The organism is Rhodoferax sp. U11-2br (assembly GCF_018619435.1).
Taxonomy (GTDB): domain Bacteria; phylum Pseudomonadota; class Gammaproteobacteria; order Burkholderiales; family Burkholderiaceae_C; genus Rhodoferax.
Window position 1 is genome coordinate 54,297 of the sequence record NZ_JAHFZF010000004.1, and the last position, 111,484, is coordinate 165,780.

General features: G+C 60.5%; 107 protein-coding genes, 1 tRNA gene, 1 pseudogene and 1 riboswitch (2 of these 110 only partly in view). Of the genes and pseudogenes, 70 read left to right on the top strand and 39 right to left on the bottom strand.

Going from position 1 to position 111,484, the window contains the following annotated elements; genetic code table 11:
* Nucleotides 1–464 carry the 3' end of a CHASE domain-containing protein gene (locus tag KKO72_RS03855; protein ID WP_214935641.1) on the top strand. Its footprint begins 3,973 nt before the window's first position, so 464 of the gene's 4,437 nt are visible here — the last part of the coding sequence; the start codon falls outside the window, past its left edge; the stop codon is at nt 462–464.
* 166 nt (nt 465–630) lie between these two features.
* Here KKO72_RS03855 and KKO72_RS03860 read toward each other — a convergent pair.
* Together KKO72_RS03860 and KKO72_RS03865 are read right to left on the bottom strand one after the other, a co-directional pair.
* Nucleotides 631–707 (bottom strand) — tRNA-Pro (locus tag KKO72_RS03860).
* 22 nt (nt 708–729) lie between these two features.
* Entirely contained in the window at nt 730–1,659 is a 930-nt protein-coding gene (locus KKO72_RS03865) for a polyprenyl synthetase family protein (RefSeq protein ID WP_214935880.1), read from the bottom strand.
* A gap of 242 nt (nt 1,660–1,901) precedes the next feature.
* Here KKO72_RS03865 and rplU point away from each other — a divergent pair, with 242 nt between their 5' ends.
* The 4 genes from rplU (at nt 1,902) to proB (ending at nt 4,820) form a co-directional block, all read left to right on the top strand.
* Nucleotides 1,902–2,213, top strand: a complete 312-nt coding sequence (gene rplU, locus KKO72_RS03870) for a 50S ribosomal protein L21 (RefSeq protein ID WP_078364123.1) — start codon at nt 1,902–1,904, stop codon at nt 2,211–2,213.
* Nucleotides 2,214–2,225: 12 nt separating this feature from the next.
* Nucleotides 2,226–2,486: a 50S ribosomal protein L27 gene (rpmA, locus tag KKO72_RS03875; protein ID WP_078364122.1), complete on the top strand. Its 261-nt coding sequence runs from the start codon at nt 2,226–2,228 to the stop codon at nt 2,484–2,486.
* A 65-nt stretch (nt 2,487–2,551) separates the two neighbouring features.
* On the top strand, nt 2,552–3,625 hold the full coding sequence (gene cgtA / locus KKO72_RS03880) for an Obg family GTPase CgtA (RefSeq protein ID WP_214935643.1): 1,074 nt from the start codon (nt 2,552–2,554) through the stop codon (nt 3,623–3,625).
* A gap of 55 nt (nt 3,626–3,680) precedes the next feature.
* Nucleotides 3,681–4,820: a glutamate 5-kinase gene (gene proB, locus KKO72_RS03885; protein ID WP_214935645.1), complete on the top strand. Its 1,140-nt coding sequence runs from the start codon at nt 3,681–3,683 to the stop codon at nt 4,818–4,820.
* A gap of 91 nt (nt 4,821–4,911) precedes the next feature.
* On the opposite strand, the gene KKO72_RS03890 is transcribed toward proB, so the two are convergent.
* Both KKO72_RS03890 and KKO72_RS03895 read right to left on the bottom strand, forming a co-directional pair.
* Complete coding sequence (locus KKO72_RS03890) at nt 4,912–5,421, bottom strand: CNP1-like family protein (protein ID WP_214935647.1); 510 nt, start codon at nt 5,419–5,421, stop codon at nt 4,912–4,914.
* 87 nt (nt 5,422–5,508) lie between these two features.
* A pseudogene (locus tag KKO72_RS03895) lies at nt 5,509–6,031 on the bottom strand (RNA pyrophosphohydrolase); the annotation flags it as partial.
* Between the two features lie 92 nt (nt 6,032–6,123).
* Between KKO72_RS03895 and KKO72_RS03900 the strand changes: the two are divergent.
* Complete coding sequence (locus KKO72_RS03900; RefSeq protein WP_214935651.1) at nt 6,124–7,866, top strand: proline--tRNA ligase; 1,743 nt, start codon at nt 6,124–6,126, stop codon at nt 7,864–7,866.
* Between the two features lie 54 nt (nt 7,867–7,920).
* The gene (locus KKO72_RS03905; protein WP_214935653.1) at nt 7,921–8,571 is read left to right on the top strand and encodes a lytic transglycosylase domain-containing protein; all 651 of its coding nucleotides are present in this window, start codon (nt 7,921–7,923) and stop codon (nt 8,569–8,571) included.
* A 13-nt stretch (nt 8,572–8,584) separates the two neighbouring features.
* Here KKO72_RS03905 and grxD read toward each other — a convergent pair whose 3' ends face one another.
* The 3 genes from grxD to KKO72_RS03920 all read right to left on the bottom strand — a co-directional run bounded on the left by grxD (nt 8,585) and on the right by KKO72_RS03920 (nt 10,251).
* Nucleotides 8,585–8,908 carry a Grx4 family monothiol glutaredoxin gene (gene grxD / locus KKO72_RS03910; RefSeq protein WP_078364117.1) on the bottom strand — a complete coding sequence of 108 codons (324 nt, stop codon included), beginning with the start codon at nt 8,906–8,908 and terminating at the stop codon, nt 8,585–8,587.
* A 93-nt stretch (nt 8,909–9,001) separates the two neighbouring features.
* Nucleotides 9,002–9,235, bottom strand: coding sequence for a SlyX family protein (locus KKO72_RS03915; protein WP_078364116.1), 234 nt, complete (start codon nt 9,233–9,235; stop codon nt 9,002–9,004).
* A gap of 119 nt (nt 9,236–9,354) precedes the next feature.
* Complete coding sequence (locus KKO72_RS03920) at nt 9,355–10,251, bottom strand: LysR family transcriptional regulator (protein ID WP_214935655.1); 897 nt, start codon at nt 10,249–10,251, stop codon at nt 9,355–9,357.
* Between the two features lie 101 nt (nt 10,252–10,352).
* On the opposite strand from KKO72_RS03920, the gene KKO72_RS03925 reads away from it, so the two are divergent.
* The 11 genes from KKO72_RS03925 to KKO72_RS03975 all read left to right on the top strand — a co-directional run bounded on the left by KKO72_RS03925 (nt 10,353) and on the right by KKO72_RS03975 (nt 20,924).
* Nucleotides 10,353–11,360, top strand: a complete 1,008-nt coding sequence (locus KKO72_RS03925) for a zinc-binding alcohol dehydrogenase family protein (protein WP_214935657.1) — start codon at nt 10,353–10,355, stop codon at nt 11,358–11,360.
* Nucleotides 11,361–11,540: 180 nt separating this feature from the next.
* Nucleotides 11,541–13,184: a sigma 54-interacting transcriptional regulator gene (locus KKO72_RS03930; protein ID WP_214935659.1), complete on the top strand. Its 1,644-nt coding sequence runs from the start codon at nt 11,541–11,543 to the stop codon at nt 13,182–13,184.
* Between the two features lie 518 nt (nt 13,185–13,702).
* The gene (gene nifH, locus KKO72_RS03935) at nt 13,703–14,530 is read left to right on the top strand and encodes a nitrogenase iron protein (RefSeq protein ID WP_251140434.1); all 828 of its coding nucleotides are present in this window, start codon (nt 13,703–13,705) and stop codon (nt 14,528–14,530) included.
* Nucleotides 14,531–14,625: 95 nt separating this feature from the next.
* The gene (gene anfD, locus KKO72_RS03940; RefSeq protein WP_214935661.1) at nt 14,626–16,224 is read left to right on the top strand and encodes a nitrogenase iron-iron protein, alpha chain; all 1,599 of its coding nucleotides are present in this window, start codon (nt 14,626–14,628) and stop codon (nt 16,222–16,224) included.
* An 11-nt stretch (nt 16,225–16,235) separates the two neighbouring features.
* Nucleotides 16,236–16,667, top strand: coding sequence for a Fe-only nitrogenase subunit delta (gene anfG / locus KKO72_RS03945; protein WP_214935663.1), 432 nt, complete (start codon nt 16,236–16,238; stop codon nt 16,665–16,667).
* 10 nt (nt 16,668–16,677) lie between these two features.
* Nucleotides 16,678–18,066 (top strand): Fe-only nitrogenase subunit beta, encoded by a 1,389-nt coding sequence (anfK, locus tag KKO72_RS03950; protein WP_214935665.1) that lies wholly within the window; start codon nt 16,678–16,680, stop codon nt 18,064–18,066.
* Between the two features lie 69 nt (nt 18,067–18,135).
* Nucleotides 18,136–18,948, top strand: coding sequence for a Fe-only nitrogenase accessory protein AnfO (gene anfO / locus KKO72_RS03955; protein WP_214935667.1), 813 nt, complete (start codon nt 18,136–18,138; stop codon nt 18,946–18,948).
* Entirely contained in the window at nt 18,948–19,448 is a 501-nt protein-coding gene (locus tag KKO72_RS03960; RefSeq protein ID WP_214935669.1) for a hypothetical protein, read from the top strand. Before anfO ends, KKO72_RS03960 begins: the two co-directional genes overlap by 1 nt.
* A 13-nt stretch (nt 19,449–19,461) precedes the next feature.
* Nucleotides 19,462–19,977, top strand: coding sequence for a pyridoxamine 5'-phosphate oxidase family protein (locus KKO72_RS03965; RefSeq protein ID WP_214935671.1), 516 nt, complete (start codon nt 19,462–19,464; stop codon nt 19,975–19,977).
* 9 nt (nt 19,978–19,986) lie between these two features.
* A complete protein-coding gene (locus KKO72_RS03970; protein ID WP_214935673.1) occupies nt 19,987–20,175 on the top strand; it encodes a DUF362 domain-containing protein in 189 nt (62 codons plus the stop codon).
* A 14-nt stretch (nt 20,176–20,189) separates the two neighbouring features.
* Nucleotides 20,190–20,924, top strand: coding sequence for a glutamine amidotransferase (locus tag KKO72_RS03975; RefSeq protein ID WP_214935675.1), 735 nt, complete (start codon nt 20,190–20,192; stop codon nt 20,922–20,924).
* A 12-nt stretch (nt 20,925–20,936) separates the two neighbouring features.
* Here KKO72_RS03975 and KKO72_RS03980 read toward each other — a convergent pair whose 3' ends face one another.
* The 4 genes from KKO72_RS03980 to hemA form a co-directional block, all read right to left on the bottom strand.
* Entirely contained in the window at nt 20,937–21,923 is a 987-nt protein-coding gene (locus tag KKO72_RS03980; protein ID WP_251140435.1) for an NAD(+)--dinitrogen-reductase ADP-D-ribosyltransferase, read from the bottom strand.
* Nucleotides 21,853–22,695: a peptide chain release factor N(5)-glutamine methyltransferase gene (gene prmC / locus KKO72_RS03985; protein WP_214935677.1), complete on the bottom strand. Its 843-nt coding sequence runs from the start codon at nt 22,693–22,695 to the stop codon at nt 21,853–21,855. The genes KKO72_RS03980 and prmC overlap by 71 nt, the downstream gene beginning before the upstream one ends.
* A 71-nt stretch (nt 22,696–22,766) precedes the next feature.
* A complete protein-coding gene (gene prfA, locus KKO72_RS03990; RefSeq protein WP_214935679.1) occupies nt 22,767–23,861 on the bottom strand; it encodes a peptide chain release factor 1 in 1,095 nt (364 codons plus the stop codon).
* 172 nt (nt 23,862–24,033) lie between these two features.
* Nucleotides 24,034–25,293, bottom strand: a complete 1,260-nt coding sequence (gene hemA, locus KKO72_RS03995; protein ID WP_214935681.1) for a glutamyl-tRNA reductase — start codon at nt 25,291–25,293, stop codon at nt 24,034–24,036.
* A gap of 70 nt (nt 25,294–25,363) precedes the next feature.
* Between hemA and KKO72_RS04000 the strand changes: the two genes are divergently transcribed.
* Nucleotides 25,364–25,633 carry a hypothetical protein gene (locus KKO72_RS04000; RefSeq protein WP_214935886.1) on the top strand — a complete coding sequence of 90 codons (270 nt, stop codon included), beginning with the start codon at nt 25,364–25,366 and terminating at the stop codon, nt 25,631–25,633.
* On the opposite strand, the gene ugpQ is transcribed toward KKO72_RS04000, so the two are convergent.
* The 5 genes from ugpQ to ugpB form a co-directional block, all read right to left on the bottom strand.
* Nucleotides 25,619–26,398, bottom strand: a complete 780-nt coding sequence (gene ugpQ / locus KKO72_RS04005) for a glycerophosphodiester phosphodiesterase (protein ID WP_078364110.1) — start codon at nt 26,396–26,398, stop codon at nt 25,619–25,621. The two genes, KKO72_RS04000 and ugpQ, sit on opposite strands and share 15 nt — an antisense overlap.
* Complete coding sequence (locus tag KKO72_RS04010; protein ID WP_214935683.1) at nt 26,395–27,423, bottom strand: sn-glycerol-3-phosphate import ATP-binding protein UgpC; 1,029 nt, start codon at nt 27,421–27,423, stop codon at nt 26,395–26,397. Before KKO72_RS04010 ends, ugpQ begins: the two co-directional genes overlap by 4 nt.
* A 63-nt stretch (nt 27,424–27,486) precedes the next feature.
* A complete protein-coding gene (gene ugpE / locus KKO72_RS04015) occupies nt 27,487–28,338 on the bottom strand; it encodes a sn-glycerol-3-phosphate ABC transporter permease UgpE (protein ID WP_214935685.1) in 852 nt (283 codons plus the stop codon).
* Nucleotides 28,338–29,219, bottom strand: coding sequence for a sn-glycerol-3-phosphate ABC transporter permease UgpA (gene ugpA / locus KKO72_RS04020; protein WP_214935687.1), 882 nt, complete (start codon nt 29,217–29,219; stop codon nt 28,338–28,340). The genes ugpE and ugpA overlap by 1 nt, the downstream gene beginning before the upstream one ends.
* Nucleotides 29,220–29,271: 52 nt before the next feature.
* A complete protein-coding gene (gene ugpB, locus KKO72_RS04025) occupies nt 29,272–30,576 on the bottom strand; it encodes a sn-glycerol-3-phosphate ABC transporter substrate-binding protein UgpB (RefSeq protein WP_214935689.1) in 1,305 nt (434 codons plus the stop codon).
* Nucleotides 30,577–30,794: 218 nt separating this feature from the next.
* On the opposite strand from ugpB, the gene KKO72_RS04030 reads away from it, so the two are divergent.
* The 6 genes from KKO72_RS04030 (at nt 30,795) to KKO72_RS04055 (ending at nt 38,279) form a co-directional block, all read left to right on the top strand.
* Nucleotides 30,795–31,163: a hypothetical protein gene (locus KKO72_RS04030; protein ID WP_214935691.1), complete on the top strand. Its 369-nt coding sequence runs from the start codon at nt 30,795–30,797 to the stop codon at nt 31,161–31,163.
* Nucleotides 31,164–31,211: 48 nt separating this feature from the next.
* The gene (locus tag KKO72_RS04035) at nt 31,212–32,018 is read left to right on the top strand and encodes a DUF2145 domain-containing protein (RefSeq protein WP_214935693.1); all 807 of its coding nucleotides are present in this window, start codon (nt 31,212–31,214) and stop codon (nt 32,016–32,018) included.
* A gap of 131 nt (nt 32,019–32,149) precedes the next feature.
* Complete coding sequence (locus tag KKO72_RS04040) at nt 32,150–36,082, top strand: DUF3683 domain-containing protein (RefSeq protein WP_214935695.1); 3,933 nt, start codon at nt 32,150–32,152, stop codon at nt 36,080–36,082.
* 38 nt (nt 36,083–36,120) lie between these two features.
* A complete protein-coding gene (locus KKO72_RS04045; RefSeq protein WP_214935697.1) occupies nt 36,121–36,534 on the top strand; it encodes a gamma-butyrobetaine hydroxylase-like domain-containing protein in 414 nt (137 codons plus the stop codon).
* Nucleotides 36,535–36,607: 73 nt separating this feature from the next.
* On the top strand, nt 36,608–37,516 hold the full coding sequence (locus KKO72_RS04050; RefSeq protein ID WP_214935699.1) for a hypothetical protein: 909 nt from the start codon (nt 36,608–36,610) through the stop codon (nt 37,514–37,516).
* An 82-nt stretch (nt 37,517–37,598) separates the two neighbouring features.
* Nucleotides 37,599–38,279: a uridine kinase gene (locus KKO72_RS04055; protein WP_214935701.1), complete on the top strand. Its 681-nt coding sequence runs from the start codon at nt 37,599–37,601 to the stop codon at nt 38,277–38,279.
* Nucleotides 38,280–38,558: 279 nt separating this feature from the next.
* On the opposite strand, the gene KKO72_RS04060 is transcribed toward KKO72_RS04055, so the two are convergent.
* The 3 genes from KKO72_RS04060 to KKO72_RS04070 form a co-directional block, all read right to left on the bottom strand.
* Nucleotides 38,559–39,893, bottom strand: coding sequence for a TRAP transporter large permease (locus KKO72_RS04060; RefSeq protein ID WP_214935703.1), 1,335 nt, complete (start codon nt 39,891–39,893; stop codon nt 38,559–38,561).
* A 9-nt stretch (nt 39,894–39,902) separates the two neighbouring features.
* Nucleotides 39,903–40,430 (bottom strand): TRAP transporter small permease, encoded by a 528-nt coding sequence (locus tag KKO72_RS04065; protein ID WP_214935705.1) that lies wholly within the window; start codon nt 40,428–40,430, stop codon nt 39,903–39,905.
* Between the two features lie 77 nt (nt 40,431–40,507).
* Complete coding sequence (locus tag KKO72_RS04070; protein WP_371736818.1) at nt 40,508–41,413, bottom strand: TRAP transporter substrate-binding protein; 906 nt, start codon at nt 41,411–41,413, stop codon at nt 40,508–40,510.
* Nucleotides 41,414–41,745: 332 nt separating this feature from the next.
* Here KKO72_RS04070 and KKO72_RS04075 point away from each other — a divergent pair, with 332 nt between their 5' ends.
* The 3 genes from KKO72_RS04075 (at nt 41,746) to KKO72_RS04080 (ending at nt 43,839) form a co-directional block, all read left to right on the top strand.
* Nucleotides 41,746–42,501 carry a GntR family transcriptional regulator gene (locus tag KKO72_RS04075; RefSeq protein ID WP_214935709.1) on the top strand — a complete coding sequence of 252 codons (756 nt, stop codon included), beginning with the start codon at nt 41,746–41,748 and terminating at the stop codon, nt 42,499–42,501.
* A gap of 122 nt (nt 42,502–42,623) precedes the next feature.
* Nucleotides 42,624–42,755 (top strand): hypothetical protein, encoded by a 132-nt coding sequence (locus KKO72_RS21165; RefSeq protein ID WP_256445063.1) that lies wholly within the window; start codon nt 42,624–42,626, stop codon nt 42,753–42,755.
* A gap of 37 nt (nt 42,756–42,792) precedes the next feature.
* Nucleotides 42,793–43,839, top strand: a complete 1,047-nt coding sequence (locus tag KKO72_RS04080) for an L-idonate 5-dehydrogenase (protein WP_214935711.1) — start codon at nt 42,793–42,795, stop codon at nt 43,837–43,839.
* A 235-nt stretch (nt 43,840–44,074) separates the two neighbouring features.
* On the opposite strand, the gene mdoH is transcribed toward KKO72_RS04080, so the two are convergent.
* The 5 genes from mdoH to KKO72_RS04105 form a co-directional block, all read right to left on the bottom strand.
* Nucleotides 44,075–46,078, bottom strand: coding sequence for a glucans biosynthesis glucosyltransferase MdoH (gene mdoH, locus KKO72_RS04085; RefSeq protein ID WP_214935713.1), 2,004 nt, complete (start codon nt 46,076–46,078; stop codon nt 44,075–44,077).
* A complete protein-coding gene (locus KKO72_RS04090) occupies nt 46,054–47,619 on the bottom strand; it encodes a glucan biosynthesis protein G (protein WP_214935715.1) in 1,566 nt (521 codons plus the stop codon). Before KKO72_RS04090 ends, mdoH begins: the two co-directional genes overlap by 25 nt.
* Before the next feature lie 228 nt (nt 47,620–47,847).
* Entirely contained in the window at nt 47,848–49,233 is a 1,386-nt protein-coding gene (locus KKO72_RS04095; protein WP_078364101.1) for a sigma 54-interacting transcriptional regulator, read from the bottom strand.
* Complete coding sequence (locus KKO72_RS04100) at nt 49,230–49,829, bottom strand: hypothetical protein (protein ID WP_251140436.1); 600 nt, start codon at nt 49,827–49,829, stop codon at nt 49,230–49,232. Before KKO72_RS04100 ends, KKO72_RS04095 begins: the two co-directional genes overlap by 4 nt.
* Nucleotides 49,830–49,869: 40 nt before the next feature.
* Entirely contained in the window at nt 49,870–51,291 is a 1,422-nt protein-coding gene (locus KKO72_RS04105) for a sensor histidine kinase KdpD (RefSeq protein WP_214935719.1), read from the bottom strand.
* Between the two features lie 559 nt (nt 51,292–51,850).
* Between KKO72_RS04105 and KKO72_RS04110 the strand changes: the two genes are divergently transcribed.
* Nucleotides 51,851–52,459: a PEP-CTERM sorting domain-containing protein gene (locus KKO72_RS04110; protein WP_214935888.1), complete on the top strand. Its 609-nt coding sequence runs from the start codon at nt 51,851–51,853 to the stop codon at nt 52,457–52,459.
* A 208-nt stretch (nt 52,460–52,667) separates the two neighbouring features.
* Here KKO72_RS04110 and KKO72_RS04115 read toward each other — a convergent pair whose 3' ends face one another.
* Entirely contained in the window at nt 52,668–53,606 is a 939-nt protein-coding gene (locus KKO72_RS04115) for a LysR family transcriptional regulator (protein WP_214935721.1), read from the bottom strand.
* A gap of 101 nt (nt 53,607–53,707) precedes the next feature.
* Here KKO72_RS04115 and KKO72_RS04120 point away from each other — a divergent pair, with 101 nt between their 5' ends.
* Both KKO72_RS04120 and KKO72_RS04125 read left to right on the top strand, forming a co-directional pair.
* Complete coding sequence (locus KKO72_RS04120) at nt 53,708–54,037, top strand: nuclear transport factor 2 family protein (RefSeq protein ID WP_214935723.1); 330 nt, start codon at nt 53,708–53,710, stop codon at nt 54,035–54,037.
* A complete protein-coding gene (locus KKO72_RS04125; RefSeq protein ID WP_214935725.1) occupies nt 54,034–54,816 on the top strand; it encodes an SDR family oxidoreductase in 783 nt (260 codons plus the stop codon). Before KKO72_RS04120 ends, KKO72_RS04125 begins: the two co-directional genes overlap by 4 nt.
* Before the next feature lie 113 nt (nt 54,817–54,929).
* On the opposite strand, the gene map is transcribed toward KKO72_RS04125, so the two are convergent.
* Nucleotides 54,930–55,727, bottom strand: a complete 798-nt coding sequence (map, locus tag KKO72_RS04130) for a type I methionyl aminopeptidase (RefSeq protein WP_251140437.1) — start codon at nt 55,725–55,727, stop codon at nt 54,930–54,932.
* A 185-nt stretch (nt 55,728–55,912) separates the two neighbouring features.
* Here map and KKO72_RS04135 point away from each other — a divergent pair, with 185 nt between their 5' ends.
* Nucleotides 55,913–56,686, top strand: coding sequence for a hypothetical protein (locus tag KKO72_RS04135; RefSeq protein ID WP_251140438.1), 774 nt, complete (start codon nt 55,913–55,915; stop codon nt 56,684–56,686).
* 176 nt (nt 56,687–56,862) lie between these two features.
* On the top strand, nt 56,863–58,905 hold the full coding sequence (locus KKO72_RS04140) for a bifunctional diguanylate cyclase/phosphodiesterase (RefSeq protein ID WP_214935727.1): 2,043 nt from the start codon (nt 56,863–56,865) through the stop codon (nt 58,903–58,905).
* 135 nt (nt 58,906–59,040) lie between these two features.
* Here the strand turns inward: KKO72_RS04140 and ppc are convergent, their stop codons facing one another.
* Nucleotides 59,041–61,911, bottom strand: coding sequence for a phosphoenolpyruvate carboxylase (gene ppc / locus KKO72_RS04145; protein WP_214935729.1), 2,871 nt, complete (start codon nt 61,909–61,911; stop codon nt 59,041–59,043).
* 102 nt (nt 61,912–62,013) lie between these two features.
* On the opposite strand from ppc, the gene hemC reads away from it, so the two are divergent.
* From hemC to KKO72_RS04170, 5 genes are all read left to right on the top strand, one after another.
* The gene (gene hemC, locus KKO72_RS04150; protein WP_214935731.1) at nt 62,014–62,961 is read left to right on the top strand and encodes a hydroxymethylbilane synthase; all 948 of its coding nucleotides are present in this window, start codon (nt 62,014–62,016) and stop codon (nt 62,959–62,961) included.
* A 3-nt stretch (nt 62,962–62,964) separates the two neighbouring features.
* On the top strand, nt 62,965–63,786 hold the full coding sequence (locus KKO72_RS04155; protein WP_214935733.1) for a uroporphyrinogen-III synthase: 822 nt from the start codon (nt 62,965–62,967) through the stop codon (nt 63,784–63,786).
* Nucleotides 63,783–64,865, top strand: coding sequence for a uroporphyrinogen-III C-methyltransferase (locus KKO72_RS04160; protein ID WP_214935735.1), 1,083 nt, complete (start codon nt 63,783–63,785; stop codon nt 64,863–64,865). The genes KKO72_RS04155 and KKO72_RS04160 overlap by 4 nt, the downstream gene beginning before the upstream one ends.
* 3 nt (nt 64,866–64,868) lie before the next feature.
* Nucleotides 64,869–66,164, top strand: a complete 1,296-nt coding sequence (locus KKO72_RS04165; protein ID WP_214935737.1) for a heme biosynthesis protein HemY — start codon at nt 64,869–64,871, stop codon at nt 66,162–66,164.
* A gap of 86 nt (nt 66,165–66,250) precedes the next feature.
* Entirely contained in the window at nt 66,251–67,312 is a 1,062-nt protein-coding gene (locus KKO72_RS04170; protein WP_214935739.1) for a GGDEF domain-containing protein, read from the top strand.
* A 77-nt stretch (nt 67,313–67,389) separates the two neighbouring features.
* Here the strand turns inward: KKO72_RS04170 and KKO72_RS04175 are convergent, their stop codons facing one another.
* Nucleotides 67,390–70,389 (bottom strand): Rne/Rng family ribonuclease, encoded by a 3,000-nt coding sequence (locus KKO72_RS04175; RefSeq protein WP_214935741.1) that lies wholly within the window; start codon nt 70,387–70,389, stop codon nt 67,390–67,392.
* Between the two features lie 523 nt (nt 70,390–70,912).
* On the opposite strand from KKO72_RS04175, the gene KKO72_RS04180 reads away from it, so the two are divergent.
* Genes KKO72_RS04180 through KKO72_RS04195 form a run of 4 tightly spaced genes read left to right on the top strand, consistent with a single transcriptional unit; the run spans nt 70,913 to nt 74,064 of the window.
* Entirely contained in the window at nt 70,913–71,947 is a 1,035-nt protein-coding gene (locus KKO72_RS04180) for an RluA family pseudouridine synthase (RefSeq protein WP_214935743.1), read from the top strand.
* A gap of 6 nt (nt 71,948–71,953) precedes the next feature.
* The gene (locus KKO72_RS04185; protein WP_214935745.1) at nt 71,954–72,613 is read left to right on the top strand and encodes an HAD family hydrolase; all 660 of its coding nucleotides are present in this window, start codon (nt 71,954–71,956) and stop codon (nt 72,611–72,613) included.
* 30 nt (nt 72,614–72,643) lie between these two features.
* Complete coding sequence (locus KKO72_RS04190; RefSeq protein ID WP_214935892.1) at nt 72,644–73,012, top strand: Rieske 2Fe-2S domain-containing protein; 369 nt, start codon at nt 72,644–72,646, stop codon at nt 73,010–73,012.
* Complete coding sequence (locus tag KKO72_RS04195; protein WP_371736814.1) at nt 73,009–74,064, top strand: S49 family peptidase; 1,056 nt, start codon at nt 73,009–73,011, stop codon at nt 74,062–74,064. The genes KKO72_RS04190 and KKO72_RS04195 overlap by 4 nt, the downstream gene beginning before the upstream one ends.
* A 60-nt stretch (nt 74,065–74,124) precedes the next feature.
* Here the strand turns inward: KKO72_RS04195 and KKO72_RS04200 are convergent, their stop codons facing one another.
* Together KKO72_RS04200 and KKO72_RS04205 are read right to left on the bottom strand one after the other, a co-directional pair.
* The gene (locus tag KKO72_RS04200) at nt 74,125–74,895 is read right to left on the bottom strand and encodes an SAM-dependent methyltransferase (RefSeq protein WP_214935747.1); all 771 of its coding nucleotides are present in this window, start codon (nt 74,893–74,895) and stop codon (nt 74,125–74,127) included.
* A 2-nt stretch (nt 74,896–74,897) separates the two neighbouring features.
* Nucleotides 74,898–75,491 carry a Maf family nucleotide pyrophosphatase gene (locus KKO72_RS04205; protein ID WP_214935749.1) on the bottom strand — a complete coding sequence of 198 codons (594 nt, stop codon included), beginning with the start codon at nt 75,489–75,491 and terminating at the stop codon, nt 74,898–74,900.
* 29 nt (nt 75,492–75,520) lie between these two features.
* On the opposite strand from KKO72_RS04205, the gene KKO72_RS04210 reads away from it, so the two are divergent.
* The 22 genes from KKO72_RS04210 to nagZ all read left to right on the top strand — a co-directional run bounded on the left by KKO72_RS04210 (nt 75,521) and on the right by nagZ (nt 94,847).
* On the top strand, nt 75,521–76,057 hold the full coding sequence (locus KKO72_RS04210) for a DUF177 domain-containing protein (protein ID WP_251140439.1): 537 nt from the start codon (nt 75,521–75,523) through the stop codon (nt 76,055–76,057).
* 126 nt (nt 76,058–76,183) lie between these two features.
* Complete coding sequence (gene rpmF, locus KKO72_RS04215; RefSeq protein WP_078364078.1) at nt 76,184–76,366, top strand: 50S ribosomal protein L32; 183 nt, start codon at nt 76,184–76,186, stop codon at nt 76,364–76,366.
* Nucleotides 76,367–76,491: 125 nt separating this feature from the next.
* Complete coding sequence (gene plsX, locus KKO72_RS04220; protein WP_214935753.1) at nt 76,492–77,541, top strand: phosphate acyltransferase PlsX; 1,050 nt, start codon at nt 76,492–76,494, stop codon at nt 77,539–77,541.
* 3 nt (nt 77,542–77,544) lie between these two features.
* Entirely contained in the window at nt 77,545–78,522 is a 978-nt protein-coding gene (locus KKO72_RS04225; protein WP_214935755.1) for a beta-ketoacyl-ACP synthase III, read from the top strand.
* A 71-nt stretch (nt 78,523–78,593) separates the two neighbouring features.
* A complete protein-coding gene (gene fabD, locus KKO72_RS04230) occupies nt 78,594–79,550 on the top strand; it encodes an ACP S-malonyltransferase (protein WP_214935757.1) in 957 nt (318 codons plus the stop codon).
* Nucleotides 79,551–79,554: 4 nt separating this feature from the next.
* Nucleotides 79,555–80,304 (top strand): 3-oxoacyl-ACP reductase FabG, encoded by a 750-nt coding sequence (gene fabG, locus KKO72_RS04235; protein ID WP_214935759.1) that lies wholly within the window; start codon nt 79,555–79,557, stop codon nt 80,302–80,304.
* A gap of 83 nt (nt 80,305–80,387) precedes the next feature.
* Nucleotides 80,388–80,627 carry an acyl carrier protein gene (acpP, locus tag KKO72_RS04240; RefSeq protein ID WP_078364073.1) on the top strand — a complete coding sequence of 80 codons (240 nt, stop codon included), beginning with the start codon at nt 80,388–80,390 and terminating at the stop codon, nt 80,625–80,627.
* 139 nt (nt 80,628–80,766) lie between these two features.
* On the top strand, nt 80,767–82,014 hold the full coding sequence (gene fabF / locus KKO72_RS04245; protein WP_214935761.1) for a beta-ketoacyl-ACP synthase II: 1,248 nt from the start codon (nt 80,767–80,769) through the stop codon (nt 82,012–82,014).
* 43 nt (nt 82,015–82,057) lie between these two features.
* A complete protein-coding gene (locus KKO72_RS04250; RefSeq protein WP_214935763.1) occupies nt 82,058–82,513 on the top strand; it encodes a hypothetical protein in 456 nt (151 codons plus the stop codon).
* The gene (gene rpoE / locus KKO72_RS04255; RefSeq protein ID WP_214935765.1) at nt 82,510–83,154 is read left to right on the top strand and encodes an RNA polymerase sigma factor RpoE; all 645 of its coding nucleotides are present in this window, start codon (nt 82,510–82,512) and stop codon (nt 83,152–83,154) included. The genes KKO72_RS04250 and rpoE overlap by 4 nt, the downstream gene beginning before the upstream one ends.
* Before the next feature lie 57 nt (nt 83,155–83,211).
* A complete protein-coding gene (locus KKO72_RS04260; protein WP_214935767.1) occupies nt 83,212–83,826 on the top strand; it encodes a sigma-E factor negative regulatory protein in 615 nt (204 codons plus the stop codon).
* On the top strand, nt 83,823–84,836 hold the full coding sequence (locus KKO72_RS04265) for a MucB/RseB C-terminal domain-containing protein (protein ID WP_214935770.1): 1,014 nt from the start codon (nt 83,823–83,825) through the stop codon (nt 84,834–84,836). The genes KKO72_RS04260 and KKO72_RS04265 overlap by 4 nt, the downstream gene beginning before the upstream one ends.
* A gap of 42 nt (nt 84,837–84,878) precedes the next feature.
* Nucleotides 84,879–86,345 carry a DegQ family serine endoprotease gene (locus tag KKO72_RS04270; RefSeq protein ID WP_214935771.1) on the top strand — a complete coding sequence of 489 codons (1,467 nt, stop codon included), beginning with the start codon at nt 84,879–84,881 and terminating at the stop codon, nt 86,343–86,345.
* A 225-nt stretch (nt 86,346–86,570) separates the two neighbouring features.
* Nucleotides 86,571–88,382: a translation elongation factor 4 gene (gene lepA, locus KKO72_RS04275; protein ID WP_180132466.1), complete on the top strand. Its 1,812-nt coding sequence runs from the start codon at nt 86,571–86,573 to the stop codon at nt 88,380–88,382.
* The gene (gene lepB / locus KKO72_RS04280) at nt 88,382–89,347 is read left to right on the top strand and encodes a signal peptidase I (RefSeq protein ID WP_214935773.1); all 966 of its coding nucleotides are present in this window, start codon (nt 88,382–88,384) and stop codon (nt 89,345–89,347) included. Before lepA ends, lepB begins: the two co-directional genes overlap by 1 nt.
* A gap of 13 nt (nt 89,348–89,360) precedes the next feature.
* On the top strand, nt 89,361–89,714 hold the full coding sequence (locus KKO72_RS04285) for a DUF4845 domain-containing protein (protein WP_214935775.1): 354 nt from the start codon (nt 89,361–89,363) through the stop codon (nt 89,712–89,714).
* A 21-nt stretch (nt 89,715–89,735) separates the two neighbouring features.
* On the top strand, nt 89,736–90,425 hold the full coding sequence (gene rnc, locus KKO72_RS04290) for a ribonuclease III (protein WP_214935777.1): 690 nt from the start codon (nt 89,736–89,738) through the stop codon (nt 90,423–90,425).
* A gap of 92 nt (nt 90,426–90,517) precedes the next feature.
* Nucleotides 90,518–91,453, top strand: coding sequence for a GTPase Era (gene era / locus KKO72_RS04295; protein ID WP_251140450.1), 936 nt, complete (start codon nt 90,518–90,520; stop codon nt 91,451–91,453).
* Between the two features lie 303 nt (nt 91,454–91,756).
* The gene (gene recO / locus KKO72_RS04300; protein ID WP_214935780.1) at nt 91,757–92,506 is read left to right on the top strand and encodes a DNA repair protein RecO; all 750 of its coding nucleotides are present in this window, start codon (nt 91,757–91,759) and stop codon (nt 92,504–92,506) included.
* Nucleotides 92,503–93,279 (top strand): pyridoxine 5'-phosphate synthase, encoded by a 777-nt coding sequence (locus KKO72_RS04305; RefSeq protein WP_214935782.1) that lies wholly within the window; start codon nt 92,503–92,505, stop codon nt 93,277–93,279. The genes recO and KKO72_RS04305 overlap by 4 nt, the downstream gene beginning before the upstream one ends.
* Nucleotides 93,280–93,309: 30 nt before the next feature.
* Nucleotides 93,310–93,705 carry a holo-ACP synthase gene (acpS, locus tag KKO72_RS04310; RefSeq protein WP_214935784.1) on the top strand — a complete coding sequence of 132 codons (396 nt, stop codon included), beginning with the start codon at nt 93,310–93,312 and terminating at the stop codon, nt 93,703–93,705.
* 59 nt (nt 93,706–93,764) lie between these two features.
* A complete protein-coding gene (gene nagZ, locus KKO72_RS04315) occupies nt 93,765–94,847 on the top strand; it encodes a beta-N-acetylhexosaminidase (protein WP_214935786.1) in 1,083 nt (360 codons plus the stop codon).
* 3 nt (nt 94,848–94,850) lie between these two features.
* Here nagZ and KKO72_RS04320 read toward each other — a convergent pair whose 3' ends face one another.
* Nucleotides 94,851–95,078, bottom strand: coding sequence for a hypothetical protein (locus KKO72_RS04320; protein ID WP_078364059.1), 228 nt, complete (start codon nt 95,076–95,078; stop codon nt 94,851–94,853).
* A 168-nt stretch (nt 95,079–95,246) separates the two neighbouring features.
* Between KKO72_RS04320 and KKO72_RS04325 the strand changes: the two genes are divergently transcribed.
* The 3 genes from KKO72_RS04325 (at nt 95,247) to KKO72_RS04335 (ending at nt 99,936) form a co-directional block, all read left to right on the top strand.
* Nucleotides 95,247–95,609, top strand: coding sequence for a translation initiation factor Sui1 (locus tag KKO72_RS04325; RefSeq protein WP_214935788.1), 363 nt, complete (start codon nt 95,247–95,249; stop codon nt 95,607–95,609).
* A 19-nt stretch (nt 95,610–95,628) separates the two neighbouring features.
* Entirely contained in the window at nt 95,629–95,835 is a 207-nt protein-coding gene (locus tag KKO72_RS04330; RefSeq protein ID WP_078364057.1) for a DUF3820 family protein, read from the top strand.
* Nucleotides 95,836–96,051: 216 nt separating this feature from the next.
* Nucleotides 96,052–99,936 carry a CHASE domain-containing protein gene (locus tag KKO72_RS04335; protein ID WP_214935790.1) on the top strand — a complete coding sequence of 1,295 codons (3,885 nt, stop codon included), beginning with the start codon at nt 96,052–96,054 and terminating at the stop codon, nt 99,934–99,936.
* A gap of 52 nt (nt 99,937–99,988) precedes the next feature.
* Here the strand turns inward: KKO72_RS04335 and KKO72_RS04340 are convergent, their stop codons facing one another.
* A complete protein-coding gene (locus KKO72_RS04340) occupies nt 99,989–100,915 on the bottom strand; it encodes a DMT family transporter (protein WP_214935792.1) in 927 nt (308 codons plus the stop codon).
* A 174-nt stretch (nt 100,916–101,089) separates the two neighbouring features.
* On the opposite strand from KKO72_RS04340, the gene KKO72_RS04345 reads away from it, so the two are divergent.
* On the top strand, nt 101,090–101,548 hold the full coding sequence (locus KKO72_RS04345; protein WP_214935794.1) for a DUF2267 domain-containing protein: 459 nt from the start codon (nt 101,090–101,092) through the stop codon (nt 101,546–101,548).
* 157 nt (nt 101,549–101,705) lie between these two features.
* Here the strand turns inward: KKO72_RS04345 and KKO72_RS21240 are convergent, their stop codons facing one another.
* From KKO72_RS21240 to KKO72_RS04360, 3 genes are all read right to left on the bottom strand, one after another.
* The gene (locus KKO72_RS21240; protein WP_214935796.1) at nt 101,706–103,448 is read right to left on the bottom strand and encodes a methyl-accepting chemotaxis protein; all 1,743 of its coding nucleotides are present in this window, start codon (nt 103,446–103,448) and stop codon (nt 101,706–101,708) included.
* Nucleotides 103,449–103,472: 24 nt separating this feature from the next.
* Nucleotides 103,473–103,994 (bottom strand): chemotaxis protein CheW, encoded by a 522-nt coding sequence (locus KKO72_RS04355; RefSeq protein WP_214935798.1) that lies wholly within the window; start codon nt 103,992–103,994, stop codon nt 103,473–103,475.
* A gap of 172 nt (nt 103,995–104,166) precedes the next feature.
* Nucleotides 104,167–104,258, bottom strand: a riboswitch (cyclic di-GMP riboswitch).
* 88 nt (nt 104,259–104,346) lie between these two features.
* Nucleotides 104,347–104,802: a hypothetical protein gene (locus KKO72_RS04360; RefSeq protein WP_214935799.1), complete on the bottom strand. Its 456-nt coding sequence runs from the start codon at nt 104,800–104,802 to the stop codon at nt 104,347–104,349.
* A 237-nt stretch (nt 104,803–105,039) separates the two neighbouring features.
* Between KKO72_RS04360 and KKO72_RS04365 the strand changes: the two genes are divergently transcribed.
* Entirely contained in the window at nt 105,040–105,948 is a 909-nt protein-coding gene (locus KKO72_RS04365; protein ID WP_214935801.1) for a DMT family transporter, read from the top strand.
* Here the strand turns inward: KKO72_RS04365 and KKO72_RS04370 are convergent.
* Nucleotides 105,945–106,826: a LysR substrate-binding domain-containing protein gene (locus tag KKO72_RS04370; protein WP_214935803.1), complete on the bottom strand. Its 882-nt coding sequence runs from the start codon at nt 106,824–106,826 to the stop codon at nt 105,945–105,947. The two genes, KKO72_RS04365 and KKO72_RS04370, sit on opposite strands and share 4 nt — an antisense overlap.
* Before the next feature lie 44 nt (nt 106,827–106,870).
* Nucleotides 106,871–107,293: a MarR family winged helix-turn-helix transcriptional regulator gene (locus KKO72_RS04375; RefSeq protein ID WP_214935805.1), complete on the bottom strand. Its 423-nt coding sequence runs from the start codon at nt 107,291–107,293 to the stop codon at nt 106,871–106,873.
* A gap of 143 nt (nt 107,294–107,436) precedes the next feature.
* Here KKO72_RS04375 and KKO72_RS04380 point away from each other — a divergent pair, with 143 nt between their 5' ends.
* Nucleotides 107,437–109,344, top strand: coding sequence for an FAD-dependent monooxygenase (locus KKO72_RS04380; protein WP_214935807.1), 1,908 nt, complete (start codon nt 107,437–107,439; stop codon nt 109,342–109,344).
* A gap of 334 nt (nt 109,345–109,678) precedes the next feature.
* Here KKO72_RS04380 and KKO72_RS04385 read toward each other — a convergent pair whose 3' ends face one another.
* Nucleotides 109,679–110,158, bottom strand: coding sequence for a DUF4279 domain-containing protein (locus KKO72_RS04385; protein ID WP_078366390.1), 480 nt, complete (start codon nt 110,156–110,158; stop codon nt 109,679–109,681).
* Nucleotides 110,159–111,373: 1,215 nt separating this feature from the next.
* A protein-coding gene (locus tag KKO72_RS04390; RefSeq protein WP_214935809.1) for a hypothetical protein crosses the window boundary here: on the bottom strand, nt 111,374–111,484 show its final stretch. 312 nt of this gene lie beyond the right edge of the window; the window shows 111 of its 423 coding nt (coding positions 313–423); the start codon falls outside the window, past its right edge; it ends in the stop codon at nt 111,374–111,376.

Here is a 111,484-nt window from a genome sequence, read left to right on the forward strand (position 1 = left end):
CGCTTGAGTTGAAGGCCTTTGCGCACAAGTTGTGTGGCTCGGCTGGAAACCTGGGGCTGATGGATATCAGTCGTTTGGCCGGAGAATTGGAGCGCAAGATGGATGAAGGAGATCAACGTGAAGCTGGGGTTGCTCAGCTGAACCAGGCCTTTGTGGTCGGAATGGCCTCGTTGACCACTTATCTGGGCATGCAAACGACGGAGCCTGCTTCAGCCAGCACCTCTCTGGATCTTGAGCAGGTGTCAAAGGTGGTGCGCCATGTTCACAAGGCGCTGACAACGCTTTCACCAGACAGCGTGGAGCCTCTGCTGAACCAGCTCAAATTGCTGCTTGGCTCGGAACAGCAAGCACAGGTGCGCAAGGTCAGTGAGGCCGTCGAATACTTTGATTTCCGTGCCGCTACCCTTGCGCTGCGAATGTTAGCCAAGACACTGCATGTCGAGTTGGATCTGAGGGATGCCTGAAGCTCTGATCCTGTGCAATGTCCATCACCCTGATACAACGGGTTCCGCGATCTGGGAGGTATGACACCACGAGCCACGTCTCAGCGCGGTTGCCGCAAAGGAGCTCAAAAACAACAAAGCCCCAACGAGTGGGGCTTTGTGAGTCCTTGATTTACAAGGGTTTGATTGGTCGGAATGAGAGGATTCGAACCTCCGACCCCTTCGTCCCGAACGAAGTGCGCTACCAGGCTGCGCTACATTCCGAAATGTCTGGTGGATGGACTGGCTAAGACTGCCTGTCCAACAGCTGAGCCGCTAATTGTAGCAAACACGTTTTGTGTGGGCCATCGGGCAACTGTTCGGCGGCGGCAACGGCGCGGGCGGCCTCGTCGCTGGCGGCTTTGCGGGCCACGTCGAGTGCACCGGTGGCTTTGACGATGCTCACCACTTGGTCGATGGCGGAGACGTCACCATTCTCGATGGCCAGTTTGACCACCGTGCGCTGCTCGGCGCTGCCGCGCTGCATGGCTGCAATCAGTGGCAGGGTGGCTTTGCCCTCGCGCAGGTCGTCGCCCAGGTTCTTGCCCATCACGGCGGCATCGCCGGTGTAGTCCAGCACGTCGTCGATCACCTGGAATGCGGTGCCCAGCGCTTGCCCGTACAACGCGCTGGCGGCTTCCATCTCAGGCGTGGCGCCAGACAGGATGGCGCCGACACGGGCGCTGGCCTCAAACAGTTTGGCCGTCTTGGAGCGGATCACCTGCAGGTAACCCTCTTCATCGAGTTCGGCGTTATGCATGTTCATCAATTGCAGCACTTCGCCTTCGGAGATCACGACAGTGGCCTCTGACAACACACTCATGACAGGCATGCTGCCCACGTCTACCATCATCTGAAAGGCACGTGAGTACAAGAAGTCGCCGACCAGCACACTGGCGGGGTTGCCAAAAGTGACGTTGGCGGTGGCATTGCCACGGCGCAGTGCCGACTCGTCCACCACGTCATCGTGTAACAAGGTGGCGGTGTGAATGAATTCCACGACCGCCGACAGGCTGAAGCGCTGCGCGCCCTTGAAACCCAAGGCGCCACACATCAGCAGCAGCAAGGCCGGGCGAAGCCGCTTGCCGCCTGCGGAGATGATGTAGCGTGAGACTTGCCCGACCAGCGGAACATCCGAGTCCAGGTGTTGCTTGATGACCAGATCGACCTCACGCATGTCAGGCGCGATGACCGATAACAAAGAGGAGGAGGGGGTGTTGGTTGCTTGCAAGACGGTTGGCTCGGTAATGTGCGCAGATTATAGAAAGCTCTCTGAGCCAAACCAGTGCGTTATGTCAAGCCGCCGTGACAGCGCAAGCCACTTGGTGCAAAAGCCCCACAAGCCAAAATCGCGGGGCTATGGCATAATGCCGGGCTTCGCGAAAATCCGTTCGTGAAGATCTATACAAAGAGGTTCATATGTACGCGGTCATAAAAACCGGTGGCAAACAATACAGAGTTGCTGCTGGCGAAAAAATTAAAGTAGAACAGATTGCTGCGGACGTTGGCCAAGAGATTGTGTTTGACCAGGTTCTGGCAGTCGGTAGCGGCGCAGAGTTGAAGGTTGGCACGCCCTTGGTGTCCGGCGCCACAGTCAGTGTCACAGTGTTGGCACATGGTAAACACGACAAGGTCACCATCTTCAAGATGCGCCGTCGTAAGCACTATCAAAAGCGTCAAGGGCATCGCCAACAGTTCACCGAACTGTTGATCGGCGCGATTTCTGCATAAGGAGCAAGAGTCATGGCACACAAAAAAGGCGGCGGCTCAACGCGAAACGGGCGCGATTCCAAGCCCAAGATGCTCGGTGTGAAGTCCTACGGTGGTGAGTTGATCAGCGCTGGCGCGATCATCGTGCGCCAACGTGGTACCCAGTTCCACCCCGGCGTGAATGTTGGCATTGGCAAAGACCACACGCTGTTTGCGTTGGTTGAAGGCAATGTCTTGTTCGAGACCAAAGGTGCGCTGAATCGGCGTACCGTGAGCGTGACAGCGGCGGCTTAAGCAGCTGGCAGTCCCCACAAAACCCTGCGCGCGGCGCGGGGTTTTTCGTTTATAAAGCCCCCATCATGAAATTTGTTGACGAAGCCTACATTGATGTCTCTGCTGGAGACGGTGGCGCAGGCTGCGTCTCTTTTCGGCATGAAAAGTACAAGGAATTTGGCGGCCCCAATGGCGGCGATGGCGGGCGCGGCGGCCATGTGTTTGCCGTGGCCGACGAAAACCTCAACACCTTGGTGGACTTCCGTTTTTCGCGGCGTTATGATGCGCAACGTGGCCAACACGGCATGGGCTCCGACATGTTCGGCGCCGCCGGGGACGACATCACGCTGAAGATGCCGGTGGGCACCATCATCACCGACGCTGAAACCGGTGAGGTGCTGTTTGAGTTGCTCAAACCGGGTGAGGTGATCACCATCGCCAAAGGTGGTGACGGCGGTTTTGGCAACCTGCGTTACAAAAGTGCCATCAACCGCGCACCGCGCCAGAAAACACCGGGCTGGCCCGGTGAGAAGCGCAATCTCAAGCTCGAACTCAAGGTCTTGGCCGATGTGGGTCTGCTGGGCATGCCCAATGCCGGCAAGTCGACGCTGATCACTGCGGTGTCCAACGCGCGTCCGCGTATTGCCGATTACCCGTTCACCACCTTGCACCCGAACCTGGGTGTGGTGCGGGTCGGGCCGGAACAGAGTTTTGTGGTGGCGGATTTGCCGGGTTTGATCGAAGGCGCCTCGGAAGGTGCCGGGCTTGGTCATCTGTTCTTGCGCCATCTGCAGCGCACCCGTTTGTTGTTGCATGTGGTTGACATGGCGCCGTTTGACGATGCCATTGACACCGTGGCGCGGGCCAAGGCGATTGTCAATGAGCTGAAAAAATACGACAAAAAGCTGTTCGACAAACCACGCTGGCTGGTGCTTAACAAACTCGACATGGTGCCGCTCGAAGAGCGCGCCGCGTTGGTCAAAGACTTTGTCAAACGTTTCAAATACAAAGGGCCGGTGTTCGAGATCTCGGCGCTGACCCGCGAAGGCTGTGAGCCGCTGATCAAGGCGGTGTATCAGCACATTAGCGCCCAGCAAAAGATCGAGTCGGCCCCTGAGGTGATTGACCCGCGTTTTGCCGCTGATGTTGATCCGATTTAACTGCTATTTCTAATATAGCTACTTGCCCTGATTGAATAAGGGCTGGAGCCAGAAAATGCTTGAAGATTTTGATGCGACCATCTTGCGTGATGCGCGCCGTGTGGTGGTCAAGGTGGGCTCCAGTCTGGTCACCAACGAGGGCCGGGGCTTGGACGAAACCGCGATTGGTGAGTGGTGCCGCCAGATGTCCTTGCTGGTGCGTCAGGGCCGCGAAGTGATCATGGTCTCCAGCGGTGCCATTGCCGAAGGCATGAAACGCCTGGGCTGGACGACCCGCCCGCATGAAATTCACGAGTTGCAGGCCGCTGCCGCCGTCGGCCAGATGGGGCTGGCGCAGATGTACGAAACCAAGTTGCGCGAAAACGGCCTGGGCAGCGCCCAGGTGCTGCTGACCCACGCCGATCTGGCTGACCGCGAACGTTATCTGAACGCGCGCTCCACTTTGCTGACCTTGCTCAAGCTCGGTGTGTTGCCGGTCATCAACGAAAACGACACGGTGGTCAACGACGAAATCAAGTTTGGTGACAACGACACCCTGGGTGCGCTGGTGGCCAACCTGGTGGAAGCTGATGCCTTGGTGATCCTGACTGACCAGAAAGGCCTCTACACCGCTGACCCCCGCAAAGACCCGGCCGCGAAGTTCGTGCATGTGGCGCAGGCCGGTGACCCGGCGCTGGAAGCCATGGCCGGTGGCGCGGGCTCCAGCCTGGGGCGTGGCGGCATGATCACCAAAATCCTGGCAGCCAAGCGCGCAGCGGGCTCCGGTGCCTCGACCGTGATCGCCTGGGGCCGAGAGTCGGATGCCCTGTTGCGCCTGTGCCAAGGTGAGTCGATTGGCACCCTGCTGATTGCGCCGACCCAAAAAACCCAGGCACGCAAACAGTGGATTGCCGACCATCTGCAGCTCAAGGGTTCGGTCACCGTGGATGCAGGTGCGGTGCATAAATTGCGCAGCGACGGCTCCAGTCTGTTGCCGATTGGCATGACCGCGGTCGACGGTGATTTTTCGCGCGGTGACGTGATTGCTATCCGCGCCGATGATGGTCTGGAGGTGGCGCGTGGCCTGGCCAATTACGCCAGCGCCGAAGCCCGGCTGATCTGCCGCAAGCCATCCAGCCAATTTGAGAAGTTACTGGGTTATTCGGCCGAGCCCGAGATGGTGCACCGCGACAACATGGTGCTGAGCCGTCCCTGAACCCCGTCTGGGCGACATCTGACGCGTTGCTGTTGTTGCGGGGTGGATAAAGGCGTGGTGCCGTCCGCGGGACGGCAAGCCGACGCCCAGGCTATTTTTTCAACGCTTTGATGATGTCCGACGTACTGCTGGCGGCTGTGGCCCGGCCATCACAGGCGGCCTGACGGGCGAACACCCAGGCGTGTTTGGACGGCAGGTTGTCGGTAAACACTCGCCACTTCGGCTCGGTCACTGTCGACCACATACCCTTGTCATTGGCGCGTGCGTAGGTTTTGACTTCGCCGGTGCCGCAGCGGATGCCCTCGAACATGGCATTGACGGTGCCGCTGGTATTGCGTGTCACCACCACATATCGCACGATGCCGTCCACCCCGATGCTCAGTGTGCTCGGGTCGATGCCAAATTTCACAGACACATAGGGCGGCATATCCAGCGGCAGCAGTTTGCCCGTGCTGAATGCCGGTGGTGTCGGAGCATCCAACTCCTTCCAGTCGGGGTCGTCGGGGGTGACCTGGGCCTGGAGAAGGGTGGTCAGTGCCAGGGCAAAGAGCCCCAGCAGGGCGGGCGCGCACCAGCGCGCTACGCGATTTTTGTCAAACATGTTCATTTCCAGTTTGTGAATCGGGTTCCCAGCTTGCGTTTGGCGGCAAGTCCAAGGGTCCGTTGCACGAATCTTCGCCGACGGAATCCGCCGTGGACGGCCGGATGCCCTGACGTAAAAAACGGTTGCGGTGCTCGTTGCGAGGAAGATAACGCGCCAGCTCGGTCAGGGCGGTGACATACACCTCGCGTTTGAATTCGACCACGGCATCCAGTGGGACCCAGTAGTCGTTCCAGCGCCAGGCATCAAACTCCGGATGGTCAGTGGCACGCAGGTTCAAATCCCAGTCGTGGCCCACCAGCTGCAGCAGAAACCAGATCTGTTTTTGGCCCTTGTAGAAGCCGCGTGAATCGCGGCGGATAAAACGGTCTGGCACCTCATAGCGCAACCAGTCACGGGTGCGGGCCACAATGCGAACATGTTCGCGCTGTAATCCGATTTCTTCGTGCAGCTCCCGAATCATGGCTTGCTCCGGAGTTTCCCCCCGATCAATGCCCCCCTGCGGAAACTGCCAGGAGTGCGTACGGATACGCTTCCCCCAAAACACCTGATTTTTCTGATTGAGCAGGACGATGCCGACGTTCGGCCTAAAGCCGTCTCGGTCAAGCATAATCAAACCCCAAATTTTAAAATTGTGGCCATTATGCACAGCGTTTGCCTAGCATCAAGAGTGGCTACCCTGACATATCGCGAATCGTCCCCATGAAAGCCTCCCAATTCTTTATTTCCACCCTCAAAGAAGCGCCGGCTGATGCCGAAGTGGTCAGCCACAAGTTGATGATGCGCGCAGGCATGATCAAAAAGCTCGGTGCCGGTATCTACACCCTAATGCCGATGGGCCTGCGGGTGGTGCACAAGGTTGAAGCGATCGTGCGCGAGGAAATGAACCGCGCTGGGGCGGTCGAGCTATCCATGCCGGTGGTGCAACCGGCCGAGCTCTGGCAGGAAACCGGTCGTTTCGAGAAGATGGGCCCCGAGCTGCTGCGTATTGCCGACCGCCATGGCAACGACTTTGTGGTGCAGCCGACCAGTGAGGAAGTCATCACCGACATCGCCCGTCAGGAAATCCGCAGCTACAAACAGCTGCCGAAGAATTTTTACCAGATCCAGACCAAGTTCCGCGACGAGCGCCGTCCGCGATTTGGCCTGATGCGTGGGCGCGAGTTCATCATGAAAGACGCCTACAGCTTCGACCGCGACCAAGTGTCCGCCAAGGCCAGCTACCAGGTCATGGCCCAAGCCTACCGGCGCATTTTTGACCGCTTTGGCCTGACCTACCGCGCGGTGGCCGCTGACAGCGGCGCCATCGGGGGCGACTTGAGCGAAGAATTTCAGGTGATTGCCGCCACCGGTGAAGACGCCATCGTGTATTGCCCCAACAGCGACTACGCCGCCAACATGGAAAAGGCCGAGGCGCAGGCACCAACTGGCCCGCGTGCTGCCGCCACACAGGCGTTGACCAAGACGCCCACGCCGGGCAAAAGCACCTGCGCCGATGTGGCCGAATTGCTCGGTGTGCCGCTGCAGACCACGGTCAAATCGCTGGTGCTGGCCACCGACACTTTGAGCGACAAAGGCGAAGTGCTCAAGACCCAGGTCTGGTTGCTGCTGCTGCGGGGTGACCACGACATGAACGAGGTCAAGGTCGGCAAGCTGCCGGGCCTGTCGGCCTTCCGTTTTGCCACGGTGCCCGAGATTGAAGCCCACTTTGGCTGCAAACCCGGTTACCTGGGGCCTTTGAGCCTGCTGCAACCGGTGAAACTGGTGGTGGACCGTGAGGTGGCGGTGATGGCTGACTGGATTTGTGGCGCCAACGAGCCCGACTTCCACATCACCGGCGTGAACTGGGGCCGCGACCTGCCCGAACCCGACATGGTGGCTGATCTGCGCAATGTGGTGGCAGGAGATGCTTCACCGGATGGCCAAGGTCCGCTGGCAATTGAGCGTGGCATCGAGGTCGGCCATGTGTTCTACCTGGGCACCAAATACAGCCAGGCGATGAAAGCCACTTTCCTGGACCAGAACGGCAAGCCGCAGTTGATGGAGATGGGCTGTTACGGCATCGGCATCACGCGTCTGCCCGCAGCCGCCATCGAGCAAAACCATGACGAACGCGGCATCATCTGGCCCGACGCCCTGGCGCCGTTCACGGTGGTGATCTGCCCGATCAACGCTGACCGTTCACCTGAAGTCAAAGCCGCGTCCGAGTCGCTCTACGCCGAGTTGTTGGCTGCGGGTGTGGATGTGCTGCTGGACGATCGGGGTGAACGCCCGGGCGCGATGTTTGCCGACTGGGAACTCATTGGTGTGCCGCACCGCGTCAACATCGGTGACCGTGCCCTCAAGGAAGGCAATGTGGAGTACCAGCACCGCCGTGATGCCGCTGCCACTGCGGTGCCACTGGCCGAGGTTGCTGCGTTGCTGATCGCCAAGCTCAAGGTGTGATGGGGCCTGCATGGCGCTTGGACAAGCGGGTGGGTGCCTGGCGGTCTGATGTACATGGGCGTTGATCACCCGGTGCTGCCCGGTCGACGGCAGCTTATTAAGACTGTTTTTGGCGCCTGGCCCTTGTCCATTGGGTTTGGATTGCTCTGTTTTCAAGAGCGATCCTGGGCCGGCAACCAGGCCGAAGAGCCGCTGATGGACTCGGTGCGCACCGCGCTGAGTTCGGCCGTGACCAACCACGCACCGCCGGTGCCCGAGTTCATGGACACCGAATCGCGTCTGGACTACTTGCGTTGGCTCGGCACCATGAGTGATCGGCTCAAGAAGAAAAAGACGGATTTTGAGAGCCGCAAGGAATTTCTACAAACCGTCTGGTACGAAAGCAAACGCGCCGGCCTGGATGTGGCGCTGGTGCTGGGCCTGATCCAGGTGGAGAGCAACTTTCGCAAATTTGCGGTGAGCAGCGCGGGCGCGCGTGGCTACATGCAGGTGATGCCGTTCTGGACCCGTTTGCTGGCCGATGGCGACCCTGGCAAACTGTTTCACATGCAGACCAACCTGCGTTTTGGCTGCGTGATTCTGCGCCACTACCTGGAGCGCGAAAACGGTAACCTGTTTATGGCGCTGGGGCGTTACAACGGCTCGCGTGGCAGGGCGCCTTACCCGGACGCAGTGCTCGGTGCGCGGCGTCTGTGGGAATACTGATAGCTTGCTTGGCTCAGGCGGGCTTGCCCAGCAAGGTCTGCAATTCGCCGCTCTCGAACATCTCCATCATGATGTCGGAGCCGCCGATGAACTCACCCTTGATGTAGAGCTGCGGAATGGTCGGCCAGTTGCTGTAACCCTTGATGCCTTCGCGGATCTCGGCGTCCTCAAGCACGTTGACCGTGGTGATGGCCTTGGGTTCCACACCACAGGCTTTGAGGACCTGTATCGCCCGACCTGAAAAACCACACTGGGGAAAACTGGCGGTGCCCTTCATGAACAGCAGGATGTCGTTGTGCTTGACCAGTTCGTCAATGCGTTGTTGGGTGTCGCTCATGGGGTGGTGTCCTCGGAAAAGAATGGGCGCAATTATTTCACTTTCAACCAGGCGCCCAGGCCGGATAACCCTGATGCGCGCGGGGTCTGTGGCTCAGTAGTGCGGTGGCAGCTCATCACGCAGGCTGCGTGGCGTGGCCGCACCTTCCGCTGGCGCCTGCTGGCGCAGCCATTGCAGCTCTTGTGTCAGGCGATCAATCTGATCTTGCTGGCGGATGATGATCTGGTCGAGTTTGTCGAGCAGGTCCTCAGAAAAGCTGGCCTTGATCTCCAGATTGGTCAGGCGGTCGCTCACATCGGCGGGCAGGGCGGGGGTGGTGGTTGGCATGGTGGTGGTTCAAAGAGGGTTGGTACAGCCAAACGGCACAAGTCACCCATTGTCCAACAGTGCACCTGCTCAATGGGTCAACCCAGGGCAACAGGGATGTCACCCGTGTGGAGGTGGCTTCAATCCAGGGCGTTGATTTTCTCGATCAAAAAGCTGCGCAGCGCCAACACCGGTGGCCGCAGCTGACTGCGGTCGGGGCAGGCCATGTAAAGCGGTGCAGGTTCACCCTGCCAGTCCTCGCACAAAGCGATCAGGGTTCCCTGTTTCAGGTCCTCGTGCACATCCAGGCGCGATTTGTAGGCGATGCCCGCGCCCATACGCGCCAGATGCCGGACCGCGTCACCGTCGTCACATTGGATGGCCCCAGTGACCCGCACGGTGAGCTTGGTCTGGTCGCGCACAAACTGCCAGTTGTCGTGGTTGCGGTCACTCAGCATAAAACTCAGGCAGTTGTGCTGTTTGAGGTCCTTGGGCTCATGCGGGCGCCCGTTTTGCGCCAGATAGGCGGGTGAGGCGCACAACACGCGCTGGTTGTGCGGTGCAATGGGCAGCGCCACCAGGCTCGAATCCTTGGGTTCACCGTAACGCAGCGCCACATCGACCTGTTCGCGGTAGACCTCGGCGATCCGGTCCGAGATCTGCAGCCCCAGACTCACCTCCGGATGACGTCCTCGAAACGCATGTAACCAGGCCAACACCTGGTTGCGCCCCAGATCCGAAGGCAGCGAGAGCTGGATGCGCCCGCGCATCACCTGGCGCCCGGCCAGCAGTTTCTCGCGCGCCAAATCAATGCGCGCCAGGCTGTCTTCACACTCGGCCAGAAAGGCCAGCGCCTGCGCACTGGGGCGCAGGCTTCGAGTAGAGCGCACAAACAGCTTGATGCCCAGCTCGGCTTCCAGTCGCTTGACCAGCGCGCTGCCTGCGGCCGGCGAGATACCGGTGGCCCGCGCTGCTTCTGACAGGCTGGTCGCGCGCCCGGCACGCACCAGGAATTGGAGGTCTTGCAGGGTGATCATTTTCAAATGCTTTTTGAAACAGTTCCAATGGCTAAGCGCTTTATTGTCAGGTGTTTCGCTGTCACAGTCGACAGCTTGTTCCCAAACCCATGGAGTCCCCTTTGAAAGCGATTGTTTATCACCAGCATGGTCTGCCCATCAGCGACCCGCAGTCCCTGTTCGAAACAAACTTACCCGTCCCCCAGCCCGGTCCGCGTGACCTGCTGGTCAAGATCCATGCTCTGGCCGTCAATCCGGTGGACACCAAGCTGCGCCGCAACGTGCCCACGCCAGAGCCGCGTGTTTTGGGCTGGGATGCGGTGGGCACGGTGGAGGCGGTGGGTACTGAGGTCAGCTTGTTCCAGCCAGGGGACGAAGTCTTCTACGCCGGTGTGATTGACCGCCCGGGCTCGTATGCCGAGTACAACCTGGTGGACGAACGCATCGTGGGCCATAAACCGCGCTCCATCAGCCAGGCCGAGGCCGCTGCTTTGCCCCTGACCGCGATCACCGCCTGGGAAATGTTGTTTGACCGACTGGGTGTGCCCGAGGGCGGTGGCGCAGGTCAAACCCTGCTGGTGGTGGGCGCCGCCGGCGGTGTGGGCTCGATCCTGGTGCAACTGGCCCGGCAACTCACCCAATTGCGGGTCATCGGCACCGCATCACGGCCAGAAACCCGCGACTGGTTGCTGGGCCTGGGCGCACATGGGGTGATCGACCACAGCTTGCCGCTGTTCAACGAGCTCCAACGCCTGGGCATCGAGGAAGTTGATCTGGTTGCCAGCCTGACACATACCGATCAGCACGCCGATCAGATCATCTTGGCCTTGAAACCGCAGGGCAAACTGGCCCTGATCGATGATCCGGCCAAACTGGACGTGATGCCCCTCAAACGCAAATCCATTTCGCTGCACTGGGAGCTGATGTTCACCCGGCCGCTGTTCAAGACACCCGACATGGTGCGCCAGCACGAACTTCTGGAGCGGGTCAGCCAGTTGGTGGACGCCGGCACCCTCAAAACCACGCTGGCGGACCACTTTGGTCAGGTGACAGCGGAGAACCTGCGCCGCGCCCACGCGCTGATCGAGAGCGGCAAGGCGCGCGGCAAGATTGTGCTGGAAGGGTTTTGATGTTGCGGCCCAGCATCAGACAGCGCTGGGCCGAGGGTCGGGACAAACGATACAAAGACCATGGTGGAGGGCGTTTGGTCTGAAAGTTGCTTAGGCGCAATATAGTATTTGATATAGCGCTTGGCCGACGGTTTGTCGCTTCACCGAAGCATTGCTGTGGCCGTGATCGAAAGGTGGTCCATGGATGCTCCCGACAAAGGTGAAGTGCTGGTTGTGACGGCGGCGAGGCCGGTTCCGCCCGCCCCAGACCTTGCCCCGCAAGCTGGCGCCTTTCCGCACTACTGTGAGTTCGACTTTGGTGAATGTCGCACCAACCTGTTGCCGCTGCTCTATGAAATGAGCCGCATCGTGACCGAGAGTGGCAGCTTGTCCCACACGCTGCAAATCCTCCTGCAACTGATGCGTCGGCACATGAAGGTGGTACGCGGCATGGTCAGCTTGTATGACGCTGACCACGGCACCATCTCGATTCACGAGAGCTTTGGCCTGACGGATGAAGAAGTGGCGCGCGGTGTGTACCACCTGGGTGAAGGCATCACCGGGCGGGTGGTCGAGTCTGGTGAGACCTTTGTTGCCCCGCATATTTCAGAGGAGCCAGCCTTTCTCAACCGCACCGGCAGTTTCAAGCACCCAGGAGACGGCCGCTTGTCGTTCATTTGTGTGCCGATCAAGCGCGGCCAAAAGGTCATGGGCACGATCAGTGCCGAGCGGAAATACGACAACCGTGGCCTGTTGCAACTGGATGTTGAGGTGCTGTCGATCCTCGCGGCAACCACGGCGCAGGCCGTGGAGCTTTATCTCTTTGAGAACGTCGAAAAGGTTTTGCTGGAAAACGAGAACCGGCGTCTTCGTTCTGAATTAAAAGCCAAATTCAAGCCCAAAAACATCATTGGCCAATCCAAGCCGATGCTGGAGGTGTACCAACTGATTGAAAAAATCTCCAAGGCGCGGGCGACGGTGCTGATCCTGGGGGAAAGCGGTGTGGGCAAGGAGCTGGTGGCCAGCGCCATTCACCACAACAGCGTCAATGCCGCCGGTCCGTTCATCAAGTTCAATTGCGCGGCTTTGCAGGAAAGCGTCATCGAAAGTGAGCTGTTTGGTCACGAGCGCGGCTCGTTCACCGGGGCCTCCAACCTGCGCAAAGGGCGCTTTGAAGAAGCCCATGGCGGCACGATTTTTCTGGACGAGGTGGGTGAGCTGAGCTTGCCGATGCAGGCCAAGCTGTTGCGGGTCTTGCAGGAAAAGACCTTTGAGCGAGTGGGCGGCAACACCCCGATCAAGGTCGACATCCGGATTCTGGCGGCCACCAACCGGGATTTGTCCGACATGGTGGCCAAAGGCAGCTTCCGCGAAGACCTGTTTTACCGGCTGAATGTTTTCCCCATCACGATCCCGCCGTTGCGAGACCGTGGCAACGACATCATTGTGCTGGCCGACCATTTTGTGACCAAATTTGCGGCTGAGATGGGCATCGAAGCGCGGCGCATCTCAACCCCCGCCATCAACATGCTGCTCAGCTACCACTGGCCCGGCAATGTGCGGGAGCTTGAAAACGTCATCGAACGCTCGGTGATCCTGTCTGAGCATGGTGTGATTCATGGCTACAACCTGCCACCCTCGCTGCAGACGCCGATCGTGTCTGAAACCATCGCCGAAGGTGGCCTCGACGCACGACTCAATGCGGTGGAATACGAGACGATTGTTGATGCGCTCAAACTGCATCACGGCAACATGACAGATGCTGCCGCCCAACTGGGTTTAACACGCCGCGTTCTTGGCTTGCGCATGGCCAAATACCAGCTGGACTACAAACAGTACAAATAGCGCGCCCGGTTCGATCACCGTGGCTGGCGCGCACCCGATGCCGGTGAGCGCTTTGGCCGCAGGCAGGGTTTGGTCTCGCCCATCACCATGCCAATATTCATCTAGATTCCCTTCTGGTCCACAGACCCCCATTAATCCGGGCAGCTCGACATTCCCAAGGCAGCTTCATTGTTCCATCTGGAACGCTTGCCAGTTTGACTGTACATCCGCGAACAGTTTCTTGACTTGATCACCGATGTGATTCTCCGGTGAAGTGTCCATTCAAGGCCGTTGATCACTTAAAAACGCCTGTTTTGACCGAAAGGTGGCGTGTCAAAACCTATTTAGACCTCGAAAACAAATTTGGCATGCTCCATGCTAAATAGGCTCACGCAGTATCCAAATCTTTAACCATTGACACAATCATTCATCTATTTGAAAAGGTGATTCTATTGAATATCAATATTCGATGAAATTGATAGTTTGCGTCATGGTGGGGTGATGGGTTTCATTGTTCAACGTTATCAGGAGTTATTAACATGACACGCAAGGTTGCAATTTATGGCAAGGGCGGTATCGGCAAATCGACCACGACACAAAACACGGCAGCAGCACTTGCACATTTTCACAGCAAGAAAGTATTTATCCACGGCTGCGACCCCAAAGCTGACTCGACTCGGCTGATCCTCGGCGGTATGCCGCAGCAAACGCTGATGGATGTGCTGCGCGACCATGGCGCTGAAAAGGTCACCAACGAGATGGTGATCCGCACCGGTTTTGGCGAAATCCAATGCGTGGAATCTGGCGGCCCCGAGCCAGGTGTCGGTTGTGCTGGCCGGGGTGTGATCACCGCCATTGACTTGATGGAAGAAAGCGGCGCCTACACCGATGACCTGGATTTTGTCTTTTTTGACGTGCTGGGCGACGTGGTGTGCGGCGGCTTTGCGATGCCCATTCGTGATGGCAAAGCCCAAGAGGTGTACATCGTCGCCTCCGGTGAAATGATGGCCATTTATGCTGCCAACAATATCTGCAAAGGTTTGGTGAAGTATGCCAAACAAAGCGGTGTTCGCTTGGGTGGCATTATCTGTAATAGCCGAAAAGTGGATGGTGAGAAAGAATTTCTTGAGGAATTCACCTCGGCCATCGGTACCAAGATGATTCACTTTGTACCGCGTGACAACGTGGTGCAAAAGGCGGAATTCAATAAGAAAACGGTGACTGAGTTTGATCCCCAAGAAAATCAGGCATTTGAATATCGTGAACTTGGACGCAAGATTATTGAAAATGAAGATTTTGTGATTCCCCGCCCTTTGACCATGGACCAACTGGAAAGCATGGTTGTGAAGTATGGCCTTGCAGATTGATATTTTCTTGGCGTCTATTTTTAATTGATTCGCCATGAAAACATTTTTCAGTGTTTTCATGGTGCCTAACCCACCCAGGCAAAGGAGTTTTCGTCATGCCACATCATGAATTCGAATGCAGCAAGGTCATTCCCGAGCGCAAAGACCATGTGGTGATCAAAGGCAAGGGAGAGGACTTGACCTCCTGTCTGCCCAAAGGTTATCTGAACACCATTCCCGGCTCGATCTCGGAGCGCGGATGCGCCTACTGCGGCGCCAAACACGTCATCGGCACACCGATGAAGGACGTGATCCACATCAGCCATGGCCCGGTCGGTTGCACCTATGACACCTGGCAGACCAAGCGCTACATCAGCGACAACGACAACTTCCAGCTGAAATACACCTTCGCCACCGACGTGAAGGAAAAACACATCGTCTTCGGCGCCGAGAAGCTGCTCAAGCAGAACATCAAGGAAGCGTTCAAAGCCTTCCCCCAGATCAAACGCATGACCATCTACCAAACCTGCGCCACCGCGCTGATTGGGGATGACGTGAACGCCATTGCCGAGGAGGTGATGGCCGAAATGCCTGAGGTGGACATCTTTGTCTGCAACTCGCCAGGCTTTGCCGGCCCCAGCCAGTCCGGTGGCCACCACAAGATCAACATCGCCTGGATCAACCAGAAGGTCGGCACGCTCGAGCCCAAGATCACCAGCGATTACGTCATCAACTACGTCGGTGAATACAACATCCAGGGTGACCAGGAGGTGATGACCGATTACTTCAAGCGCATGGGCATCCAGGTGCTGTCCACCTTCACCGGCAACGGTTCGTACGACGACCTGCGTGGCATGCATCGGGCGCAACTCAATGTGCTGGAGTGCGCCCGTTCGGCCGAATACATCTGTGACGAATTGCGTGAGCGTTATGGCATCCCGCGCTTGGATATTGACGGTTTTGGCTTCAAGGCGTTGGGCGATTCGCTGCGCAAGATCGGTCTGTTCTTTGGCATCGAGGAACGTGCCGAAGCCATCATCGCCGAAGAAACCGCGCGCTGGCAGCCTGAACTGGACTGGTACAAAGCCCGCTTGCAGGGCAAACGGGTCTGTTTGTGGCCAGGTGGCTCCAAGCTCTGGCACTGGGCCAATGCGATCCAGGAAGAAATGGGCGTCAAGGTGGTCTCGGTCTACACCAAGTTCGGCCACCAGGGCGACATGGAAAAAGGCATCTCGCGCTGTGGTGAAGGTGCGCTGGCGATTGACGACCCCAATGAACTTGAAGGCCTGGAAGCGCTGGAAATGCTCAAGCCCGACGTGATCTTCACTGGCAAACGCCCCGGCGAAATGGCCAAGAAAACCGGGGTGCCCTACCTCAACGCCCACGCGTACCACAACGGCCCGTACAAGGGCTTCGAGGGCTGGGTTCGGTTTGCGCGGGACATCTACAACGCCATCTACTCGCCCATCCACCAGCTCGCCAGCCTGGACATCAGCAAAGATGAGATCCCGACCGACCAGGGCTTTGTCACCCGCCGCATGTTGTCCGACAAGGGCCTGCCGCCGGAAATTGCGCTGTCCACCGAGATGTCGCCGTACACCGGCAAATTCGATAGTGTGAGTCCCTTACGCAGCAAGGCCTACCCGACCTTTCCGCGCGAAGCCGATGACGTAGCGGCCATGGCCAAAGAAGCCTCCGCAGCCGTTGCAGAGTAAGGAGAACACCCATGAGCGTCGCTACCGCCAAAAAAACAACGATCTCGCAGCGTAAATACGTACCCATCTACCAAAGCAATCCGCTCACGGACTACGACCCCGTCATCCGCGAGCGGGTCGCCCAGATGGAAAACTACATCATGAAGCACTGTCTGTGGCAGTTCAACTCACGCGGCTGGGACCGGCGCAAGCAAAACGCCGGCATCCTGGGCAAAACCACCCAGCTGCTGTGCGGCGAAACGGTGGACACCTCCACGCCGCAGGAGAAGTGCTACTGGGTCGACGCGGTCTGCCTGGACCGTGCCTACCGGGCCTCCTTCCCCTGGGTCAGCACCCTGTCTACGGACGAGATCAAAGAGACCATGAAGGCGCTGCATGCGCGCCTGGACTGGCTGACCATCGACGGCTCCCTCAACCTGGAACTGACGGTCCAGAACTACTAAGGAATTCACCATGACCTGCGACATCAAAGAAAAAACGCGCCTTGGCACCGTCAACCCGATCTTCACCTGCCAGCCAGCGGGTGCCCAGTTCGTCAGCATCGGCGTCAAGGACTGCATTGGCATCGTGCACGGCGGCCAGGGCTGCGTGATGTTTGTGCGCCTGATCTTCTCCCAGCATTTCAAGGAAAGCTTCGAGCTGGCCTCGTCCTCGGTGCACGAGGACGGCGCGGTGTTCGGCGCCTGCGGCCGGGTGGAGGAGGGCGTCGACGTGCTGCTGTCACGCTACCCCAACGTCAAGATCATCCCGATCATCACCACCTGCTCCACCGAAATCATCGGGGACGATGTGGACGGTGTGGTGCGCAAGCTCAACGAGGGCCTGCTCAAGGAAAAATACGCGGGCCGCGAGGTGCATCTGATCCCGATCCACACGCCCAGCTTTGTCGGCAGCATGGTCAGCGGTTACGACGTGGCGCTGCACGACTTCGTCAAGTATTTCTCCAAGAAAGACAAACCCAGCCTCAAGATCAACCTGCTGACCGGCTGGGTCAACCCGGGTGATGTCAAGGCGCTCAAGCACCTGCTCTCGGTGATGGACATCGAGGCCAATGTGCTGTTTGAGATTGAGAGTTTTGACTCCCCGTTGATGCCTGATGGCAGCGCGGTGTCTCATGGCGGCACCACCATCGCCGACCTGACCGCCACCGCCGACGCCCAGGGCACCATCGCACTCAACCGCTACGAAGGCGGCAAGGCCGCCAAGTTTCTCGAAAAGCGCTGGGATGTGCCCGCCATCATCGGCCCGACACCGATTGGCATCCGCAACACCGACACCTTCCTGCAAAACCTCAAAACCTTGACCGGCAAGCCAATTCCGGCGTCACTGGTGCGGGAGCGCGGCATTGCGCTCGATGCGCTCACCGATCTGACCCACATGTTCCTGGCTGACAAAAAGGTCGCCATTTACGGCAACCCGGATCTGGTGATTGGCCTGGCCGAGTTCTGCCTGGATCTGGAGATGAAGCCGGTGCTGTTGCTGCTGGGTGACGACAACCCCAACTACAAGACCGACCCGCGCCTGCTGGCCCTCAAAGACCACGTGGACTTCGACATGGAAGTCATCACCAACGCCGACTTCTGGGAGCTGGAAGACCGGATCAAGAACAAGGGCCTCGAGCTCGACCTGATCCTGGGCCACTCCAAGGGCCGTTTTGTCGCCATCGACAACGCCATCCCGATGGTGCGGGTCGGCTTTCCAGTCTATGACCGGGCGGGCCACTGCCGTTACCCGGTGGTGGGCTACGAGGGCGCCACTTGGCTGGCCGAGCAAATGGCCAACGCCTTGTTCAGCGACATGGAATACAAGAAAAACAAGGAGTGGATCCTCAACGTCTGGTGACCAAACCTGGTGCACAGGCCTCGGCCAGCCGCCCATGCCTGTGCCTTGGCCAAACGATCAGGAACCACCATGAAAATCGCCGTCCATGTGAACCACCAAGACGAGGTGGCCAGCCTCTACGAGGCAGGCTTTCTGCGGCTTTATGAGAAAAACATAGCAGAAGACCAAGATGTTTGGCGGGCTACAGCAGAAATTGCCTTTGCAATAGACGCTGACATGCCCTTGTCCCTGGTCAAAGCAGCCATCCACGCCGCCTGGGCCGAACTGGGTGACTGCACGCTGCTGGTGTCTGCCGACGTGCGCGGCATGATCTATTCGGTGCTGCAAGAAGAGCTGGGTGTGCACACCTGGAAGTCAGAAGGCCCGCTCTTGCAGCAGCTCGACATGGTCAGCCAGAAGCAGACCGAGCAGGAAGCCAAACGCCGCTTTGAGTTGGTAAACCTGGCCGGCAAACTGGCACCGGCACCGATGCGGGTGGGGGACCCGCAAGCGGGCCATTTCTGGATTGATCTCAAAGAGGCGCTGGCCCACGAATCGGCGCAAACCTCGCGCCAGATCCTGATTCCTTTCTTAAGCAGTGGTCGTTTTTGCAAGCTGGAGATCCTGTGTGACCATTTGCCGAAATGGCTGTCCTGGGAGCTTGAGCGCCTGAACTTGAGCGCCGAAAGCGAGGACATTGACGCCACCAGTGCGGGCTTGCGGGTCACTGTCTACGCTCGCAACACCCCCGAAGGGCTGGCCCGCAAAGTGGGTTTGCTGGGCGCTGGCCCAACACCACAGCTGGCCTGCCCGCGGGAACTGCAGCGTCAGCAAGCCCTGACGGGCACTACCCCCACACCCGCCTCGCCAGGGCGGCTGACACTCACACTGGAGAGCATCTGATGGCGACGCAAGTTTTTTCGGTGCCGATCTCGGGCATCACCCGGCCCTCAACAGCCAAAAGCCAGCCCAGCTCGCGCCTGTTTGAGTCGGACGAGCAGCGTTATGTGAATGGTTACCGTGATGCGCTAGCCTACCATGAGCGCGCCCGCCAATTCGCGCGGGATGGGCTGCGCCCGAGTCTGGTCTTCAACGTGGCCTCGGTCGCCATCGAGTGTTACCTGGTGGCCCTGTGCTCGCGTTTCCAGGTGATGCCGATGAACCACAACTTTGGCAGCCTGATGGACGACGCGGTATCGCTGGTGTCGTTTTCACCTGCGCTGCATGACGCCATTCGCGGACTCGATGAGATTTTTGGCATCTGCTCGCTGGAGGACTACTTCCATGGCACGCCTGAGGCAGAGGACGCCGAGCGCAGCTTGTGGATCTGCCAGTCACTGCAAGAGATGCTCGCCAGTTTGCCAGAGTACACAACAAAAAACGACCCTAGCCCTTATGTATAAAGGGTTATCAGCTATGAATCATGTAGAAACCCAAACCCACACTGGCGCGCACCCGCATGCCCATCGGCCCATGCGGCGCAAGGCGCGTGAGGTCACCGACTTTGCCGAGATATCCGGCGTGTTGCAGCGCGAGAAACTGATGCACCTGGCCATGAGCCAGAACGACGTGCCCTTTTTGGTGCCCGTCTACTTTGGCTGGGACGGCGCCGCCTTGTATTTCCACTCCGCGACGGCCGGCAGCAAGATCAATATCCTGCAGGCCAACCCGGAAGTGTGTTTTGAGGTGTCGACGGTGGCCGGGTTCATCGAGGCGGACGAGGCCTGTGATTTTGAGGCCCGCCACAGCACCGTGATCGGCTTTGGCCGGGTCACTTTTTTGCAAGACGAAGCCGAGAAAACCCGTGCGCTGGACCTCATCGTGGCCCGCTTCACCCCCAAGCAGTTTGCCTACCCGAAGGACAACCTCGCCAAGACCTTCGTTCTGCGCATCGACGTGCATTCGATGAAATGCAAACAACACGGACTTTAGGAGAACACCATGGTGATGAAGATCAAAACCGACGAATGCACCGCCTGCGGCGACTGCGCTAGCGCCTGCCCGAACCAGGCCATCAGCCGCAAAAGCGCGGTTTACGTGGTCAACGCTGACCAATGCAACGAGTGTGAAGAGCACGACTTGCCAAAATGCCAGGACGCTTGCCCCGCCAACTGCATCGATTTTTCTTGAGCAGCACCCGGCCCATGAAAACGGCCCTGGTCATCACCCACGTCTCGTTTGAAGACCTGGGCAGTCTCGACGCTGTGTTGCGCCAGGCGGGCTTCCACATCGACTACCGAGACGCCATCACCACCGACCTCAACAGCCTTGACCCGCACGCCCCCGACCTGCTGGTGGTGTTAGGTGGCCCGATTGGGGTCTACGAGCAAGCCAGCTACCCCTTCCTCACCGCAGAAATCACGTTGCTGCGTGAACGACTCGTCCGCCAGCAGCCCACCCTGGGCATATGCCTGGGCGCACAACTCATGGCCGCCGCGCTGGGCGCCCAGGTGTACCCGGGCCCATCCGGCAAGGAGATCGGCTGGATGCCCGTGTTTGCGCCGGACGGTGCAGCAGCCGACAATCCGCTGCAACCCCTGTTTCAGCCCGGCCTACAGGTGCTGCACTGGCACGGCGACACCTTTGACCTGCCAGCAGGCGCCCGCCTGTTGGCAAGTTCTGCGCTCTACCCGCATCAGGCGTTTGCTGTGGGCCAGCATGCCCTGGCACTGCAGTTCCACCCCGAAGCCCAAGCCCAGTCGCTGCGGCGTTGGTATGTCGGCCATGCGTGTGAGTTATCGCAGGCGGGTATCAGTGTGGCCGCGCTGCGCGAGCAGTCTGCCCACTATGCACCGCTGCTGGAAAAGCAGGCGGCGCTGATGTGGCAACAGTGGCTAGTGACGACGTTTGCGTCATCCGATGAAACACGCAGCAGGTGACGTCATCCAGCCTCACAAATACCCATGCCACGCCCGCACCGTGTAGTTACCACCGATCACGATGTATTCGTTCTCGCTGTTGAGCAACGGCTCACTCAGCAGGCCGGGGTGGAACAGGACTTTGCTGGCAGGCACGGTGACTTCTACCAGCCAGTCGCCAAATTCTTCGGCGCGCTCGGCTGAGGCGGTGAACGAGACCAGGTTGTTGAAGCGCATCACACAGCGGTGGCTGGCCGGGTCGCCGTGCACCAGCTGTTCCTCTAGGTTGTTGGTGCCGCGCCAGAGGCGAATGCGACTCGGGCCGGGCTCGCCGAAGCGGCGGATGCTCCACTGGCAATATTCAAACAGGGTGTCGAGCTGGAAATTGATGGCGTTGTTGTGGAAGCGGCTGTGCACCTTCTCTTCCAGATAGGTCACCCAGGCGGGTGACGGAAAGCGCCCCAGCGTTTCTTTGTGAAAGGTCGGCATCAGGCCAAAGCGGCTCTCCACCCAGCCTTTGAGCACCGCGCCCTGCGGGCTGTTGGCATCAAAGCCCCAGCCACGCAGCAGATCCAGGTAACTGGTGTGGTAGCGCAGCGGGATGGGGTGATCCGTGTCTGCCTGATCGCGCCCAAACTGCTGGGCCATGCCGTACTGAAATACCTCTGCCGCTTCTTCCTGGGTCTGGCAGCTTGCCAAATGGCGAAACAGTGTGGTTTGCGACTCGCGCGTGCCGTGGATGTGCAGCGCCACCGGGTGTTGGTTGAAGGCGGTTGAGGCCAGGATGTCGGTGGGCACCCCCACCATGTTGCCGCGATACCACGCCACCGGGCTGTCAGCGGCTTGCCCGTCCGGTGGCAGGTCGTGCTCTGGGGTGGCTGGGGCTTCGCGGGTCAGGCTGCGCATGCCGCCCAGTATGCCACCGCTGTTGGGGGCAAAACTTGGCTTATCAGGCGCCCAGGCAGCCGCCGCTGCAGCGCTCGATGCCTGCCAGATCGCAGCGCGATTGCACGTGGTCAAAACCGCTTTGTGTCAGCAGTTGGCGCACCGCAGGGGCCTGGTCGTAACCATGTTCCAGCAGCAGCCAGCCGCCGGGTTGGAGGTGCGCGGGGGCGGCGCTGATGATCTGCAGCAAATCATCCAGACCGCTGGCGCCGCTGGTCAATGCTTGAATCGGTTCAAACCTCAAGGCTGCCAGATGCGAATCTTGGTCGGGGATGTAGGGTGGGTTCGAGACAATGGCATCAAACCGGGGCGTGCCAGCGGGCAGGGCAGCCAGCCACGGGCCTTGGTTAAACGTCACTTCCAGTTGCAGGCGTTGTGCATTGGTTTGCGCTACGGCGAGTGCTTTCGGACTCATGTCGGTGGCCCAGACATCCATTTGCGGTTGTGTGGCTTTGAGCGCCAGCGCAATCGCGCCGCTGCCAGTGCCCAGGTCCAGCACACGTGCTGCTTTGCTGGGCAGCAGTTCCAGAGCCCAGTCGACCAGGGTCTCGGTGTCGGGGCGCGGCACCAGCACGTCGGGGCTGACTTGCAGCGCCAGTCCGTAAAACGCCTTGCTGCCTGTGATGTAGGCCAGCGGCTCTCCGGCCAGACGGCGCTGGGCCAGGGCTTGTAGCTCGGCCTGCTGGGTGGGCTGCAGTGCGTCGGTGTCGTGCGCCAGCAACCAGCCACGCTGGGTGACGGGTTGACCCAGCACATGCAGCAGCAGCAGCTGGGCGTCCAGTCGGTCCAGGCCGCGCTGTTGCAGATCAGCCAGCGCTTGCGCCAGGGTAGCAGGTGAGGGTGTCATGGATACTATGATTTGTAGAGCTTCTAGTCCTTATTGGATAAGGACTAGAGCACGGTTTTTCATATGAAATGTCAGGTGTTGAGCTCCAGCGCTGCCAGCTGTTCGGCCGCTTCGTGGGCCTGCAGCGCGTTCACCACGTCGTCCAAATCGCCTTCCATGATGGTCAGCAGCTTGTACAACGTCAGGTTGATGCGGTGGTCAGTCAGGCGGCCCTGCGGAAAGTTGTAGGTGCGGATGCGGTCGCTGCGGTCGCCGCTGCCAACCAGGCTTTTGCGCTCGGCCGACTCCTTGGCGGCGCGTTCCGAGCGGTCTTTTTCCTGGATCCGTGCCGTCAACACCTTGAGCGCCTGCGCCTTGTTGCTGTGCTGGCTGCGCCCGTCCTGGCATTCGGCGACGATGCCGGTCGGCAGGTGGGTGATGCGCACCGCCGAGTCGGTTTTGTTGATGTGCTGACCACCGGCGCCGCTGGCGCGGTAGGTGTCGATGCGCAGGTCGCTCGGGTTGATTTTGATGGCCTCGGCCTCATCCGGCTCGGCCATCACCGCCACGGTGGCGGCGCTGGTGTGGATGCGGCCCTGGGTTTCGGTCACCGGCACGCGTTGCACCCGGTGGCCGCCGGACTCGAACTTGAGCGCGCCGTAAACGTTGTCACCTTCGATGCGCAGCACCAGTTCCTTGTAACCGCCCAACTCGCTGGCGGATTCACTCATCACCTCATGTTTCCAGCCTTTGCGGTCGCAGTAGCGCAGGTACATACGCGCCAGGTCGGCGGCAAACAGGGCGGACTCGTCGCCACCGGTGCCGGCGCGGATTTCCACAAAGGCCGGGCGTGCGTCGTCCGGGTCTTTGGGCAGCAGCATGCGTTGCAACTCGGCTTCCAACTGCGCCAGCTCGGCGTTGGCCGCGTCGATTTCTTCTTGCGCCATGGCCAGCATTTCGGCGTCGTCGGACGCGTCTTTGAGCATGTCTTGTGCGCCTGCCAGGTCGGCCTCGCGCTGCTGGTAACGCAGCCAGCGGCTGGCCACCGCTGCCACGTCGGTGTGTTCACGTGACAGCACCAGAAACTGGGCCATGTCGCTCATGATGTCCTGGCGCGAGAGCAAAAATTCAAGTTCGCCCAGACGGTCGGCATAACGGGCGAGTTGTTGGCGGAGAAAAGGTTTCATGGGTTCTTTGTCAGGGGCAGCGTTTGGAACAGGTGGGCTGTCTTGCCGACTATGGGTCGGCATCCAAGCTGTGGGTTGTTGGGTAGGCAGATCAGGCCCGCCAAGGCCGCGTGGGTCAACAGCCTGCGAGCGGCAACGGCTAACGTTGCCCGGGCTGCTGTGGCCAGCGCAGCTAACGCTCTTTGCGCAGGAAAAAGTGCTGGACGGCCGCGCTGGCGCGTTCACGTGCGGCCGAATCTCCGGCGCGGAGTTCAGCCATGGCACCATGCAGCATCTTCTGGGTGATGCCTTTGGACAGGGCTTCGAGCACGCTGTCGATGTCTTCACCCTTGAGCAGCAGTTTGCGGGCGCGTGCCATCTCGGCGTTGCGCCAGGCGTCGGCCTGGGCGTTGAGTGCCTGGATCAGCGGCACGGTGCTGCGCTGGTCAACCCAGTGCAAAAAGCTCTGTACCCCGGCGTCCACAATCGCTTCGGCCTGTGCCACCGCAGCCTGGCGGTTGGCCTGGGCGGTTTGCACCACACCAGCCAGATCGTCCACGGTGTAGAGGTACACGTCTTCGAGTTCCTTGACCTCGATCTCGATGTCACGCGGCACCGCCAAGTCGACCATGAACATCGGGCGGCGGCGGCGTTTTTTCAAGGCGCGTTCGACCGAGCCCAGGCCGATCAGCGGCAGGGTGCTGGCGGTGCAGCTCACCACCGCGTCAAATTCATGCAGGCGGTCCGGCAGGTCCGCCAGGCACATGACCTCTGCGCCAAACTTGCTGGCCAACTCTTCACCGCGCGACAGCGTGCGGTTGGCGATCACCATGCTTTTGGGGCTTTTGGCAGCAAAGTGGGTGGCGCACAGGTCGATCATTTCGCCCGCACCTACAAACAGCACTTTGACCTCGTTGAGGTTTTCAAACAACTGGCTGGCCAGGCGCACAGCGGCGGCTGCCATGCTGATGGAGTGGGCGCCGATCTCGGTGGAGGTACGCACCTCTTTGGCTACCGCAAACGAGCGCTGGAACATCTGGCTCAGCGTGGTGCCCAGCGAGCCGGCAGCCTCGGCAGCACGCACCGCGTCCTTGATCTGGCCCAGAATCTGGGGTTCACCGAGCACCATCGAGTCCAGCCCGCTGGCTACACGGAAAGCGTGGCGGGCGGCCAAACCGTCGGTCAGGGTGTAGGAATGGGCACGCAACACCTCGGGCGAGACGCCGCCGCTGTGGGCCAGCCAGTCCAGGGTGTGCTGCAGCTGTGGCTGTTCACAGGCGCAATAAATCTCGGTGCGGTTGCAGGTGGAGATCAAGGCCGCCTCGGGCTGGCGGCTCAGGGCACTGCGCAAAGCGTGTAAGGTGGGGGTGATTTGGTCGACGGCGAACGCAAACCGGCCGCGCAGATCGAGCGGTGCGGTCGTGTGATTGATGCCTAAAGCCCAGACTGCCATGATGGAATTATAAAATCAACTGTATGATTTTCAACAAGTGTCAACTCAAATTGACGAATTGTCTACGCTAATGGGTTTTCTGGCCGCCATCAACCATGTCCTCAACTTTCTGGCGCCCGCGTTGTGGCTGGCGCTGTTGTTGCCGGTGTTTGCCCGCTTTGTGATGGGAAAACGGGCTGTAGCTCGCACGCTATCTGGGCAGATAGCTCTTCATTTTGTAGTGGGTTGCTGCGTGCTGCTGGCCGGCCTGGTGTTGTTTGGGCGAGACGGCAAGATGCTCACCTACCTGGCGTTGGTGCTGGTGCTGGCCAGCACCCAGTGCTTGTTAGCGCGCCGGTGAGAACAGCTCGACCCGGTCGGTGATGATCGCGTCGGTGCCCAAAGTCAGCAGCCTTTGCACGTTGTCGTCGTCGTTGACGGTGTAACTCAGGGTGCGCAGTCCGGCGGTTTTCGCCTGGGCCACGGTGACCACATCCCACAGGCAGTGGTCGCACACAATCGCCACACAACCCAGCCGCAGAGCGGTTTCCAGCCAGCCATCCCACAGGTTTTCCAGCAGCAAACCCCGCGGCAGCTCGGGTTGGGCCTGTAGCGCACCTTCCAGTGCGGGCACCTCGAACGAGGTCAGCAAAGGCGGCACCGCCGCGCCATGCCACAGCCGCGCCGCATGCTGCGCCACCACCTGGCCGGTGTGGTAGTCGGTGCCGGGGGTGGGTTTGATCTCGATGTTCAAGTCAAAACCGTTGTGGCGGCAGTAGCGGGCAATCGCTTCAAAGGTGGGCAGGGGTTCGCCCACAAACGCGCGTGAATGCCAGCTGCCCGCATCCAGCAGCGACAGGGTGCTCCAGGGATGCTCACCACCCACGGCGCTCAAGCCGGTGCCCAGCGCCTCGCCCGCATTGGTGGTGCGGGTCAGGGTGTCGTCGTGCATCAAAAACGGTACACCGTCGGCGCTGAGTTTCACGTCGCACTCAAACATGCGGTAGCCGTGGGCGGCACCGGTGCGGAAGGCAGACAAGGTGTTTTCTGGCGCGAGTTTGCCAGCGCCACGGTGAGCAATCCAGCGTGGGTAAGGCCAGGGGTGGTCGTGTGGGGTGGTTTTCATGCGCCAAGGTCCTTGCGTTTGCCGGTGGCAGCGTCAAAGTGGTGAATTTTTCCGGGCCGGGGTGTCACACACAGAGTTTGCCCCAATTCGGGCGCCGCGCAAGCCTCTTCGGTGCGGACAATCACCAGTTCGTCGGCCTGCCCATGTAACCAGCGGCCATAGGTCAGGCGCTCGGCACCGAGCATTTCGACCGCTTCCACGGTCAGCGCCCAGCCGCTGGGGGTGATGTCCAGGTGTTCCGGGCGCACGCCCACAATGGTGTCGGGCGGGGCATCAGGCGCACTCTTGAGCAGGTTCATCGGGGGTGAGCCCATGAACGCCGCAACAAAGGTGCTGGCCGGGCGGTTGTAAACCTCTTCGGGTGTGCCAAACTGCTCCATCACCCCGGCATTCATCACCATCATGCGCTGTGCCAGCGTCATGGCCTCGACCTGGTCGTGGGTGACAAACAAGGAGGTGATGCCGAGTTCGCGGTGTAGTTTCTGGATTTCCAGGCGGGTCTGGGCGCGCAACTTGGCGTCGAGGTTGCTCAAGGGTTCGTCAAACAAAAACACCTGCGGCTGACGCACGATGGCGCGGCCCATGGCGACACGCTGACGCTGGCCACCCGAGAGTTCACGTGGCTTGCGGTTCAGAAACGGGCCAATTTCGAGAATTTTTGCGGCCTTGTCGACACGTGCGCGGATCTCGTCCTTGGGCACCTTGGCAATCTTCAGGCCATAGGCCATGTTGTCGAACACCGTCATGTGGGGGTACAGCGCGTAGTTCTGGAACACCATGGCGATGTCGCGCTCGGACGGCTCCAGATCGTTGACCACGCGGTTGCCAATGGCAATCTCACCACCGCTGATTTCCTCCAACCCGGCGACCATGCGAAGCAAGGTGGATTTGCCGCAGCCCGAGGGGCCGACGATGACGACAAACTCGCCGTCATGGATGTCCGCGCTGACGCCGTGGATGACCTGGTTGGCACTTTTGCCGACGCCGTAGCGTTTGAGAACGTTTTTTAGTGTGATGGATGCCATACTGTTTTTTAGTTGGCGGTAACGCCTATCTATTCTGCAAACCTGGGCTGTCCCGCAAGCCTGTTATTTCTCAGTGTCCACCAGGCCTTTGACGAACCACCGCTGCATCAAGACCACCACCAGCGCAGGCGGCAGCATGGCCAGAACGGCGGTGGCCATGACCACGTTCCACTGCATCTCGGAGTCACCGCCGGAAATCATGCGTTTGATGCCAATTACCACTGGGTACATGTCTTCGCTGGTGGTCACCAGTAGTGGCCACAGGTACTGGTTCCAGCCGTAAATGAACTGGATGACAAATAACGCAGCAATCGAGGTTTTGGACAGCGGCACCAGCACGTCCCAGAAAAACCGCATCGGCCCGGCGCCGTCCATACGTGCGGCCTCCACCAACTCTTCGGGCACGGTCAGAAAAAACTGGCGGAACAAAAAGGTGGCGGTGGCCGAGGCAATCAGCGGGATGGTCAGCCCGGCGTAGCTGTTGAGCATGCCCAGATCAGACACCACCTTGTAGGTTGGGCCAATGCGCACCTCTACCGGCAGCATGAGGGTGATAAAAATCGCCCAGAAGAAAAACATGCGAAACGGAAAGCGGAAATACACAATGGCAAACGCTGACAGCAGCGAGATGGCAATTTTGCCGAGCGAGATGATCAGCGCCGAGATCAAGCTCACCGTCATCATCTGCGCCACTGGCGCCTTGCCACCCGAGCCACCGCCAGTGCCGTTGAGCGCAGCGGTGTAGTTCTCTATCAGGTGGCTGCCGGGCAACAGCGGCATCGGGGCCTGCACAATGGCCTGTGAGGTCTGGGTGGAAGCCACAAAAGTCAGGTACAGCGGAAACGCCACCACCAGCACACCCAGCACCAGCACCGCGTGTGACAGCAGCGTCAAAAAGGGGCGGCGTTCAACCATCAGTAGTTCACTTTCTTCTCAACAAAACGGAATTGAATGACCGTGAGTGCCACCACAATCACCATCAGCACCACCGACTGGGCGGCTGAGCCTCCGAGGTCCATCGCCTTGAAGCCGTCAAAGTACACCTTGTAAACCAGGATCGCGGTGTCTTTGCCCGGGCCGCCCTGGGTGGCGGCATCGATGATGGCAAAGGTGTCGAAAAAAGCGTAGACGATGTTGATCACCAGCAGGAAAAAGGTGGTGGGTGAGAGCAGCGGGAACACCATCGTCCAGAAGCGGCGCCAGGGCCGCGCGCCGTCAATGGCTGCCGCTTCAATCAAGGACTTGGGGATGCTTTGCAAACCCGCCAGAAAAAACAGGAAGTTGTAAGAGATCTGTTTCCAGACCGCCGCCATCACCACCAGGGTCATCGCGTGGCGGCTGTTGAGCAGGTGGTTCCAGTCCACGCCCAGCATCTGCAGCCAGTACGACGCCACCCCCACACTCGGGGCAAACATGAACAGCCACAACACCCCAGCCACAGCCGGAGCCACCGCGTAGGGCCAGATCAGCAGGGTTTTGTAGATCAGGGCGCCTTTGACAATGCGGTCGGCAAACACCGCCAGCCCCAGCGACACACTGATACCCGCCACTGCCACCAGGCTCGAAAAAATGGCGGTGGTATAGAACGAGGCCAGGTAGGTCTCGTCGTTCCAGAGGTTGCGGAAGTTGTCGAGTCCGACAAACTCGACCGAGGTGCCGAACGCATCAGACTGCTGCACCGATTGCAGCAAGGCCTGGGCGGCTGGCCAGAAAAAAAACAGTGCAATCACGACCACCTGGGGTGCCAGTAGCACCCAGGGCAGCCATCGGGAACGAAAAAAGACGCGCTTGTCCATGGCAGGTCCGTCTCAAAGTCGCGTCATCATGGGTTCGGCGTGAGTGCGCGGATCAGGACTTGTTGGCTTTCTCAAAACGTTCCAGCAACTCGTTGCCACGTTTAACGATGCCATCCAGGGCCTCTTTGGCGCCCTTCTTGCCGCCCCAAACTTGTTCAAGTTCTTCGTCCTCGATGGTGCGAATCTGCACATAGTTGCCCAGGCGGATACCGCGTGACTTGTCCGTCACCTTGCGGATCATCTGGGTGGGCGCCACGTCGGTGCCCGGGTTTTCCTTGTAGAAACCCGATTTTTCGGTCAGCTCAAAGGCCGCCGTGGTGATAGGCAGGTAGCCGGTGCGTTTGTGGCTGGCGGACTGCACTTCTGGGCTGGAGATGTAGCTGAAGAACTTGGCGATGCCTTTGTATTCTTCAGGCTTTTTGCCCGCCATGACCCACAGGCTGGCGCCACCAATCACGGTGTTTTGCGGCGCACCCGGCACATCAGGGTAATAGGGCAGGGGAGCCAAGCCAAAGTTGAACTTGGCGTTTTTCTTCACATTGCCGTAGAAACCGCTGGAGGTGGTGATCATGGCGCATTCACCCGAGACAAAGGTCGCCTCAGGCACGTTGGCACGGCCCTTGTAGACAAACAGGCCCTGTTTGGCCATGTTGGCCAAGTTATCGATGTGGCGCACATGCAGAGGTGAATTCACCTTCATGCGGGCATCCAGACCGCCCAGACCGTTGGACTTGGTGGCGAACTCCACGTTGTGCCAGGCCGAGAAACTCTCGAGCTGGGTCCAGCCTTGCCAGGCCAGTGTCAAGGGGCAGGCGTGACCGCTGGCCTTGAGTTTGGCTGCGGCCAAAGCCACTTCCGGCCAGCTGCTCGGCGCCTTGTTGGGGTCGAGTCCGGCTGCCTTGAACGCATCCTTGTTGTAATAAAACACGGTGGTGGAGCTGTTGAACGGCATGCTCAACATTTCACCGCTGGGCGCCGTGTAGTAACCTGCCACGGCAGAAATGTAAGCCTTCGGGTCAAACTTTTGCCCGGCATCCTTCATCACCTTGGCGACCGGCACGATGGCGTTTTTGCTGGCCATCATGGTGGCTGTACCCACTTCAAACACTTGCAGGATGTGGGGGGCGTTGCCTGCGCGAAAGGCGGCAACGGCAGCTGTCATGGACTCATCGTATTGACCTTTGTAGGTCGGGACGATTTTGTAGTCCGATTGGCTGGCGTTGAAATTCTTGGCCAGATCGTTGACCCATTCTCCGTTGACAGCGGTCATGGAGTGCCACCACTGGATTTCAGTCACGGCATGGGCCGATACCGCCAGCATGGCCGCCAAAGCCGCCGTTGCAAGTTTTACTTTCATGCGATCTCCTTGAAGTGAAAGGCGGGAGGATAAGTAAGCCAAATGACCATTCGGTGACAAAACGATGGCAGCCCGCGTTGTGATCGATTAGACGCAGATTTGGCAGCGCCGGGCATCAGGGTTTTCTCAGGGGGAGGCTGGCGCATAATTTATGGGTTTGTGGCGGCGTGGGGTGTGGGGTCACACGCAGCTTCGTTCACGTCGACAGGAGTCACGACATGGTTTCTTTTTTGCGAATTCTCAACACGGGTCTGGTGCTGCTGGCCAGCACCACGGTGGCGCTGGCACAGGGCAACTCCCCAGCGGCGCAGGCGCTCAACAATGGGTCAGCAGCCAGCGGCCATGCCAGCGCCAGTGCGGGCCACAGTCTGGTGGCTTCTGGCCAGTTGACCTCGGCGGCTTTGGCGGTCCCTCTGATGTCTGCGGGTGTGGTGGCCGGTTCGGTGGGCGGCGCCAGCGCCGGCTCGGCCAATCAGTCCATGCGTGCTGCGACCGCACCGATTGGCACACCGCTTGAGGTCACCGACGAGTCGATCACGGTGATCTCGCCCAAAGAGGCCCTCAAACCGAAGAGCCCGAGCCTCTGACAACGCGTGTCGGGCGGATGATTTGTTCAATACTTGTGGAATCTTGATATGTTGAAATTTTTGCGTGTGTGGGCGCTGTGGCTGACAGCGGTATGTGCTTCCCCGATCTGGGCTGCGGGTTTCAGTGCTGGCAGCAGCCAGGCAGGTGAAGAGCTGCACTTCAAGCCCGAACAGGTGATCAGTTTTGCCAAGAAAGTGGAGCGCACGCTGGCCGCCAAAGGGGCGCGTGTGGCGATCGTGGCCCGCATGGGTCGCCCGGTGTCGGAGCTGCCCGAGGGCATGCATTTCACCCACGTGGCGTTTGCGGTCTACTCCGAAATCACCACCAGCGATGGCCGCAAAGTGCCCGGCTACGCCATGTACAACCTCTACCAGCAAGACGCCCATCCCGATGTCAGTGACCTGGTGCAGGACTTTCCGGTGGACTTTTTTGCCGGTGTGGCCCATCTGGAAGCCGGCATCATCGTGCCCTCGGCCGAGCTGCAGGCCCGTTTGCTCGAGGTGATCGCTTCGCCTACCTACAAGGCGCTGCATGAGCCGCACTACTCGCTGATCGCCAACCCGTTCACGCTGGGGCGTCAGAACTGCACCGAGTTTGTGCTCGACGTCACCAACGCCGCGATTTACCAGACCAGCGACATCAAGGTGATCAAGGCCAACGAGAAAGCGTTTTTCACCGCGCAGCCTGTGAATGTCAACCCGTTCAAGCTGATGCTGGGCTCGATGTTCAGCAAGGAAGTGTCCACCTCGGACCACCCGGCGGGCACCCCTTTGACCGCCACCTTCGAAAAAGTGGCCGCGTACCTGAGCAAGTATGACCCCAGCACCGTGGTGCTGACCGTGTTGCCCGACTGAGCCCCGGGGTTCGGGCGCACCGCCGCGCCGCCAGTAGGGCATTGCTGCGCTGCGGTAACATCGCCAACCCAGCCAGAACGCGTCTTTGACCGGGCGCGGCCATGCCGTTTTTGGCGGCCACCACATCACCCATGAACGCTCCCACCCAGCTCAAGTCCTTGTTGCCAGCCAGCGTGATTGCATCGCCTGAGCCGTTGCGCATCCGCGAGATCCCGTACAACTACACCTCGTTTTCCGACCGCGAAATCGTCATCCGCCTGCTCGGCGAACCGGCCTGGGGTTGGCTGAACCGCCTGCGTGAAGAGCGCCGCACAGGCCGCTCGGCGCGGATGTTGTACGAGGTGCTGGGTGACATCTGGGTGGTGCAGCGCAACCCCTATCTACAAGACGACCTGCTGGACAACCCCAAACGCCGGGTCTTGCTGGTGCAGGCGCTGCAGCACCGGCTCAACGAAATCCAGAAACGCCGCAATGCCCAGTCTGACCCCGAGCGCGACGCCCTGGTGGGCCAGTTGCTGGATTCCGCCGACAAAGCGGTGCGGGCCTTTGATGAGAGTTTTGTCGAAACCACCAAACTGCGGCGCAAGGCGCAGCGCCTGCTGGTCAAACTCACCGCCAAAGACAACATCAAGTTTGACGGCCTGAGCCGCGTCAGCCATGTGACCGACGCCACTGACTGGCGTGTGGAATACCCGTTTGTGGTGCTGACCCCCGACACCGAGGCCGAAATGGCGCTCCTGGTGCAGGGCTGTATCGAGCTGGGCCTGACCATCATCCCGCGTGGCGGCGGCACCGGTTACACCGGCGGCGCGATTCCGCTGACCTGGAAAAGTGTCGTCATCAACACCGAAAAGCTCGAGGCCATGACCGAGGTTGAGATGGTCCAGCTGCCAGGTCTGGACCATGCGGTGGCCACCGTCTGGTCCGAGGCCGGTGTGGTGACCGACCGTGTGGCACAGGCGGCCGAGCGAGCCGGTTATGTGTTTGCGGTGGACCCGACCTCGTCCGAGGCCTCGTGTATTGGCGGCAACATCGCCATGAACGCGGGCGGCAAAAAAGCCGTGTTGTGGGGTACCGCGCTCGACAACCTGGCCAGCTGGCGCATGGTGACACCGCAGGCCGAGTGGCTTGAGGTGACCCGTATCAACCACAACATGGGCAAGATCCATGATGTGGAGGTGGCCAGCTTCGAGCTGCAGTATTTCAAGGCCGACGGCAAAACCAAGCTGCGTACCGAGCGCCTGGACATTCCCGGCAAAACCTTCCGCAAGGAAGGCCTGGGCAAGGACGTGACCGACAAGTTCCTGAGCGGCCTGCCCGGCATCCAGAAAGAAGGTTGTGACGGCCTGATCACCAGCGCACGCTGGGTGGTTCACAAGATGCCTGCGCACACTCGCACCGTCTGCCTGGAGTTCTTTGGCAACGCCAAGGACGCGGTGCCCAGCATTGTTGAGATCAAGGACTTCATGTTCGCCGAGCAGAAGCGCAGTGGTGTGCTGCTGGCTGGCTTGGAGCATCTGGACGACCGTTATCTCAAAGCCGTGGGTTATGCCACCAAGTCGAAGAAGGGCGGACAAGCGCAGGCTGCCTCCAGCAGCACCGTGCCCAAGATGGTGTTGTTTGGTGACATTGCCGGTGACAACGCCGACGACGTGGCCCGTGTCACCAGCGAGGTGGTGCGTATTGCCAACTCCCGCCATGGGGAAGGTTTTATTGCGATCAGTCCGGAAGCACGCAAGAAGTTCTGGCTCGACCGCAAACGCACCGCAGCCATTTCCAAACACACCAACGCCTTCAAGATCAACGAAGACGTGGTGATCCCGCTGCCGCGCATGGGTGAATACACCGACGGCATCGAGCGCATCAACATCGAGCTGAGTCTGCAGAACAAACTGGCGCTGTGTGACGCGCTGGCCGACTATTTCACGCAAGGCAATCTGAAGCTGGGCCAACTCGATGCCACCAGCGAGGTCTCGGCGACCGAGATGCTGGAAGACCGCGTGGCCGAGGCGCTGGAACTGCTGACCGAGGTGCGCACCCTGTGGTCGGGCTGGCTGCGTGATGTGGAGCCGCTGTTCAGCCAGCTGCAAGACCACTCCCTGCGCGCGAGCTGGAAGACCCAGCTGCGCCAGCCCTTGCAGCAAATTTTCAGCGGCCAGGCGTTTGAGCCCATCCTCAAGGAATGCAGCGCCATCCACCAGCGTGTGCTCAAGGGCCGCGTTTGGGTGGCCTTGCACATGCACGCCGGTGACGGCAATGTGCACACCAACATTCCTGTCAACAGCGACGACTACGCCATGCTGCAGGCCGCACACGGCGCCGTCAAACGCATCATGGTGCTGGCGCGCAGCCTGGACGGGGTCATTTCGGGTGAACACGGCATTGGCATCACCAAGCTGGAGTTCCTGAGCGACGCCGAGTTGCAGCCCTTCATTGACTACAAAGCCCAGGTTGACCCCGAGGGGCGTTTCAACAAAGGCAAGTTACTCCGAAATACAGAGCTATCACCCCAGGTGGAGAAAGGGCTTGAGGCTGATTTCATCTATGCCGACCTGACCAATGCCTACACCCCCAGCTTTGGTCTGATGGGGCACGAGTCGCTGATCATGCAGCAGAGCGACATCGGCGCGATTGCCGACAGTGTCAAAGACTGCCTGCGTTGCGGCAAATGCAAACCGGTGTGCAGCACCCATGTGCCGCGTGCCAACCTACTGTACAGCCCGCGCAACAAGATCCTGGCCACCTCGCTGCTGATCGAAGCTTTTTTGTACGAAGAGCAAACCCGCCGCGGTGTCAGCATCAAACACTGGCAAGAGTTTGAGGATGTGGCCGACCACTGCACCGTGTGCCACAAGTGCCTGAGCCCCTGCCCGGTGAAGATCGACTTTGGCGATGTGTCGATGGCCATGCGCAACTTGCTGCGCAAAATGGGCAAAAAGAGCTTCCGCCCGGCAGGTAGCGCGGCGATGTTCATGCTCAACGCCACCAACCCCGAGACCATCAAGCTGGCGCGCTCCATCATGGTCAACCTGGCGATTCGCGGCCAACGTTTTGCCGCCGATGTGCTCAAGTTGGCGGGCCGCAAACAAAGCAAGGCGCCACCCGCCACCTTGGGGACCGCACCGATCAAGGAACAGGTGATCCACTTCGTCAACAAGAAGTTACCCGGTGGCCTGCCCAAACGCACTGCGCGTGCCTTGCTCGACATCGAAGACAAAGACTACGTGCCGATCATCCGCAACCCGCAGACGACCACGGCCGAGACCGAGGCGGTGTTTTATTTCCCGGGTTGTGGCTCCGAGCGCCTGTTCAGCCAGGTGGGGCTGGCCACCCAGGCCATGTTGTGGCATGCCGGGGTGCAGACCGTGCTACCGCCCGGTTACTTGTGCTGTGGTTACCCGCAGCGCGGTGGCGGCGACAATGATCGTGCTGAGAAGATGATCACCGACAACCGGGTGTTGTTCCACCGGGTGGCCAACACACTCAACTACCTCGACATCAAAACCGTAGTGGTGAGCTGTGGCACCTGTTACGACCAGCTGCAGGGTTACGAGTTTGACAAGATCTTCCCAGGCAGCCGCATCATCGACATCCACGAGTATTTGCTCGAAAAAGGCATCACTCTGGGTAACGCCGGTGCTTTCCTGTTCCACGACCCCTGCCACAGCCCGATGAAGCTGCAAGAGCCGCTCAAAACCGTCAAGGCGCTGCTGGGGGATCAGGTGTTGCTGTCGGACCGCTGTTGTGGCGAGTCGGGCACGCTGGCGCTGAACCGGCCCGACATCTCGACCCAGGTGCGCTTCCGCAAGGAAGAAGAAATCCGCAAGGGCGAGGCCCAGCTGCGCCAGCAGGCTGGTGTGGGTGCCAAAGACAACCTCAAGATCCTGACCAGCTGCCCGGCCTGCCTGCAAGGCCTGAACCGTTATGGTGAAGACCTGCAAAACGGGCTGCTGGAGGCCGACTACATCGTGGTCGAAATGGCCAAACAGATCCTGGGCGAGCAGTGGATGCCCGACTACGTCAAGCTGGCCAACGGCGGCGGCATCGAGCGGGTGCTGGTGTAAGCACCAGCTTTGTCCACAGACACACAAGGAGAGACCCCATGGCCGGTTTGCAAGCAGGTAGCCCCACCCCAGAAGACATCACGGTGCACAGCGCCTCGCGCGTGCTGGAGATCAGCTTCTCGGACGGCGCCCGTTTTCGCATCCCGTTTGAGCTGCTGCGCGTGTGTTCCCCCTCGGCCGAAGTGCAGGGCCACGGCCCAGGTCAGGAAACCGTACAAACCGGCAAACGCCACGTCGATCTGGTGGCCATCGAGCCGGTTGGCAACTACGCGGTGCAACCCACATTCTCAGATGGCCACAACACCGGCCTGTACTCCTGGGACTACCTGTACCTGCTGGGTTCGCAGCAGGACAAGCTGTGGCAGGACTACTTTGCCCAGCTCGAAGCTGCTGGCGTCAAGCGCGACGACCCGATGCCCGAGAAAGCGGGCGGGAGCTGCGCCAGTCATTGAGGGGTTGTTGTCCGGGGTGGGCTGCAGCGCGCTGACCATGGGTGGGTGATTGTCAACGTCATGGGAGTGGACCATGCTCTTGCTGAGATTGATGGCATGCACTTTGATGGCAGCACTGGGTGTGACGATGTCATCCATGGCCGACACGTTGGGCCCCAAGCCCGCTTACATCTCAGGTGGCCTGAGCACGGTGCCCAATGAACAAGCCATCCGCCGGACCCTTTGGGCACCTGGCCTGGACGACGGTTATGTTCCTCAGGGGCTCACCTACCTGGCTGGTACGGTTCTGGTCTCGGGATACAACAGCACAGACCCCAAGGTCAATCACGGCCCGTGCAGGGTGTTCAGTGTCTCAACCAAGGATGGGACACCCACGGGCTACTTCGATTTGCCGCCAGACTGCGGTCATGCGGGTGGCCTGGTCATGCTTGGCGGCGGCATGTTGGTTGTGGCAGACACCCGAACGCTCTACAAGATTGATCTGGCGCGTGCTCTGGCGTCACAACACACCAAGGACGCATTGGTGTCGGTCGTCAAGCTGGCGGGCGCATTAAAGGGCTCGTTTGTCGACTTTGATGGCACGGATTTGTGGATCGGCTCTTCTGAAAAGGAGGCAGCCAAAGCGAAAGCGCATCGACTGAGCCTCGACATTTTTGACCAGTTCAACGGCAAGGCCGCGATCAGGGAAGATCAGGCGCTCGCCACGATTCCGATTCCCACCGAAGCCAATGGCATGGCATGTGATGCAAGCGGGTCGCTCTGGTTGGCAAGCAGCAATAGCAAATACGGCGCCCTGTACCAACTCGATGCCAAAACCGGAGATATCAAGTCACGGTTTGACATGGTCATCGGGATCGAGGATCTAGGCTTCGACGCGGATGGCAAGTTATGGGCAGTCTCCGAAGCGGGCTCTCGCCGCTGGTCAAAGTGGGCAGCCACCTACCCCGTCACTTTCCAGATGGATGTTTCGGCGTTGAAGTAGCTTGGATCGCACCAACGTCGCCACCCTTTCTCTACTGAGTTCAACATCACACGCCACGTCCTGCGCCGCCAAAGAACCAAACATGAACTTCCCTCAGGCGCTTGCCGGGCTGATACAGACCCAACTCACCACCCATGCCCCGCCGCTGATTGTGGCCTTATGCGGTTGGGCAGATACCGGAAAGACGACCGTGGCTCGTCAACTCTGCGACGCTTTGGCTCAACTCGGTGTCTCCGGCGACGCGATCTCAACGGACGCGTTCATGAAGGACCGGTCAGAACGCAATGCGCTTGGCATGAGCGGCTTTGACCCGAGATCGATCAACATCCATGCCCTTGATTCTGCGATTCGGGAATTTGTTGTGCGAGAACCGTTCGCGCACCATCCATACGACAACAGGACGGGAACAAAGCAGGTGAGCCAAAGAGTGGTCAACCCTAGCGATGTCCTCGTCGTTGAGGGCATTCACGCGTTTCACCTTGGCATCGCCAAGTGGATGCATCTGAAGGTCTTTCTCGACGCCGATGAGTCGAACTTGCGTCTCATGCGTTACCGCGCAAACATGCAGAAAAGGGGCATGGCCCCCGCTGATGCGCAGACCAGGATTGAACAGGAGTGGCAAGACTTTTGTGCCATTGTCCGTCCATTGATCTCATCGGCAGACTTGGTCGTTCACGTGGACCCGCTGTACAACTATCGGTGGCCTCTGAACGCGGGCGACGTCGCCACGGTCGCTGATGCCATGCCCCATGCGCCCCTGTGATCGCCTCCATGCAAGGAGCGATAGGCAACCTTATGGCTTGGCGCACTTGGATACAGGCGTCCAAGTGTCAACATGTAGGGGCTGGGTGAACGCCAGCGAGTCACCTGATTCACAAGCCTTTTTGCCTTCTTGCCCTTAATCTATAAGGGCGGATAGCTATATTTTTTAGATAGTCCGGCAAACTCACCATCCCAAGAAAATGCCCATGGCGAGCGCGTCGAAAAAAAGAGGGTGCCAGTTGGCACCCTCTTTGGCATGGTCAGAAAGACCTGGCGTCGCTTAGAAAAAATCCAGCAATGAGGGGGTGTGCACGCGTGGTACATAACCACCAATCCACTCCAGCGGCCACAGGATCATCTCGGGGATCAAGGTCATCATGAACAGCAGAATGCATTGGGCGATGAAGTAGGGCATGGTGGGCTTCAGAATGTCTTCCATCCTGATTTTCCCGGCAGCACAGGCCACATTGAGCACCGGCCCGACGGGCGGTGTCAGCAAACCAAGCACATTGACCAGCGTGAAGATGATGCCGAAGTAGACCGGATCAATGCCACCCGCCTTGAGCAAGGGCAGGAAAATGGGCGTCAGGATCAGGATCGTCGGCACCACGTCCATGGCCATACCCACCAGCAGCACCACCACCATCAGCATGACATTCATCAGCAAGGGCCTGTCCACCAACCCATCCAAGGCAGACGTGATCAGCTGTGGCATGCGGGCGATGGTCATGAAGTAGGCAGCCACCTGGGCGGTTGCGGCCAGAAACATGACCACTGCGGACGTTTTTGCCGCACTGATGAGGGCTTGGTACATGTCCTTGCGTGAGAGTTCGCGGTACACAAAGACGCCCACGAGGATGGCATACACCACCGCAACGACCCCCGCTTCGGTGGCGGTAAAAACTCCACCCCTGAGTCCGACGATGATGATCACCGGCAACAGCAGGGCCCACAGACCACTCAAGAAAATCTGCAGCTTTTCCTTGGATGACAGTTTCAGTGGGTTGGCTGGCGGCGCATCCTTACGCGAAATCAGGAACCATGAAAGGCTCATGATGATGGTCAGGTAAAGGGCTGGTGCGATGCCTCCCAGAAACAGGGACTTGATCGAGACGCCCGCGGCAACGCCATAGACAATCATCGGAACCGACGGCGGCATGATGGGGGCCACCATGTTGCCCGCAGCCACAAGACCGGCTGCCTTGGCGCGGTTGTAACCGGCGTCGGCCATCATGGGGATCAGGATCGCGCCAAGGGCGGCGGTGCTGGCAACCGCTGAGCCGACCAGGCTGGCGAAGATCAGGCAGGCGAGGATCGTGACATAACCCAACCCGCCGCGCAGCCCGCCTACAAAGATGTTGCAAAACGAGATGATGCGTTTGGTCAAGCCGCCACGGTTCATCAACTCACCGGCAATGATGAAGAAGGGCAGAGCCATCATGCTCACGCTGTCAACACCACGCATCAGTTGTGTGGCCACAATCTGTGGGTTGGTGGCCGTTCCACCCATGTGGAGAGCGGTCGCAACGGAACCAAAGATCAGTGAAAAGGCAATCGGAAGCCCAAGGATCATGGCTCCGCACAGATAGACCATAAATAAGATAACAAGGGTCATGGCGGTCTCTTAATGAATGTTGCCCATCTGTTCCGAACTGGATGAATCGCGAATCGACACAAGCTCATTGACAGAGATCTTGAGCACGATCAGACGATAAATGTTCGCCAGCGCGAGGAGGATGATTGAGACACCTGTGATCAGGCCAATCGCGTAAACCAGATACACGGGGTACTGTGTAGCCACCCACCGATCGCCAAGGTTCTGCATCACCAGTTGCCAACTGCCCATGGTCAGAACCGTCATGACCCAGATGATCCCGGCCTGAACCAGGAGAAAGATGGTTTTCTGGGCGTTCCCTGGCAAGCGCGACAAGACACTGTCCAGGCCAAGGTGCTGGTTGTCACGCATGGCGCCGATCGTGCCGAGGTAAACCAGGTAGATAAAACACAGGCGGGCCACTTCTTCGGACCAGGTGAACCCGGTGGAAAAGAAGTAGCGCAGCACCACATTGAGGAAAACCAGGGCAATCATGACCGCCAGAAAGAAGGCAATCATCACTTCTATACCCCGGAAAAGTGCGTTGAATTTACTCATACTAAGCTTCAGGAAGCGCACGGAAGAGGCCCTGTGGTCCTGCCACCGGGACTCCTCCAAGGCATCAATGGATGTTCTTACTTGACCGCGCGGATCTTGTCCGTGAGTGCTTTAGCCCAAGCCTGTTCTGCATACAGCTTGTCGGTCAGCGGTTTGATCGTGTCAATGATCTTTTGCCGATCAGCTGGGGATGTGGGCGTCACCGTCATCCCTTTGCTTTTGAGGAACTGGCGGTCTTTGTCAACGCTGGCGATGTAGTCGTCCCAGGCTTTGGCCGCTGTGGCCTTGGCGGCTTCGCGGATCACCTTCTGTTGATCTGCTGTCAGCTTGTCGAAGAACGGGGCATTCACAAGAATCTCCAGGGTGGCGATGATGTGGTTGGTCTCATACAGGTACTTTTGCACCTCGTTGAGGGCCTGGCTGACCACCGTCACCATGCCGTTGTCCTGCCCATCAACCACGCCGGTTTCCAGGGCGCTGAACAACTCGCCAAGGGGAATTACCTGTGCACTGGCTCCAAGGTTTTGTGCAATGCCGATGTGAATGGGGTTGCCAGGCATGCGGAACTTCTGCCCTTTGAAGTCGCTCACGGACGTCAGCTTCTTGTTGCTGGTGAAGGTGCGAGCGCTGTTGGGGCCCCAGCCCATCATGTAAACGGATGGGAATTTTTTATGGAAGTCGGCGTTGATCTCATCGGCGATCGGGCTTGTCCAGACCTTCTTGGCATGCGCCAGATCCCGGTACAGGAAAGGCCAGTCGGAAATCATCATCGTGGGGAACTCTTGGTTCATCGGGGTGCCGACGATGGCCACCTCGATCGTGCCATTGCGCACGCCGCTCCAGAGGTCACCCTCATTGCCAAGGGTACCCGAGTGGTACACATCGACCTTGATCGTGCCGTTGGTGCCTTTCTCAACTTGGGTTTTGAAAACCGAGTCCAAGGCTGCAGCCATCGGGTGAGTGTTGTTCCAGTTGTCTCCCACCTTGATGGTGATCGGCTGAGCTGAGAACGCGCTACTTGCTGCAACAAGTGTCAGACATGCTGCAAGGGTCTTACCGAGTTTCAATTTTGACTCCTAAATAAGGGTTTAACGCAACGGTTTTCGTGTGGCCGTTGAACACATCAAGGACATTGGCTTTGCCCATTTCTGAGTGCCTGAGAGTTCTACTGCCATGGCAGTGATAAGGCGAAATGAGTATATGACGCTAATTTTTGGCTTTTTATCAGGGTAAACCCCAGATTTCGGAAAAAAATATGTCTACTACCATGGTATAAAATTTTGCAATCTTTTCAATCCAACTGACCTTACGCACCATGAACACCCGAGCCAATGTTCGAGCCTCCCGGAGCAGCGCGTTGGCCGTTGACGGTGCGATCGTCTCGGCGCTCAGTGGCTTTCAGCTGGACTTGAGGCGGTCCTACACCGGCCAGGTGCACGACGCACTGCAAGCTGCCATCGTGCGCGGCAAGCTGTTGCCCAAGATGGCGCTCTCTGAAGCCACGATTTCGTCTTTGATGGGGGTCAGTCGCACCCCTGTGCGAGAGGCGCTGGCGCAGTTGGCAGATGAGCAACTGGTACTGATTTACCGGCAGGTGGGTACGTTTGTGGCGCCCGTGCGCTTGTCCATGCTCGAAGAGGGGCGCTTTGTGCGCAGCACCCTGGAGTGCGCCAACCATGTGCAGTTGGTGCAGGCCATCACCAGCGATCAGTTGAACGAGTTTGGCCAGATCATCCAGCGGCAACGTGCGGCTGTGGCAAGTGGTGAACTGGCGCAGTTTTCAGAGCTTGATGAGCTGATGCACAAACGCTTGTTTGAATTTGCTGGTCGCGAACATGTCTGGGCCATGCTGGAGCCTTTCAAGCGCCAGTTTGACCGGGTGCGCTGGTTGTTGCTGGGTGTGTCTGGCCATGCAGAGAGGGCGTTGCGCGAGCATGAGCTGATCCTGGCGCAAATGGCTGCACATGATGTGGCGGGTCTGGGTGCGACCGTGGCCTCACATATCAACCACATCATGCAACATCTTTCGGCCTTGCGTGAGCAAGCGCCAGCCTCCTACTTTGTTGACTGAGTCGATGTGAGGGGCCTTTGTGTGAAGACTGAGCGTATGCTGACCTTCGTCACTTGCCCGGGGTGTCAGCTTGTCACCATCAAGAGCATCGCAGGCAAAGGGGTTCAGGTTGGGGTGAAACCATGACCCTGACACCCATACGGCTCGACGCCCATCACCCAACCATGCCGATCTACCTCGCCTGTACCGACCTGCTGTCGGGCAAGACCACGCTGGCTGTCCACGATGTGTGGCATGGGGCAGAGGGTGCGTAGGTCAAGATTCAATCGTTTTAACCAAAGGAACTTTGATATGCAAACACGTGCTTGTGTTCTCCACGCCCAGGAGGACGTCCGAATTGAAACCTGTGAAGTCGGCGAAATGGGGCCGCAGCAGGTGCTGGTACGCATCGGTGCCGGTGGCGTCTGCGGCTCCGACATTCACTACTACTGGGACGGTGGCATCGGTACCATCCGCGTCACCGAGCCCATCATCATGGGGCATGAAGTGGCCGGGGTGGTCGAGGCGGTGGGAGCCAATGTCACGCGGGTGCGGCCCGGTGACCGCATTGCCGTCTGCCCCAGTCGGCCCTGCGGCAAATGCAAGTTCTGCCTGGATGGCGAACAGCAGCATTGCCTGGAGATGCAGTTTTTTGGCAGTGCCATGCGCAAGCCCCACACCCATGGTGGGTTCCGTGATCGGCTGATTGCCGAGGAATACCAATGTGAGCCCATGGGTGACAAGGTGTCTCTGGGTGAAGCCGCTTGCACGGAACCGCTGGCCGTGGGTGTTCATGCGGTGAACCAAGCCGGTAGCCTGATGGGCAAGCGGGTCTTGGTCACCGGTGCTGGGCCGATTGGGGCCCTGTTGATTGGTGCGGTCCGGGTGGCGGGCGCCGGTGAGATTGTGGCCATGGACATCTCGGAGACACCGCTCAAGACCGCGCTGGCCATGGGGGCGCAGGTGGCCATCAATGCGGCTCTGGAACCAGACCGGCTGCTGGCCGACTACTCGGCCAACAAAGGCTATTTCGATGTGGTGTTTGAATGCACGGGCGTGAGCGCGGTCCTCAAGCAGACGTTCCCGGTGATCCGGCCAAGGGGCACGATTGTCCAGGTGGGGGTGACGGGCAGTGCGGACATCCCGATCAATGCCTTGGTTGGCAAAGAAATCCGATTGGTGGGCTCACACCGTTTCCACCACGAGTACGCAGAGGCAGCCAGCCTGATCCGTGAACAGCGCATCGATGTCAAACCGGTCATCACCAAGACGCTGCCGATGGAGCAAATCGCCCAAGCGTTTGAAATTGCCCGTGATCGCTCGTCACAAATGAAGGTGCAGCTGAGTTTTGCCGACTGACCCATGCGACGTAGCCAGTTTGCAGGGTGTTGGACAAACGCCCATGCAGACGGGCCAGACTGGCCTGCGGTGTTGTCTCGGCCCGAGGGGCCCTGCCGCAGGGCAGGGTTCCACCAGTTCGCAAGCCTTTTAGCCATCTGGCCCTTATTTTATAAGGACCAGTAGCTATATTTTCTGTAGATATCCGCGTTTGGCATGCCATCCCAAGTGGCTGCCATGGCCAGACAGCCAGGAATCAGGCCAGGCCCAAACGCGGCGTCGCCAGCCGGCTCGCGTGTAGCCAGGCGCGGCGCAACACCGCCGGGGACTTGGTTTCTTCGGGAATCAGCAGGTAGTTGTGGGCGCGCATGGCTGTCCCTAGCCGAACGCGGCTGGTGACCACTGCCATCGGGATGGCCAGCAGCAGCGGCAAGCCCACGGGCAGCAACCAGACCAGGGCACGTGGGTCGATCATGGCCACACCCACAGCAAGCGCCACCACCATCAGGCTCATCGGCGCGAGTTGCGCCAGCGCATGGCGCCATGGCACAGCGGCTGCCTCGCGTGGGGGCGATTTCCATTCGAGCTTGAGGCCGGTGACGGCCACCGCCACAAATAACGAATGTGCCAGCATGCGCACCGGGGCTTGCAGCAGGGCAATCACGGTTTCCAGCAAGGCGCTGCGCAACAGGCTGCCGGTGCCGCCAAAGGCGTGTTGCTGGCCCTTGAGCAGGACGGCGGTGATGCCCAGCACCCGTGGCAAAAACAGCATACACAGCGTCCAAGCCCACAGCGCCATCAGTTCACCGGGCAGCTGCAGCCAGTCGGCCACCATGGGGGAGCCCGACAACCACAGCGCGGTGCCCAGCGTCATGAAGCTCAGCCACAAAGGTGCTGACAGATACGCCATGGCGCCGGTGGCAAACATCGAGCGGTGCACCGGGTGGATACCCGGCTCTGCGATCAGGCGCGAGTTTTGCAAATTGCCCTGGCACCAGCGGCGGTCGCGTTGCAATTCAGCCAGCAGATCCGGTGGTTGTTGTTCGTAGCTGCCCACCAGGTCACCCACCAGCCAAACGTGGTAACCGGCGCGGCGCATCAGCGCGGCCTCGACAAAGTCGTGCGACATGATGCTGCCCGACATGCCGCCGGTGCCAGAAATACGCGCCAGCGCGCAGTGTTCCATGAAGGGTGCAATGCGGATGATCGCGTTGTGGCCCCAGTAATGTGACTCGCCCATTTGCCAGTACTGCATGCCCAGTGTGAACAGGCGACCCGTCACGCGTGAGGCAAATTGCTGCGCCCGGGCGTGCAGGGTGACGTGGCCGATGGCCTGGGTGGCGGTCTGGATGATGCCCGCCGTGGGGTGGGCTTCCATCAGCTTCACCATGGAGACCAGGCAGTCGCCACTCATCACACTGTCGGCGTCCAGCACCACCATGTAGCGGTAGTCTTTGCCCCAGCGGCGGCAGAAGTCGGCCACGTTGCCGGCCTTGCGGTCGCTGCGGCGTTTGCGCAGGCGGTAATAGACCTCGACGTGGGGTCGGTCGGGCTGGTTGGCTAACTGGCTGCGCAGTTCTTCCCAGGCGGCACGTTCGGCTTTCTGGATGGCTGGGTCGTTGCTGTCGGACAGCACAAACACGTCAAAAGTTTTGACATGCGCTGTCAAAGCGACCGATTCACAGGTGGCGCGCAAGCCAGCAAACACGGTGGACACATCCTCATTGCAAATCGGCATGATGATGGCGGTGCGGGCGGTCGCGTCCAGTCTGTGGTGCTGCACTTGTTTGGCCGACAGGCTGTGGCGGTCACCGCGCAGCATCACGTAAAAACCCATCATCGCGGTCATGAAACCGGTCACCACCCAGGCCGACAACAGGCCAAACAGCGTGGCCTGCCCGTATTGCCAGAAGGCGTTGTCGTAGTCGGGTTGCATGTCGGTGAACAGGGTGGTGGCCAGCACCGTGCTGATCACGGTCAGCAGCACAAACACCGTGCGTCGGAGTTGGGCAGCGTGTTGCCAGGGCTGCAGCGCTGTCGCCTTCGACGTGGCTGGCTCAGTTTGGGCTGCCGCACCGCCAGTCAACTTCAGCACGGATTGCAGCGCCACACTGGCCAGGCTGTTCCAGAAACCACGCCACGGGCGCGGCACCATCGAGCCGCGATGGATCGGTGGCGCGGTGACGGCGTTGGGGTGCCGCACTTCGCGCAGGGTGCTGCGTGGGCTGGCTGCGCTCACGGTGTGATCAGGTTGGTCCATGTTTCGCTCAGTGTTTGGTTGTTGTGTTGCAGAAAGGCGCGCAGTTCAACCGGCTGGGCCGGGTTGAGCCGCTGCACACGCAGGGTCATGCGCCAGGCGCCGGTGACCGGGTTTTTGTAGGCCAGGGTTTCAATCACCCGGCCATTGGCATTGGTGCTGGCCATGGCTTGCACGGGCGCGCCCTCGGGCAAGGCATCCAGGGCCGGGCCAGCAAAATCGAGCACAAACTGGTGTTGGTCCTGCACCTCGGCGCCGGGCCGCAGGTAACCCGTACCACGGCGTGACTGCGTCACCCAGCCATTGGGCGGCAGCTGCTGGTTCTGGCCCTGCCAGTGGATCGTGTAGGCAAAATCTATCGACTGGCCCGGCTGGGGCATGTTGGCGGGCACCCAGTAGGCGGCCACGTTGTCGTGGGTTTCGTCGGGAATGCCAAATTGCAGCAGCTCCACCCGGCCCGGGCCCCAGTCGCCCAGTGGCGTGACCCAGGCGCTGGGCCGCATCTCATAACGCGCTTCGGTGTCCTCATAACTTTGGAAGGCACGGTCGCGCTGCATCAGGCCAAAACCTTTCAGGCTCTTCATGCTGAACGAGGTGGTGATCGCCGCGCCCGGGTTCTGCAGCGGCCGCCACAGCCATTCACCCTCACCGGTGGCGATCATCAGGCCGTCGGAGTCGTGCACTTCGGGGCGGAAATCTTCTTTGCGGGGCTGGTTTTCACCGAAGAAAAACATGCTGGTCAGGGGTGCCAGGCCCAGGGTGGCCACGGGTTTGTCGGTGGCACGCATGAAGACACGGGCATGCACTTCGGTGCGGGTCTGTTCACCCGGTGTGATGTCAAAACGGTAGGTGCCCGTCATGCGCGGGGAATCCATCAGCGCGTAGAGGGTGAGTTGTTTGACGCCGTTGGTCGGCTTTTCGAGCCAGAACTCTGTAAAGCGCGGAAACTCTTCTGGCGCAGCGCCCGAGGTGTCCACTGCCAGCCCGCGTGCGGACAGGCCGTAACGTTGCCCGGCACCCAGCGCCCGGAAGTAGCTGGCGCCAGAGAAAACGACCAGCTCGTCCTTGTGCTCGGCCGTGTTCAAGTTGCTGAAGGTGCGCAGGCCACCAAAGCCCAGATCGCCCCAGGTCTGCGGCGACAACTTGTTTTGCCCGTAGTTGAAATCTGCCGGGTTGTACGGAATCGGCTTGACACCCTGCGCGGTGATTTCGTTGAGGCGAACGATGTCGCTGAGTCGGCCAACATGGAAAAAATTGGCCTCATACGGCAGCTTGTCGGCACGCCACAAGTTCTGGTCTGGGTTGAAGCGGATGTCGCGGTAACCGTCATAGTCCAGATTGGCCAGCTCGGTGGGCATGGCCTGGTTGGCCGGTTTGAACGGCGCTTGAGCCTGCGCACGGGCCAGTGCCGCCACATCGTCCAGACCCCAGGCTTGGGCTTGATCAGCGGCCAGAGTCAGCAGACCGGCAACCAGAAGGGCCACAAACTGGGTCGAAACGGCAGATGCACGACGCTGAAAAGAAGGGTGAAAAAAGGATGGCATGCCACCCCTAGTGCAAACCCTATGCCAGTCTATAAAAGTCGAATGAAATCAACAGCTTAGATGATTTTTGAAATGGTTTGCCGCGAAAGCGGCGGGAAACCTCGATAAACCCCACCGTTTTTGTCGCCAAACAGCGACAAGATCCAGGCGGAAAAGAAAAAATCTTTTGAAATCAACGGTTTGGCTTGTCGCCTGATAGCGACGCCTGTCTTTGCTGAGCGACAGACACTAGGCGCCGTGGTCGGCCTTGAACAGGCCTGGCGTCAAGCCGTGTTTTTGCATCAGGCGGTAAAACTCGGTGCGGTTGCGGTCGGCCAGCTGGGCGGCATCGGCCACATTGCCGTCGGTCAGCTTGAGCAGGCCCACCAGGTAGTCGCGCTCAAAACGTTGTTTGGCTTCGGCAAAGCTGAGCACCTCCACACTGGGTGAACGCAGGGCGCGCTGCACCAGGGTCAGCGGCACCAGCGGTGTGGTCGAGAGGGCGCAGACCTGCTCCACCACGTTGTAGAGCTGGCGCACATTGCCCGGCCAGGCGGCCGTGGTCAGAGCAATCAAGGCCTCGGGCGCAAAACCGCTCAGGCGTTTGTTGTATTTGCTGGCCAGCTTGACCAGGAAATGGTTCGCCAGCAGCGCGATGTCTTCGCGCCGCTCTGACAGCGGTGGCAAGGTCAGGGTCACCACATTGAGCCGGTAATACAGGTCGGCGCGGAACTGGCCCTCGGCCATCGCCTGGTCCAGGTCGCGGTGGGTGGCCGAGATGATGCGCACATCCACCGGCGTGGACTGGCTGGCGCCCAGCGGGCGCACCGTGCGCTCTTGCAGCACCCGCAACAGCTTGACCTGCAACGCCGAAGGCATGTCGCCGATCTCGTCAAGCAGCAGGGTGCCACCGTCGGCCGTCTGAAACAGACCGATGTGGTTGGACACCGCGCCGGTGAAAGCGCCCCGGACATGGCCAAACAGTTCCGACTCGAGCAGGGCCTCTGGAATGGCGCCGCAGTTCACCGCAATAAAGGGTTTTTTGGCCCGTGTACCAGCCTGGTGGATGGCCCGGGCCAGCAGCTCCTTGCCGGTGCCACTTTCACCCCGCAGCAAGACGCTGGCGTCCGACTGTGCCACCATGTGTGCCTCGGCCAGCACCTCGGCCATGCGGCTGGATCGGCTGATGATCTGGTCTTGCCAGGCGGGCGGGCTGCCGGGTCGGCTGGACTGGGACAGCGCGCTCAGCGACAGCGCCTGCGCAATCTTGTCGAGCAGCGCCTTGCCGTCAAACGGCTTGGTCAGGTACGAGAACACACCCCGCTCGGTGGCCTGCACCGCGTCGGGAATGGTGCCGTGCGCGGTCAGCAGAATCACCGGCAGCGAGGGGTGTTGGGTGCGGATGTCGTCAAACAACGCCAGGCCGTCGCGGCCCGGCAGCCGCACATCACTGAGCACCAGCTGGGGCCGCTCGATAGACAACTGGGTCAAAGCGTCCTCGGCAGAGCGCACTGCACTGACCCGGTACCCGGCGGCAGTGAGCCGGATGGTGAGCAGGCGCAGCATGTCGGCGTCGTCATCCACCACCAGCAGATGCGGCCCGGGTGCGGGCGGTGTGTTAAGCGGCGGGCTCATGGGGCGGGCGTGTGGTTGCCACGGCTGTTGGAGGCCGGGGCTTGGGGTGGGCGGCTGGTCAGGCTGCGCTCGATCGCCTTGAGGGCTTCCAGCCGGTCGGTGGTTTGGTCGAGCCTGCGCTGCAGCTCACGCGTCTGCTGGTTTTGTTTGTCCAACAAGTCTTCCAGGCGGCGTTGCTCCCCCAGGCGATAGGCCAACATACCCACCAGCGGGTGCAGCGCCTGCGCGCTGGTGTTGGCCAGCACCCGGCCGAGCAAGTCCTGGGCACGCTGGAACTCTGGTAACTGGCGAAACTGGCTCAGCACCAGGGCCAGCTGCACCTGGTCGGTGGGGCTGGCGGCATCACCAAGCCGGGTCACTTCCTGGCTCCATTCTGCGGGCTGCATGCGCCGCACCCGCTCGGCATACACCAGCAGGCTCAGGACGGGCTCAGACGCCTGCGGTGCTGTGTGTGCCACCGGCGGTGTCGGTTTGCAAAGCACCGAGCTGGCGGGCAGCGCTGGCGTGGCGGCTGGGTGCACCGTCGCACTGCCGCCCTGGCCGACGGAACTGGCGCAACCTGCCGTCAACATGACCAGCACGACAGAGGTCAACAATCCGGCACGGCGCAGGCGATGAGGGGGCCGCGCACAACAATCAGGGTTTAAAAACATGGGGTAACTCGATTCTGAAATGGGCACCCACGGGGGCGGGCAGCAGCTCGATGCGCCCGCCGTGGGCGGCAATGTACTCATACACGATGGACAGGCCAATACCACTGCCGCGCACCACGTCGGTCGGTTGGCGTTCACCACGGTAAAACGGCTCAAAAATCCGCTCACGGTCCGCCTGCGCCACCCCTACACCCTGGTCGTGGATGTCGATACGCACCAGACGCGGCAGCGTGCTCAGCTCCAGGCGGATCACCCCTTTGAGCGGAGAGTAACGAATGGCATTGGACAACAGGTTGGCCAGTACCGTGCCGATCTTGTCGGGGTCCAGTTGCACCAGCGTGGGCTGGCCGACGACCGTGACGGTGAGTTCGCGGGCGCGGCATTGCAGGCGCTGGGCGTCCGCCTGGGCTTCCATCAGCTGCAGCAGGTCGATGGTCTGACGGTGCAACTGGCGCGCCTCAAACGCTGCGGTGTTGAAGCGCAACAGGTCTTCAATCTGGCCCTGCAACACATTGGTGTTGTGGCGCAGGATCTGGGCAATTTCGCGCTGTTCGCGGTTGAGTTCACCGGCCACACTGTCTTCCAGCAGCGAGACACCTTCGCGCAGCGAGGCCAGCGGGGTTTTGAGTTCATGCGAGATATGGCGCAAAAAGCGTGATTTGTCGGCATCGAGCTCCACCAGGCGCAGGCGCAGCCAGTTCAGCCGCTGGCCCACCATGGCCAGGTCAGCCGGCCCCCGGATGGTGATGGTCTCATCGAGCCGGTTTTCACCCAGGTCCACAATGGCGTTTTCCAGCCGTTTGAGCGGCACCGTGAACCAGACACCAAACGCCAGCGCCATGGCCACCGCCAGCACGATGGCCCAGGTGACCTGCTGCGCCAGGTGGCTGCGGCTGTCTTCGAGCTTGGCCTCCAGCGCCTGGTTACGCTGCTGGATGATTTTTTGCACCTGCACCGCCACCGCCGCATTCACGCTGGCCAGTTCGCGAAAGTTTTGCGCCAACTCGCGCTCCCGATCCAGCGCGGTCTCTGGCGGGCCGGTCAACAGATCGTTGACTTCCTGCAAATGGGCGCGCCATTGCTGCGCGCGTTCGTGCGACAGGCCTGCGGCGCTCAGACTGTCCAACAGCGTGGTGGCCTCGCGCGCCTGTTCGGCCACACGGGTGCGCAGCACGCGGTCATCCAGCACCACCGACTGGCGCGAGGTGCGCTCCATCGACACACTCAGCTCACTGAGCGACTGGGCCAGTTGACCCAGCTCCAGCGAACGCGCCGCGCCGTCGCGGCTTTGCAGCGTGAGCTCTTCCAGCGTGAACAGGGCGCGCAACGAGGCGGCCCCCAGCAAAGCGGCAATCAGCAAAAACGCGATCACCAGGAGTTGCCGGAACGAGAATTTCTGAAGCATGGGGTTGATGGGCTGAAGGCGGATGTAAAACTATTGTTTGTATAGCGGTTGGCCCTTGATAAATAAGGGCTGGAGGCAGATTTCTTATATAGGCAACGGGGCGGATTGGGCCATCACTGCAGCGCCGTCAGCGCCTGGGGCGTGACGCCTGCAACACCTCTGCCTTGGGTTTGGCAAGGTATTGCGGCCATCGGTGGCTTGGCTGACCTGGGTCAGACGCATGGACAAGGAACAGGGCCTCCAACCGCATGGGTCGAAGTATGGCATGCCTTGACATGGCCCCAGCGGACGCTCGTATAGCTACTGCCTGAAAACGGCCTGCCACGATGTGCTGCTCGGTAGATGTCCTGTGTTTGTCGTTGGCAGGAGATGGGACGGACGGTCGACAAACGGCTGTTGGAGGGCATTCATTTTCCCGTGCCAGTCGGAATTGAAAAGACCTGAAAAGTCCAAACGAACTACACAAACCAGTTATTGGCCTCGTTCTCCTGAAACAAAACTTCACTAGTATCTCGATTGGGGAGTGGCGTTAGTCAATGATTTTGCCGCGAGGAAGTGTATGAAAAAGACATGGATCAAGACCATCGCTTTGCTATGTGCTTGCTTTCTCTCAACATCATCTTTTGCGCTGCCGAGTTTCGCGCGCGTGGTGTCAGGTGAGGCGACTCTTTTTTGGGGAGCAAACTCGTTGACGGTTGAGACCAAAGGAAATACCACGATTGAGTGGCACTCCTTTGACTTGAGCGAAGTCGATCACGTTTACTTCAATCAATCCAACGCCAGTAACTGGGTTTGGAACACTGTGTTTGATACTGGCCCTATCCAAATATCAGGAACTATCACCTCGAATGGAGGCTGGGGTTTGACTGGAACAGAGTTTGTGATAAACGGCTCGCTTGCTGCTCCAAACCTTACTGCAGGGAGCCCAGTCTCGCTAACGGGGGGTACCTTGGTTTCCGGAGCGGCAATTGGTAACGGAGACACCGCTTCTTCATTGTTGGGCGGTGAGATTGTTTTCATCGTAGCTGGTAGTGGCGGAGACATCCGGCTTCCGCAACCAAGTGGGGTGATCATCCCCAGTATTCCTGAACCCAGGTCCTACGCCATATTGCTGGCCGGTTTGGGGCTGTTGGGTGCAGCCACGCGTTGTCGCCGGCAAGCTCACTAGGTCTGGTCAGGCGAAGTGTCGGCTCGTTTGTTTGTGTGAGTAAGTGACTCATAACTGCAACCACGCCGTTCACCCCTGTGATGTCCCGCTCGGTAGATGTCCAGCGTTTGTATTTGGTAGAGAGTGGTATTGGCCAATCGTGGCTGTTGGCGTGGTTCCGATACTCGCCAATATCCGTTTCCAGAACATCCTGTGCTGCCGTGACCCGCTAGAGTTTTGGGTTCACGCCGGGCAGTTGCTGGGGTTCAGCCAAATCACGATCCAACAAACAATCGATAAAAGCGCTCAAAAGCGGTGAGGGGTGGCGCCGGTTTGAGTAGTACAAAAACAGCCCAGGCCGTGTGATGGACCAATCGGCAAGCACCGGCACCAGCTGTCCTTGGGCCAGATGTTCATCCACTCTCGTGCGCTCGAAGGCATAGGCAATGCCCATCCCCTGCAGTGCCGCGGCAACACCGATGTCCGAGTTGTTGGTGACCAGTGGCCCTTCTGCGGCGATGTCGAGCCGCGCTCCTTTTTTTTCGAACTCCCAGCGAGAAGCTTGGCCATCCATCTGAAGACGCCAGTTGATGCAGGCGTGGCTGTGCAGGTCGGCGGGGGACTGCGGCGTGCCACGGCACGCCAGGTAGTCCGGTGACGCCACGGCGATCATCTTCACGTCGGGGGTCAGGCGCACGGCAATCATGTCCTTCTCAAGCCGCCTGCCCACGCGGATGCCCGCGTCGAAGCGGCCAGCGACGATATCGCTGAGCCCATCGTCCACCACGATGTCCAGCAGCACCTCAGGGTGTGCCTGGTGAAAGCGACCCAGGCGCGGCGCAATGACCTGGCGGGCGGCCATGCCCAGCGTGTTGATGCGCAGTGTGCCACTCATGCTGCCCGCCGCAGCACTGGCCTCGGCCACCGCATCGGCCATGTCCTGAAACAGCGGTGCGATGCGTTGATAGAGCTGCTGCCCGGTCGCCGTAGGCGCCACGCTGCGTGTGGTGCGGTTCAACAACCGCGCGCCGAGCCGCGCTTCAAGCTGGCGGATCGTCTGGCTCAGTGCGGAGGGCGACAGGCCCAGGTGTTCCGCTGCGCGGGCAAAGCTCGCGCGCTCGACCACGGCGGCAAAAGCCCTCAGTTCAGCAAAGTCCGATCCACGCATTCTGTATAAATTTCTACATAAGTCATTCAAATTCTAAGCTATTCACTAATTTGTACGGCAGGCGCATCCTCACTACTTCACCAACCCAGGAGTTCGTCACCATGAGCACTTTGCACCTTCCTGACCCGATATCCGCCTACTTTGCTGCAGACAAACAAACCCCTGAAGCGCTTGCCCGATGCTTCACAACCCACGCTGTGGTGAAGGACGAGGGCCACACCTACAGCGGCCTCGACGCCATCCAGGCGTGGAAGGCGGCGGCATCTGCCAAGTACACCTACACCAGTGAACCCACCGCGCTGGAGCTGCGTGAGGGCTGCCACACCGTCACGAGCCGGGTAGCGGGCAACTTCCCTGGCAGCCCGGTTGATCTGCGTTACCACTTTCGCTTGGAGCGTGGCCTGATCGCCTCGCTGGAGATCAGCGTATGAGCTTCGACCTTCAATTGCAGGGCAAGCGTGCGCTGGTTACCGGTGGTACCAAAGGTGTGGGCGCCGCGGTGGTGCAGGCTTTGTTTGATGCCGGTGTGCAGGTGATGGCGACGGCGCGCTCTGCGCCTGTGCACCCGGTCGAAGGCGTGTTGTATGTGGCGGCTGACGTGTCGACCGCCGAGGGGGCAACCGAGGTCGCGCTGGCCGTGCTCGGCCAATGGGGCGGGGTGGACATCCTGGTCAACGTGGTGGGTGGCTCTAGCGCGCCGGGCGGTGGCTTTGCCGCCTTGGACGACGCGCAATGGTTCAAAGAGTTGAACCAGAACCTGATGCCTGCCGTGCGTCTGGACCGGGCGTTGCTGCCGGCCATGCTGGCCCAGGGTTCGGGTGTGATCGTGCACGTCAGCTCCATCCAGCGGCTGCTGCCGCTGCCGGAGTCCACCACCGCCTATGCGGCGGCCAAAGCGGCCTTGTCCACCTACAGCAAGGCCTTGTCGAAAGAGGTGACACCGAAGGGCGTTCGTGTGCTGAGCGTCGCGCCCGGCTGGATCGAGACCGACGCCGCCATTGCACTGGTCGAGCGCGTGGCGGCCCAGGCGGGTACGGATGCCGAGGGTGGCAAGCGGATCATCATGCAGTCGCTGGGGGGGATTCCACTTGGCCGCCCAGCCAAGCCGCAGGAAGTGGCAGACCTGATCAGCTTTTTGGTGTCACCCCGCGCGGGTTCTATCTCTGGCGCGGAGTATCTGATCGACGGAGGCACGGTGCCGACGGTCTAGCGGTACCCGCTGCCCGCCTGGTGTTAACCCATCTTATAAGCCATTTGGCAATCTAGCCCTTATCCAATAAGGGCTGGTAGCTATTATTTTTGAAAAAACAGCTCGTTGACAAACTATCGGCCGTGCGCCACTTTGAACTTATCCCAATGTTCCGCTTCACTGGGGCGCAGCGTCAGAATCTCGGCTCCGGTGTTGGTCACCAGCACCGTGTGTTCCCACTGGGCCGACAGGCTGTGGTCCTTGGTCACCACCGTCCAATCGTCCGACAGCACATGCACGTCGGGTCGACCGGCGTTGAGCATGGGCTCAATGGTGAAGGTCATGCCAGGCAACATCATGTCACCGCTGCCGCGTTTGCCAAAGTGCCGCACCTCGGGTTCTTCATGCATGGCCGCGCCAATGCCGTGGCCACAAAAGTCGCGCACCACGCTGTAGCCGTGTTTGTGCGCGTGTGCCTGGATCGTTGCGCCGATGTTGCCCAGCGGTGCGCCGGGCTTGACTTCCAAAATGCCAAGGTAGAGGCTTTCCTGGGTGATGGTGGCGAGCCGTTTGGCGGCGATGCTGGGTTGGCCTGCGAAGTACATGGCGCTGCTGTCGGCGTGCCAGCCGTCGCGCGCGGCCACCACGTCAATGTTGAGCATGTCGCCGTCTTTCAAGGTTTTGTCGCCTGGTACGCCGTGGCACACCACATGGTTCACCGAGATGCAGGTGGCGTGTTGATACCCTTCGTAACCCACACAGGACGGGATGCAGCCATGGTCAACGATGTAGTCGTGGCAGAGTTTGTCAAGGAAAGCGGTGCTCACGCCGGGCTTCACATAGGCGCCAACCATCTCCAGCGCACCGACCAAAACGTTGGCCGCGTCGCGCATCTTCGCCAGGCTCTCCAAACTCTTTGTGTGGCTCATCATCAACATCTCAACCGTCCTATCCATCCAAAACACAGGGGGTGATAGCTTACCGTGCGAGCTGCCCGCAGGTGCCCGAAGCTTTTTTGGCCATCTTTTTGGCCGGGCTATGATTTGAAACAGCCCCACACCAAGATTGTTGGCGTTTCACCCAGCCCACCAAAAAAACCATGGCTCCCCGTTCGAAGATGTTTGTTCGTTCTCTGGCGGTTGTGCGTGCGCGCCAAACGCTGCAGGCCAAGTCCTACCCCAGGTTGCAGATGACCCTGATCACCGGCTTGACGGGGGCGTTTGGCCTGGTCTCGTCGTATGTGCTGTTGCACCTGGGCGGTGTTGAGAGCATGACGCTGCGTTACCCGCTGGCGCTGGTCTGTGCTTATGGCATGTTTTTGTTTCTGATCTGGCTGTGGCTCAGGACCCAGGCGCAGGACTACCTGGATCTGCCGAATCTGTCGGGGTCCTCATCCAACAGTGGCTCAGGCTGCAGCAGCGAACCCCTGCACAGCGGCGGCGGTGGGGATTTTGGTGGCGGTGGTGCCAGTGCCTCGTTCGACGGGCCCGGTGTGGCCCCGGTTGAGCCCATGGAGGTGGACTTCGATGTGAGCGAGTCGGTCAGCTCGGTGGCGGATGCCGATGAGCTGGCCCTGCCGCTGATGGCGGTGGTGTTGGCGCTTGGGCTGGCCTTGGCCTCCTTGTATGTGATCTACATCGCGCCAGCGCTGCTGGCTGAGGTGCTGGTGGATGGTGCGTTTTCGTACGCGTTGTACCGTTATGTGCGCGGGGACGATCCGGCCCACTGGCTGGCCACGGCGGTGCGCCGCACGGTGCTGCCTTTTCTTGCCACCGGTGTTTTCCTGATGGTGCTGGGGGCGGCCCTGTCGGCCTACGCACCGGGCGCCCATTCGATGGGGGACCTGCTCATCCCCTCGCGTGGCTGCGGTGGTCAGGAAAGATGTTTATGATGGCACGCGGCATCTGACTTGCCCCTCTCCGTTTGAGCAGGGAGCAGGAGAGACCCGGGTCCATCAGGCCCGAACAATCGTTTGGCAACCAAGCCAGCAAGGGAGCACCAGAACATGGCGTCAGCCTCAGTTTTTTCCTTGGCAAGATGAAGGCGCATCTTTGGGCGGAAGCCATATTGCGTTCCCATCCCGACGGCATCGCGCTGCTGGACGACTGTTACCAGCTGCTGTTTGCCAATGCGCAGTACTTGCGCCTCTGGGGGTTTTCAGAGCAAAGTGCATTTCGCATGACGGGTAGCGAGCGCTTTGAACACCAGGTTGGCCTGCTCGCCTACCCTGAAAAAGATGCTTTTGCGCTGCGTCTGATCGAGCAGGATGCGATGTCGCATCAGTCGAGTTATTTCCATTTGAAAGATGGCCGCTGGTTCGAACGCATCGCCTACCGGCACATCGTGGGGGCGGAAGAACTGGGCATTGTGTCGCAATGGCGCGATGTCACCGGCAGCCACCTGGAGAACCTGTCGGCCCAGCATGAGCGCGACCTGATGCACTCGATGATGGACAGTGTGCCCGACCAGATTTTTTTCAAAGACCGCGACAGCCGTTTTATCCGCATCAACACCAGCCTGGCCAAACGCTATGGCCTGGACGACCCGGCCCAGGCGGTGGGCAAGTCGGATGCCGACTTCTACTCGGCCGAACATGCGGCCCAGACGATGCGCGAGGAGCTGGAGATCATGCGCACCGGCGCTCCGGTGTTCAACCAGCTGCACCACGAGGTTTGGCACGATGGTCGTGAGGCCTGGAACGTCTCGATGAAGATGCCCTTGCGTGACGCCAACGGGGGCATCATTGGCACCTATGGCATCGCCCACGACATCACCGAGCACAAAAAAGCCGAGGCGCTGATCTGGCAACAAGCCAACTTTGACGCGCTCACCGGTTTGCCCAATCGCCGCATGTTGCGTGACCGCTGGGAGCAGGTGCTCAACACCCACAAACGCCATGGCCACGGGCTGGGGCTGCTGATCATCGATCTGGACCAGTTCAAGGAGGTCAACGACAGCCTGGGCCATGCTTTTGGTGACCAGCTGCTGGTGCAGGTGTCACGGCGTGTGGAAGCCTGTCTGCGCAGCACCGACACCCTGGCACGCATGGGCGGCGACGAGTTTGCGGTGATCCTGACCGACTTGCTGCCCTGCGCCGACGTGGGGGACATTGCGCAAAAAATCGTTACCAGTTTTGGCGAGGCCTTTGATCTGGGCGGCCACCGGGTGTTTGTGTCTGCCAGCATCGGTGTGGCGCTGTACCCGCAAAACGGGGAGAGCTTCGACGAGCTGCTCAAACTGGCCGACCAGGCCATGTACGAGGCCAAGTCTCATGGCAGAAACGGCTTTTGTTTCTTCACCAGCGCGTTGCAGGAACGTGCCCACAAACGGCTGCGCATGGCCAGTGACTTGCATGTGGCCCTGGAGCAGCAGCAGTTTCACCTGGTGTACCAGCCGGTTGTGAACCTCAGAGATGGCAGCATCCACAAGGCCGAGGCGCTGATCCGCTGGCAACACCCGCAGCGCGGGCTGATTCCGCCGTGTGAGTTCATCCCGCTGGCGGAGTCGATGGGCCTGATCAACGAGATCGGAGACTGGGTCTTTCACACTGCGGCGCAGCAGGTGCGCCTGTGGCGCAGCGAGCTGCATCCCGACATGCAAATTGCCGTCAACAAGTCGCCGCTGCAGTTTCAGAGCAAAAACGGGCCGACTCCCAGCTGGGCCGACCACCTGAAGTCCGGCAACATCGCGCCCGAAGCCATCGTGGTCGAGATCACCGAAGGCCTGCTGCTGGATGCGTCCGAGTCGGTCCAACGCCAACTGCTGAGCTTGCGCCAGGAAGGCATGCGGGTCTCGCTCGACGACTTTGGCACCGGCTACTCGTCACTGGCCTACCTGCACCGCTTTGACATTGATTTCCTCAAGATCGACCAGTCCTTCATGCGGGATCTGGCGCCAGGCAGCAAAAACCTGACACTGTGCAAAGCCATCATCCAGATGGCGCATGAACTGGGCATGCAGGTGGTGGCAGAGGGCATCGAAACCCAGCTGCAAAAAGACCTGCTGCAGGAAGCCGGCTGTGATTTTGGCCAGGGCTACTTCTTTGCCAAGCCGCTGCTGCCTGAGGATTTTTTGGCGTTTGCCCGCAGTGGGCACGCGCCTGGGCATTGAGCTGCCCGGTGTCAGCCAGCTTGCCCCAGGGTTCAAGCCTCTTTTTGGCTGCCAGCCCTTTTTCGATAAGGGCTGGCAGCTATTGTTTTTGAGTTAACCAGTCAGCCGACAGGCCAGCTAGTTAAGCCCCACCCATCAGCCCGTGTTGCGCAGGCCCGCCGCGATCCCGTTGATCGAGATGTGGATGCCGCGTTTGACACGTTCATCACTCAGGCCAGCACGGTGGCGGCGCACCAGTTCCACCTGCAGGTGGTGCAGCGGGTCGATGTACGGGAAGCGGTGGCGGATCGAACGTTGTAACGCCGCGTTGTGCGCCAGACGCTGTTTGTCGCCGGTGATCAACTCCAGCGCGTGGGTGGTGCGCTGCCATTCCTGCTCGATCGCGGTGAAGATCTTCTTGCGCAGTTTTTTGTCGGTTACCAGCTCGGCGTAACGACCGGCCAGGGCCAGGTCACTCTTGGCCAGCACCATGTCCATGTTGGACAGCAGGGTTTTGAAAAACGGCCACTGGTGCTCCATGGTCTGCAGCAGCGCCAGCTGTTTCTTTTGCTGCTTGGCCGGTGTTTTGTCACCCAGGGGTTTGAGGAACTGTTCCACCGCCGAACCAAAGCCGTACCAGCCCGGCAAGGTCAGGCGGCACTGGCCCCAGCTGAAGCCCCAGGGAATCGCACGCAGGTCTTCAATCTTTTGCGTGGCCTTGCGTGAAGCCGGGCGTGAGCCGATGTTGAGTTCGGCAATTTCGCGGATTGGTGTGGCGCCAAAAAAGTAGTCGGTGAAGCCCGGGGTCTCGTACACCAGCGCCCGGTAGGCGGCCATGCTGGCCAGCGACAACTCGGCTGCGGCTTCCAGAAACGCCGGCTCAGCCGCCTGGGTCGGGTGGAGCAGGGTGGCTTCCAGCGTGGCTGCCACCAGGGTTTCTAGGTTGCGTCGGCCAATCTCGGGGTTGGCGTATTTGGAGCCAATCACCTCACCTTGTTCGGTCAGGCGGATCTGGCCACGCACGGTGCCCGGGGGCTGCGCCAGGATCGCCTCAAAGCTGGGGCCGCCGCCGCGCCCGACCGTGCCGCCCCGGCCGTGGAACATGCGCAGCTGGATGAATTCCTTGTCATCAGGCGTCGGGTGGTCGCGGTTGATCTCGTCAAACACCTCGACCAGCGCCAGTTCACCACGGTACAGCTCCCAGTTGCTGGTGAAGATGCCGCCGTCCTTGTTGCTGTCGGAGTAACCCAGCATGATGTCCTGCTCGCCATACTGGTCGGCATGGCCGCGCTGCACCATGGCCAGGATGCCGGGCAAGGCGTAGAAGGTTTTCATGATCGGCGCGGCGTGGCGCAGGTCGTCGATGGTCTCAAACAGTGGCACCACAATCAGGTCGCAGCTGGCGTTGTCACAGTCGAGCGTGCCGCGCATCAGGCCCACTTCTTTCTGCAGCAGCATCACCTCCAGCAAGTCACTTACGGTTTCCGTGTGGCTGATGATGTAGTGGCGAATGGCCTGGGCGCCGTAGCGCTCACGCATGGTTTTGGCGGCTTCAAAAATGGCGATTTCGCTGAGCGTGTGTTCGCTGTAGGGCGCACCCACCACGCGCAAGGGCCGGGTTTCGTTGAGCAGCTTGAGCAGCAGCTGGCATTTGGCTTCTTCGTCCAGGCTGGCGTAGTCAGCTGTGACACGGGCCTGGGCCAGCAGCTCGGTCAGTACCGCTTCATGCTGGTCGGAGCTTTGGCGCAGGTCGACCGTGGCCAGGTGGAAACCAAACACCTGGATGGCGCGCATCAGTGGCTGCAGGTGCTGGGTCACCAGGGCCTGGGCGTGCTGCGCCAGCAGTGAGGCTTCGATCACCTTCAGGTCGGCCAGCAACTCTTGTGCGCTGGCGTAGGGGTTTTGCGGCGGCACCGCGTAGTGCGGCGCCTCGGTGCCGGTCAGCGCCTTGAGGGTGGCCGCCAGGCGGGCGTACACACCAATCAGTGCGCGGCGGTAGGGTTCGTCCTTGCGGTGTTCGCTGGTGTCGGCTGAGCACTCGGCCAGGGCCTGCATCTCGGGCGAAAACGCCATCAGCATGGCCGACTGCGACAGATCACCGCCCAGCAGGTGGATCTCGGCCAGGTAGTGGCGGATCGCCACATCGGCCTGGCGGCTCAGGGCGTGTTCCAGGGTGTGGGCGTTGACATTGGGGTTGCCGTCGCGGTCACCCCCAATCCACTGGCCCATGCGCAGGAAGTTGGCAATCGGCTGCTGGCCCAACGCTTGTTCCAGGTGGGCATAGATGCGCGGGATCTCGCGCAGGAAGGTTGATTCGTAATAACTCAGCGCGTTGTCCACCTCGTTGGCCACGGTGAGTTTGGAAAAACGCAGCAGCCGGGTTTGCCACAGCTGCAGCACCCGGGCGTGCAACTGGGCCTCGTTGTCGGCCAGTTGTTGGGGGGTGAGTGCGTCGTCGGGCACCTGGTAGGCCAGGGCCTGGGCCAGGATGTCGTCACGCTGCGCCAGCAGTTTGGCGATGTCGCGCTCGGCATCCAGAATACTTTTGCGCTGCACCTCGGTCGGGTGGGCGGTCAGCACCGGCGAGACATAACTGTGCGCCAGCATCGCGCTGATGGCCTGGGGCGTGATGCCGCCTTCGGCCAGGCGCTGCAGTGTTTTGCCGATGCTGCCTTCACGCACCGCGCCCATGCGCTGGTGGATGGCGCGGCGGCGGATGTGGTGGCGGTCCTCGGCCAGGTTGGCCAGGTGGCTGAAATAGGTGAAGGCACGCACCACACTCACGGTTTTGTCACCGCTGAGCGACTTGAGCAGCTTGCTCAGGGCCTTGTCGGCCTCGTGGTCGGCATCGCGGCGAAACGCTACGGACAACTGTCGGATTTTCTCGACCAGTTCAAAGGCGGCCTCGCCCTCTTGCTCGCGAATCACGTCGCCCAGAATGCGACCCAGCAGGCGGATGTCGTCGATCAGGGGTTGCTCGGTGCTGATAGGGCTGGTTTTGGGGCGTGGGGAGCTGGTTTTTGTCATGGCAGTTCTGTGGTTGAGCATGCTATTTTCAAGCAAGACTCATGCTAGCATTCTCGACTGCATCGCTATTACAAAAAGGTTACGGCTACGCGCCACACACTTATGAGCACATTCACGATTGCCACCAGAGAAAGTCGCTTGGCCATGTGGCAGGCTGAGCATGTACAGGCCATTTTGACGGGTATGGGTCATACGGTCAGCATTCTGGGTATGACCACCCTGGGTGACCAGATTCTGGACCGCGCCTTGAGCCAAGTCGGAGGCAAGGGTCTGTTTGTGAAAGAGCTGGAGGTGGCGCTGGAGGCCGGCAGTGCCGACCTGGCGGTGCATTCGCTCAAGGATGTGCCTATGGAGCTGCCCGAGGGTTTTTCCCTGGCCTGCGTGATGGAGCGCGAAGACCCGCGCGATGCTTTTGTTTCCCCACGTTACGCCAATCTGGCCGCGCTGCCGCAAGGTGCGGTGGTCGGCACTTCCAGCCTGCGTCGCGTCGCATTGCTGCGCGCCCTGCGCCCGGACCTCAAGATCGAGCCCTTGCGTGGCAACCTCGACACCCGCCTGCGCAAGCTCGACGAAGGCCAGTACGACGCGATTGTGCTGGCCGCTGCCGGCCTCAAGCGCTTGAAGCTCGAAGACCGCATCCGTGACATTTTCGAGCCCGAAGTGATGCTGCCCGCCGCTGGCCAAGGCGCCCTGGGCATCGAGGTGCGTACCGACGGTGCCGAGATCACCACCGCTTTGACCCCGCTGATCCACCAGCCGACCTGGCTGGCCGTGGCGGCCGAACGTGCGGTGAGCCGCGCGATGGGGGGCAGCTGCTCGATGCCGCTGGCCGCCTTTGCCACGTTGCAAGGTGATGTGCTGACCATCAACGCCGCCTGGGGTGACACCGAGAACAAGCTGCCGCTGGTGCGCGCAAATGCCACCGGCCCGGTCACGGACCAGGCCAGCGCTGCGGCCTTGGGCCAGCGTGTGGCTGACGCGTTGAAGGCCGGTGTGCTGGCCCAAGGTGGTCGCCTCGACCATCTGGACAAGGCCCTGATCGGGCAATAAGCCATGCGTGTGATCGTGACCCGGGTGCAGCCACAGGCTGCGCGCTGGGTCAAGCTGCTTTCTCCCTCCTGTGACGCGCTGGCGCTGGCGCTGCTCGAAACCCGGGCCCTGACCGATACATCGACGCTGCAGGCCATTGGGGCACGTTGGCCAGACTACGCCGCTGTGATGTTTGTCAGCAGCCATGCGGTGGACTATTTTTTTGCATCCAATCAGGCTGTAACCCTTTTATACAAAGGGCAGGAAACTCCTGAAACAAGAGCGTGGTGTACTGGCCCCGGCACCCGTTCTGCCTTGCTGGCACAGGGCCTGCCCGCGCAGAAGGTCGATGCGCCACCCGCCGACGGCGGACAGTTTGACTCCGAGGCGTTGTGGCAACAGGTGCAGGGCCAGGTGGGTCCTGGCGCCCGGGTGCTGATTGTGCGTGGTGATACCCGAGACGACGACAGCGACAAGCCTGACAGCGCCGAACAGCCCGCTGCTACACCGGGGGTGGGCCGCGACTGGCTGGCGCAAACCCTGCGCCAGGCCGGGGCCGAGGTGGATTTTGTGGTGGCTTACCAGCGCGGCGCTCCAGTGTGGGGGCCGGCTGAACGTGCCCTGGCGACACAAGCCGCCAGCGATGGCTCCGTCTGGTTGTTCAGCAGCGCCGAGGCGGTGGGCCACTTGTCCAGCCTGCTGCCCGGCCAGAGCTGGGCCCAGGCCCGTGCGCTGGCCACCCATGCCCGGATTGCACAGGCGGCGCGTGATCTGGGCTTTGCCACGGTGTGTGAGTCGCGCCCGACCTTGGCCCATGTTCTTGCCTCGATAGAATCATTGGCATGACCCATGTCAACCCAACAGATGCCAACGGTGTGAATGTGCCCCCGGAACCGGCAGCGGTCGAGGCTGCGCCGCTCCCAGTCAGCCCTGCCCAAGCCGCTGCGGCGCCAGGCCGCAACCCCGTGGTGTGGCTGGGTGCTTTGCTGGTGATTTGTGTGCTGGCAACGGTGCTGCTGTGGCAGAAGGTCAGCAACATCCAGGAACAACTGGCGATGCAAAGCGCCGACGCCCAGGGCAAGTCACAAGAGGCGCAGGCCCTGTCCAAACAGGCTTTGGCGATGGCACAGGAGACTGTGACCCGGGTCGCGGTGCTCGATGCGCGCTTGAGCGAGGTGGCCTTGCAGCGCAGCCAGCTCGATGAACTGATGCAAAGCCTGTCGCGCTCGCGTGACGAAAACCTGGTGGTGGATATTGAAGCGGCCCTGCGCTTGGCGCAGCAGCAGTCGGAATTGACCGGCACGGTCGAGCCGCTGCTGGCGGCGCTCAAAAGTGCCGATCAGCGGGTGGCACGTGCCGCCCAGCCGCGTCTGGCGTTGCTACAGCGGGCTCTGGCGCGTGACATTGAGCGTGTCAAGTCGGCGGCTGTGAGTGACACCCCGAGCATGCTGGTCAAGCTCGATGAGCTGGTGCGCCTGGCCGACGAGCTGCCGCTGGCCAATGCGGTGATGCCTTTGCTCAAGATGGCCGAGAAGCCCCAGGCAGCGGCCTCCAAACCGCTTGATCAGTGGCAACAGGCCTTGCAGCAGGTGCTTGGGGAGGCACGCAACCTGGTGCGGGTGAGCCGCATCGAAGCCCCCGAAGCCGCCCTGTTATCGCCGGAACAGTCGTTTTTTGTGCGTGAGAACCTCAAGCTCAAGCTGCTCAACGCCCGCCTGGGACTGTTGTCGCGCCAGGTCGATGCCGCCCGCGCCGATCTGGGTGTGGCGCAGGACAGCCTGAGCAAGTATTTTGATGAGCGTGCCCGCAGCACCCGCGTGGCCGTCACCCTGTTGCAGCAGGTGCAGCTGCAGATGCGCCAGCTCAAGATTCCCCGGGTGGATGACACCCTGGCGGTGTTGGCTACAGCGGCAGCGGGGCGCTAAGCCATGCGGCTCACCTTGTGGTTCCTGGGGCTGTTTGGGGTGGCGGTGGCGCTGGCACTGTTTGCCAGCACCAACCCCGGCACCATCACCGTGTTCTGGCCACCGCACCGGGTGGACGTGTCGCTCAATCTGGCGATTCTGACGCTGCTGCTGGTGTTCGCTCTGCTGCATGTGGCGCTCAAGGCGCTGTCCGCGCTGTTTGCCATGCCGGGGCAGGCCCGTTCCTGGCGGCTGCGTTACCAGGAGCGCATCATGCATTCGGCCTTGCTCGATGCCTTGTCGCATCTGGTGGCCGGGCGTTTTATCCGTGCCCGCAAGGCCGCCGAGTTGGTGCTGGCGCGCGAAGCGGTCATGACACGCAGTGGTGAGCTGTGGCCCGATGCACCCCGGCTGCGGGTGATGGCGCATCTGCTGGCGGCCGAAAGCTCGCAAGCGCTGCAGGACAAGGCCGCGCGCGAGATGCATTTCCAGCAGGCGCTGGCGCAGTCGGCCAGCGCCGAAGCCAGTGGCACCCGTGATGGTCTGCAACTGCGCGCGCTGCGCTGGTCGCTGGAAGAGCGTGACCCCGCCGCCGCGCTGGATTGGCTGGCGCAGTTGCCTGCCGGTGTGGCGCGTCGCACGGTGGCGCTGCGTTTGCGGCTGAAGGTCGCGCGCCTGGCCGGGCAAAACGATCTGGCCTTGGAAACCGCGCGTTTGCTGGTCAAACACAAGGCGTTTTCGGGCAGTGCGGCGCTGAGCCTGCAGCGGGCGCTGGCGCTGGAGTACATCCAGACCACCCAGGAGCCCGAACAGCTTGCGGTGGTCTGGGCAAAGCTTGACCCGGTGGAGCAGAACGTGCCAGAGGTGGCGTTGTCTGCCGCCGGTCGCCTGCTTCGGATGGGTGGGGCAGTGGATCAGGCATTTGCCTGGTTACTACCGGTTTGGGAGCGCATGACCCAATCTAAACAAGGGCTGGAGCCAGATCAGAAGGTTTTCCTGATCCGGGTGATGGAAAACGGCTTTTCTGCCGCTGGGGAAGACATCGACAAGCAGTGGCTGTCACGCATCGAACAGGCCCAGCTGGCCTCACCCGGGGACGCCGACCTGCAGTACCTGGCCGGTGTGGCCTGCCTGCACCTGCAGCTCTGGGGCAAAGCGCAACAGCTGATCCGCCAGGCCCTACCTCGGCTCAGTGATGCCGGTTTGTTGACGCGTGCCTGGCAGGTCCAGGCCGAACTGGCGCAACGCCAGGGTGACGAGGCGCAGGCGCTGCTGGCCTGGAGAAACGCAGCCCAGGTCACCTTGCGCCGCAAAACCTGACCCCCTGAGGGCCTGCCGGGCCTGTTAAAAAGTGTGCCGCAACGCATTTGCGTGACTTAGGACGCGTTCGAGTCTATGATTTGTCCATGAGCACATTCATCGAACACATTGTCAAGCTGACCAGTCACCGTGACCGTGATCTCCTGGAGCTCACGCTGTCCAAAGCGCTGATTGATCTGTTGCCCCTGGAGCGCATCGTCATTGCCCGTGTGGTGCGCGAGGAGGGCGTCAGCCGCTGGCTCGACGTGGCCCGACTCGACGCCAAGGGAGGCGGCCGTGTGATTGATCCGCAGCGGGTCGATTTCCAGACCCTGATCAAGCTCGAAGATGCCTCTGATCGGCTGCGCTGCCTGGAAACCCGTGAGCGGGTCGAGGTGGCTTGGGCCGGGCCGGAAGGTCCACGCATCACCCTGCTGCCCTTGTTCTCGGATTCACGGCAAGAAGATGCTGGTGTGCTGGAGCTGCATTCGGACGCGGCCCTGGACGCAGACAGTCTGGCCTTTGTGGATGCGCTGCGCCAGATTTACCGCAACATGTACAGCCTGCTGGAATACAGTGACCGCGACCCGCTGACCGGGCTGCTCAACCGGAAATCGCTGGACGATGCGTTTTATAGTGCGGTTCTCGAAGACCTAGATGGCATCCTGCCGCCGATGGACAGCGCGGGTGAGCAGGAGCGCCGCCACCGTGTGCCCGCCAACTACTGGCTCGGTTCGGTGTCGATCGACAACTATGGCCTGATCAGCGACAAACACGGGTATGCGGCGATGCAGGACGTGTTGCAGCAGGTCGCGCGCGTGATGAGCAGCACCTTCAGAACCTATGACCGGCTTTACCACTTTGGGGGTGACAGTTATGGGGTGTTGTTGCATTGCCCCGACGAGGCCCTGGTGCTGGCGGCGTTTGAGCGGCTGCGTGCCAATGTGGAGAAAACCCGTTTTCCGCTGGTGGGCCGTGTCACCGTGAGCAGTGGTTTCACCACCGTAAGGGCCGACGACTCACCTGCCAGTGCGCTCGAAAACACCGCGCGGGCAGTCGACTTTGCGCGCCGTGGTGGGGGCAACAAAGCCTGCAGCCATCTCGGGCTGGTGCGGCGTGGGTTTTTTGGGCCCGTGCCGGTCCTGACAGAGGAAGCGGCCGTCGTCTGAGCGTTGGCATCCAAGCAAGAAAAAGGGCACCTCAGGTGCCCTTTTTTGATAGCAAACATCCCTTTCGGGATGTGGGCTTAGCGCACTTCTGATTGCTCGAACGGCAGGGTCGTGTTGCGCAGGTCGCGCCGGGTTTCCACCAGCACCAGCGGGCGCTCGTCCATCACCACGAGGGCTGGACGTTCACGCACCACCCGCACCGGTTCAGGCTGGGCCGCGATGGCGGCCTGGGCGGCAGCCACTTTCTCGGCGTCAGAAGAGACCCAGTTCAAACCACTGTTTTGCGCCAACTGTGCCAGTTCTTCCAATGGCAGGCTGTAAGGCATCACCTTGGGCATGCCTGTACTCGCAGCAGCGCTGGGCGCTGGAACGGGTGCTGCAGCAACTGGCGTCGGCAACACCGGCGCTGGCGCGGCCACGGGAGCCGGTTCCACGGCGGCCACGGGTGGCTGCACCTCGGTAACAGCGGCCACGGCGACTGGCTCGGCAGCCACCGGGGCTGCTGTTGCCACCGCGGGTGCACTGGTCACGGCAGGTGTGCTGAAGTACGACTTGCGGGGTGTGTCTTGCCCCTCGGTTTCGGACTCTGCGTTCACGGGCCGGGCGTTGGGCGTCTCGCTGCCCTCGACGTTGTCTGCTGCCTGGCGTTCGGTACGTTCACCACGTGGCTTGCGTTCACGGCCATAACGGTCACGTGAGCGTTTTTCCCGGGGTGCAGACTCGCCCCTGTCGGCCTGGTCAACCGCAGTCTGGTTGTCATCGGCGTTGGTTTCGTTGTCAGCCGTCACCGGGCTGCTGCTGGCTTCGGCTAGGTCGGTCGTTGGCCGACCGTCGACTTCTGTGCGTGGGCCACGCTGTGGACGACGGTCACCGCGCTGGTTGCGACCGTTGCGCTCCTGGCGGGGCTCGTTGCGGCTGGGCTCGCCGCCCTCGGTGCTCACCTGGGCATTGGTGTCCAAACGGCCAGCCTCGGGGGCTAGGGCGTTGACCTGGCTGTCCGGGCGCTCATTGCGTGGGCCGCGCTCGTTGCGCTCACCCCGTTCTGGGCGTTCACCGCGCTCGGGCCGGTTGCCTCGCTCATTGCGGTTGCCACGGTTGTCCTGGCGGCCATCGGCACGGCCTTCCGGGCGGGCCTCGGAGCGACCTTCTGCGCCGGCGCGGCCGTTGCGACCCTCACCACGTGGGCCCCGTCCACCTTCGGGGCGATCACCCCGGGCTTCGTTGCGGCGGTTGCCGTCGCGGCCCGAGCGGCCACCTGCTTGTGGACCGCGTCCGTCTGTTTTATCGTTGGCCGGGGCTGCAACTGCCTTGGGCGCAGGGGTGGTTGCCGGTGCCGGGGCAAACAGGTTCTTGATCCAGCCAAAGAAGCCTTTTTCAACCACGACCGGTGCAGCGACCGGCGCTTTGGGGGGCTGTTGCGCCGCAGCAGGTGCCGGGCTGACCGGTACCGGTTTGGGCGGTGCCACCGGTGCGGGCGCATCGGGCAACACACCTTTAATGACCGGGGTTTGCCGGTTGGTGGGCTCTTGGGCACGGCGCGTCACAGCGGTGGCGTCTTCGACCTCTTCAGCCATCGAGTAGCTGGCGGTGATGTTGTCCAGACGCGGGTCGTCGTGTTTCAGGCGTTCCAACTTGTAGTTGGGCGTTTCCATCGACTTGTTGGGCACCATCAGCACATTGATGCGCTGTTTGAGTTCGATCTTGGCGATTTCGCCGCGTTTCTCGTTGAGCAGGAACGAGGCCACTTCCACTGGCACTTGGCACAGCACCGAGGCGGTGTTGTCCTTCAAAGACTCTTCCTGGATGATGCGCAGAATCTGCAGCGCCGAGCTTTCGGTGTCTCGGATGTGGCCGGAACCACCGCAGCGCGGGCAGGGAATCGATGCACCTTCGCTGAGGGCCGGGCGCAGGCGCTGGCGGCTCATTTCCATCAGGCCAAATTTGCTGATCGAGGCAAACTGCACCCGCGCACGGTCTTGGCGCAGGGCGTCGCGCAGGCGGTTTTCCACTTCGCGGCGGTTGCGGCTTTCTTCCATGTCGATGAAGTCGATCACGATCAGGCCACCCAAGTCGCGCAGACGGGCCTGGCGCGCCACTTCATCAGCGGCTTCGAGGTTGGTACGGGTGGCGGTTTCTTCGATGTCGCCACCCTTGATGGCGCGTGCCGAGTTGACGTCCACCGACACCAATGCTTCGGTGTGGTCGATCACGATGGCGCCGCCGGACGGCAGGGTCACGGTGCGGGCGTAGGCGGTTTCAATCTGGTGTTCGATCTGGAAACGGCTGAACAGCGGGGCGTCATCGCGGTAACGTTTGACGCGGGCTGCGTGTTCGGGCATCACATGCGCCATGAACTGCTGGGCTTGTTCGTACACGTCATCGGTGTCGATCAGGATGTCGCCGATGTCGTTGTTGAAGTAGTCACGGATCGCGCGAATCACCAGAGACGATTCCTGGTAGATCAGGAACGCGCCCTTGCCACCCTTGGCAGCGCCGTCAATCGCGCTCCAGAGCTTGAGCAGATAGTTCAAGTCCCATTGCAACTCAGGCGCACTGCGGCCGATGCCGGCGGTGCGGGCAATGATGCTCATGCCGTTGGGGTATTCGAGCTGGTCCAGCGCTTCTTTGAGTTCAGCGCGGTCTTCACCCTCGATGCGGCGGCTCACACCGCCACCACGCGGGTTGTTGGGCATCAGCACCACATAACGGCCAGCGAGTGACACAAAAGTGGTGAGTGCCGCACCCTTGTTGCCACGTTCTTCCTTTTCGACCTGGATCAGCAGTTCCTGGCCTTCACGGATCACGTCCTGGATGCGCGCCTGGCTGACCGAGACATTGGCCTGGAAATACTGTTTGGAGATTTCCTTGAACGGCAAGAAGCCGTGGCGTTCTTCGCCGTAGTCGACAAAACAGGCTTCGAGGGAGGGCTCGACGCGGGTCACCACGGCCTTGTAGATGTTGCCCTTGCGTTGTTCGCGTCCTTCAATCTCGATTTCGTAGTCGAGCAGTTTTTGCCCGTCCACCACCGCCAGGCGGCGTTCCTCCGCCTGGGTGGCGTTGATCAGCATCCGTTTCATGGGTCGCTTTCCTTCAATTCAAATATCAATACACAAGCTCATGCCGAGCCATTGATACACAAACTGACGCTTTGAAATGCGGAGGAAACTGCCGTAGACCCTTCGCTCACTGAGTGAGCGGGGGCGGTGGCGCGTGGAGAGGAGTCATCGGGTCTGTGGGGATTATTGCTACCTGTTTGATAGCTACATGCGCCTTTTTAAAGGGCGCTGGTGCCAGACGTGCGCCAACAAACAGCACGCTCACGCGCTGCAGGCAAAAACACATCAAGGACATCAACACAAACATATCACTTCATTCCGCTCACAGTCTAAGACTATGAGTTTTTGGTTATTCCGTATCAGGATTTCAAGGCGTCGTTTTAACCCTTCAGCGCGGCTGCCACACGGGACATGGGGTCACCTGTTTGCAGCCTGGATGTCAGGCGGTACCGACTTTTCTGGCGAGGCAGGAGGTGTGTGAACTAAACTTCACCATCCAACGAATTAACTTTCTGTTAAATCAACCACTTACAGCACATCGCCAGTGAAAGTCATTATAGGGGGCAAACCTGCTCCGCCTGCCCCCAAAGTGGAAACCCTTTGTATCGACGAAGACGCGTCGGGCCAACGGGTCGACAACTTCCTGATCCGCCACCTCAAAGGCGTGCCCAAGACCCACATCTACCGACTCATTCGCAGTGGTGAGGTGCGTGTCAACAAGGGTCGCGTCAGTGCCGATACCCGACTCTCAACCGGGGACATGCTGCGGGTGCCGCCGGTGCGCATCTCCGAGCGGGTGGCTGAAAAAGAACAAGCGATGGCCCAGCAGGTGGCGCATGGCGCACCGGCGCGCGATTTTCCGGTGCTGCTCGAAGACGATCACCTGATCGCCATCAACAAACCCGCCGGTGTGGCGGTGCATGGCGGCTCGGGTGTGAGTTTTGGGGTGATCGAGCAGTTGCGTATGGCGCGCCCGCAGGCCAAATTCCTGGAGCTGGTGCACCGGCTGGACCGCGAAACCAGTGGCATTTTGCTGGTGGCCAAAAAACGCAGCGCGCTCAAACAGCTGCAAGACCAGTTCCGCACGCGCCAGACCGGCAAGACCTACTTGGCGATGGTGTGTGGGCAGTGGCCCGCCAAGTTGAAGGTGCTGGACAAACCCTTGCACAAGTACCTGCTCGATGGCAACGAGGCACAAGCGGGTGAGCGCCGTGTCAAGGTGGTGTCGCGCGATGACCCGGACGGTATGCCCTCGGTCACGCTGGTGAAAATACGTGCGAGCAGCGCCGACTACTCACTGCTCGAAGTGACGATTAAGACCGGACGCACCCACCAGATCCGGGTGCACCTGGCCAGCGAAGGTTTCCCGATCCTGGGTGACGACAAGTACGGTGACTTTGAGCACAACAAACAGCTGGCCCGCGCCAGCGCACAACACCAGCTCAAGCGCATGTTTTTACATGCCTGGCGTTTGCAGTTACATCACCCCGCCAGCGGCGAACCGATTGAATTGCTGGCAGACTTGCCGCCCGAACTGGCCTTTTTTTCCGCCGCTGTACTGGCGCAGCGCCCTGATTGACCCCTCATGACCCCACGCAACTTTGACCTGATTGCCTTCGACTGGGACGGCACCCTGTTTGACTCCACCGCCATCATTGCCCGCTGCATCCAGGCGGCGGTGCGCGATGTGGGCGGCAAGGAGCCCACGTTTGAAGAAGCCTCGTATGTGATTGGCATGGGCCTGATGCAGGCGCTGGCCCATGCCGCGCCCGACGTGCCCGAAGCGCTTTACCCCAAGCTGGGTGACCGCTACCGCCACCATTACTTTGCCATCCAGCATGAGATCAGCCTGTTTGACGGGGTGTTGCCGCTGCTGGCCGAGCTCAAAGCGCGCGGCCACCTGCTGGTGGTGGCCACCGGCAAAAGCCGCCGCGGCCTGGATGAGGCACTGAGCAGCGCGGACTTGGCGGGTGTGTTTGATGCCTCACGCACCGCCGACCAGACGGCAGGCAAACCCGATCCCCTGATGCTCAACGAGCTGATGGCGGAGTTTGATGTACCACCCGAGCGCACCCTGATGGTGGGTGACACCACTCATGATTTGCAAATGGCGCTCAACGCCGGTTGTCCTAGCCTGGCGGTAAGTTATGGTGCGCATGACCATGCGGTGTTTGGCGCCTTGCAGCCTTTGTTTGTGGCGCACAGCGTGCCCCAGATGCGTGACTGGTTGTTGGCCCATGGCTGAGATGGCGCGTGCCATGCTTGCATGAACCCGATGTCTGAGTCGGTGTATTTATGCCCATCGTCCGACTTGGTGGACAGCTGTGAGGCGGTGCCGTTTGAGGTGCGTTATTACTCGGAAAGTGTCGCGGCGTTTGCCGTGCGCTACGCTGGCAGGGTTTACGCTTACATAAACCGTTGTACCCATGTGCCGATGGAGATGGATTACCAGCCCAACCAGTTTTTTGACAGCACCGGCCACTGGCTGATGTGTGCCACCCACGGGGCCATGTATTCGCCCCAGACCGGCCAGTGTGTGATGGGCCGTTGCCGTGGTGGCCTGGTCAAAATTGCGGTCAGCGAAGAAGCGGGCAGGGTGCACTGGCATACTTCCGACAAACTACAACCTAACCAAGCCTTATGACAGATCCAGCTGATTCGGACAAGCCAGGTGCCTCACCTGTGCCGGAATACATGCCAAATACCGCACAAACCCAAGCAGATAAAGGGCCTGGTGCTACACAAAACAAAGTGTCTGGCGAGCCCGAAGCCATCGGTTGGGAGCGGGCCACGCTGGAGAAGCTGGCGTTTGCGTCGCTGCACGAGCAACGCCTGGCGCGGCGCTGGCGCAATTTTGTGCGTCTGGCCTGGCTGGTGTTTCTGATCGCGGTGGCCTGGTTCGGTTTTGACCAGAGCAACACCACCAAAAATGTGACCACACCCCACACCGCCGTGGTGGACATCAAGGGTGAAATTGCCTCAGGTAACGAGGCCAGCGCCGAGCTGATCCTGTCCTCGGTGCGCGCGGCTTTTGAGGATGCCGGCGCGCAGGCGGTGGTGCTGTTGATCAACTCCCCGGGTGGCAGCCCGGTGCAGGCAGGCATCGTCAACGATGAAATCCGCCGTCTCAAGGTGTTGCACAACAAGCCAGTGTACGCGGTGGTGGAGGAGTCTTGTGCTTCGGCGGCGTATTACATCGCGGTGGCGGCGGACAAGATCTATGTGGACAAGGCCAGCATCGTTGGCAGCATTGGTGTGCTGATGGACGGTTTTGGTTTCACCGGCCTGATGGAGAAGCTCGGTGTAGAGCGGCGCCTGATGACGGCGGGGGAGAACAAGGGTTTTCTGGACCCCTTCAGCCCGCAGACCGAGCGCCAGCGTGAGTACGCCCAGGCCATGCTCAACCAGATCCACCAGCAGTTCATCACCGCTGTCAAAACCGGGCGCGGCACCCGGCTCAAGGAAGATGCCGACACCTTCAGCGGCCTGTTCTGGAGCGGCCAGCAAGCCATCGAGCTGGGGCTGGCTGACCAGCTTGGCAGCATCGACTATGTGGCGCGTGAGGTGGTGAAGGCCGAGGAGATCATCGACTACACCCGCCGTGACAACGTCGCTGAGCGCCTGGTCAAGCGTTTTGGCGCGGCGCTGGGCGCTGCGGTGGTGCAGGCCACCCAGTCCTCGGCTGCGCTGCGTTAATCCTCGTTGCCGCCGAGCTGGCGGCAGCGGGACTTGCCCGCTGGCTCTGGCCAGAGCTGCTTAACGACCAATCGCAAACACTGCCGGTGTGCTGTTGTTGAGCGGACTGGTTTTTTTCTTCCAGCCTTTGATCGTGTCGCTCACCAGTTGGGCACGTGGCAAAGTCAGCCCGGACCCAATTGCCAAGCGGGTGTTGTGCTGCAAATTTTGCAGCAAGGACTGCAGCATGGCCTGGTTGCGGTAGGGCGTCTCGATGAACAGCTGAGTCTGCCCGCTGCGCAAAGCCAGGGCCTCGAGTTCACGGATGCGTGTGGCGCGTTCCGACGGGTCCTGCGGCAAATAACCCACAAACGCAAAACTCTGGCCGTTGAGCCCGCTGGCAGCCAAGGCCAGCAGCAGCGACACCGGCCCGACCAGTGGCACCACCGCGATGCCGAGGTCGTGCGCGGCACGTACCACCGACGAGCCCGGATCGGCCACGGCGGGCATACCCGCTTCGCTGATCAGGCCGATCGCCTGGCCATCCAGCGCGGGCTGTAACAGGCCGCGCGCGTCGAAATTGCCGTGGTGGTCGCCTTTTTTGTGTACCTCGCGCGGCAACTCCACCAGCTGCATCTCCTGGATGCTGCAGCACAGCGGGGTGATTTCGTGGATGCGTTTGAGGTAGGCGCGCGCCGACTTGGCGTTTTCACAGACCCAGTGGCGCAGGCTAGCGGCCGTTTGCAGGGTGCCCAGCGGCAGGCTGGCTTGTAAATCGGTGCTGTCGTCACAGCCAAAGTCGAGTGGCGCGGGCACCAGATACAAGGTGCCTGGGGTGGTTGTCGCCTCCATGATCACAGCACCTGGATACCAGCAGCTTGAATCAGCTGGCAGGTGCGTATCAGCGGCAGGCCAATCAGCGCGGTGGGGTCGTCGTTGTCGATGCGTTCCAGCAGGGCAATGCCCAAGCCCTCGCTTTTGGCGCTGCCGGCGCAGTCGTAAGGGGTTTCAGCCAGCAGATACGCTTCAATTTGCGCGTCCGTCAGCGCGCGAAAGCGCACCTTGACCCGCGCCAGTTCGGTTTGGGCAAAACCCGTTTCCAGGCAGACCACCGCCACGGCGGTCTGAAACACCACGGTGTTGCCGCGCATGGTCTGCAGCTGGGCGACGGCGCGGGCGTGGTTGCCGGGTTTGCCAAGTGCTTGGCCATCCAGGTCGGCCACCTGGTCGGAGCCGATCACCACCGCCGTCGGGTGGGCTTGGGCGACCGATCGCGCCTTGGCCAGCGCGAGGCGGCAGGCGATGTCTGGTGGGGTTTCGCCGGGCAGCGGGGTTTCATCGACCTGTGAGGCCACCACGCTGAAGGGCAAACGCAAACGTTCGAGCAACTGGCGGCGGTAGACCGAGGTGGAGGCAAGGATGAGGGGGCGTGGGGGTAAAGAGCTCATGCCGCGATTCTCTTACACTGCCTCCCATGATGGAACACAAGCACCCCCCCAAATTTGACGTCCGGCATGCCGCAGCCTCCCAGCTGCTCATGGAAGGCCATGATGTGTTATTAAGTTATGAGCGCCTGATGCAGGAAACACAAGGGCTAGCGGCCGAAAACTCACTTGATTGGACGGCGCGGGTCGAGGTGCGCCCCGATCCTGCCGGGCAGCCGACCAACTGGCTGCACTTGACGGTGGTCACCACCATGCCCCAGATTTGCCAGCGTTGCCTGGGTCCGGTGGATGTGGCCTTGCAGGTGAATCGTGAGTTCCGTTTTGTCGAAACCGAAGCTGTGGCCGAGCAGCAGGACGACGAGTGTGAAGAAGACCTGCTGGTGATCAGCCGTGAGTTTGACCTGGCGACGCTGGTGGAAGACGAGGTGCTGATGGCTTTGCCCCTGGTACCGCGCCACGAGACCTGTCCCGTCAATGTCAAGATGCTCGCGGTAGACGATGACTTTGAGGCGCCCGTTGAGAAGCCCAACCCGTTTGCGGTGCTGGCACAGCTCAAAGGCAAGGCATAAATGCCTGGCTAGCCGAATGGCTCATGATCGGTTATACTCTACAGCTTTTGCGCAGATGAACTGCGTGTATCTCAATAACCCAAAGTTGCCTTCTTAAAGGCGGCTTACAGTCTGAAGGAGCGGAACATGGCCGTCCAACAAAACAAGAAGTCACCTTCCAAGCGCGGTATGCACCGTTCACACAACGCCCTCGTGGTGCCCGGCATTGCTGTCGAATCCACCACCGGTGAAATTCACCTGCGTCACCACATCAGCCCCACCGGTTTTTACCGTGGTCGCAAGGTGCTCAAGACCAAATCTGAGGCCTAAACCCGATTTAAACGCATCCAGGCCCGAGGCTACCTTTGTGTGTAGCCTCGGGCCTTTGCATTTGTGATTTGGTTTTGTTGTTTGTTTTTCGCTGTTTTTTTGAAGCTTGCTGGCTTTAGCTATCCATGATCACTATTGCTGTTGACTGCATGGGAGGTGACCACGGCCCCCGTGTCACTTTGCCCGCCTGTAGCCGCTTTCTGGAAACACATCCTGATGCGGCCTTGATCATGGTCGGTTTGCCTGAGAGTTTGCGTGGCTACAACCATCCGCGTGCCACTGTGGTGCTGGCCAGCGAGGTGGTCACCATGGACGACCCGCTGGAGGTGGCGCTGCGCCGCAAAAAAGACTCATCCATGCGGGTGGCCATCACCCAGGTGAAAGACGGTGCGGCCCAGGCCGTGGTGTCGGCGGGCAACACCGGCGCCTTGATGGCGATCTCGCGTTATGTCCTGAAAACCCTGGATGGCATTGATCGCCCCGCCATCGCCGGTCAAATTCCCAATGCCAAGGGCTTGGGCACCACGGTGCTGGACATGGGGGCCAATGTGGATTGCACTGCTGAGCACTTGGTGCAGTTTGCGGTGATGGGTTCGGCCCTGGTGTCGGTGCTCAGTGGCAACGAAAACCCCACAGTGGGTTTGCTCAACATTGGCGAGGAAGCCATCAAGGGCAACGAAGTCATCAAAAAAACCGGTGAGTTGCTGCGCATCGCCTCTCAGACCGGTGATCTCAATTTCTATGGCAATGTCGAAGGCAATGATATTTTCAAGGGCACGGCTGACATTGTGGTGTGTGACGGTTTTGTGGGCAATGTGGCCCTCAAGGCCAGCGAAGGCCTGGCCGGGATGATCGTGGACTTTTTGCGCAAAGAGTTTTCTCGCAATATCTTCACAAAAGCAGCGGCGTTGATTGCTTATCCGGTGATATCGGCGCTTAAAAAGCGCATGGACCATCGTCGTTACAACGGCGGCGCCTTGTTGGGTTTGCGTGGCCTGGTGTTTAAGAGCCATGGTTCAGCCGACGATCTGGCGTTTGGTTATGCCTTGACGCGGGCGTATGATGCGGCCCGCAACGATTTGTTGGAGCGGGTCCGGGTGCGTATTGCGCACGCTGCGCCCCTGTTGGCGCCAGTTGAAGCACGTTTGCCGACTGAAGCCGCTGTATTGGTTTGATTTATGAACACTTACGCACGTATTACCGGCACCGGCAGTTATCTGCCACCGAATCGCCTGACCAATGCCGACCTGGTCGCGCAGTTGGCCACACAGGGCATCGAGTCCAGTGATGAATGGATTGTCGAGCGCACCGGGATCCGTGCCCGGCACTTTATTGACCCTGAGATGAGCTGCAGCGACATGGCCTTGTTGGCCTGTCAGCGGGCACTGGAGGCAGCAGGCCGTCAGGCCCAGGACATCGACCTGATCATCGTGGCGACCTCAACGCCGGACATGGTGTTTCCGTCGACCGCCACCATCCTGCAGGGCAAATTGGGAGCCCATGGCGGTGCCGCATTTGATGTGCAGGCGGTGTGCAGTGGTTTTATTTATGCGCTGACGGTGGCGGATGCTTTGCTCAAGTCTGGCGCGGCGACCAAGGCGTTGGTGGTGGGCTCCGAAGTGTTTTCCCGGATCCTGGATTTCAAGGATCGCACCACCTGCGTGTTGTTTGGCGATGGCGCGGGTGCGGTGGTGCTGGAGGCGGGTAGCGAGGCGGGCATTCTGGCCACCGACATCCATGCTGACGGCAAATACACCGATATTCTGTGTGTGCCGGGGCATGTCTCGGGTGGGCAAATACAGGGTTTGCCGCTGTTGCGTATGGATGGCCAGGCAGTTTTTAAACTCGCCGTGAATGTGTTGGACCAGACTGCCCGCGCGGTGCTGACCAAGGCAGGCAAAACAGAGGCCGACATCGACTGGCTGGTGCCACATCAGGCCAATATCCGCATCATGCAGAGCACCGCACGCAAGCTCAAATTGTCGCTGGACAAGGTGGTGGTCACGGTGGACCAGCATGGCAACACCTCGGCCGCGTCGATCCCGCTGGCACTCGATACCGCCGTGCGCGCGGGGCAGATCAAGCCCGGTCAGACGGTACTGCTCGAAGGGGTGGGCGGTGGATTCACCTGGGGCTCGGTGCTTTTAAAGTTGTAGCTATCGGTCCTTTTTAAATAAGGGCTTGAGGCAGATTTGTCATATATCTTTGAAACTTTTCCGTGACATTTATGAAACCATTTGCTTTTGTATTTCCGGGTCAGGGCTCGCAGTCGGTCGGCATGCTGGACGGCTGGGCTGATCATCCGCAGGTGCTGGCTGCCGTGGCCGAGGCCTCGGACGCCCTGCATGAAGATGTTGGCCAGTTGATCAAGGAAGGCCCCAAGGAGGCGCTGGCGCTCACCACCAACACCCAGCCGGTGATGCTGGTGGCGGGTGTGGCTGCCTACCGCGTCTGGATGGCTGAAGTGGGTGTGGCGCCTGCTGCGGTGGCCGGGCATTCACTGGGTGAATATTCCGCGCTGGTGGCCTCGGGGGTGCTGACCCTGTCGCAAGCCGCGCCGCTGGTGCGTTTTCGTGCCCAGGCGATGCAGGAAGCCGTGCCTGTGGGTGTGGGCGCCATGGCGGCCATCCTGGGTATGGATGCTTCTAAAGTGATCGCTATCTGTGCAGAGGTGACGGGGTCTTTTGGCCAGAATGCCACAGAAGTTGTGGAGGCTGTCAATTTCAACGACCCGGGCCAGACCGTGATTGCCGGTTCCAAGGCTGCGGTGGACCAGGCCTGTGTGGCGCTCAAGGCTCAGGGTGCCAAGCGTGCCTTGTTGCTGCCGGTGTCGGCGCCTTTCCACTCCAGCCTGATGCAACCAGCGGCCTTGAAACTCAAGGACCAGCTCGACACCGTTGCATTTGCGGCGCCGCAGATCCCGGTCATCAACAACATCGACGTAGCGGTGGAGTCCGACCCACAACGTATCCGCGACGCGTTGATGCGCCAGGCGTTTGGCCCGGTGCGCTGGGTCGAAGTGGTGCTGGCCCTGCAAGCCCGTGGTTTGTCCACTTTGGTCGAATGTGGCCCTGGCAAGGTCTTGGCTGGTATGGCCAAACGTATTGCGCCCGACCTGGCGGGTCTGGCGTTGTTCGATGCCGCCTCTCTGGCGGACGTCAAAACAAGTCTTTTGGAAGCATGAATTCATGAGTGAACCTACTTTTCAAGGCCAGGTGGCCCTGGTCACCGGCGCCTCGCGCGGCATTGGCGCGGCGATTGCACTGCAACTGGCCCAGCAAGGCCTCAAGGTGATTGGCACCGCCACCACCGACGACGGCGCCGCCAAAATCAGCCAGACCCTGGCAGCGTTTGATGGCTGCAGTGGCAAAACCCTCAATGTCAACGATGCGCCCGGCGTGGATGCCCTGATCGACGAAATCGTCAAAACCCACGGTGGCTTGCAGATTCTGGTCAACAACGCGGGGATCACCCGCGACAACCTGACCATGCGCATGAAAGACGAGGAATGGGATGCGGTGCTCGACACCAATCTCAAAGCGGTGTTTAGGATGAGCAGAGCCGTCATGCGGACCATGATGAAGCAGCGTTATGGCCGCATCATCAGCATCACCTCGGTGGTGGGGGCCTCCGGCAACCCGGGTCAGGCCAATTACGCCGCTGCCAAGGCCGGTGTGGCGGGTATGACCCGTGCGCTGGCGCGTGAGTTGGGTTCGCGCAACATCACGGTCAATTGCATCGCCCCGGGGTTCATCGAAACTGACATGACTGCGGGTCTGCCCGAAGAACAGCACAAAGCCCTGATGGGGCAGATCCCCTTGGGCCACCTGGGTAAGCCAGCAGACATTGCCCATGCGGTGGCTTATCTGGCGTCTCCCCAGGCAGCGTATGTCACTGGCCAGGAATTGCATGTCAATGGTGGCATGTTCATGGCGTGATCGGTGTATAAACAGAAGCCATCCAGCCGACATATCCGTCCGGTTAAAATGACGGATCTTTTTACAACCCTTTGAGGGAACTCATGAGCGATATTGAAGCACGCGTTAAAAAAATCATTGCCGAACAACTCGGTGTGGAAGAGTCACAAGTGACCAATGAAAAAGCCTTTGTGGCTGATCTGGGTGCCGACTCGCTCGACACCGTGGAGTTGGTGATGGCGCTCGAAGACGAGTTTGGCATTGAAATCCCTGACGAAGATGCTGAAAAGATCACCACGGTGCAAAACGCTGTGGATTACGCCACAACGCACAAAAAAGCGTAATGAACCCAAGCGCGGCGCCCCAGGGTGCCGCTTCGCTGCAGGGGTGTTTGACACCACCGGGCAGCGTCACCATTTCACAGCCTGATGCCTGCGCAAGGCATCAGGCTTTTTACAGACGAACCACTGACTGCTTATTCTTATGTCCCGTCGTCGCGTAGTTGTCACCGGTCTCGGTTGTGTCAGTCCCGTTGGAAACACGGTCGACACCACTTGGGCGAATCTGCTGGCTGGTCAATCGGGCGTGGGCCTGATCACCAAGTTTGACGCTTCCACTTTCAGCTGCAAGATCGCAGCCGAGGTCAAAGGGTTTGACATTGAAGCCTACATGAGCGCCAAGGAAGCGCGCACCATGGACACCTTCATCCACTTTGGTATTGCCGCCGCCGAGCAAGCCGTCGCTGATGCGGGTCTGCCCCGGGGTGATGCCTTGAGTGAAGAACTCGCCACGCGCATTGGCTGCGTCATTGGCTCGGGCATTGGTGGTCTGCCGATGATCGAGGGCATGCACGCGGAGTACATGCAGCGCGGTGCGCGTCGTATTTCGCCGTTTTTTGTGCCTTCCACCATCGTCAACATGATCGCCGGTCATGTGTCGATCCGCTGCGGCTTCAAGGGGCCGAATTTGGCCATCGTCACAGCCTGCACCACCGGTCTGCACTGCATTGGTCAGGCCGGACGCATGATCGAGTACGGTGACGCCGATGTGGTGGTCGCCGGTGGTGCCGAGGCCACCATTTCGCCGTTGGGTGTGGGTGGTTTTGCCGCGATGCGTGCTTTGAGCACCCGCAACGACGACCCTGCTACCGCCTCACGCCCCTGGGACCGTGACCGTGACGGTTTTGTGCTGGGAGAGGGCGCTGGTGTGATGGTGCTCGAAGAATACGAACACGCCAAGGCCCGTGGCGCCAAGATTTACGCTGAACTCGCCGGTTTTGGCATGAGTGGCGATGCCGGTCACATGACCGCCCCCAACATGGACGGCCCGCGCCGTGCCATGCTGATGGCCATGCAGAACGCCGGTGTCAACGCCGACCAGGTCAACTACGTCAATGCCCACGGCACCTCGACCCCGCTGGGCGATACCAACGAGTCCAACGCCATCAAGGCCGCTCTGGGTGATCACGCCAAGAAGGTGGTGGTCAATTCCACCAAGTCGATGACTGGCCATTTGTTGGGTGGTGCGGGTGGTCTGGAATCGGTGGTGACCGTGCTGGCGCTGCACCACCAGAAGAGCCCGCCGACCATGAACATCTTCAACCAGGACCCGGATTGCGACCTGGACTACTGCGCCAACACGGCGCGCGACATGAAGATCGACGTGGCCATCAAGAACAACTTTGGTTTTGGTGGCACCAACGGCTCGTTGGTGTTCAAGCGCGCTGCTTGATCCCACTGACTGCGGGATTCGCCTCTTTCAGCCTTTTTTCCTGATGCACAGCGCCCCAGCGGTCAGCTACCCGGTGGGGCGTTCGTCTTTCTACGGCGCTGTGCTGGCTGGGCTTCATGGTTTGGGTGCCTGCGTGCTGCTGGCCTGGGCGGTGAATACCGACACACCCAGGCTTGGGCATCTGCTGGGTGGCTTGCTTTGGTTGAGCAGCCTGGTGCTGGCCCTGTGGTCCTGGCGGCACACGTCCAACGGCACACTCACCTGGGACGGCCAGCAATGGATCTGGACGCTGGGGGATCTGTCGCACCCCGTGACCCTGCGGGTGACGCTGGACCTGCAACACCTGATACTGATGCAATTGCGCGCCCAGGACGCGGCCACGCAGTGGGTCTGGCTAGAACGCTCGGCCGCACCTGCGCGCTGGCGACCCTGTCGGCGTGCGGTGTTTGCGCGCCAGCCCGCACAGCCGACTGCTGATGCCGACTGGGTGGCACCATGACCGTCAACACACCGACGCCAGACACTGCCATGCCACGCGAGCCCGACAGTGATGTGGTGCTGGTTGAGCGCGCGCAGGCCGGTGACCAGCGGGCGTTTGAGTTGCTGGTCATCAAATACCAGCGCCGGGTGGAGCGGCTGATTGGCCGCATGGTGCGTGATGTGGACCTGGTCGAAGACATTGCCCAGGAAACCTTCATCCGTGCTTACCGGGCCTTGCACCAGTTCCGTGGTGATGCCCAGTTCTACACCTGGCTCTATCGCATTGCGGTCAACACGGCCAAGAAATTTCTGCTCGAATTGAAGAGAGACCCCACCGTCTCGGACAGCGCGCTGGCGCCCAAAGACGATGAGGATGAAACTTTCCGGCCCAAAAACGAACCAAGCACAGACGAGACACCGGAGTCGGTGTTGGCGGCCAAGGAAATTGGCCAGGCGGTGAGCCAGGCGCTGGCCGAGTTGCCGGACGATTTGCGTCAGGCCATCAGTTTGCGGGAGATGGATGGTTTGACTTACGAAGACATTGCCCAACTGATGGCGTGTCCGATTGGCACCGTGCGTTCGCGGATTTTCCGGGCGCGTGAGGCCATTTCTGCCAAGGTGCGTCCGCTGCTTGAGCGGCAGACCGGTAAACGTTGGTAAGGGGTGTGAACATGAAGCAGTTGGAACGGTTTGAACAAAACAGGGGCGAGGTACCTCATGTCTGATCACACGCAACACAACAGCGAAAGGCTGTCCGCCCTGATGGATGGGGCGCTGGAGGGTGAAGATGTGGCGCGCGCGCTGGATGCGTTCGCCAACGATGTCTCGGTCGATGACACCTGGGATACCTACCATCTCGTGGGCCAGGCGATGCGCGCCTCTGGCGAGCCTTTGCAAGCGCACGACCCGGCTTTTCTGGCGCGCTTGCGCTTGCGGCTCGCCGAAGAAACTCCTGAATCAGTAGCTGTAAGCCCTTTATCAATAAGGGCGGAAGGCCAAAAAGTCTTAAAAGAAGCGGCCAACGATCCCTGGTGGCGGCGTGTTGCCGGTTTGGCCTCGGTGGCCGTCGTGGGGCTGCTGGCCTGGCAGGGGCTGGTTTGGATGGGACCGGGCCAACCAACCGAGGCGACGCTGGCGCAGCAATCTGCCGCACCAGCGACCAGGGGGGCACCGCAAGCGCTGGTCAGTGCCGATGGTGGCTCGCCGCTCATGATCCGCGACCCGCAGCTCGATGCCTTGTTGGCGGCACATCGCCAGGTCGGCGGTGCCACCGCCTTGCAGATGCCAGCGGGTTTTCTGCGCAATGCCACTTTCAGCGAGGACAAACGTTGAGACCTTGGCGCGGGGCTGCTGTTGGCTTGCTGGTGGCGCTGGCCCAGTTCGGGCTGGCGGCGCAACCTGCTACGCTTGCGCCACCCGCCGAGGCCCCTGGCGCGGACATCGAGCGCTGGCTGATGCGCCTGCATGAGGCACCGCGCAACCGCGCTTACGTCGGCACCTTTGTGGTCACCGCTGGCAGTGACATGTCGAGCGCGCGCATCTGGCATGTGGGGGACGGTGAACGCCAGATGGAGCGGGTCGAGTCGCTCACAGGCACGGCGCGCACCACCTTTCGGCGCAATGACGAGGTGGTGACCTTTTTGCCCGCAAACCGCACTGTGGTGCATGAAACCCGCGAGGCACTGGGCTTGTTTCCCAATCTGCTGAAAAAAGCCGATGCCTCGGTGCCCCGTTATTACCGGCTGCGCAGCATCGGCCAGGGCCGTGTGGCCGGGCTGGAGGCGGACATTGTGCAGTTGCTGCCGGTGGATGGGCTGCGTTTTGGCTACCAGATCTGGACCGAGCAAAAAACTGGCCTGATGCTCAAGTTACAAACCCTGGACACCGGCGGCAAGGTGCTGGAACAGGCGGCTTTTTCAGAGCTGCAGCTCGAGGCGCCGGTGAGCATGGCCAAGCTCAAGGCCTTGATGGACAACACCCAGGGTTACCAGGTGGTCAGCCCGCATCTGTTCAAGACCACGGCGCAAGAGGAGGGCTGGGAGCTTGGTACCGCCGTCCCCGGCTTTGCGCCGATGCGTTGTTACCGGCGTGGTGAGGGGGCTGCTGCGCCTGGGCGCAGTGCCTTGCAATGTGTTTATTCCGACGGTCTGGCCTCGGTGTCCCTGTTTGTGGAGCCGTTTGAGTCCAACCGCCATGCGCGCATGTTGTCGGCCCATCCGCTGTCGCTGGGGGCCACCAGCCTGCGCGTGCGCCAGGTCGGGCCGTGGTGTATGACGGCGGTGGGCGAGGTACCGGCGCAGACCTTGGACCGCTTGATGCAAGCCTTTGAAAAAAAGCGCTGAACCCCAGATATGTTGTTGTTTTGTTATCAGAAAAGGTCAGACATGATGCACTTGAATTGGAAACGCTCGTATGCCTGTGTCCTCAGCGGCGCGTTGATGGCCACGGCCCTCACCGCCCTGGTGCCCACCACGTCAGCCTGGGCGCAGGCTGCCAGCCTGCCGGATTTTGCCGATCTGGTGGAGCGCACCAGCCCCTCGGTGGTGAACATCCGCACGCTGGAGAAAGTCAGCGCCGCCACAGACCAGGCGCCGCAGATGGATGAAGACATGCTGGAGTTTTTCCGTCGTTTTGGCATCCCCATTCCCAACATGCCGCGCCAGGCGCCGCGCAACCAGCAGCAGCAACCGCGTGACGAAGAGCAGCCGCGTGGTGTGGGTTCGGGCTTTATCCTGACGGCCGACGGCATGATCATGACCAATGCCCATGTGGTCGAAGGTGCTGACGAGGTGGTGGTGACCCTGACCGACAAGCGTGAGTTCAAGGCCAAGATCATTGGTTCCGACAAGCGCAGCGACGTGGCTGTGGTCAAGATCGAGGCCACCGGTCTGCCGGCCGTCAAGGTCGGTGACGTGGGGCGCTTGCGCGTGGGGGAATGGGTGGTGGCGATTGGCTCCCCCTTTGGCCTGGAAAACACCGTGACCGCTGGCATTGTGAGCGCCAAGCAGCGCGACACCGGCGACTACCTGCCCTTCATCCAGACCGATGTGGCCATCAACCCGGGCAACTCGGGCGGGCCGCTGATCAACATGCGCGGTGAGGTGGTGGGTATCAACAGCCAGATTTATTCGCGTTCGGGCGGCTCCATGGGCATCTCTTTCTCGATCCCGATCGACGAAGCGGTGCGTGTCAGCGAGCAGTTGCGTGCCACCGGCAAGGTGACACGGGGCCGCATCGGGGTGCAGATTGACCAGGTGTCCAAAGAGGTGGCCGAGTCGATTGGTCTGGGCAAACCCCAGGGTGCCCTGGTGCGTGCGGTGGAAGCCGGTGCACCAGCCGACAAGGCGGGTATCGAGGCCGGTGACATCATCATCAAGTTTGATGGCAAAGCGGTCGAGAAGTCCTCCGACTTGCCGCGCATGGTGGGCAACACCAAGCCGGGTACCAAGAGCACGCTCACAGTATTTCGCCGGGGTGCCACCAAGGACATCGCTGTGACGATTGCCGAGATCGAGGCGGACAAACCCGCTGTCAAGGCCAATTCCAAGTCGGCCAAACCGCCCAAAACCTCTGCGGCGCAAAGCTTGGGTCTGGTGGTGTCTGATCTGAACGAGGCAGCCCGCAAGGAGCTGGGTGGCAAAGGAGGGGTGCGTGTTGAGAGTGCCACAGATGCCGCGGCCCGTGCCGGTTTGCGTGAAGGCGATGTCATTGTGGCGCTGGCCAATGTGACGGTGAGCAATATGCAGGAGTTTGAATCGGTGCTGACCAAGCTCGACAAAACCAAACCGCTCAGTGTGTTGTTCCGCCGGGGTGAATGGTCGCAGTACACCGTGATCCGGCCTCTGAAATGATGTGTACAACCGGTGCGAAAGCTTGGGATAAGCTGTGATCAAGCCCTCGCACCGGCTGCCTATCTGGCGCCCCCGGGCCATGCGCGGGTGACGGCGCGCTTTTTCCTTACAATACAGCCCCGGCTCTCTTTGAGGCCGTCAGAAGCTTGGACCAGGGCGCGTCGTTTATGACCGCGCCCTTTTTTCTGTTCCCACGGTTTTCACACACTTTGTCGGTTTGCCCGAATGAATCACATCAGAAACTTTTCGATCATTGCCCATATTGACCACGGCAAGTCAACGCTGGCTGATCGCCTGATCCAGCGCTGCGGTGGCCTGCAGGAGCGCGAGATGGAAGCCCAGGTGCTGGACTCGATGGACATCGAGAAAGAGCGCGGCATCACCATCAAGGCGCAGACTGCGGCCCTGCAGTACAAGGCCAAGGACGGCAAGACCTACAACCTGAACCTGATCGACACCCCCGGCCACGTGGACTTTTCCTACGAGGTGAGCCGTTCGCTGTCGGCCTGTGAAGGCGCCCTGCTGGTGGTCGATGCCAGCCAGGGGGTGGAGGCGCAAACCGTGGCCAACTGCTACACCGCGCTCGACCTCGGTGTGGAAGTGGTGCCGGTGCTCAACAAGATCGACTTACCCAATGCCGACCCGGACAACGCCCGCTCGGAAATTGAAGATGTGATTGGCATTGACGCTGCAGATGCAATCGTCTGCTCGGCCAAAACCGGTCTGGGCATCGATGACATCCTGGAGGCGGTAGTGGCCCGTGTGCCCGCACCCAAAGGCAATCCTGACGCCGCTTTGCGCGCGATGATTATCGACAGCTGGTTTGACAGTTATGTGGGTGTGGTGATGTTGGTGCGGGTGGTCGATGGCCGCTTGGCCAAGGGCGAGCGCATCAAGATGATGGCCACCGGCACCACTTACAACGCCGACAGCCTGGGTGTGTTCACCCCGGCCAACCAGCCGCGTGAAGCGCTCGAAGCCGGTGAGGTGGGTTACATCATTGCCGGCATCCGCGAGTTGCAGGCGGCCAAGGTGGGTGACACCATCACCCTGATCCGCCCCGGTACCGGTGGTGCGGCGGCGACTGCGGCCGAGCCTTTGCCCGGTTTCAAAGAGATCCAACCGCAGGTGTTTGCCGGTCTGTACCCGACCGAAGCCAATCAGTACGAAGGCCTGCGTGACAGCCTGGAGAAACTCAAGCTCAACGACGCCTCGCTGCATTACGAACCCGAGGTGTCTCAAGCACTCGGTTTTGGCTTCCGCTGCGGCTTTTTGGGCCTGTTGCACATGGAAATTGTGCAAGAGCGCCTGGAGCGCGAGTTTGACCAGGACCTGATCACCACCGCGCCCAGCGTGGTCTACCAGGTGGTGCAGGCCGATGGTACGGTCAAGATGGTGGAAAACCCGTCCAAGATGCCCGATCAGGGCCGCCTGGAGGAAATCCGCGAACCCATCGTTACCGTGCACCTGTACATGCCGCAGGAGTATGTGGGCCCGGTGATGACCCTGGCCAACCAGAAACGCGGTGTGCAGATGAACATGGCCTACAAAGGCCGCCAGGTGGTCTTGACCTACGAAATGCCGCTCGGCGAGATCGTGATGGACTTCTTTGACAAGCTCAAGAGTGTCTCGCGCGGTTACGCCTCGATGGACTATGAGTTCAAGGAGTACCGCACTGCCGACGTGGTCAAGGTCGACATCCTGCTCAACGGTGAGAAGGTCGACGCCTTGTCGATCATCGTGCACCGTTCACAGTCGGTCTACCGGGGCCGCGCGGTGGTGGGCAAGATGCGTGAGGTGATCTCCCGCCAGATGTATGACGTGGCGATCCAGGCCGCCATCGGGGCTAACGTGATTGCCCGTGAGACAATCAAAGCGCTGCGCAAGAACGTGATCGCCAAGTGTTATGGCGGCGACATTTCGCGCAAACGCAAGCTGCTTGAGAAACAAAAAGAAGGCAAAAAACGCATGAAGCAAATTGGCTCGGTCGAGGTGCCCCAAGAGGCATTCCTGGCCATTTTGAAGGTGGATGCGTGATGCAAGCTCTGACTTCCCTGATCCTGGCGACCTTTGTCGCCTACATCGGCGCCTGGTATGTGGGTTTGGTCGAAGGCAACTTTGCCCTGCTGCTGTTTTTGGCCACGCTGGTCACCGGCATCTACTGGCTGGCCGAGCGTTTTTACTTTCTGCCACAGCGCCAACAAGCCGCCGCCGAGCTGGAGGCGCAAACCCTCAAGCGCAACGAAGAGTTGAGCAAACTGGGCATCAGCCAGGTCGATGGCAATGTGACCGAGGCCAAAACCAAGTTGCTGGCCCAACCGTGGTGGCTGGATTGGACCGCGGGGCTGTTCCCTGTGATCATTGCGGTGTTTGTGCTGCGCTCGTTCCTGTTTGAGCCGTTCAAGATCCCTTCGGGCTCAATGATCCCGACCCTGCTGGTGGGGGATCTGATCCTGGTCAACAAGTTCGAATACGGCCTGCGCCTGCCGGTGCTCAACACCAAAATCACCGAGGGCACTGCCCCCAAGCGCGGTGATGTGATGGTGTTTCGTTACCCGCCCAAACCCAGCCTGGACTACATCAAGCGTGTGGTGGGTGTGCCAGGTGATGAAGTGGCTTACCTGAACAAACGCCTCACCATCAATGGCAAAGTTCTTGAGACCAACGCGGTGCCCGAGTTTTTTGACGAAGACAGCATGCGTTACTTCAAGCAGTTTGAGGAAAACCTGGGCAGCGTCAAACACCGTGTGCTCAACGACGACAGTCGCCCGGCTTTTGTGCCCGGCGCCGATGAGTTCCAGTTCAAGCAGAACTGCCAATACAGCGTCGAAGGTGTGGTGTGCAAGGTGCCTGAGGGCCACTACTTCATGATGGGTGACAACCGCGACAACTCGCTGGATTCGCGTTATTGGGGGTTCGTTCCTGACAAGAACATCGTTGGCAAGGCATTTTTTGTCTGGATGAACTTTGGTAACCTCAAACGTATTGGTTCCTTCAATTGATCAGGAGACATCCATGACGCGCTTCGTCACATCAGGTCAACGGGGTTTCTCGTTCATCGGCTTTCTGTTTGTGGCTGCGGTGCTGGCTGTGACCGGTGTGGTGGTGGCGCAGATCATTCCGACGGCGATTGAATACCAGGCGGTGCTCAAGGCTGCACAAAAGGCTTCTGAAGGCAACACGGTAGTCGAAGTGCGCAGCATTTTTGACAAGGCCGCAGCCATTGACAACATCAGTTCGGTCAGCGGCAAGGACATCGATGTCACCAAGGAAAACGACAAGGTGGTGGTGAGTTTTGCCTACCAGCGTGAAATCCACCTGGCTGGCCCGGCCTATCTGACGATGAAGTATGCGGGTCGATCCAAGTAGTCCAGGCAACGGGGATCGGGTTTGAGCGCCGCCGATCTGGCAGCGTTGCAACAGCGCCTGCAGTACAGCTTCTCTGACCTCAGCCTGCTCAAACTGGCCACGACACACCGCAGTTATTCTGCAGACCACAACGAGCGCCTGGAGTTCCTGGGGGACTCTGTGCTGGGGATGTGTGTGGCGGACCTCTTGTACCAGCGCCTGAGTGCGCTGCCTGAGGGCGATTTGTCACGCGTACGGGCTGGTCTGGTGCGCCAGGAAGCCCTGCACCCGCTGGCGGTGAAGCTGGGTTTGCCCGAGATGCTGTTGCTGGGTGAGGGCGAATTGCGCTCCGGCGGGCAAAAGCGCCCATCCATTCTGGCGGATGCGCTGGAGGCGGTGATTGGTGCGGTGTATCTGGATGGTGGTTTTGCAGCAGCACAAGCCTTGGTCAAGCGGCTTTATGCATCGCATGAGATCAGCCCGGCCATGGCCGCTATGGGCAAAGACCCCAAAACCGAGTTGCAGGAATGGCTGCAGGCCCGGCGTATGAAAGTGCCCAGTTACAAGGTGCTGAGCACCCTGGGTGCGGCCCACAAGCAGACCTTTGAGGTCGAATGCGAAATTGCCGAAATGCATCTGAGCGCGCGGGGTTCTGGCGGTACCCGTCGCGCGGGTGAACAAGCCGCCGCCACCGCCATGTTGCACACACTCAAAACCAAAGGCGCCCAATGAGCACTACAAAAAACAAAGCTACTGAGCCAGACGACACGGGGGCTACAACCCCAAATGATGTGGAAGCGATGCTGGCTGGCCTGCACCGCGACATGCGCCCGGCCGGACCGCAACTAGCGCCGGTTGAGGGCCAGCGCTGTGGCCTGATCGCCATCGTGGGCAAGCCCAATGTGGGCAAGTCGACCCTGCTCAACGCGCTGGTGGGGCAAAAGATCAGCATCACCTCGCGCAAGGCACAAACCACGCGCCACCGCATCACCGGCATGCACACCGTGGGGCCAACGCAGTATGTGTTTGTCGACACCCCCGGTTTTCAGACCATCCATGGCAATGCGCTCAACAAGTCACTTAACAAAACGGTGGTGGGTGCGGTGGCCGATGTGGACCTGATCCTGTTTGTGGTGGAGGCGGGTAGCTTCACCCCGGCCGATGCGCGGGTGCTGGCGCTGCTGGGCAAGAACATCCCAACCTTGCTGATCGCCAACAAACTTGACAACGTGCACCGCCGTGGCGACATCGCGCCCTGGCTGCAGGAGATGCAGGCCAAACACGCCTTCACCGAGTTTGTGCCGATGTCGGCCAAGAACAGCAAGGATATCGAGCGCCTGCTCGACATCTGCGCCAAGTATCTGCCCGAACAAGCCTGGTGGTACGCCGCTGACGAGCTGACGGACCGCAGCGAACGCTTCATGGCCAGCGAGATGGTGCGCGAAAAGCTGTTCCGCCTGACCGGTGACGAGTTGCCCTACACCTCCACCGTGGTGATCGACAAGTTTGACGAAGAGCCACCGGCCAAGAAAGGCCAGAAACGTCTGCTGCGCATCGCCGCGACCATTGTGGTGGAGCGTGATGGCCACAAGGCGATGGTGATTGGTGACAAGGGGGAGCGCATCAAACGCATTGGCATGGAAACCCGGGTCGAACTCGAGAAACTGCTGGATTGCAAGGTGTTCATCGAGATGTGGGTCAAGGTGCGCTCTGGCTGGGCCGACGACGAGGCGCGGGTGCGCTCGTTCGGTTACGAATAGGCCTGGGGCAGCGTTGTTGACGGGTGCCAAAAGTAACAAGGCGGCTTGCGCCGCCTTGTTAACCCATTTGCTGTTGACCGGGTCATCCGACCAGACCGTTGATGGCGTAAGGCATCAGCGGGACCAGGCTGATGGCCGCAACGGCCCACAAAACAGCACGATCCAGATTCCGCAGCGTGGCTTCATTCATGATGTACTCTCCTGGTTAAAAGTTGAACTACCCGGTCATAAATTTACCGCATGTTTAATTTGATAATGATCAGGATGCATTTTTACCCATGATTCTTTTGGGGTTTTTTCCCGGTGGCCAGCAAACGCATCTCTGACGAACCCGCCTTTGTGCTGCACCGGTATGACTGGAGCGAAACCAGCCTGATCCTGGAGGTGTTCACGCGCCACCATGGGCGTCTGGCGTTGGTGGCCAAAGGGGTGAAACGGCCGAGTTCGAGCTTTCGCCCGATCCTGCTGCCCTTGCAGCCACTGCACCTGGCCTTTGGCGGAGATGCCGAGATCAAGACCCTCAAAGCCGCCGAGTGGCAGGGCGGCCACGTCATGCCCACCGGTGACGCCCTGATGTCGGGTTATTACCTCAATGAGCTGCTGCTGAACCTGTTGGCGCGTGAGGACCCGCACCCGGTCTTGTTTGACCTGTATGCCAACGTGGTGGCGGTGATTGCCAGCGAACACGGCGAGGTGCTGGAGTCGGCCCTTCGTGCGTTTGAGCTACTGCTGCTGCGCGAGGTGGGTTTGTTGCCGCTGCTCGATGCCCAAACCATGACATTGCTGGCGCTGCACCCCGAGGAGTCCTACAGCCTGGTGCCCGAAGGTGGCCTGCGTCAGGCCGGAGAGGGTGACCGTGCCAGTTTGACCGGTGCCCAGTGGGCCACGCTGCAACAGGTGTTGGGTGCACGCGTGGCCTTCACCACCGTGCTGCGCGCCTGTGCCGAGGTGGCCTCAGCGCTCAAGCCGCAGCTGCGCAACCTGCTCAATTACCATTGTGGGGTGAGTGCCCTGCGCACCCGCCAAGTGATGATCGATTTGCAAAACCTATGAAAACCACCGCACTGTCCGTCAACCTCAACAAAGTCGCCACCGTGCGCAACACCCGTCACCTGGGCATTCCCAGCCTGACCCGTGCTGCCACCCTGTGTTTACAAGCCGGTGCCCATGGCATCACCGTGCACCCGCGCCCGGACGAGCGCCACATCCGCGGCACCGACGTGACCGAGCTGGGCACCTTGTTGCAAGCCTGGCCCGACCGTGAATACAACATCGAAGGCAACCCGCTGCACAACCTGATGGACGTGGTGGGGAATCTGGTCGCCCTCAAGCTGCCGGTGCACCAAGTGACCTTTGTGCCCGACGGCGAGGGCCAGTTCACCAGCGACCACGGCTGGACGTTTCCGCAAGACGCCGAGCGCCTCAAGCCGCTGATCGACCAGGCCCATGCCTGGGGTGTGCGCGTGAGCCTGTTCATGGACGCTGAGCCTGCGGCCATGGCCGCCGCCAAGGCGGTGGGGGCGGATCGGGTGGAGCTCTACACCGAGCCCTATGCCGCCGCCTGGGGCACCGCGCAACAAGCCACCCAGCTGGCGCGGTTTGCCCGGGCCGCGCAGGCCGCGCTGGACGCTGGCCTGGGTGTCAACGCCGGCCATGACCTCAGCCGCGACAACCTCACCCCCTTTTTGAGCCAGGTGCCAGGCATCAGCGAGGTGTCGATTGGCCATGCACTGATTGCCGATGCGCTGGAGCTGGGGTACGAGGTCACCATCAAGGACTACCTGCGCTGCATTGCCCAGGCCCAGCCGTCTCACAGCCCGGCCTGAACGGCACCTTGACAGGTTTCCAGACGTTCCATGATCTACGGCATTGGTACCGACATCTGCGACGTGCGGCGCATCCAGGCCAGTCTGGCGCGCCATGGCGAGCGTTTTGCCAAGCGGGTGCTCTCAGAGGCTGAATATGCCACCTGGCAGGCGCGTAGCCAGCGCTGGCCCGAGCGCGGTGTGCGTTACCTGGCCACCCGCTTCAGCGCCAAGGAATCGTTCTCCAAGGCCATTGGCTTGGGCATGGTGATGCCGATGACCTGGCGCCACTGTGAAATAGCCAATCTGCCCAGCGGCCAGCCGATGGTTGTGTTGCACGGTGCCCTGAAAGACTGGTTTGACAGCCGGGGTTTAAGTGCGCACATTACGGTGACCGACGAGACCGATTACGCCGCCAGCTTCTGCGTTGTGGAAGTGAATGGTTAAATTGGCATCCAGCCCTTATTCAAAAAGGGCTTATAGCTATCAAAAATGAGGAATATCCCATGAACTTTCATGCCCCCTTGATCATCGACATCGCTGGGACCGAACTCTCCAAAGTCGACAAAAAACGCCTGAAACACCCGCTGGTGGGGGGCCTGATTCTGTTCGCCCGCAACTGGGAAAGCCGTGCCCAGCTCACCGAGTTGTGCCGCAGCATCAAAAAGGTCCGCAAAGACCTGCTGATCTGTGTGGACCACGAAGGTGGCCGGGTGCAGCGGTTCAAAACCGACGGTTTCACCCATCTGCCGCCGATGTCGGCGCTGGGGGCCTTGTGGCGCCACCCCAGCAAGGCGCAAGAGGGCGCTTCGGCCATGTACGCCACCGCTGCCGCCACCGCCTGTGGGTATGTGCTGGGCGCCGAGTTGCGCGCCTGTGGTGTGGACCTGAGCTTCACCCCGGTGCTGGACCTCGATCACGGCGCCAGCGGTGTCATTGGTGACCGCGCCTTCGATGCCGATGCGCGGGTGGTCAGCCTGCTGGCCAAGAGCCTGATGTATGGCCTGCTGCAAGCGGGCATGGCCAACTGCGGCAAACACTTTCCTGGCCATGGGTATGTGCAGGCCGACTCCCACACCGACATCCCGATTGACACCCGCAGCCTGCAAGCCATTTTGAAAGACGATGCCGCGCCCTACCAGTGGCTGGGCAACAGCCTGGCCAGTGTCATGCCCGCGCATGTGGTCTACCCCAAGGTGGACAAACGTGCTGCCGGGTTCTCCAGCAAATGGCTCAACGACATCCTGCGTGGTCAGCTGGGTTTCACCGGTGTGATCTTCAGCGACGATTTGTCCATGGCAGGCGCCCGGGTGATTGACGGCCAGCCCGTCAGCACCACCCAGGCCGCGCTGGCCGCCCTGAACGCGGGCTGTGACCAGGTGCTGCTGTGCAACCAGTCGCTGGGCGACGGTGCCGAGATCGATGCCCTGGTTGAGGGCCTGACCAAGGCCCACTACCGCGGTTTATGGCAGCCGCTGGACGCCAGCGAAGAGCGCCGCTTGGCGCTGTTGCCGCGTGGTCCGGCCACCGCGTGGGACGACCTGATGGTGCAGCCAGCCTACATGCACGCGCTGGATCTGTTGCCCTGAGATTCAGGGCGAACGGTGCAGCCGTGGCGCCGACAACAAGGCGATCATGTCGGTGGTGGCGGCATCCACATTCGGGTGGGCTTTGAGCAGCCCACCGCTGGCCAGCAGCTTGCGCAAGTCCTGCAGGTCTTTCACGGTGGGGGCGACCTTGATCTGGGCAATCGCCGCGGTGCTGTTGCCGCCCTTGATCAGAGCCAGAACCTTGGGTGCCCAGATGCTTTGACGTGACATGCAGAATCTTTCTGTTGTTTTGAAAAAATAAGCGTGATTTTGGCATCCAGCCCTTATTCTGATTGGGTCAGTCACTACACTTAAAGAAGCATCTGACACGCCAGAGCGGTGCCACGCTGGCACCTGTGTTGGACAATCACGGCTCCCCATTTTCACTCACCCGCGTTCATGACCTCCAAACCTTCCAGCGGTGGCCTGGTGTACAGCACCGACAGTGGCCGCATGTGCCCGGCCTGCCGTCACCCGGTGGCCTCTTGTGTGTGTACCAGCGCCAAAGCCCGGCCAGCGGGCGACGGCATTGTGCGTGTCTCGCGTGAGACCAAAGGCCGCGCCGGCAAAGGCGTCACCCTGGTCAAAGGGTTGGCGCTGGACGATGCGGCGCTGGTGACTTTGGGCAAACAGCTCAAAGCCGCCTGTGGCTCGGGTGGCACCGTCAAAGACGGTGTGATCGAGGTGCAGGGAGACCACTGTGAACGTGTGATGGCGCTGCTGCAGGCGCAGGGCCACAAGGTCAAACGCGCGGGCGGCTGAACCAACCAACATCCACCCGATGAACCCCGAAGACCTGCAACTGCTGGTGACCCGCACCATGCCCTTTGGCAAACACAAGGGCCGCCTGATCGCCGACCTGCCGGGTGACTACCTGCGCTGGTTTGTCAACCAGGGCACGCCCAAGGGCGAGATTGGCCGCCTGCTGACCCTCATGCATGAGATCGACCACAACGGTTTGTCTGATCTGCTCAAGCCACTGCGTTAGGTTTGGTGCGCTGGTTGGGTCGGTGAGAGCGCCGAAGTTGCTTGAACAGGGGACTCGCACTCTGCTACCCTTGGTCTGTGCCGTGGTCCAAGGCTTGGGGCCACTGCGGGCACGGCAAGAGAGCGCAAAAATGATCACAGGTTCAGCGTTGGTTTGGCAGTTTGGTGGTGATGGGTTCATCACGCCAGTTGCGCCCGTTTCTGAGCGGGATGAGCTATGAAGTCCCTGCGCAAAACCTCGGCTGGATGGTGGGCTTCCGGGGTTTTGCTGGGTGGGCTGATGCTGACTGCTGTTTTTTGGCACCAGGCCCAAGCCACGGCCACCGCCGACATCCGGTCTGGCTTGCAGGCCGAGGCCGGTGACCTGAGCAACCGCATCGAGCGCAACCTGCGCGCCAATGCGCTGATGCTGATGGGCTTTGTTGGCTTGTTTGATGCCTCGGACCAAGTGACCCGCAGTGATTTTCAGCACTACTTTCAGGTGCTGCGCTCGGTCTCCACCACCCAGAGTTTTGTTGGCGTGGCCTATGTGGAACAGGTCAACGCCAAAAACCTGGACGCGCACCAGACCCGCTTGCGCCAGGATGGCCTGCCCGACTACCGCATCCAACCGCCAGGGGTGCGTGCGGTCTACACCCCCATCGTTTACATCCAGCCGCTCAATGAGGGCAACCGCCGGGCCCTGGGTTTTGACATCAGCACCGTGTCAGCGGCCCAGGTGGCGTTGATGCTGGCGCGTGACACCGGCCAGTTGGTGATGTCGGGCAAGCTCAGCCTCAAGCAGGACGAATGGCATCCGCAACCTGGTTTTGTCTTGTATGCGCCGGTTTACCAAGGCGCCGCAGAGCTGGGCTCGGTGGCGGCTCGCCAGGCCAGACTGGTTGGCTGGGTGGAGGCGCCGTTTCGCATGGCGGATTTGATGGGCACTCTGTTGCCGCAGGGACTGACCGAGCTGAGACTGCAAATCTATGACGGCCAGGATCTGTCTCCCGAGAGTTTGTTGTTTGACAGCGATGCCACGCCAGGCAAACCCTGGCAGGCGACAGAGCCTTTGATACAGCCACTGTCGTTTGGCGGGCGGCAATGGACGCTGGTTTTTCAGGCCCTGCCTGGTTATGGGCCACAGGCCGTTCGGCAACGTCCAGCTTTTGTGGCCATGACGGGGACGCTGCTGAGCCTGTTGGCCAGTCTGCTGACGGGGGTGGTGGTGCTGACGCTGTTTCGGCGTGAACAAGCCGTGTTGAGCCAGGCCCATGAGAACGAACGGCAGTCGCGTGACGCGCTGCGGGCCGAGAACGAGCGCAAGCTGCAGGACAGTGTCTGGGCCATGAGTGAAGCTCAGCGTATTGGACAGGTCGGCACCTATGTGCTGGACCTGCAGCGTGGCACCTGGCAGGGCTCCAGCGTGCTGGATGCCATTTTGGGCATTGACGACGGGTTCGAGAAAACCATGGCCAACTGGACCGGTCTGATTGCACCTTCGTATCGGCAAGCGCTGGAGGACTACTACGAGCGTGTGACCCAGGGCAGCGGCAGCTTTGACAAGGAGTACCAGGTGATTCGCCCGCTGGACCAGCAATTGCGCTGGGTGGCGGCGCGAGGTGAGTTGTCTCTGGATGCACAGGGCCAGCCGAGTTTGCTGCGTGGCACGCTGCACGACATCACCGAGCGCAAGCGCATTGAGCTGGAGTTGCAGAACCACCGTGATCTGCTGGAAGAGCGGGTAGCGCAAAAAACGCAGTATCTGCAACAGGCCTTGCTGGCGCTCAAGCAACAGAAGTTCATCCTGGATGAACACGCCATCGTCACCATCACCGATATCGAGGGCAACATCACCTACGGCAACGCCAAGTTTGCGGCCATCAGCGGCTACAGCCCGCAAGAGTTTCTGGGCAAGAACCACAGCCTGCTCACCTCGGGGGTGCACCCGCCTGGCTTTTTCAAGAGCATGTTTGAGTCCATCAACCGTGGCCAGGCCTGGCATGTGGAGGTGTGTGACCGCGCCAAGGACGGCCACCTGTATTGGACAGACACCACCTTTTTTGCTTTTTGCGACGCTCACGGGCAGCCAGAAAACTTCATTGCGGTGTCCACCGAAATCACCCAACGCAAAGTGGCGGAGCAGGCGCAGCAACTGGCGATGTCGATGCTTACGGCCACGCTGGAGTCCACGGGCGACGGCATTCTGGTGGTGGATCGCCAGCGCCACGTTGCCTTGTTCAACCAGCGGTTCATCGAGCTTTGGCGGGTGCCGTCCGAGCTGAAGGGGGTGCAGGACGACGATCAAATGCTGAGTTATGTCGTCGCCCAGACGCGCCATCCTGAGCAGTTTCTGACCAAGGTGCGGGCCTTGTACGACACCCCGGAGGTCTCCAGCGACGACATCATCGACCTCGCTGATGGGCGCGTGTTCAGACGCGTGTCTCACCCACAACGCATTGGGCAAGAGGTGGTGGGCCGGGTCTGGTCGTTCACCGACATTTCGGAGTTCAAACGTGCCGAGGCTGCTGCCAACGCCGCCAACCAGGCCAAGTCGAAGTTCCTGGCCAACATGAGCCACGAAATCCGCACCCCCATGAATGGGGTCATTGGCATGGTCGACATCCTGCTGCAGACGCCCTTGTTGCCCGACCAGAAACGCATGCTCGACACCGTGGCCCACTCCTCCCAGACACTGCTGTACATCCTCAACGACATCCTGGACTACTCCAAGATCGAGGCGGGGCAAATGGCGGTGGAACACATCGCCACCCCGCTGCGCGAAGTGGCCGACAGTGTGCTGCAGCTGATGCACAGTGCGGCCAGCGCACAGGGTGTGGTGCTGACGATGCAGATCGCCCACGACCTACCACCCGCCATCTACGTCGACCCGAACCGCTTGCGCCAAGTCTTGCTTAACCTGATTGGCAATGCCATCAAGTTTTCACCCAAAACGGGCAACTACCCGGCCAGCGTGATGCTGCAGTTGCTGTCTGGCGCCATGGACGACGGTCAGCCTGCCGTCCTGCTCCGGGTGGTGGACCACGGCATCGGGATTCGGCCGGAGGTGTTGGCCAAGTTGTTCACCCCTTTCACCCAGGCCGATGCCAGCACCGCGCGCCAGTTTGGTGGCACGGGCTTGGGTCTGTCGATTTGCCAGCGCTTGGTGGCGCTGATGGGCGGCCAGATCACGGTACACAGCGTGCCAGATGTCGGCTCGGAGTTCACCGTGGTTTTGCCCTTGTTAGAGGCTCCGTATGAACCCCCGTTGACTCCGGGCCCACAGCAGCCCAAGCCCCTTGTCTTCAACGCGGACGAAGCGGCAGCCAGCGGGCGCCTGATATTGCTGGCCGAAGACAACGAAACCAACCGTGAGGTGTTGCGTGAGCAATTGCGTCTGCTGGGCTACGCCGCTGATGCGGCGGTGGATGGCCTAGCGGCGCTGGCGCTTTGGCGCAGCGGCCGTTATGCCCTGTTGTTGACCGATTGCCATATGCCGCAGATGGATGGTTTTGCCCTGACCGCCGCCATCCGCGCCGAAGAGCCCCCAGGCCAGCATCACCCCATCATCGCGGTGACCGCCAACGCCATGGAGGGTGAAGCCCAGCACTGTCTGGCCAGTGGCATGGACGACTACCTGAGCAAACCCCTGCGTCTGCAAGAACTGGGTGCCATGCTGGCCAAATGGCTGCCGCGGGCGCCGACACCGGCTGCCGCCGATGGGTTTACCGTTGTGCCGTCGCACAGCGGCCCCCAGATCGAGACCGCAGCACCGCGCCCATTGGCGATCTGGGATGCCACCATGTTGAGTCAGCTGGTGGGCAACGCACCGGAGTTGCACCAGCGCCTGCTCGACAAGTTTTTGCACCATGCGAACGAACATGCCCGGGTGATTGACCAGGCCACGCAGGCGGGCGATACCCAACAAGCCGCTTTTGCAGCCCACACGTTCAAGTCCTCTGCCCGCACGGTAGGGGCGATGCAGCTGGGGGAGGTGTGTGAACAGATCGAGCTGGCAGGGCAGGCCAAAGATGTGGGCGCGTGCCTGGCGCTGGTACCGATGTTGCAGGCCTGCCTGGCGCAAACCCGATCACGTATTCTGGCGCGTGATCAGGGGCTGTAAACGGGTGGGCATTTCTTGCCCGCCCAATGGTCGGACAGCCGCTACGGCGGCCTCAGGTGCCGCGGCTTTCCTTGGTCACCAAAAAGATACCGGAGCACACCAGCACCAGGGCCAGCATGTTTTTCCATTCCAGAATGCTTTCACCCAGGAAAGCTGCGGACAGCAGGGCGCCAAACACCGGGATCAGGAAGTTGAAAATGGTCACCATCCCGACCCGGTTGTACTTGAGCAAAATGGTCCACAGCCCAAACGCGACCGAGGACATCAGCGCCAGGTAAAACAGCAGCGCCGAGGACTTCCAGGTGAAGCCGGTCAAGACCCCGCCAAACAGGTAACCCGCCAGCACCAGCACCACACCACCCAGCGCCAGTTGGTAGCCGGTCAGCACAATCGAATCCATGTCCTGCGAGACTTTTTTGCCGTAAATCGATGCGGCCGACAGGATGAAGGCCGCAATCACCACAAAACCTTCACCCAGCAGCGTGAAGTGGAAGTCCAGCAGACTCTTGTCGAAGTTGACCACCATCACGCCCACAAAACCCACCAGGCAGCCAATAGCCTTGTTCCAGCTCAGGCGGTCGTTTTTGTAGATGAAATGGGCCAGCAACACGCTAAAGAAGGTGCCGGTGGCGTTCATGATCGAGCCCTTGACGCCGGTGGTGTAGGCCAGGCCAATGTAGAAAAACACGTACTGCACCGCCGTCTGGGTCAGGCCCAGGGTGGTGATCTGGCGCAGCTTGTGCCAGCTCAGGTCAAAGATCGGGCGGCGTGTGGCCAGTGCCATGAGCAGCAGCAACACACCGGCAATCACAAACCGGTATCCGGCAAACACCATCTTGGTGGGAATGTCGTCGGCGGCAATGGCAAACAGCGCGTAGCCACTTTTGATGGCCGGGTAGGCACTGCCCCACAACATACAAGCAAAACACGCCAGCGCAATCACCACGTTGCGCCGGGAAAAATACGGATGCGTTTCCAAAAGCTACCTAACTGGGTCGACAAGAACAGCCAACGAGTGTAGTTGCTGACACGAATCTTTCAACGCGCGCTGTGCGGGTATCCCGCGCGCCCTTGCGGCAGATCAAGCCGGGGCGGGTCTTGCACCTGGTCCAAGGTGCGTTGCACCATCCACCCAATCCTAAAATCGGGGTTTATGACACTGCCCTTTGCGTACCAAAACCCCACTCTGCAGTTTGAACGGTTCATGGTCGACGCCCGCGACTGTGCCGGCCTGCCCACCACGAACATGGCCTGGAACATGGTGGTGGGTGTGTTGCACGCTTTTCGGTGGCGCCTGACGGTGCCTCAGGCGCTGTCTTTTGCGGCTGTGCTGCCGCCCATGTTGCGAGCGCTGTTCATTGAGGACTGGGACCTGGAACAATCGGCCCGGCCTTTTGGTGAAGCGGCCGACTGGCTGGCCGATGTGCGCTCCGTGCGTCACCGGCACAATTTTGCGCCGCCAGATGCGGTGGCCTCGGTGGCTACCGCCCTGCGCAGGCATGTGGATGCGCAGGCTTTTGAGCGTGTTCTGGCCAACTTGCCCCCGCAGGCCAGCCGTTACTGGCAACCCAAGGTGGCTTCAGCCGAGCCGCTTGGCCAGCAGCAGCTGTGAGTCCGATGCCTGCTCTCCAGGTGTTTGGTTTACTATATTTGTAATAGCTGCCAGCCCTTTATCAATAAGGGCTTGAGGCCAATTTCTCTGAAACCTGCAGGTGCAGCGCCCCAGGGCAGATGTCTGCCCTGACGCGGCTGAGGCTCAGCCGCCCGACTCAGAAGCTCTCCCACTCCTTTGAACCACCCGCTTTGTTATCGCCGTCATGGGTCAAGGCGGCTGCTTGGGGCGCTGCCTTGGTGGCGGCTTGGCGGCTGCTGGCGAGTTGCTTGGGGGTGTTGGGACTGACCGGGGTGGCCAGAGTGGGTGTTGGCGTGGGTGTGGTGTACCCGCTGTCCTGCCCTGCTGCCAGTTTGAACACAGCCACGGTACCCACCAGGTCTTGCGCCTGGCTCTTGAGGCTTGAGGCAGCAGCAGCCATCTCTTCCACCAGGGCCGCGTTTTGCTGTGTGGCCTGGTCCATCTGCTGGATGGCTTCGCCAATCTGGCCCACGCCCTGGCTTTGTTCGCTGCTGGCCGCACTGATCTCACCCATGATGTCGTTGACCCGGCGAATGGAGGCCACCACCTCGGTCATGGTGGCACCGGCCTGGTCGACCAGGCTGGTGCCTTGTTCCACTCGCTCTACGCTGGCGCTGATCAGGCTCTTGATTTCTTTGGCAGCTTCGGCACTGCGCCCGGCCAAGGAGCGCACTTCAGAGGCGACCACTGCAAAACCACGACCCTGTTCACCGGCGCGGGCGGCTTCCACGGCTGCGTTCAACGCGAGGATGTTGGTCTGGAAGGCGATGCCATCGATCACACTGATGATGTCGCTGATCTTGCGGCTCGATTCGTTGATGCCCTTCATGGTGTCAACCACCTGAGCCACCACTTCACCGCCCTTGATGGCCACAGAGCTGGCGTTTTGGGCCAGTTGGTTGGCCTGACGCGCGTTGTCGGCATTCTGTTTGACGGTGGAGCCGAGTTCTTCCATGGACGCGGCGGTTTGCTCCAGGGCGCTGGCCTGGGACTCGGTGCGTGAAGACAAGTCGTGGTTGCCTTGGGCGATTTCGGCGCTGGCGGTGGAGACTGATTCGGAGCCTTGGCGCACGTTGCTGACAACCTTGACCAAAGCCGCTTGCATACGTGCCAGATCGGCCATGACGCTGCTGCTGTCGCCGCTGCGCAAGGGCAGGCTCACGCTGAGGTCACCATCAGCCACACGGGCGGCCACCTCGGACAAAGCGCGGGGCTCGGCACCCAGGGCACGCGACAGGTCGCGCGTGATCAACCAGGCCACCGAGCCGCCAATCAGCAGCATCAGCGCAGCGCAGATCACCATCAGGAGGGCATCGGCGGCCGCAGAGGCCATCGCCTCTTTGGCCAGACTGCCTGCGAGTTCGTCCTGCAGTGCCCGTGAATCGTCCAGGGCCTTGAAGATCGGGATTTGCAAGGGAAGAACCTCCCCAATCAGCACGGCCCCCGCCCCGGTTTGTTGACCTGTTTCTGCCATGTCAATGACCCGGTCAATGGCGGCGTTGTAGGCGTCCCGGTTATCACGGGTGATCTTCAGCAGTTCAACGGCTTTGGGAACGACGATGCTTTTTTCCAGCTTGCTCTGGATATCTGCATTGACCGCACGCAGATCGGCTATTTTTTTCTTCTCACCTTCCTGGAAATCGGGATCGTTGATGATGACCGCGTTGCGAGCATACAGGGCGGCGGCGTTGTAGTTGTCTTTTAAGGTGCTGAACTGCGACACCTTGACCATGCGCTCGTTGGCCATCTGGTCCAACTGTGATGCCAGTGCGCGCATTTCCCACGCTGAAAAAGCAGCGATCACGATACCGATCAGAATCACCAGACCAAAACCCAATGCCAGGCGGGTGGCGATTTTTATGTTGCGTAAACTTGACAAAAAACTACTCCAAATAACGAAATATCAGACGTTGGCCTCAGCCACCAGACCCATGTCAGCGCTGCACATGAGCTTCTCGATGTCCAGCAGCACCAGCATGCGTTGCTGTTCGGCCTGATCTACGGTGGCGATACCGATGATGTGCTGGGTGTTGACCGCCCCATTGAAATCAGGCGCTGGTTTGACCTCGGTGGCCTGGATGGCCGCCACGTCTTGCACCGCGTCCACCACCATGCCCACCACCCGGTTGGCCACGTTGAGCACAATCGTCACGGTCTGGCTGTTGTAGGCGACCTCGGCCATCTCGAACTTCAGGCGCATGTCCAGAATCGGCACGATGACACCTCGCATGTTGAGCACCCCCAGGACGTAGGGCGGCGCGTTGAACATCCGGGTCGAGGTCTCGAAGCCCCGGATCTCCTGCACCTTGAGGATGTCAATGCCGTACTCCACCGAGCCGAGCTGAAAGCTCAGGTACTCGCGCGGGGGCGTGGTTGAGGGGGTCGGGCTGGCAGAGCCCGTGTTGTTGATCGCGGTGTTTTCCATGATGACCCAGTCCTTGTGGTGGATGCCATCAACACATCAAGGCGCCTCTTAAAAGGCCCCGACACTGTGACAGCGGTGGCAAACAAAAAAGGAAAAGCGCGGGGAAGGCAAACAGCCACGGACCGTGACCATGCGAAGAGGTGTGGTTCCAGCGCGGCTGGTGTTCAACCTGTTCGGCAACCCCGCTGTCTTTTCTGCCTGTGGCAGGTGTCAGACCGGAGGCTTTGCGACCTTGGCTTTCGCTCAAGTGTGCCAAAAATGCCACATTTTACTAGGGTTTTCCCTTGTTTTTCGTGGTCGAGGGGCGGGCATGGCCTGGTGCCGCTTGGGTGCTCCAGGTGTGCTGGTGATGCTACAACCAGCGTCCAATCTTGTTTTTTCTCAAAAGAAACAAACTGAGCACAAAGGCCAGCCAGAGCAGTGTCACGTAGATCCAGATGGCCTGGTGGGCACGGGCAAGGGCCTCTTCAACCGGTGACACATACGAGAGCTCTCGACCATCCACCACGGCAGAGAGCACGAGGTGATCCTCCAGGAAGGAGGTTTTGATGAGTTTCAAATGGGACAGCGTGGGCTTGGCGCTGTCCACCAGCGCACACAGCTCGGTGTTGACCTTGCATTGGATCTTGATGGCGCCTTCGGGGCATTGAACCTGCAACTTGGTTTGCGCCGCGGTGAAGCGTGTGGACTCTGCGTTGGCGCTGCAGGCATTGGTGTAGCCGGTATGGATGTCCGGGAACCGGGCGGCATCCACGGTCAGCAGACAGGCCAGCACGAACAGCAGGAGGGAGGCGGTGAGACGTTTCATCAGTTGTCTGCTCTTCGCGCGATGTGGACGAGACGTTCCGTCAGTTCGCAAGCAAAGCCGGTGATTTTATCGTGACAGGCCCCGCCGTCGCGTGATGCCGCGGTGGCGCGTTGCGCCGGCGACCAGCCAGATGTCTGCGGGCCACCGGCATCTCCAAATTCGATACGACCATCCAATCTTTGTCATCCGTGCGCGCAGGGCGCTCGGGAGAATGCGTTTTTTCTTTGTGAGCCTCCCATGACACCAAGCACCTCGCAGCGCACCACCCCACCGTTGTTCACTGGCACACACATGCTTTTCGGCGCCCTGGTGGCGGGCCTGTTGATGGACATGTTGCTCAAGCAGCTAGGCACATCGGTGGCTGTCTGGGCCACCGTGGCCTGGCGCTGGACCTTGGGTGCGCTGATGTTGCTGCCGCTGGTCATGGTGATGTTTGATCGACCTGATTGGCAGGCATGGCGCCCTATCCATGTGATGCGCTCGGCGCTCAACCTCATCGGCACGTATGGGTTGGTGTTTGGGCTGCAAAAGCTGTCATTTGCACTCGTCATCACCATCTTTTTTGCCGAACCCTTGTTGACCCTGCTGCTGGCAACCCTCATAGGACGGCAACCGCTGCATGTCTGGCAACTGATTTTCAGTATTCTGGGCTTGGCCGGTGTTGGCTTGGCCACCTGGGGTGACGGGTGGCGCACGGGCTCGTTTCAGCCAGAGGTGGTGTTGGCCGCCAGCGTGGCGCTGGCTGGTGCCTTTGCCGGTGCCCTGATGACCGTGGTCACCCAAGTGCACGGGCGGGGATGTTCGTCCTTGTCTCTGGTGTTCTGGACGGCGGTGTCAGCCGCGTTGGTGGGTTGGTGGCAAGCTGGCCCCTGTGCCTGGACCGTACCCGCTGCCGACCTGTGGCTGCTATGCCTGGTGGCTGGCCTGGGCTGTGTTTTCAGTCTGCTCTGGGTGGCTGCGCTCAAGCGTGTTGCGGCCAGGGTTGCAGCACACATCATGTACCTGACATTGCCACTGGGTGCTCTGGCGGGCTGGTGGGTTTTTGACGAGTCGCCTCACACCGTGTCGGTTGTGGGCAGTGTCAGCGTGTTTCTGGCTGTGTTGGCGGTGAACCGTCTGGCAGCCAGGGGTGGGACCCAGGCCTAAGACGAGGTTGACAGCTTGCTGGTGTCCTCCAGCCGCTGGAGCAGCCAAACTTTCAGCCTGTCCACGGTCTCGTCTGCCGAAGGGGACAGGCGGTGAACCAGGTAGTAGGTCTGGCCACTTTCGTAGGTATTGGGGTGGGCGTACACCAGTGCACCCGTTGCGATGTCCTCCTGAATGAACAACGGGTCGGTGATGGCGATGCCCTGGCCCCGCAACGCGAGTTGCAGCGCCGCATCGGTGGTGTCAACCGAGGTCTCCGCCGCCAAGGTGATAGGGGTGTTGCTCCAGCATTGAACCCATTGCGCCCATTCCTGCCCGTGGTCGTCGGCGTGGATCAAGGGCAGGTGCTGCAGCTGGCTGGCCGAACGGATCGGGCCAAAACGGGCCAGGTGATCGGGGGTACACACAGGAACCATGCGTTCCCGGTAAATGGCTTGGGCATGGTTCGCTGGCCAGTCTCCCAGCCCGTAACGGATGCCAATCTCAAAATCTTGATCCTCGGGGCTGATGCCGCGCCAGCGTGGGTAGAACCGCACCCCCTCAGGGGCATCGCTTTGTTTGAGCAGCCAGCGCAAAGCCAGGGACGGCGTGACCTTGACACGCAGGACCTCGTGTTGACGCGCCACTTGCTGGACACCGCGTTCGATGATCCGAAAGGCTTCGTTCAGATGCTCTGCCAGTTGTGCCCCGGTGGGTGTCAGGCTCAAGCCGTCCCGCCGCAGGAACAATGCCACCCCAAGCTCATCCTCCAGCAAGCCAATAAAGCGGCTGACAGAGCTTTGGCTGACCGACAACTTGTCTGCTGCCTTGGTCATGCTGCCAAGCTCGGCGGTGAGCTTGAACACCTGAAGTGCTTTGAGGGAGGGCAGTCTGTTCATGTGGGTTGATCAGAAGATGGTTGTGTCTTGGCGCAGTGTTGACCTCAACCCAAGCCCAGCGCCTTCTGTGCCAATTCCAGGAAAACCTCGCGCTCAGCGGGTGTCAGCGGCGCCAGGATGTCGGCCTGCAAGGCTGTCACCACCGGCCGGCAAGCCGCCAGCAATTGCTCACCCTCGGATGTGAGGTGAAGCTGGCGTGCCCGGCGATCCTGTGCGCTGACCACGCGCTGTACCAGGCCCTTGCGTTCCAGGCGGTCGATCACGCCGCCGATGGTGGCGCGGTCAAAGCTGATGGCCGTGGCCAAGCTGGCCTGGTCGATGTCGGGTTGTAAAGCAATGGCGTTGAGCGCGGCAAATTGCACCGATGTCAGGTCGAAACCCGCAGCCTGCGTCTGGATCTGAAAGACTTGCATCGACTGCTGGTGCAGCCGCCGTATCAAGTGCCCAGCCATCTTGGTTCCGCCCATGTGTGCCTCCGTTCGTCGCAAACCACGCTCCCAACCCCACCCGTTGGTACGGATTTTATGTCCTGCTTGACGATTATAGTATGTATGCATATCATATGCTTGCGTTCTTTAAATAAGCCAACAAACTACCTGAAGGAGACAGCATGCAATTTCACCTGAACGGCTTCAACCCCGGCGATCCCGATGTCCTCGCGGCAGCGCCAAACCACCGGCGCGAGGGCGACCCGTTACCGGACACGGTCGATGTGCTGATCGCCGGTTCCGGGCCGGCTGGCCTGTGCCTGGCCGCCCAGCTGGCCCAGGTGCCGCAGATCCGCACCGTGCTGGTCGAACCTAAGCTCGGGCCGATGGAAAAAGGCCAGGCCGACGGCATCAGCGTGCGTTCCATGGAGATGTTCCAGGCCTTCGGTTTTGGCGAGAAGGTTTTGCGCGAGTCGGTCTGGATCAACGAGACCACCTTCTGGTCACCCGGCGCGGATGCGCCCCTCCAGCGTGTTGCCCGCGTGCAGGACGTGCCCGACGGCACCTCCGAGATGCCCCACGTGTTGATCAACCAGGCGCGGGTGCACGACATGTTCCTTGACGTTATGCGCCGCGCACCCACCCGACTGGAACCCGACTACGGCCTCAAAGTGATTGACCTGGTGATTGACCCCAACGCAGCCGAATACCCCGTCACCGTCACGCTGGCGCACACGACTCCTGGCCGCGAGGGCCAGACCACGAAGCTGCGCGCCAACTATGTCATCGGCTGCGACGGTGCCCGCTCAAACGTGCGCAGCGCCATTGGCGGTGCGTTACATGGCGATGCGGCGCACCACGCCTGGGGTGTGATGGATGTGCTGGCCGTCACCGACTTTCCCGACTGGCGCATGAAATCTTTTGTGCGTTCACACGACGAGGGCATCCTGATGGTGCTGCCGCGTGAGGGCGGGCACCTGGTGCGCCTGTATGTCGAGCTCGACCGCCTGGGTGAGGACGAGCGTGTCGCCGACCGCGGCATGGGTGCCCAAGACATCATCGCCAAGGCGCAGCGCATCTTGCGGCCGTTCGAGCTGGACGTGAAAGAGGTGGTCTGGTGGTCGATCTACGAGATTGGTCACCGCCTGACCGACAAATTCGACGACGTACCTGGTGACCAGATTGCCACACGCGCTCCCCGGGTGATGCTGGCCGGTGATGCCTGTCACACCCACAGCCCGAAAGCCGGGCAGGGTATGAACGTGTCGATGGGCGACACCTTCAACCTGGGCTGGAAACTGATCTCTGTGCTGACTGGCCGCGCCGCCCCGGACCTGCTGCACAGCTACTCTGGTGAACGACGCGCCGCAGCCAAGGGCCTGGTGGAGTTTGACCACAAATGGGCACGTGTTGTGGGTGCCCGGGCTGAGGACGACAGCACGGAGGGCTTGCCCCGCGTGGCGCGTGAGTTTGTCAATAACCTGCCGTTCACCTGCGGCCTGACCATCCAGTACGAACCCAGCGCCCTGACTGGTGCTCCCACGCATCAGCAATTGGCGACCGGCTTCGACATCGGCAAGCGCTTCCATTCAGCCCCCGTCATTCGTTTGGCCGATGCCAAACCCATGCATCTGGGCCATTGCATCGAGGCCGACGCGCGCTTTCGCCTGTTCATTTTTGCCTCGGCAGACGACGCCGGAGAACCGGGCGGCAGCGTCGCCCAGTTGTGTGACTGGCTCGAACACAACCCGGCCTCACCTGTGCGCCGCCACACCGCGCCGGGGGAAGACGTGGATGCCGTGATCGACACCCGGGCAGTCTTCCAGCAGGGTTTCCGTGCGCTTGACTACGCGGCCATGCCCACGCTGCTGCGACCCCACGTGGGTCGCTACGGGCTGTGCGACTACGAGAAGGTCTTCTGTGCCGACCTGAAGCGCGGTGAGGACATTTTTGAGATGCGTGGTATCGATCGGGCAGCAGGCTGCATGGTCGTCGTGCGCCCGGATCAATACCTGGGCCAGATCCTGCCGCTGACTGCGCGTGATGCGCTAGCAGCCTATTTCGCCAGTTTCCTGCGCGTGCGCGGCTGAGAGGCCAACGCAAACGGGTGGTAACGCGGCGCCATGCTGTGACACAACCGGCAAAACGCAGTGTTGTGTCATGATCTAGTTTGCTATCATAGAAATAGTGGTTTATCCTTTGAGAATAAGGGTTTTATGCCATTTTTATGGTCTTCCTTTGGGGGGAGCCTTGCAGGAAGACCGGCTTCGCTGTGATGCGGGTGCCCGTTTTAGGCTGATAGCTGACTTCCATATTTCCAGACAGCGGTCATCCAGATACTATGGTTTTGCGCTGTAACGTTTGAATTGAGCGGACTGCGCGGCTTTTCGCGCAGGTCCGCTCGAATGATGGGTTGGGCCTTGGCTAGTCTTCATTCTCTGCATAAACATCGAAATAGATGCCGACGTTCCGCTCACCCAGAAACTGCATGAGTTTGGGGCCAAGTTCAAACTCTTCATTCCCGCTAGATAGGGAGAGGCCAACAGAAATGCGAAGTGCACCAAGGGTTGCAACTTGGCGCCAGACCTCAAGTTCCCGAGGAAGGCGGCCAAGAAGCTCTTCGATTGCTGCTTCAATGTCCCATTCATCGGTTTGGGCCGACTTCAGTAAATGTGTCCAGCGACCAAACTTTGGCACTCTCTTTGTGCTTCCGTCTTCTCGTTGCAACGGAACATCTTTGGTTTGACACGCAGTCGGTTCCACTCCAAACAACCGTGAAACTTCTTCGGGGTGGAGTTCGTTAGCCGTGACATGGAGGGCCGCAGAGAACCAACCAATAGGGCCACCCAGCGTAACCGTCCCAGGTGGAGCGTCTGACGGCGGCGATGGTCGAGGATGCTTCATGTAGAGGCCCAACGTTGAAATTGTGGGGCGGCGAAGCCGTCCCACACGAACGCAATGTTAGGCATGTTATTTCCTTGAGTGGTGATAGCGCCAATTGGCTAGGCATATGTAAGCACAGACCAACACGCCGAGCGAGAAACCAACACCATAAAACCAAGGCTTCAATTCTGGCGATGGTGCTAATGTGCTGGCCATTTCGGCGAAGAACCAGCCGATGGGGGCAAATGGCAAGGTCGGTGTCATCGCAAGCACGGCGACACCCTCACCGTAATGCTAACGGAGTGGCACGTAAGCTAATGGCAGGGCTGATATTGCGTTCAGTATCAGCCAGTCTTGCCGTCCAAGTTTCCACTGAATGCCAAGCTTCATTGAAATTGTCATCGTAATATTGACCGCAAATTCATGCGATACAACGTAGCTGCTTTCACCACAAAACCCAGCACATGCGCTTGTTCCATATGAGTAGTCCGCTCCACTAAAAATAGCGAAAAGCCCGGCAGTGCCTGCGTAGCAGGGTTATCTGACCATCGAGCAATTCTCACACCACCGATATGCGCTTGAAATCCCCTGTTTGGGGGATAACGGTGAAGGACCGCTCCCGCTGCAGTGCCGGTCTACGTTTTTCTCCAAACCCGACATCCAATTTTGAACGCCTGCTTCCCAGAAAACTGGCTGGCTCTTTAGGGCTGATAGCTTACTTCCATATTTCCAGACAGCGGTCATCCAGATACTATGGTTTTGCGCTGTAACGTTTGAATTGAGCGGACTGCGCGGCTTTTCGCGCAGGTCAGGCCGCGGCCCGTCAGGGCCGTCGCGCCTGCAGCGAAGTGTTAGCGGGCAACACACGCTGGAACTCCAGTTTGAGTGCTGATACTAGCTCTGGGGCCCCGGACACGCTCAACCCCGCATAGGTTTCCGACTCAACAACCAGTGATCCGCCAGGGCCTACTAGTTCCCAGTGAGAGATGTCTTGGGAACTAGCCACTCCAGACCACTCTGAATCAAGTTGATAGCCCAGCGCACGCAATGCCTCGCCGAGACTCTTAAAGAGTGCGTCGTCAGTTTCAGAGCCAACAATCCAGTGTTCGGCACTCATTTTCCTTGCCCGCTAACGTGCGAAGTGAGGGGCCGCCGGCAGGCGGTCCCTCTCGACTGGCGGGTTAGACATGGTGCCAACGGAGAAAAGTCGGCGCTGGCAAGACGGCGTGAAATTGCTCATTCTGAAATATCAATTCTTTTCGGGGTCTCGCGGAATACTGCGAAGAAGCCAAGAGAGGGGATATTCGGTGAAACTTCTACTGGCCATAGCGCAGTAGAAATGGCGCG

What these genes read in the sequence shown, in the direction of transcription:
- KKO72_RS03865 (WP_214935880.1), bottom strand. Translation starts at nt 1,659, where the DNA reads ATGCGTGAGGTCGATCTGGTCATCAAGCAACACCTGGACTCGGATGTT.
- rplU (WP_078364123.1), top strand. Translation starts at nt 1,902, where the DNA reads ATGTACGCGGTCATAAAAACCGGTGGCAAACAATACAGAGTTGCTGCT.
- rpmA (WP_078364122.1), top strand. Translation starts at nt 2,226, where the DNA reads ATGGCACACAAAAAAGGCGGCGGCTCAACGCGAAACGGGCGCGATTCC.
- cgtA (WP_214935643.1), top strand. Translation starts at nt 2,552, where the DNA reads ATGAAATTTGTTGACGAAGCCTACATTGATGTCTCTGCTGGAGACGGT.
- proB (WP_214935645.1), top strand. Translation starts at nt 3,681, where the DNA reads ATGCTTGAAGATTTTGATGCGACCATCTTGCGTGATGCGCGCCGTGTG.
- KKO72_RS03890 (WP_214935647.1), bottom strand. Translation starts at nt 5,421, where the DNA reads ATGTTTGACAAAAATCGCGTAGCGCGCTGGTGCGCGCCCGCCCTGCTG.
- KKO72_RS03900 (WP_214935651.1), top strand. Translation starts at nt 6,124, where the DNA reads ATGAAAGCCTCCCAATTCTTTATTTCCACCCTCAAAGAAGCGCCGGCT.
- KKO72_RS03905 (WP_214935653.1), top strand. Translation starts at nt 7,921, where the DNA reads ATGGGCGTTGATCACCCGGTGCTGCCCGGTCGACGGCAGCTTATTAAG.
- grxD (WP_078364117.1), bottom strand. Translation starts at nt 8,908, where the DNA reads ATGAGCGACACCCAACAACGCATTGACGAACTGGTCAAGCACAACGAC.
- KKO72_RS03915 (WP_078364116.1), bottom strand. Translation starts at nt 9,235, where the DNA reads ATGCCAACCACCACCCCCGCCCTGCCCGCCGATGTGAGCGACCGCCTG.
- KKO72_RS03920 (WP_214935655.1), bottom strand. Translation starts at nt 10,251, where the DNA reads ATGATCACCCTGCAAGACCTCCAATTCCTGGTGCGTGCCGGGCGCGCG.
- KKO72_RS03930 (WP_214935659.1), top strand. Translation starts at nt 11,541, where the DNA reads ATGGATGCTCCCGACAAAGGTGAAGTGCTGGTTGTGACGGCGGCGAGG.
- nifH (WP_251140434.1), top strand. Translation starts at nt 13,703, where the DNA reads ATGACACGCAAGGTTGCAATTTATGGCAAGGGCGGTATCGGCAAATCG.
- anfD (WP_214935661.1), top strand. Translation starts at nt 14,626, where the DNA reads ATGCCACATCATGAATTCGAATGCAGCAAGGTCATTCCCGAGCGCAAA.
- anfG (WP_214935663.1), top strand. Translation starts at nt 16,236, where the DNA reads ATGAGCGTCGCTACCGCCAAAAAAACAACGATCTCGCAGCGTAAATAC.
- anfK (WP_214935665.1), top strand. Translation starts at nt 16,678, where the DNA reads ATGACCTGCGACATCAAAGAAAAAACGCGCCTTGGCACCGTCAACCCG.
- anfO (WP_214935667.1), top strand. Translation starts at nt 18,136, where the DNA reads ATGAAAATCGCCGTCCATGTGAACCACCAAGACGAGGTGGCCAGCCTC.
- KKO72_RS03960 (WP_214935669.1), top strand. Translation starts at nt 18,948, where the DNA reads ATGGCGACGCAAGTTTTTTCGGTGCCGATCTCGGGCATCACCCGGCCC.
- KKO72_RS03965 (WP_214935671.1), top strand. Translation starts at nt 19,462, where the DNA reads ATGAATCATGTAGAAACCCAAACCCACACTGGCGCGCACCCGCATGCC.
- KKO72_RS03970 (WP_214935673.1), top strand. Translation starts at nt 19,987, where the DNA reads ATGGTGATGAAGATCAAAACCGACGAATGCACCGCCTGCGGCGACTGC.
- KKO72_RS03975 (WP_214935675.1), top strand. Translation starts at nt 20,190, where the DNA reads ATGAAAACGGCCCTGGTCATCACCCACGTCTCGTTTGAAGACCTGGGC.
- prmC (WP_214935677.1), bottom strand. Translation starts at nt 22,695, where the DNA reads ATGACACCCTCACCTGCTACCCTGGCGCAAGCGCTGGCTGATCTGCAA.
- prfA (WP_214935679.1), bottom strand. Translation starts at nt 23,861, where the DNA reads ATGAAACCTTTTCTCCGCCAACAACTCGCCCGTTATGCCGACCGTCTG.
- hemA (WP_214935681.1), bottom strand. Translation starts at nt 25,293, where the DNA reads ATGGCAGTCTGGGCTTTAGGCATCAATCACACGACCGCACCGCTCGAT.
- KKO72_RS04000 (WP_214935886.1), top strand. Translation starts at nt 25,364, where the DNA reads ATGGGTTTTCTGGCCGCCATCAACCATGTCCTCAACTTTCTGGCGCCC.
- ugpQ (WP_078364110.1), bottom strand. Translation starts at nt 26,398, where the DNA reads ATGAAAACCACCCCACACGACCACCCCTGGCCTTACCCACGCTGGATT.
- KKO72_RS04010 (WP_214935683.1), bottom strand. Translation starts at nt 27,423, where the DNA reads ATGGCATCCATCACACTAAAAAACGTTCTCAAACGCTACGGCGTCGGC.
- ugpE (WP_214935685.1), bottom strand. Translation starts at nt 28,338, where the DNA reads ATGGTTGAACGCCGCCCCTTTTTGACGCTGCTGTCACACGCGGTGCTG.
- ugpA (WP_214935687.1), bottom strand. Translation starts at nt 29,219, where the DNA reads ATGGACAAGCGCGTCTTTTTTCGTTCCCGATGGCTGCCCTGGGTGCTA.
- ugpB (WP_214935689.1), bottom strand. Translation starts at nt 30,576, where the DNA reads ATGAAAGTAAAACTTGCAACGGCGGCTTTGGCGGCCATGCTGGCGGTA.
- KKO72_RS04030 (WP_214935691.1), top strand. Translation starts at nt 30,795, where the DNA reads ATGGTTTCTTTTTTGCGAATTCTCAACACGGGTCTGGTGCTGCTGGCC.
- KKO72_RS04035 (WP_214935693.1), top strand. Translation starts at nt 31,212, where the DNA reads ATGTTGAAATTTTTGCGTGTGTGGGCGCTGTGGCTGACAGCGGTATGT.
- KKO72_RS04040 (WP_214935695.1), top strand. Translation starts at nt 32,150, where the DNA reads ATGAACGCTCCCACCCAGCTCAAGTCCTTGTTGCCAGCCAGCGTGATT.
- KKO72_RS04045 (WP_214935697.1), top strand. Translation starts at nt 36,121, where the DNA reads ATGGCCGGTTTGCAAGCAGGTAGCCCCACCCCAGAAGACATCACGGTG.
- KKO72_RS04050 (WP_214935699.1), top strand. Translation starts at nt 36,608, where the DNA reads ATGCTCTTGCTGAGATTGATGGCATGCACTTTGATGGCAGCACTGGGT.
- KKO72_RS04055 (WP_214935701.1), top strand. Translation starts at nt 37,599, where the DNA reads ATGAACTTCCCTCAGGCGCTTGCCGGGCTGATACAGACCCAACTCACC.
- KKO72_RS04060 (WP_214935703.1), bottom strand. Translation starts at nt 39,893, where the DNA reads ATGACCCTTGTTATCTTATTTATGGTCTATCTGTGCGGAGCCATGATC.
- KKO72_RS04065 (WP_214935705.1), bottom strand. Translation starts at nt 40,430, where the DNA reads ATGAGTAAATTCAACGCACTTTTCCGGGGTATAGAAGTGATGATTGCC.
- KKO72_RS04075 (WP_214935709.1), top strand. Translation starts at nt 41,746, where the DNA reads ATGAACACCCGAGCCAATGTTCGAGCCTCCCGGAGCAGCGCGTTGGCC.
- KKO72_RS21165 (WP_256445063.1), top strand. Translation starts at nt 42,624, where the DNA reads ATGACCCTGACACCCATACGGCTCGACGCCCATCACCCAACCATGCCG.
- KKO72_RS04080 (WP_214935711.1), top strand. Translation starts at nt 42,793, where the DNA reads ATGCAAACACGTGCTTGTGTTCTCCACGCCCAGGAGGACGTCCGAATT.
- mdoH (WP_214935713.1), bottom strand. Translation starts at nt 46,078, where the DNA reads ATGGACCAACCTGATCACACCGTGAGCGCAGCCAGCCCACGCAGCACC.
- KKO72_RS04090 (WP_214935715.1), bottom strand. Translation starts at nt 47,619, where the DNA reads ATGCCATCCTTTTTTCACCCTTCTTTTCAGCGTCGTGCATCTGCCGTT.
- KKO72_RS04095 (WP_078364101.1), bottom strand. Translation starts at nt 49,233, where the DNA reads ATGAGCCCGCCGCTTAACACACCGCCCGCACCCGGGCCGCATCTGCTG.
- KKO72_RS04105 (WP_214935719.1), bottom strand. Translation starts at nt 51,291, where the DNA reads ATGCTTCAGAAATTCTCGTTCCGGCAACTCCTGGTGATCGCGTTTTTG.
- KKO72_RS04110 (WP_214935888.1), top strand. Translation starts at nt 51,851, where the DNA reads ATGAAAAAGACATGGATCAAGACCATCGCTTTGCTATGTGCTTGCTTT.
- KKO72_RS04115 (WP_214935721.1), bottom strand. Translation starts at nt 53,606, where the DNA reads ATGCGTGGATCGGACTTTGCTGAACTGAGGGCTTTTGCCGCCGTGGTC.
- KKO72_RS04120 (WP_214935723.1), top strand. Translation starts at nt 53,708, where the DNA reads ATGAGCACTTTGCACCTTCCTGACCCGATATCCGCCTACTTTGCTGCA.
- KKO72_RS04125 (WP_214935725.1), top strand. Translation starts at nt 54,034, where the DNA reads ATGAGCTTCGACCTTCAATTGCAGGGCAAGCGTGCGCTGGTTACCGGT.
- map (WP_251140437.1), bottom strand. Translation starts at nt 55,727, where the DNA reads ATGATGAGCCACACAAAGAGTTTGGAGAGCCTGGCGAAGATGCGCGAC.
- KKO72_RS04135 (WP_251140438.1), top strand. Translation starts at nt 55,913, where the DNA reads ATGTTTGTTCGTTCTCTGGCGGTTGTGCGTGCGCGCCAAACGCTGCAG.
- ppc (WP_214935729.1), bottom strand. Translation starts at nt 61,911, where the DNA reads ATGACAAAAACCAGCTCCCCACGCCCCAAAACCAGCCCTATCAGCACC.
- hemC (WP_214935731.1), top strand. Translation starts at nt 62,014, where the DNA reads ATGAGCACATTCACGATTGCCACCAGAGAAAGTCGCTTGGCCATGTGG.
- KKO72_RS04155 (WP_214935733.1), top strand. Translation starts at nt 62,965, where the DNA reads ATGCGTGTGATCGTGACCCGGGTGCAGCCACAGGCTGCGCGCTGGGTC.
- KKO72_RS04160 (WP_214935735.1), top strand. Translation starts at nt 63,783, where the DNA reads ATGACCCATGTCAACCCAACAGATGCCAACGGTGTGAATGTGCCCCCG.
- KKO72_RS04165 (WP_214935737.1), top strand. Translation starts at nt 64,869, where the DNA reads ATGCGGCTCACCTTGTGGTTCCTGGGGCTGTTTGGGGTGGCGGTGGCG.
- KKO72_RS04170 (WP_214935739.1), top strand. Translation starts at nt 66,251, where the DNA reads ATGAGCACATTCATCGAACACATTGTCAAGCTGACCAGTCACCGTGAC.
- KKO72_RS04175 (WP_214935741.1), bottom strand. Translation starts at nt 70,389, where the DNA reads ATGAAACGGATGCTGATCAACGCCACCCAGGCGGAGGAACGCCGCCTG.
- KKO72_RS04185 (WP_214935745.1), top strand. Translation starts at nt 71,954, where the DNA reads ATGACCCCACGCAACTTTGACCTGATTGCCTTCGACTGGGACGGCACC.
- KKO72_RS04190 (WP_214935892.1), top strand. Translation starts at nt 72,644, where the DNA reads ATGTCTGAGTCGGTGTATTTATGCCCATCGTCCGACTTGGTGGACAGC.
- KKO72_RS04195 (WP_371736814.1), top strand. Translation starts at nt 73,009, where the DNA reads ATGACAGATCCAGCTGATTCGGACAAGCCAGGTGCCTCACCTGTGCCG.
- KKO72_RS04200 (WP_214935747.1), bottom strand. Translation starts at nt 74,895, where the DNA reads ATGGAGGCGACAACCACCCCAGGCACCTTGTATCTGGTGCCCGCGCCA.
- KKO72_RS04205 (WP_214935749.1), bottom strand. Translation starts at nt 75,491, where the DNA reads ATGAGCTCTTTACCCCCACGCCCCCTCATCCTTGCCTCCACCTCGGTC.
- KKO72_RS04210 (WP_251140439.1), top strand. Translation starts at nt 75,521, where the DNA reads ATGGAACACAAGCACCCCCCCAAATTTGACGTCCGGCATGCCGCAGCC.
- rpmF (WP_078364078.1), top strand. Translation starts at nt 76,184, where the DNA reads ATGGCCGTCCAACAAAACAAGAAGTCACCTTCCAAGCGCGGTATGCAC.
- plsX (WP_214935753.1), top strand. Translation starts at nt 76,492, where the DNA reads ATGATCACTATTGCTGTTGACTGCATGGGAGGTGACCACGGCCCCCGT.
- KKO72_RS04225 (WP_214935755.1), top strand. Translation starts at nt 77,545, where the DNA reads ATGAACACTTACGCACGTATTACCGGCACCGGCAGTTATCTGCCACCG.
- fabD (WP_214935757.1), top strand. Translation starts at nt 78,594, where the DNA reads ATGAAACCATTTGCTTTTGTATTTCCGGGTCAGGGCTCGCAGTCGGTC.
- fabG (WP_214935759.1), top strand. Translation starts at nt 79,555, where the DNA reads ATGAGTGAACCTACTTTTCAAGGCCAGGTGGCCCTGGTCACCGGCGCC.
- acpP (WP_078364073.1), top strand. Translation starts at nt 80,388, where the DNA reads ATGAGCGATATTGAAGCACGCGTTAAAAAAATCATTGCCGAACAACTC.
- fabF (WP_214935761.1), top strand. Translation starts at nt 80,767, where the DNA reads ATGTCCCGTCGTCGCGTAGTTGTCACCGGTCTCGGTTGTGTCAGTCCC.
- KKO72_RS04250 (WP_214935763.1), top strand. Translation starts at nt 82,058, where the DNA reads ATGCACAGCGCCCCAGCGGTCAGCTACCCGGTGGGGCGTTCGTCTTTC.
- rpoE (WP_214935765.1), top strand. Translation starts at nt 82,510, where the DNA reads ATGACCGTCAACACACCGACGCCAGACACTGCCATGCCACGCGAGCCC.
- KKO72_RS04260 (WP_214935767.1), top strand. Translation starts at nt 83,212, where the DNA reads ATGTCTGATCACACGCAACACAACAGCGAAAGGCTGTCCGCCCTGATG.
- KKO72_RS04270 (WP_214935771.1), top strand. Translation starts at nt 84,879, where the DNA reads ATGATGCACTTGAATTGGAAACGCTCGTATGCCTGTGTCCTCAGCGGC.
- lepA (WP_180132466.1), top strand. Translation starts at nt 86,571, where the DNA reads ATGAATCACATCAGAAACTTTTCGATCATTGCCCATATTGACCACGGC.
- lepB (WP_214935773.1), top strand. Translation starts at nt 88,382, where the DNA reads ATGCAAGCTCTGACTTCCCTGATCCTGGCGACCTTTGTCGCCTACATC.
- KKO72_RS04285 (WP_214935775.1), top strand. Translation starts at nt 89,361, where the DNA reads ATGACGCGCTTCGTCACATCAGGTCAACGGGGTTTCTCGTTCATCGGC.
- era (WP_251140450.1), top strand. Translation starts at nt 90,518, where the DNA reads ATGCGCCCGGCCGGACCGCAACTAGCGCCGGTTGAGGGCCAGCGCTGT.
- KKO72_RS04305 (WP_214935782.1), top strand. Translation starts at nt 92,503, where the DNA reads ATGAAAACCACCGCACTGTCCGTCAACCTCAACAAAGTCGCCACCGTG.
- acpS (WP_214935784.1), top strand. Translation starts at nt 93,310, where the DNA reads ATGATCTACGGCATTGGTACCGACATCTGCGACGTGCGGCGCATCCAG.
- nagZ (WP_214935786.1), top strand. Translation starts at nt 93,765, where the DNA reads ATGAACTTTCATGCCCCCTTGATCATCGACATCGCTGGGACCGAACTC.
- KKO72_RS04320 (WP_078364059.1), bottom strand. Translation starts at nt 95,078, where the DNA reads ATGTCACGTCAAAGCATCTGGGCACCCAAGGTTCTGGCTCTGATCAAG.
- KKO72_RS04325 (WP_214935788.1), top strand. Translation starts at nt 95,247, where the DNA reads ATGACCTCCAAACCTTCCAGCGGTGGCCTGGTGTACAGCACCGACAGT.
- KKO72_RS04330 (WP_078364057.1), top strand. Translation starts at nt 95,629, where the DNA reads ATGAACCCCGAAGACCTGCAACTGCTGGTGACCCGCACCATGCCCTTT.
- KKO72_RS04335 (WP_214935790.1), top strand. Translation starts at nt 96,052, where the DNA reads ATGAAGTCCCTGCGCAAAACCTCGGCTGGATGGTGGGCTTCCGGGGTT.
- KKO72_RS04345 (WP_214935794.1), top strand. Translation starts at nt 101,090, where the DNA reads ATGACACTGCCCTTTGCGTACCAAAACCCCACTCTGCAGTTTGAACGG.
- KKO72_RS04355 (WP_214935798.1), bottom strand. Translation starts at nt 103,994, where the DNA reads ATGGAAAACACCGCGATCAACAACACGGGCTCTGCCAGCCCGACCCCC.
- KKO72_RS04360 (WP_214935799.1), bottom strand. Translation starts at nt 104,802, where the DNA reads ATGAAACGTCTCACCGCCTCCCTCCTGCTGTTCGTGCTGGCCTGTCTG.
- KKO72_RS04365 (WP_214935801.1), top strand. Translation starts at nt 105,040, where the DNA reads ATGACACCAAGCACCTCGCAGCGCACCACCCCACCGTTGTTCACTGGC.
- KKO72_RS04370 (WP_214935803.1), bottom strand. Translation starts at nt 106,826, where the DNA reads ATGAACAGACTGCCCTCCCTCAAAGCACTTCAGGTGTTCAAGCTCACC.
- KKO72_RS04375 (WP_214935805.1), bottom strand. Translation starts at nt 107,293, where the DNA reads ATGGGCGGAACCAAGATGGCTGGGCACTTGATACGGCGGCTGCACCAG.
- KKO72_RS04380 (WP_214935807.1), top strand. Translation starts at nt 107,437, where the DNA reads ATGCAATTTCACCTGAACGGCTTCAACCCCGGCGATCCCGATGTCCTC.
- KKO72_RS04385 (WP_078366390.1), bottom strand. Translation starts at nt 110,158, where the DNA reads ATGAAGCATCCTCGACCATCGCCGCCGTCAGACGCTCCACCTGGGACG.